Annotated in this window: 68 protein-coding genes and 4 pseudogenes (1 of these 72 cut by a window edge); 37 read left to right on the forward strand and 35 right to left on the reverse strand. The window is 72.9% G+C overall.

Annotated features, from left to right (window positions below):
• The 3 genes from ABZX67_RS16295 to ABZX67_RS16305 form a co-directional block, all read left to right on the forward strand.
• On the forward strand, positions 1–223 hold the 3' portion of the coding sequence (locus tag ABZX67_RS16295) for a metal-sulfur cluster assembly factor (RefSeq protein ID WP_355360396.1). Its footprint begins 92 nt before the window's first position; only the last 223 of its 315 coding nucleotides appear in the window; the start codon falls outside the window, past its left edge; the stop codon is at positions 221–223.
• Between the two features lie 122 nt (positions 224–345).
• Entirely contained in the window at positions 346–1,338 is a 993-nt protein-coding gene (dapD, locus tag ABZX67_RS16300) for a 2,3,4,5-tetrahydropyridine-2,6-dicarboxylate N-succinyltransferase (RefSeq protein ID WP_355360195.1), read from the forward strand.
• 122 nt (positions 1,339–1,460) lie between these two features.
• Positions 1,461–1,670: a hypothetical protein gene (locus ABZX67_RS16305; protein WP_355360198.1), complete on the forward strand. Its 210-nt coding sequence runs from the start codon at positions 1,461–1,463 to the stop codon at positions 1,668–1,670.
• On the opposite strand, the gene dapA is transcribed toward ABZX67_RS16305, so the two are convergent.
• Positions 1,595–2,560: a 4-hydroxy-tetrahydrodipicolinate synthase gene (gene dapA, locus ABZX67_RS16310; RefSeq protein WP_355360201.1), complete on the reverse strand. Its 966-nt coding sequence runs from the start codon at positions 2,558–2,560 to the stop codon at positions 1,595–1,597. The genes ABZX67_RS16305 and dapA overlap by 76 nt on opposite strands.
• 145 nt (positions 2,561–2,705) lie before the next feature.
• On the opposite strand from dapA, the gene ABZX67_RS16315 reads away from it, so the two are divergent.
• The 4 genes from ABZX67_RS16315 to ABZX67_RS16330 all read left to right on the forward strand — a co-directional run bounded on the left by ABZX67_RS16315 (position 2,706) and on the right by ABZX67_RS16330 (position 4,502).
• Positions 2,706–3,095, forward strand: a complete 390-nt coding sequence (locus tag ABZX67_RS16315) for a phage holin family protein (protein WP_355360204.1) — start codon at positions 2,706–2,708, stop codon at positions 3,093–3,095.
• Entirely contained in the window at positions 3,092–3,349 is a 258-nt protein-coding gene (locus ABZX67_RS16320; protein ID WP_355360207.1) for a DUF3618 domain-containing protein, read from the forward strand. Before ABZX67_RS16315 ends, ABZX67_RS16320 begins: the two co-directional genes overlap by 4 nt.
• An 8-nt stretch (positions 3,350–3,357) precedes the next feature.
• Positions 3,358–3,672, forward strand: coding sequence for a DUF4235 domain-containing protein (locus ABZX67_RS16325; protein ID WP_355360210.1), 315 nt, complete (start codon positions 3,358–3,360; stop codon positions 3,670–3,672).
• Positions 3,673–3,851: 179 nt separating this feature from the next.
• On the forward strand, positions 3,852–4,502 hold the full coding sequence (locus tag ABZX67_RS16330; protein WP_355360399.1) for an antibiotic biosynthesis monooxygenase: 651 nt from the start codon (positions 3,852–3,854) through the stop codon (positions 4,500–4,502).
• A gap of 9 nt (positions 4,503–4,511) precedes the next feature.
• Here ABZX67_RS16330 and ABZX67_RS16335 read toward each other — a convergent pair whose 3' ends face one another.
• The gene (locus tag ABZX67_RS16335; protein WP_355360213.1) at positions 4,512–6,362 is read right to left on the reverse strand and encodes an endonuclease/exonuclease/phosphatase family protein; all 1,851 of its coding nucleotides are present in this window, start codon (positions 6,360–6,362) and stop codon (positions 4,512–4,514) included.
• A gap of 204 nt (positions 6,363–6,566) precedes the next feature.
• Between ABZX67_RS16335 and ABZX67_RS16340 the strand changes: the two genes are divergently transcribed.
• The gene (locus ABZX67_RS16340) at positions 6,567–8,027 is read left to right on the forward strand and encodes a hypothetical protein (protein ID WP_355360216.1); all 1,461 of its coding nucleotides are present in this window, start codon (positions 6,567–6,569) and stop codon (positions 8,025–8,027) included.
• Between the two features lie 598 nt (positions 8,028–8,625).
• Here ABZX67_RS16340 and ABZX67_RS16345 read toward each other — a convergent pair.
• The 3 genes from ABZX67_RS16345 to ABZX67_RS16355 form a co-directional block, all read right to left on the reverse strand.
• Entirely contained in the window at positions 8,626–9,393 is a 768-nt protein-coding gene (locus ABZX67_RS16345; RefSeq protein WP_355360219.1) for an SDR family oxidoreductase, read from the reverse strand.
• A gap of 50 nt (positions 9,394–9,443) precedes the next feature.
• Positions 9,444–10,649, reverse strand: coding sequence for a TerD family protein (locus tag ABZX67_RS16350; protein WP_355360222.1), 1,206 nt, complete (start codon positions 10,647–10,649; stop codon positions 9,444–9,446).
• Between the two features lie 117 nt (positions 10,650–10,766).
• Positions 10,767–11,576: an NAD(P)-dependent oxidoreductase gene (locus ABZX67_RS16355; RefSeq protein WP_355360225.1), complete on the reverse strand. Its 810-nt coding sequence runs from the start codon at positions 11,574–11,576 to the stop codon at positions 10,767–10,769.
• 281 nt (positions 11,577–11,857) lie between these two features.
• Here ABZX67_RS16355 and ABZX67_RS16360 point away from each other — a divergent pair, with 281 nt between their 5' ends.
• From ABZX67_RS16360 to ABZX67_RS16425, 14 genes are all read left to right on the forward strand, one after another.
• A complete protein-coding gene (locus ABZX67_RS16360) occupies positions 11,858–12,817 on the forward strand; it encodes a 5-dehydro-4-deoxyglucarate dehydratase (RefSeq protein WP_355360228.1) in 960 nt (319 codons plus the stop codon).
• A complete protein-coding gene (locus ABZX67_RS16365; RefSeq protein WP_355360231.1) occupies positions 12,814–13,992 on the forward strand; it encodes a hypothetical protein in 1,179 nt (392 codons plus the stop codon). Before ABZX67_RS16360 ends, ABZX67_RS16365 begins: the two co-directional genes overlap by 4 nt.
• Before the next feature lie 173 nt (positions 13,993–14,165).
• Positions 14,166–14,804, forward strand: coding sequence for a GntR family transcriptional regulator (locus ABZX67_RS16370; RefSeq protein WP_355360234.1), 639 nt, complete (start codon positions 14,166–14,168; stop codon positions 14,802–14,804).
• A gap of 47 nt (positions 14,805–14,851) precedes the next feature.
• Positions 14,852–15,754: a dihydrodipicolinate synthase family protein gene (locus tag ABZX67_RS16375; protein ID WP_355360237.1), complete on the forward strand. Its 903-nt coding sequence runs from the start codon at positions 14,852–14,854 to the stop codon at positions 15,752–15,754.
• Complete coding sequence (gene araD / locus ABZX67_RS16380) at positions 15,751–17,502, forward strand: L-arabinonate dehydratase (protein ID WP_355360240.1); 1,752 nt, start codon at positions 15,751–15,753, stop codon at positions 17,500–17,502. The genes ABZX67_RS16375 and araD overlap by 4 nt, the downstream gene beginning before the upstream one ends.
• A 112-nt stretch (positions 17,503–17,614) precedes the next feature.
• Positions 17,615–18,505: a sugar ABC transporter permease gene (locus tag ABZX67_RS16385; RefSeq protein ID WP_355360243.1), complete on the forward strand. Its 891-nt coding sequence runs from the start codon at positions 17,615–17,617 to the stop codon at positions 18,503–18,505.
• Positions 18,502–19,413 carry a carbohydrate ABC transporter permease gene (locus ABZX67_RS16390; protein ID WP_355360246.1) on the forward strand — a complete coding sequence of 304 codons (912 nt, stop codon included), beginning with the start codon at positions 18,502–18,504 and terminating at the stop codon, positions 19,411–19,413. The genes ABZX67_RS16385 and ABZX67_RS16390 overlap by 4 nt, the downstream gene beginning before the upstream one ends.
• Positions 19,414–19,419: 6 nt before the next feature.
• Positions 19,420–20,574 carry a Gfo/Idh/MocA family oxidoreductase gene (locus tag ABZX67_RS16395; RefSeq protein ID WP_355360249.1) on the forward strand — a complete coding sequence of 385 codons (1,155 nt, stop codon included), beginning with the start codon at positions 19,420–19,422 and terminating at the stop codon, positions 20,572–20,574.
• A 20-nt stretch (positions 20,575–20,594) separates the two neighbouring features.
• Complete coding sequence (locus tag ABZX67_RS16400; protein WP_355360252.1) at positions 20,595–21,449, forward strand: PmoA family protein; 855 nt, start codon at positions 20,595–20,597, stop codon at positions 21,447–21,449.
• Positions 21,446–22,993, forward strand: a complete 1,548-nt coding sequence (locus ABZX67_RS16405; RefSeq protein ID WP_355360255.1) for a glycoside hydrolase 43 family protein — start codon at positions 21,446–21,448, stop codon at positions 22,991–22,993. Before ABZX67_RS16400 ends, ABZX67_RS16405 begins: the two co-directional genes overlap by 4 nt.
• A 28-nt stretch (positions 22,994–23,021) precedes the next feature.
• Positions 23,022–25,013, forward strand: a complete 1,992-nt coding sequence (locus ABZX67_RS16410; protein ID WP_355360258.1) for a pectinesterase family protein — start codon at positions 23,022–23,024, stop codon at positions 25,011–25,013.
• Between the two features lie 68 nt (positions 25,014–25,081).
• Positions 25,082–26,434 carry a sugar ABC transporter substrate-binding protein gene (locus ABZX67_RS16415; RefSeq protein ID WP_355360261.1) on the forward strand — a complete coding sequence of 451 codons (1,353 nt, stop codon included), beginning with the start codon at positions 25,082–25,084 and terminating at the stop codon, positions 26,432–26,434.
• A gap of 113 nt (positions 26,435–26,547) precedes the next feature.
• The gene (locus ABZX67_RS16420; RefSeq protein WP_355360264.1) at positions 26,548–27,402 is read left to right on the forward strand and encodes a rhamnogalacturonan acetylesterase; all 855 of its coding nucleotides are present in this window, start codon (positions 26,548–26,550) and stop codon (positions 27,400–27,402) included.
• 11 nt (positions 27,403–27,413) lie between these two features.
• Positions 27,414–28,724 carry a pectate lyase gene (locus ABZX67_RS16425; RefSeq protein WP_355360267.1) on the forward strand — a complete coding sequence of 437 codons (1,311 nt, stop codon included), beginning with the start codon at positions 27,414–27,416 and terminating at the stop codon, positions 28,722–28,724.
• On the opposite strand, the gene ABZX67_RS16430 is transcribed toward ABZX67_RS16425, so the two are convergent.
• Positions 28,690–32,538, reverse strand: coding sequence for a tetratricopeptide repeat protein (locus ABZX67_RS16430; RefSeq protein ID WP_355360270.1), 3,849 nt, complete (start codon positions 32,536–32,538; stop codon positions 28,690–28,692). The genes ABZX67_RS16425 and ABZX67_RS16430 overlap by 35 nt on opposite strands.
• A 255-nt stretch (positions 32,539–32,793) precedes the next feature.
• Between ABZX67_RS16430 and ABZX67_RS16435 the strand changes: the two genes are divergently transcribed.
• The 4 genes from ABZX67_RS16435 to ABZX67_RS16450 all read left to right on the forward strand — a co-directional run bounded on the left by ABZX67_RS16435 (position 32,794) and on the right by ABZX67_RS16450 (position 41,832).
• On the forward strand, positions 32,794–34,884 hold the full coding sequence (locus tag ABZX67_RS16435; RefSeq protein WP_355360273.1) for a cellulase family glycosylhydrolase: 2,091 nt from the start codon (positions 32,794–32,796) through the stop codon (positions 34,882–34,884).
• 36 nt (positions 34,885–34,920) lie between these two features.
• Positions 34,921–37,245 carry a glycoside hydrolase family 9 protein gene (locus ABZX67_RS16440; protein WP_355360276.1) on the forward strand — a complete coding sequence of 775 codons (2,325 nt, stop codon included), beginning with the start codon at positions 34,921–34,923 and terminating at the stop codon, positions 37,243–37,245.
• Position 37,246: 1 nt separating this feature from the next.
• On the forward strand, positions 37,247–39,499 hold the full coding sequence (locus ABZX67_RS16445) for a glycoside hydrolase family 3 N-terminal domain-containing protein (protein WP_355360279.1): 2,253 nt from the start codon (positions 37,247–37,249) through the stop codon (positions 39,497–39,499).
• A gap of 128 nt (positions 39,500–39,627) precedes the next feature.
• Positions 39,628–41,832, forward strand: coding sequence for a glycoside hydrolase family 6 protein (locus ABZX67_RS16450; protein ID WP_355360402.1), 2,205 nt, complete (start codon positions 39,628–39,630; stop codon positions 41,830–41,832).
• A gap of 216 nt (positions 41,833–42,048) precedes the next feature.
• Here ABZX67_RS16450 and ABZX67_RS16455 read toward each other — a convergent pair.
• Both ABZX67_RS16455 and ABZX67_RS16460 read right to left on the reverse strand, forming a co-directional pair.
• Positions 42,049–42,315, reverse strand: a pseudogene (locus ABZX67_RS16455) (ankyrin repeat domain-containing protein); the annotation flags it as partial.
• A 95-nt stretch (positions 42,316–42,410) separates the two neighbouring features.
• Positions 42,411–43,547, reverse strand: coding sequence for a cellulose binding domain-containing protein (locus ABZX67_RS16460; protein ID WP_355360405.1), 1,137 nt, complete (start codon positions 43,545–43,547; stop codon positions 42,411–42,413).
• A gap of 371 nt (positions 43,548–43,918) precedes the next feature.
• On the opposite strand from ABZX67_RS16460, the gene ABZX67_RS16465 reads away from it, so the two are divergent.
• Complete coding sequence (locus ABZX67_RS16465) at positions 43,919–44,605, forward strand: hypothetical protein (protein WP_355360282.1); 687 nt, start codon at positions 43,919–43,921, stop codon at positions 44,603–44,605.
• A 95-nt stretch (positions 44,606–44,700) separates the two neighbouring features.
• Complete coding sequence (locus ABZX67_RS16470; RefSeq protein WP_355360285.1) at positions 44,701–45,276, forward strand: hypothetical protein; 576 nt, start codon at positions 44,701–44,703, stop codon at positions 45,274–45,276.
• On the opposite strand, the gene ABZX67_RS16475 is transcribed toward ABZX67_RS16470, so the two are convergent.
• Positions 45,236–46,300, reverse strand: coding sequence for a LacI family DNA-binding transcriptional regulator (locus tag ABZX67_RS16475; RefSeq protein ID WP_355360288.1), 1,065 nt, complete (start codon positions 46,298–46,300; stop codon positions 45,236–45,238). The genes ABZX67_RS16470 and ABZX67_RS16475 overlap by 41 nt on opposite strands.
• Before the next feature lie 189 nt (positions 46,301–46,489).
• On the opposite strand from ABZX67_RS16475, the gene ABZX67_RS16480 reads away from it, so the two are divergent.
• On the forward strand, positions 46,490–47,899 hold the full coding sequence (locus ABZX67_RS16480) for an NCS2 family permease (RefSeq protein WP_355360291.1): 1,410 nt from the start codon (positions 46,490–46,492) through the stop codon (positions 47,897–47,899).
• Between the two features lie 34 nt (positions 47,900–47,933).
• Here ABZX67_RS16480 and ABZX67_RS16485 read toward each other — a convergent pair whose 3' ends face one another.
• The 6 genes and pseudogenes from ABZX67_RS16485 to ABZX67_RS16510 all read right to left on the reverse strand — a co-directional run bounded on the left by ABZX67_RS16485 (position 47,934) and on the right by ABZX67_RS16510 (position 53,706).
• Positions 47,934–48,587: a hypothetical protein gene (locus ABZX67_RS16485; RefSeq protein ID WP_355360294.1), complete on the reverse strand. Its 654-nt coding sequence runs from the start codon at positions 48,585–48,587 to the stop codon at positions 47,934–47,936.
• Positions 48,584–49,021, reverse strand: coding sequence for a hypothetical protein (locus ABZX67_RS16490; RefSeq protein ID WP_355360297.1), 438 nt, complete (start codon positions 49,019–49,021; stop codon positions 48,584–48,586). The genes ABZX67_RS16485 and ABZX67_RS16490 overlap by 4 nt, the downstream gene beginning before the upstream one ends.
• A gap of 102 nt (positions 49,022–49,123) precedes the next feature.
• The gene (locus ABZX67_RS16495; RefSeq protein WP_355360300.1) at positions 49,124–50,572 is read right to left on the reverse strand and encodes a penicillin-binding transpeptidase domain-containing protein; all 1,449 of its coding nucleotides are present in this window, start codon (positions 50,570–50,572) and stop codon (positions 49,124–49,126) included.
• A 93-nt stretch (positions 50,573–50,665) separates the two neighbouring features.
• A pseudogene (locus ABZX67_RS16500) lies at positions 50,666–51,363 on the reverse strand (response regulator transcription factor).
• 494 nt (positions 51,364–51,857) lie between these two features.
• A complete protein-coding gene (locus ABZX67_RS16505; RefSeq protein WP_355360303.1) occupies positions 51,858–52,796 on the reverse strand; it encodes a hypothetical protein in 939 nt (312 codons plus the stop codon).
• A gap of 139 nt (positions 52,797–52,935) precedes the next feature.
• Positions 52,936–53,706, reverse strand: coding sequence for an IclR family transcriptional regulator (locus ABZX67_RS16510; RefSeq protein ID WP_355360306.1), 771 nt, complete (start codon positions 53,704–53,706; stop codon positions 52,936–52,938).
• A gap of 110 nt (positions 53,707–53,816) precedes the next feature.
• Here ABZX67_RS16510 and ABZX67_RS16515 point away from each other — a divergent pair, with 110 nt between their 5' ends.
• Positions 53,817–55,346, forward strand: a complete 1,530-nt coding sequence (locus tag ABZX67_RS16515; protein ID WP_355360309.1) for an aldehyde dehydrogenase (NADP(+)) — start codon at positions 53,817–53,819, stop codon at positions 55,344–55,346.
• Here the strand turns inward: ABZX67_RS16515 and ABZX67_RS16520 are convergent.
• The gene (locus ABZX67_RS16520; RefSeq protein WP_355360312.1) at positions 55,250–55,837 is read right to left on the reverse strand and encodes a hypothetical protein; all 588 of its coding nucleotides are present in this window, start codon (positions 55,835–55,837) and stop codon (positions 55,250–55,252) included. The genes ABZX67_RS16515 and ABZX67_RS16520 overlap by 97 nt on opposite strands.
• Before the next feature lie 14 nt (positions 55,838–55,851).
• On the opposite strand from ABZX67_RS16520, the pseudogene ABZX67_RS16525 reads away from it, so the two are divergent.
• Positions 55,852–56,430, forward strand: a pseudogene (locus tag ABZX67_RS16525) (helix-turn-helix domain-containing protein); the annotation flags it as partial.
• Between the two features lies 1 nt (position 56,431).
• Here ABZX67_RS16525 and ABZX67_RS16530 read toward each other — a convergent pair.
• Together ABZX67_RS16530 and ABZX67_RS16535 are read right to left on the reverse strand one after the other, a co-directional pair.
• Positions 56,432–57,016: a hypothetical protein gene (locus ABZX67_RS16530; protein WP_355360315.1), complete on the reverse strand. Its 585-nt coding sequence runs from the start codon at positions 57,014–57,016 to the stop codon at positions 56,432–56,434.
• 17 nt (positions 57,017–57,033) lie between these two features.
• The gene (locus ABZX67_RS16535) at positions 57,034–57,459 is read right to left on the reverse strand and encodes a VOC family protein (protein ID WP_355360318.1); all 426 of its coding nucleotides are present in this window, start codon (positions 57,457–57,459) and stop codon (positions 57,034–57,036) included.
• 669 nt (positions 57,460–58,128) lie between these two features.
• On the opposite strand from ABZX67_RS16535, the gene ABZX67_RS16540 reads away from it, so the two are divergent.
• Positions 58,129–58,842 carry a DsbA family oxidoreductase gene (locus ABZX67_RS16540; RefSeq protein WP_355360321.1) on the forward strand — a complete coding sequence of 238 codons (714 nt, stop codon included), beginning with the start codon at positions 58,129–58,131 and terminating at the stop codon, positions 58,840–58,842.
• A gap of 88 nt (positions 58,843–58,930) precedes the next feature.
• Positions 58,931–59,992 carry an aminotransferase class V-fold PLP-dependent enzyme gene (locus ABZX67_RS16545; RefSeq protein WP_355360324.1) on the forward strand — a complete coding sequence of 354 codons (1,062 nt, stop codon included), beginning with the start codon at positions 58,931–58,933 and terminating at the stop codon, positions 59,990–59,992.
• Here the strand turns inward: ABZX67_RS16545 and ABZX67_RS16550 are convergent.
• A complete protein-coding gene (locus ABZX67_RS16550; RefSeq protein WP_355360327.1) occupies positions 59,938–60,480 on the reverse strand; it encodes a MarR family winged helix-turn-helix transcriptional regulator in 543 nt (180 codons plus the stop codon). The two genes, ABZX67_RS16545 and ABZX67_RS16550, sit on opposite strands and share 55 nt — an antisense overlap.
• A gap of 113 nt (positions 60,481–60,593) precedes the next feature.
• On the opposite strand from ABZX67_RS16550, the gene ABZX67_RS16555 reads away from it, so the two are divergent.
• Positions 60,594–61,676 (forward strand): alkene reductase, encoded by a 1,083-nt coding sequence (locus ABZX67_RS16555; protein ID WP_355360330.1) that lies wholly within the window; start codon positions 60,594–60,596, stop codon positions 61,674–61,676.
• Between the two features lie 65 nt (positions 61,677–61,741).
• Here the strand turns inward: ABZX67_RS16555 and thpD are convergent, their stop codons facing one another.
• The 5 genes from thpD to ABZX67_RS16580 all read right to left on the reverse strand — a co-directional run bounded on the left by thpD (position 61,742) and on the right by ABZX67_RS16580 (position 65,590).
• Entirely contained in the window at positions 61,742–62,614 is an 873-nt protein-coding gene (gene thpD, locus ABZX67_RS16560; protein ID WP_355360333.1) for an ectoine hydroxylase, read from the reverse strand.
• 4 nt (positions 62,615–62,618) lie between these two features.
• Positions 62,619–63,017, reverse strand: coding sequence for an ectoine synthase (locus tag ABZX67_RS16565; protein WP_355360336.1), 399 nt, complete (start codon positions 63,015–63,017; stop codon positions 62,619–62,621).
• Between the two features lie 42 nt (positions 63,018–63,059).
• Positions 63,060–64,328, reverse strand: a complete 1,269-nt coding sequence (ectB, locus tag ABZX67_RS16570; protein ID WP_355360339.1) for a diaminobutyrate--2-oxoglutarate transaminase — start codon at positions 64,326–64,328, stop codon at positions 63,060–63,062.
• A 59-nt stretch (positions 64,329–64,387) separates the two neighbouring features.
• Complete coding sequence (gene ectA / locus ABZX67_RS16575) at positions 64,388–64,915, reverse strand: diaminobutyrate acetyltransferase (RefSeq protein WP_355360342.1); 528 nt, start codon at positions 64,913–64,915, stop codon at positions 64,388–64,390.
• A gap of 231 nt (positions 64,916–65,146) precedes the next feature.
• Complete coding sequence (locus ABZX67_RS16580; protein WP_355360345.1) at positions 65,147–65,590, reverse strand: cupin domain-containing protein; 444 nt, start codon at positions 65,588–65,590, stop codon at positions 65,147–65,149.
• A gap of 113 nt (positions 65,591–65,703) precedes the next feature.
• Between ABZX67_RS16580 and ABZX67_RS16585 the strand changes: the two genes are divergently transcribed.
• On the forward strand, positions 65,704–66,669 hold the full coding sequence (locus ABZX67_RS16585) for a LysR family transcriptional regulator (RefSeq protein ID WP_355360348.1): 966 nt from the start codon (positions 65,704–65,706) through the stop codon (positions 66,667–66,669).
• Here ABZX67_RS16585 and ABZX67_RS16590 read toward each other — a convergent pair.
• On the reverse strand, positions 66,650–67,750 hold the full coding sequence (locus tag ABZX67_RS16590) for an aminotransferase class V-fold PLP-dependent enzyme (protein WP_355360351.1): 1,101 nt from the start codon (positions 67,748–67,750) through the stop codon (positions 66,650–66,652). The two genes, ABZX67_RS16585 and ABZX67_RS16590, sit on opposite strands and share 20 nt — an antisense overlap.
• Positions 67,751–67,871: 121 nt before the next feature.
• On the opposite strand from ABZX67_RS16590, the gene ABZX67_RS16595 reads away from it, so the two are divergent.
• Entirely contained in the window at positions 67,872–68,969 is a 1,098-nt protein-coding gene (locus ABZX67_RS16595; RefSeq protein ID WP_355360354.1) for an amidohydrolase family protein, read from the forward strand.
• A 49-nt stretch (positions 68,970–69,018) separates the two neighbouring features.
• Here the strand turns inward: ABZX67_RS16595 and ABZX67_RS16600 are convergent, their stop codons facing one another.
• Positions 69,019–69,591: a GNAT family N-acetyltransferase gene (locus tag ABZX67_RS16600; protein ID WP_355360357.1), complete on the reverse strand. Its 573-nt coding sequence runs from the start codon at positions 69,589–69,591 to the stop codon at positions 69,019–69,021.
• Positions 69,578–71,644: a penicillin acylase family protein gene (locus tag ABZX67_RS16605; RefSeq protein ID WP_355360360.1), complete on the reverse strand. Its 2,067-nt coding sequence runs from the start codon at positions 71,642–71,644 to the stop codon at positions 69,578–69,580. The genes ABZX67_RS16600 and ABZX67_RS16605 overlap by 14 nt, the downstream gene beginning before the upstream one ends.
• 247 nt (positions 71,645–71,891) lie before the next feature.
• Here ABZX67_RS16605 and ABZX67_RS16610 point away from each other — a divergent pair, with 247 nt between their 5' ends.
• Entirely contained in the window at positions 71,892–72,818 is a 927-nt protein-coding gene (locus ABZX67_RS16610) for an SCO1860 family LAETG-anchored protein (protein ID WP_355360362.1), read from the forward strand.
• A gap of 14 nt (positions 72,819–72,832) precedes the next feature.
• Here ABZX67_RS16610 and ABZX67_RS16615 read toward each other — a convergent pair whose 3' ends face one another.
• From ABZX67_RS16615 to cbiB, 8 genes and pseudogenes are all read right to left on the reverse strand, one after another.
• Positions 72,833–73,153 (reverse strand): hypothetical protein, encoded by a 321-nt coding sequence (locus ABZX67_RS16615; RefSeq protein ID WP_355360365.1) that lies wholly within the window; start codon positions 73,151–73,153, stop codon positions 72,833–72,835.
• Between the two features lie 189 nt (positions 73,154–73,342).
• Positions 73,343–74,410 carry an Rv2231c family pyridoxal phosphate-dependent protein CobC gene (gene cobC / locus ABZX67_RS16620; RefSeq protein ID WP_355360368.1) on the reverse strand — a complete coding sequence of 356 codons (1,068 nt, stop codon included), beginning with the start codon at positions 74,408–74,410 and terminating at the stop codon, positions 73,343–73,345.
• A gap of 234 nt (positions 74,411–74,644) precedes the next feature.
• Positions 74,645–75,034: pseudogene (locus ABZX67_RS16625) on the reverse strand (cobalamin biosynthesis protein); the annotation flags it as partial.
• A complete protein-coding gene (locus ABZX67_RS16630) occupies positions 75,019–76,359 on the reverse strand; it encodes a cobyrinate a,c-diamide synthase (protein WP_355360371.1) in 1,341 nt (446 codons plus the stop codon). The gene ABZX67_RS16630 and the pseudogene ABZX67_RS16625, both read right to left, overlap by 16 nt.
• Complete coding sequence (gene cobO / locus ABZX67_RS16635; protein WP_355360374.1) at positions 76,353–76,961, reverse strand: cob(I)yrinic acid a,c-diamide adenosyltransferase; 609 nt, start codon at positions 76,959–76,961, stop codon at positions 76,353–76,355. Before cobO ends, ABZX67_RS16630 begins: the two co-directional genes overlap by 7 nt.
• Complete coding sequence (locus tag ABZX67_RS16640) at positions 76,961–78,985, reverse strand: putative cobaltochelatase (RefSeq protein ID WP_355360377.1); 2,025 nt, start codon at positions 78,983–78,985, stop codon at positions 76,961–76,963. The genes cobO and ABZX67_RS16640 overlap by 1 nt, the downstream gene beginning before the upstream one ends.
• A complete protein-coding gene (locus ABZX67_RS16645) occupies positions 78,982–80,496 on the reverse strand; it encodes a cobyric acid synthase (RefSeq protein WP_355360380.1) in 1,515 nt (504 codons plus the stop codon). The genes ABZX67_RS16640 and ABZX67_RS16645 overlap by 4 nt, the downstream gene beginning before the upstream one ends.
• The coding region (cbiB, locus tag ABZX67_RS16650; RefSeq protein WP_355360383.1) for an adenosylcobinamide-phosphate synthase CbiB at positions 80,493–81,264 on the reverse strand (772 nt) is incomplete at its 5' end. The genes ABZX67_RS16645 and cbiB, both read right to left, overlap by 4 nt.

Here is an 81,264-nt window from a genome sequence, read left to right on the forward strand (position 1 = left end):
CTACGGCATCCACATCGACGACTCCAACATCGCGACCCTCGACATGACGCTGACGTCGGCGGCCTGCCCGCTGACGGACGTGATCGAGGACCAGGCGAAGTCCGCGACGGACGGCATCGTCCGTGAGCTGAAGATCAACTGGGTCTGGATGCCGCCGTGGGGCCCGGACAAGATCACGGACGACGGGCGGGAGCAGCTGCGCGCTCTCGGCTTCAACGTCTGAGCCGAGCCCCTTCGCGACCTGCTACGGCCGTGCCCTCCGGTTCATTTCCGGAGGGCACGGCCGTTTCTCCGTACAGTGAGACCGGTTCGCCTGAGCGGGGGACCGCCGGTTAGGTTTCCTGCATGACTTCTGCACCGTCTGCACCTCGCACCACCGGCGCCGTCGCCGCCGGCCTCGCCACCATCGCCGGCGACGGCACCGTTCTCGACACCTGGTTCCCCGCGCCCGAGCTCACCGAGGCCCCCGGGCCGGCCGGGACCGAGCGGCTCACCTCCGACCAGGCCGTCAACCTCCTCGGAGAAGGCGCCGCCAAGGCCATCGGCGTCGACGCCCGCCGGGGCGTCGAGGTCGTCGCCGTACGCACCGTCATCAGCTCCCTCGACGAGAAGCCGCTCGACGCGCACGACGTGTACCTGCGGCTGCACCTGCTCAGCCACCGGCTGGTCAAGCCGCACGGGCAGAACCTCGACGGCATCTTCGCGCACCTCGCCAACGTGGCCTGGACGAGCCTCGGCCCCGTCGCCGTCGACGACGTCGAGAAGGTCCGGCTGAACGCCCGCGCCGAGGGCCTGCACCTCCAGGTCACCAGCATCGACAAGTTCCCGCGCATGACGGACTACGTCGTCCCCAAGGGCGTCCGCATCGCCGACGCCGACCGCGTCCGCCTCGGCGCGCACCTCGGCTCCGGCACCACCGTCATGCACGAGGGCTTCGTCAACTTCAACGCCGGCACCCTCGGCACCTCCATGGTCGAGGGCCGCATCTCCGCGGGTGTCGTCGTCGGCGACGGCTCCGACATCGGCGGCGGCGCCTCCACCATGGGCACCCTCTCCGGCGGCGGCAACGTCATCATCTCCATCGGCGAGCGCTGCCTCGTCGGCGCGGAGGCGGGCGTCGGCATCGCGCTCGGCGACGAGTGCGTCGTGGAGGCCGGCCTGTACGTCACGGCGGGCACGCGCGTGACCATGCCCGACGGCCAGATCGTCAAGGCCCGTGAGCTCTCCGGCGCCTCCAACATCCTCTTCCGCCGCAACTCGGTCACCGGCGCCGTCGAGGCCCGCCCGAACAACGCGGTGTGGGGCGGCCTCAACGACATCCTGCACAGCCACAACTGAGCCGCCGAGCAGGGCCGCTGATTCGAGTGACTTCGCACGACCTCGCGTGACCTTTCCGTCCGTAGGACGGATAAACAGGTCGGCGCGTATCACACGAATGGGCAAGGCGAGGGACGGCTGATATGAAGACCGGCAGGCTGATCGTTCCCGGGGTGCTCGCGCTGGCGGCCGTGTTCTGGTCCGGCGCGGCCGCTCAGGCCGATGAGAGTCACAGCGGATCCGACAACGGGCACCGCATCACCCTGCTGTCGATCGGTCAGATCGACGACCCGATGGAGGACGTGCTGGAGCACGTCTCCATCCTCGGGAGCAATCGGGTGACCGGCTCCTGAGCCGGTTGCCGGAGCAGTTCCTCGTACGCCGCACGCAGCCCGTCGACCGCCCGCCGGTCGGCGGGCTGCAGTGGTTCCCGCACCGGGCCGGCGGAGAGGAGGGCCTTGGCCGTCACCGCGCCCGGCAGGCCCGACGCCATCATCCGTTCCGTCAGCGGCAGCATGCGCTGGTGGAGACGGGCCGCCAGGGCCGTGTCGCCCGCGTCGAAGGCGTCCAGCACCGCAACGGTCGGGCCCGGAGCCACGTTCGCGACCGTGCTGATGAAGCCCGCGCCGCCGATCGCGTACAGCGGGAGGTTCAGCTCCTCGCAGCCCGAGTAGTACGCCAGTGACGTGCGCGCCATGACCTTGGCCGAGCCCAGCAGGTCATAGGCGCAGTCCTTCACCGCCACGATCCGCGGATGGTCCGCGAGCCGCAGGACCGTCTCGGGCTCGATGCGGACGCCCGTGCGGCCCGGGATGTCGTACAGCGCCAGCGGCAGGCCCGTCGCGTCCGCCACCCGCCGGAAATGAACCTCGATCGCCGCCTGCGGCGGGCGGCTGTAGTACGGCGGGACCACGAGGAGGCCGTCGGCGCCCGCCGCCTCCGCCTGGCGGGCCAGCTCGACGGTGTGGCGGGTATCCGCCGTGCCGACCCCGGCGACCAGGGCCGTGCGCGTACCGACGGCGTCGCGGACCGCCCGTACCAGCGCGGCCTTCTCGGCGTCGCTCGTCGTCGGGGATTCACCGGTCGTCCCGTTCAGGACGAGTCCGTCGCAGCCCTCGGCGACCAGGTGCGCCGCCAGTTCCTGCGCCCGGTCCAGGTCCAGCTGCTCGCCCGAAGCGGTGAAGGGCGTGACCATCGCGCACAGCGCGCGGCCGAAGGGCGGGGGAGGGATGGTGTGGATCATGTACGCAGTGTGACCGGCAGCGAACGTGAAGGTCTACTTAGATTTGCTTACCCCCAGAGGAAAGCAGTGCTGAACGGTCGTAGGGGGTTCCGAGCGCCGACGATCGGGTACTCGAAGCTCCCCGTACGAGATGGGAGGCGTTGCCATGGCCGGAGAACCGTCGGTCGGCGAGCTGGTGAAGCAGGCGTCGGAGCAGCTCACGGACCTGGTCAGGACCGAGATGCGCACCGCGCAGGCCGAGATGATGCAGAAGGGCAAACGCGCCGGCAAGGGCGGCGGCATGCTCGGAGCCGCGGCCGCGGTCGGGTACGTCGGGCTGATCGGGGTGTGGGCCACCGTGGCCGCGCTGCTGAACCTGGCCCTCGACGTGTGGGCCTCGGTGCTCATCGCGACCGGGGTGTTCCTGGTGATTGCCGGAGTCCTGGCCCTCCTCGGCCGCAAGCAGCTGAAGGCCGCGGTGCCGCCCAAGCCCGAGCGGGCGATCGACGGGATGCGTTCGGACGTCCACGAGATCAAGGAGAGGGTCCACCGATGACACGGGAGACGCGGAAGGCGCCCGGACCTGACGAGCTGCGGCGCGAGGCGGCGCGCAAGCGGCAGGAGCTGGGCGAGACGATCGACCAGCTGATGGCCAAGACCGATGTGAAGGCGCGCGCCGCCCACCTGGTGCACGACAAGACCCCCGAGCCCGTGCGCAACCACCCGCGCCCGGTCCTCGCGGCCGTCGCCGCCATGGTCGTCGCGGGGGTCGTGCTCTGGCAGCTGCGGCGCAGCGGTAAGTGGGGGTGAGCCTGCGGATGGCCGACAAGGACGACAAGCAGAAGAAGCAGAAGAAGCAGCACAAGAAGAAGAGGAAGCAGAAGCTCCTCTACCGGCCCGTCGGCATCCTCCTCGGCATGGCGAGCGGTGCCATCGCGAGCACCCTCTTCTCCCGGGCCTGGGCGGCGGTCGGAAACGGTGACGCCCCGGACGCCATGGACGAGGAGCGCCAGTGGAAGGAGATCCTGCTGGCGGCCGCGATCGAGGGCGCCATCTTCGCCGTGGTCAAGGCGGCCGTGGACCGCTCCGGCGCCGTCGGGGTCCGGCGGCTGACCGGTACCTGGCCGGGGTGAGAATCCGTCAGCGCCAGCTGTTGACCTCAAGCATGCTTGACGTTTGATCATGGAGTTCCGGCCGCACCGAACGGGGGGCGGCAGCGAACCGAGAGGCAACAGCCATGGCGCGTACGACGATCGCGACGTTCGGCACCGACGCCCGCCCCGACCTCACCCGGCCCGGCGTCGGTGCCGTCATGGTCAGCACCTGGCGCGTCGGGACGCCCGTGCGGCAGCGCGCTGCCGTGGAGGCCATCGCCAAGACGTGGCAGAGCCGCGACTGGCCGTTCGACGGCCTCCTCTCGTACACCGTGTACACCGGGGAGGACGGCGACACCCTCCTCCACTACTCCCAGTGGCGCGACGAGGAGGCGTACCGCGAGTTCGTCGCCCGCCACCGCGACGACCGCAACGACGAGATCGACGCCGCCGTGCCCGGCATCGAGCGCGTGGAGCTCCGTTCGTACGAGCTCTACCGCACGTCCGGGTCGGCGCAGGGCGACAGCCGCGTGCCGGGGTGCGTCGTCATCGTCGACGTCGAGTTCGAGGGCGCGGACGCCGCGCGGCAGCGGGACTGGGTCGACGGGGTGTTCGAGGCGCTGGAGACCGACCCGCACCCGCACCCCGGGGGCATCTCCGGGGACTTCCACATCAGCCTCGACGGCACCCGCGTCCTCAACTACGCCGAGTGGGACAGCGCCCGGTCCCACATCGAGGCGCTCGCCGCCCCCGGCGACGGGATCGGGTCGGCCACCCCGCAGTGGCGCAAGGTGCTGACATACCCGGGTGTCGTCGGGGGCGGGGTCAAGCGGTACGCGCCCGCGCTGAGCCTCAGCCCGGGCGCGTGACCGAGGGCCTTACGGGCGGAAGCGCAGCACCTGCGGGTCGTGGTCGCTGTTCTGCTCCGCGAACTCGGCGTTGATGTGCACGCTGTCGTAAGCGAAGTGGCGGATCGACGGGCTGGTCAGGATCTGGTCCAGCACCTGGCTGTTGCCCTGGAAGACGTACGAGTAGCGCTCGCTGCGAGGCAGGGACATCACCGCCGGGTACAGCGCGCCGCCGTCCGTCAGGGCCTTCGTCGTCGCCGAGAACTCGAAGTCGTTGATGTCGCCGAGGACGACGACGTCGGCGGTGCGCTGCGCCTTCAGGATGTCCTTCACGAAGGCGTTGACCGACTGGGCCTGCTGGAGGCGCTTCGTCTCGGAGGAACGGTTCGGCGGCTGGTGGTGCGAGACCAGCGACTCGTCGCCGCCCTTCGAGCCGAAGTGGTTCGCGATCACGAAGACCGTACGGCCCCGGAAGGTGAACTCGCCCGCCAGCGGCTTGCGGCTGTTGTCCCAGGCGGCGTTCGCCGGGTCGATCCGGCCGGGGGAGTGCGTCAGGGCCGCGCGGCCCTGCTCCCGTACCACCCCGGTCGCCGTCGCCGCGTCGCCGCCCGCGCGGTCGGTGAAGGACACGCGCTCGGGGTTGAAGAGGAACACCTGACGGATGTTGCCGCCGGGCTCGCCGCCGTCCTTGTTGTTGGCCGGGTCGATGCTGCGCCACTCGTACGCCGGACCGCCGGCCGCGACGATCGCGTCCGTGAACTTCTTCAGCGTCTGGTCGGCGGCGACCGTACCGTCGTTCTTGGCGCCGTTGTTGTCCTGGATCTCCTCCAGGGCCACGATGTCGGGCGAGGCGAGGTTCTCCACGACCGCCTTCGCCAGCGCGTCGAACTTCTCCTGCGGGTCGCTCGGGTCGAGGTTCTCGACGTTGTACGTCGCCACCGCCAGCTCGCTGCGGTGCTGCTTCTCGGTGACCTCGCGCTCCAGGCCCCGGTCGGCGAGCGTGCCGAGGGTGCGGGCGGTGAGGGTGTAGCCGCCGAACTGGTTGAAGTCCAGCGGGCCCTCGGTCGTGCCGGTCAGCCAGTCGCCGACGTTCGCCTTGGGGAACGGCTGCTGGGCGAGCGGGGCCAGCGACTGGATCTTCAGACGGCCGGTGTTCTGGGAGGTGTACGAGCCGTAGACCGCGCCGCCGCGGGCGCTCGGGTTCTCGTGCGGCTTCACCGTCACCCACAACTCGGCGTGCTCGTTGCTGGCGGTGACGACCCGGGAGGAGCCGATGCGGACGTTCGTGCCCTCCAGCGACTCGAAGTAGTCCAGGGCGTACGAACCCGGGCGCAGCGGCAGGCCGTTGATGGAGCCGCCGGCCGCCGGGTCGCCCTCGGGCGCGTACACCGACGGCACGGAGTGCGCGGAGAGGGTGGTGGGCGCGGGGAGCGGGTTCCCGGAGGAGACCACCGTGACGGTGGGCTTGCTGATCTGGGTGAGGGACTGGTTGCCCGAGGACGTGCCGCCCGGGACGTACTCGGTGACCGTGCCCGAGACCGTCACCGCGTCGCCGACGGCGACGGTGGGGGTGGAGCCGGTGTAGACGAACAGGCCCTCGCTGGTGGCGGGGTCGGCGTCGGGCTGCGTGTCCTGGATCCAGAAGCCCTTGGAGCCGTACGTGCGGACGCCGGTGACGACGCCGGGGACGGCAGTGACCTGGCGGCCGGCGAGCGGGGATATGCGGGTGGAGCCCTGGATGTCGTGCACGCGTATCGCCTCGGCGACCGTTTCGCTGCCCGACGCGGACGCGGACGGGGATGCGGCGAGCAGGCCCGCGGCGAGCGCGGCGGCGACGACGGCCGAGACGGCGGCGGTTCTCGGCAGGGGAGAAGGACGCATGAAGAGGCTCCGATGGTGGTGGGAGGTGGGGGTGTGATCCGGGTAAGAGATCTACGCGCGTCAATGTCTTGTGCGCACGGGGCAGTTGTCAAGGGTTGGCGGGTGTACGGGGGTTGACCGGTACATGAACCACCGGACATGCACCCAAATGCGTCTACGCTGGGGGCCGCCTGGACCCTTCCGCGCCCCGAGGAGAGACCCCTGATGTCGTCAGACCGCCCCACCCTGCCGCCGGTGCGGCTGCCCTCGGACGCGGAGCTGGCGCGCGACGCGCTCGCCGCCCCGCTGCTGGCCCGGGCCGTCCGGCTCGCCCGCTGGGCGGGGCCCGGGACGCGTGTCGGCGCCGGTGGCGAACTCGTCGACGAGCTGCTGCCGGCCGCCGCCGAGGTGCTCGGGCTGCCCGCGGACGAGGACGGGGCGGCGTACGCAAGCGAGGCGTGGCGGGTTGCGGTCGACACCGGGCTGGTGGAGGTCGAGGACCCGGAGGAGGAGGGCGAGGGAACCGTCGCGGCGGGGGAGAACCTGCCGCTGATCACCGGCGGTTCGCCGCAGGACGTGCTGGCGCTGTGGCTGGACGGCCTGGAGACGGTGTTCGCGGACGCGACCGCGCCGCTGCTCGACGACCTCGCGGACGTCATCGGCGAGGACGGCCGGATCGACCTGGAGGCACTGGACTGGGACCCGGAGGGCGAGGCCGAGTTCCTCGACGGGGTCCTCGGCAACCTGTACCTGCTGACCGTCTCGGAGAGCGGGGCGGGCGAGCCGGGCCGGGCGCCGGGCCCGGTGCCGCTGCCCGCGCTCGCCGCGTCGATGATCCTTCCGGACGACATGGGGGAGCCGACCGACGACATCCTGGAGCAGGTGTCGGAGGCGATGATGCGGCTGGACGACCAGTTCCGGGTGCTGGAGCCGATCGGGCTCGTGGAGTACACGCCCGTCGACGAGGCGCTGATGGCGGAGGCGGGCGACGCCGAGCCGGTCGCGGCCGGCGACGACGAGGACGTGTCGCGGTACGGGATGGTGCGGCTCACGCCGCTGGGCCTGTACGGCATCCGGGCGCGCATGCTGGACGCCGGTGTGGCCGCGCCGGCGGTCGGCGACCTCGCGGACAAGGGTGCGGAGGTGCTGCTGGCGGGTGTCGCGCACTTCCCCGAGGGGGCCGCGCGGGCCGAGACGCGGGAGTGGCTGGCCCGGCGGGAGCCGGTGGCCGCGGCGCGCGAGCTGCTCGCCGCCGCGAAGGGCACGGACGCGGGCTCCCCGCTGCGGCGGCTCCACTGCCAGCAGGCGCTCACCCTGGCGGGCCCGGAGGCGGAGCCGGCGGTACGGGAGGTGCTGGACGACCCGGAGCTGGGCGGGCTCGCGCGGGTGTGGCTCGCGGAGCGGGGCGCGGCGGACGTGCCCGCGCCGCCGGAGTCGATGATCTTCTGGCTGGCCATCGACACGATCGCGGCGCAGCTGGACGCGCAGGGCGAACTGGAGGAGCTCCAGGACCTGGTGGAGGGCCTGACGGGCCAGCACAGCGGCTTCTTCGACACCGCCTGGCGCGTGGAGCACCCGGCAACGCCGGAGGTGCTGGAGGCGATGGGCCGCCTGCACCGCGACAAGCGGGTGGCGAAGGCGGCCCGGAAGGCCGCGTTCAAGGCACGGTCGCGCGGGGGCGCGTGAGGCGCATGAGCCGCTAGGGGTGTCTTGTCGATCAGGCCGGATCAGCGGGCGGCGTCTGGGGGTCCCCCCAGGCGAAGCTCTGGGGGAGCGCGTGCCAGGCGTCGCGAGCCCGGCAAGATCGGCAAGACACCCCCTAGGAGCGCGGGGGCTCGTGTTGTCGTGGGGGGCTCGCGCCCGTGCGGGCCCCGGGCCGGCGCGGCTCCGCGGCAGCCGAGTCGAGTCGTCGCACGGGTGGCGGTGACGGAGTACGTCGGGCAAGAACGCCAGGGGGAGCTGCGCCGCATGCCGGCGCTGCTGAGCACCCCGCGGCTTCACCGTCGACTTCGAGGGGCACGGCGACCGCACGCCCCTGCCCGAGAGTCTGGAGCTGACCGCGTACCGGGTGGTGCGGGAGGCCGTCACCAACGTGACCGAGCACGCCGGGCCCGGCACCCGCGCGATCGTGCGGTTCACCTGGAACGCGTCCCCCGCGCATCGACGTCCGAGCGCGTCGCGCTGTTCGGCGGCACGCTCGACGCGGGCCCCGCGGGCGGCGGCTTCCGGCTCTAGGTCGTCCTGCCGGTCGGCCACCAGCCCGCGGCGTACCGCCCGGCCTGACTCAGCCGCGCAGGTGCGAGGCGCCGTTGAGGTCCAGGATCGTGCCGGAGGACCACTCGGCCTCCGGCGAGGCCAGCCACCGCACCGCCGCCGCGATCTCCTCCGCCGTACCCACCCGGCCGAAGGGGCTCTGCGTCCGGATCGCCTCGCCCTCCGGGCCCGTCAGCCGGTCCGCGACGCGCTCGGTGGCGAAGAAGCCGGGTGCGACGGAGGCGACCGCGATGCCGTACGGCGCCAGGGAGACCGCCAGCGACTGGCCCAGGGCGTGGACGGCGGCCTTGGTCGCGCCGTAGGCGGGGTGGTCCGGTTCGCCGCGGAACGCGCCGCGGGAGCCGATGTTCACGATGCGGCCGCCCGTGCCCTGGTCGATCATGCGGCGCGCGGCGAGGTGGCTCAGGTTCGCCGTGGCGAGGAGGTTGACGGAGACGTGCTGCTGCCAGAGCGCCACCCACGTGTCGTACGGCGTCTCGGCGAGGGGGTGGCGGATGTTGACCGCCGCGTTGTTGACCAGGACGTCCAGGCCGCCGAGCGCGTCCGCCGCGGTGTCCGCGACGCGGGCCGCCTGCGCCGGGTCGGAGAGGTCGCCGGGGGCGAGGGCGTGGCCCGTGCCCGGGAGGGACTCCAGGGTGCGCCGCGCCTCCTCGCCTCGGGCGTTGTAGTGGACCGCGACCCGGTCGCCGTTGGCCGCGAAGGCCAGGGCGACGGCGCGGCCCAGGCCCCGCGAGGCGCCGCTGACCAGGACGCGGCGTCCGGTGGCGGGGAACGTCACGGGGGGAGCGGGGGCCGCGCCGTCTGCCGGGGGTGTCAGGGGCGTGGGTGTCACAGTGCCTGCGCCGCCGGCTTCACCATGCCGCGGACCGTGCGCGACTTCACGAACTCGCCCATCGCGGTCATGTCCCACTCGCCCGAGAACTGCTTGATGAGCTTCGCCATCATCACGCCGGTCTGCGGCTCGGCGGTGGTGAGGTCGAAGCGGACCAGCTCCTCGCCGGTGGCCGCGTCCATCAGCCGGCAGTAGGCCTTGGCGACCTCGGTGAACTTCTGCCCGGAGAAGGAGTTGACGGTGAAGACCAGGCCCGTCGCGTCGGCCGGCAGCCGGCCCAGGTCGACCGTGATCACCTCGTCGTCGCCGGCGCCCTCGCCGGTGAGGTTGTCGCCGGAGTGCTTGACGGCGCCGCCCAGGATGGACAGCTTGCCGAAGTAGCAGCTGTCCAGGTGGTTGCGCTGCGGGCCGTACGCGATGACGGAGGCGTCGAGGTCGATGTCCTTGCCGCGGTACGCGGGCTCCCAGCCGAGGCCCATCTTGACCTGGGAGAGCAGCGGGCGGCCGCCCTTGACGAGGGAGACGGTCTGGTTCTTCTGGAGGTTGACGCGGCCCTTGTCGAGGTTGATCTTCCCGGTGGAGGCGGGGGCGGCCGGCGGCGCGGCGGGTGCGGGAGGCGCGGCGGGGGCCGGCGCCGGGGTCACGGGCGCCGCAGCCACCGGCGCCGGGGCGGGCGTGGGGGCCGCTGCCGCGGCCGGCTCCTCCTCCACCGACACGCCGAAGTCGGTCGCGATTCCCGCCAGCCCGTTGGCGTACCCCTGGCCGACCGCGCGGGCCTTCCAGGCGCCGCCCCGGCGGTACACCTCCACCACGACCAGCGCCGTCTCGGCGCCCAGCCGCGGCGGTGTGAAGGTGGCGAGGACGGTGCCGCCGTCGGCGTCGCGGATGGTCGCGGTCGGCTCGATGCCCTGGAAGGTCTGCCCCGCCGCGTCCGGGCTGGCGGTGACGACGATCTTCTCGATGGCCGGCGGCACGGCGGCGGTGTCCACGATCACCGCGTCCGGGGCGGTGCCGCCGCCGGACCGGTAGGTGACACCGGGGCCGGAGGGCTGGTTGTAGAAGATGAAGTCGTCGTCGGAGCGCACCTTGCCTTCGGCGGTGAGCAGCAGGCCCGATACGTCGAGCCGCACGGGCGCGGAGACGTCCACCGCCACCCGGGTGACGGCGAGGGGGATGTTCGAGCCGGGGGTCATAGCTGTCATGCCAGACGTAACGACCGGGACCGCTTTGCCGTTCCCTTACCTGCGCTCTCTTCGGCCACTCCGGTTACGGGCCGGGGACCCCGGGGGCCCTGGCCGCCGTGGCCCGCGCGTCACGGCTCAGTGCGGCCACTGCGGCGGGTTGGTGGCGAAGTGGCCGCCCAGGACGCGGTGCTCCGGGTTGGCGTCGTCCAGCTCGCCGTGCTCGGCGACGAGCTTCGGGGCGTACTGCTCCGAGTCGTCCTCGGGCTCGTAGCCGAGCGCCCGCGCCGAGGACAGGTCCCACCACAGGCGGGTGTTGGCGGACGATCCGTACACCACGGTGTGGTGTACGTCCTCGGCGGTGAGGGCCGCGTGGAAGAGGCGGGCTCCGTCGCCCGGGCTCAGCCAGACGGACAGCATCCGTACGGAGGTGGGTTCCATGAAGCAGGAGCCGATCCGTACGGAGACGGTTTCGATGCCGTGCAGGTCCCAGTAGAGCTGGGCCAGGTCCTCGCCGAAGCACTTGGACAGGCCGTAGAGGGTGTCCGGGCGGTGCGGGGTGTCGACCGGGATCAGCGGGTCCGAGCCGTGCGGGCGCGGGGTGAAGCCGACGGCGTGGTTGCTGGAGGCGAAGACGATCCGCCGTACGCCCGCCTCGCGGGCCGCCTCGTAGAGGTTGTACGTGCCTTGGATGTTGGCGCGCAGGATCTTCTCGAAGGGGGCTTCCAGGGAGATGCCCGCGAGGTGGACGATCGCGTCCACGCCCCGGACCGCCTCGCGCAGGGCGTCCTGGTCGGCCAGGTCCGCGGTGATGGCGTCCGGCTCGCCGTCGATGGGCGTCACGTCGAGGAGCCGGAGGTCGTAGCCGTACGCGGGCAGCAGTCCCCGCATCAGGGTGCCGACGCCGCCGGCGGCGCCGGTGAGCAGGACGGTGCGGGGAGCGGGCATGGGCGGATCTCCTCGGTAGGGCCGACGGCTCGACTGCTCAATGTGTCTACTTGGCTCAACGACGTAGACGGCATTCACAAGCGTGGACACGCTAGAGAGCGGGCGCGAACAGCGTCAAGGGGGGACGAGTACCCGCTCAACTCCATGCCAGTGTCGCGGTTTTCCGCCACGCGGCGCCTTGACCGGCCCGAGACGGCTGCCCTAGCGTGGCGGCGTTCAGAAATATAAACATCGGTCAGAATCGTGCACGAGTGTGTGCGACGGCTGTTCAGGGAGCGCCCGTGACCTCTGCCCCGTCCCCCGGTCGAGCACCGCTCGCCGGCCGACTCGACGGTCTGCTGTTCTTCCCCGTCACCGCGTACGGGCCGGACGGCGCGCTCGACCTCGACGCGTTCCGCGCGCACGTGCGCGGCGGCATCGAGGCGGGCGCCGCCGCCGTCTTCGCCTGCTGCGGCACGGGGGAGTTCCACGCCCTCACGCCGGAGGAGTTCCGCGCCTGCGTCGCCGCCGCCGTCGAGGAGGCGGCCGGGCGGGTGCCCGTCGTCGCCGGCACCGGATACGGCACCGCGCTCGCCGTCCGGTACGCGCGCCTCGCCGAGGAGGCGGGCGCGGACGGGCTCCTCGCCATGCCGCCCTACCTCGTCGTGGCCGACCAGGCGGGCCTGCTGCGCCACTACACCGCGCTGGCCGGGGCGACCTCCCTCGACGTCATCGTCTACCAGCGCGACAACGCCGTCCTCACCCCGGCCACGGCCGTCGCGCTCGCCCGCGTCGACGGCGTCATCGGACTCAAGGACGGGTACGGCGACCTCGACCTGATGCAGCGCGTCGTCAGCGCCGTACGCGCCGAAGGGCTCGACCTGCTGTACTTCAACGGCCTGCCCACCGCCGAACTGACCGCCCCCGCCTACCGGGGCATCGGCGTCACGCTCTACTCCTCCGCCGTCTTCTGCTTCGCGCCCGACATCGCCCTCGCCTTCCACCGGGCGCTGCGGGACGGCGACGACGCGACCACCGACCGGCTCATCGACGGCTTCTACCGGCCGCTGGTCGAACTGCGCGCCCAGGGACGCGGTTACGCCGTCTCCCTCGTCAAGGCGGGGGTACGGCTCGGCGGCCTGGACGTCGGCGAGGTCCGCCCGCCGCTCAGCGAGCCCGCACCCGCCCATGTCGAGGAGCTCGCCCGGCTCGTCGAGCGCGGCCGCGCCCTGCTGGCCGCCGGCCCGGGAGACGAGCGGTGAGGGCCTCCGCCTTCCTCTACCCCTGGGACGTCATCGGCGACCCGGACGCCCCTGCCCGCATCGCCGACCTCGGCGTCCGGCAGGTCACGCTCGCCTCCGCGTACCACTCCACCCGCGCCCTGACCCCGCTCCACCCGCGCCACCGCGTCGTCACCGCCGCGTACGCCGCCGTCCTCTACCCGCCGGACCCCGGCCGCTGGGACCGCCACCCGCTGCGCCCGTACCCGGCCGGGGACTGGGCGCCCGGCGACGCGTACGGCGAGGCCGCCGAGGCCCTGGCGGACGCCGGGCTCGACGTGCACAGCTGGGTCGTCCTCGCGCACAGCTCCCGCCTCGGCGCCGAGCACCCGGACACCTCGGTGGTCAACGCGTACGGCGACCGCTACCCCTGGGCGCCGTGCATCGCCCGGCCCGACGTGCAGGCTTACCTCGTCGAGCTCGCCGCCGAAGCAGCGGTACGCCCCGGGGCGCGCGGCACCGAGCTGGAGTCGTGCGGCTGGTACGGCATGGCCCACCTGCACGCCCACGACAAGACCGGCGGCGTCGCCCTCGGGGACGCCGCGCAGTACCTGATGTCGCTGTGCTTCTGCGACACCTGCCGCGCCGGGTATGCCGGAGACGGCCTGGACCCGGACGAGCTCGGCGCCGCCGTGCGCCGCGCCCTGGAACCGGTGTGGGCCTCCGGCGGATCCGCCGGCGCCGGGTGGCCGGCCGTCGGGAAGCTGCTGGGCGCGGGGCTCGCCGACGCCACCCTCGCCTGGCGCACCCGCGCCGCCCGCACCCTCCAGGAGGCGTGCGTCGCGGCGGTCCGGGCGGCCGCGCCGCCGGGCTTCCGGGTCCTGCTGCACGCCGACCCCGCCCCGTACCGCACCGGCGCCAACGCGGGCGTGGACCCCGCGCACATCCTGTCCGTCGCGGACGGCGTCGTCCTGCCCTGCACGGGCGGCGGCGCGGAGTCGGTGCTCCCGCCGTTCGCCGGGTACGCGCGCGGGGACACCGTCCTGGCGGCGAACTTCACGGTGGTCTCCGGCATGGGCGGCTCCCCGGCCACGCTCGCCGCCGACGCCCGCCGCGCCCGCACCCTCGGCGCCACCGACCTGCGCCTCTACCACGCGGGGCTGGCCTCGGCCCCGGACCTCGCGGCGGTGAAGGAGGCGCTGCGGGCCCTGCGCTGACGCCCGGCGCTCAACGCCCGTGCGGACGCCCGCCGTTGCGGCCCGGCCGATCCGGCCGGGCCTTTTTCGTCCGAAGCGTTGACGTGACCCTGCCGCCGCCCTACCTTCAACCCGTCGTACTTCGTACGTCATATATGAGACGCGATACGCGAGATATGAGAGCAGCCGCCCGTATGGCCTTCGCCGCCCCCACCCCGATACCGTCCCGCACCCAGTACGTCCTGGAGGCGATCAAGCACGCGATCCTCACCGGGCGGTTCGCCCCCGGCAAAGCGCTGGTGGAGACCGAACTGGCCGCGCAGTACGGGGTGTCCAAGACGCCGGTGCGCGAGGCGCTGAAGACGCTCGCCGGGACCGGGCTGGTCGTCATGAGCCAGTACAAGGGCGCCACCGTCCGCACCGTCGACGCCGCGATGGCGCGCGAGGTCTACGACGTACGGCTCCTCCTGGAGCCCGAGGCGCTGCGGCGCACCATCGGGCGGGGGGCGTCCCTGGAGGTCGCCGGACAGGCGCTGGTCGACGCGGACAACGCCGCCGACCAGGCCGAACGGTCGCTCGCCAACCGGGAGTTCCACCGCGCCCTGTACACGCACTGCGGCAACCCGCTGCTGGCGCGGATGCTCGACGAGGTGCGCGACCAGGCCGCGCTCGTGTCGACCGTCGCCTGGAGCGCCGAGCCGTCCTGGCAGCGCGAGGCCGACGAGCACCGGCGGATCCTGAGCCTGGCGGTCGCCGGGGACGCCGAGGGCGCCGCGCGGGCGCTGCACCAGCACATCGCCTCGTTCGTCGAGCGGGCGTTCCCCAGCTCGTGAACTCTCCGCTCGTGAACTCTCCCGAGAAGACAGACAAGGACAGCCGCATGGACCACGCATCACCGAGGGCGGCGCTCGCGGACGTCGTCGCGATCCCCGTGACCCCCTTCGGCCCCGACGGCGGTGTCGACCGGGACGCGTACCGCGCCCTGCTGCGCAGGCTGCTCGACAGCGGCGTACGCACCCTCACCCCCAACGGCAACACCGGGGAGTTCTACGCCCTCACCCCCGACGAGCGGCGCCTGGTGACCGAGCTGACCGTGGCGGACGCGGGCGACCGCGCCGCCGTCCTCGTCGGCGTCGGGCACGACCTGCCCACCGCCGTCGCCGCCGCCCGGCACGCCCGCAGCGTCGGCGCCGGCATGGTGATGGTGCACCAGCCCGTCCACCCGTACGTCTCGCGCGACGGGTGGATCGACTACCACCGCGAGATCGCCGACGCCGTCCCCGAGCTCGGCGTCGTGCCGTACGTCCGCAACCCCCTGCTCGACGGCGCCGCCATCGCCCGCCTCGGCGAGCTGTGCCCGAACGTCATCGGCGTCAAGTACGCCGTCGCCGACGCCGCCCGCTTCGGCGCCGTCGCCCGCGACGCCGGGCTGGAGCGGTTCGTGTGGATCGCCGGCCTCGCCGAGCTGTACGCGCCCCCCTACTGGGCCATGGGCGCCACCGGCTTCACCTCCGGGCTCGTCAACGTCGCCCCGGCCGTCTCCCTCGCCATGCGCGACGCCCTGCGCGGCGGCGACTACGCGGCCGCCGCCGAGGTGTGGGAGCGGATCCGGCCCTTCGAGGAGCTGCGCGCCGCCGACCAGTCCGCCAACAACGTCACCGTCGTCAAGGAGGCCCTGGAGGTGCTCGGGCTGTGCCGCCGCGACGTGCGTCCGCCGAGCCGCCCGCTGCCCGAGGCGCGCCGCGCCGAGATCGCCGACATCGTCAAGGGCTGGGAGATATGAACCAGCTGGGAGACATGAACCGGCCGGCAGCCCCCAACCCCGGACAGCTCCGCAGCCACCAGTGGTACGGCACGGACGGGCTGCGCTCCTTCAGCCACCGCGCCCGCACCCGGCAGCTCGGCTACCTCCCCGAGGAGCACCTCGGCAAGCCGGTCATCGCGATCCTCAACACCTGGTCCGACATCAACCCCTGCCACGTCCACCTCCGCGACCGCGCCCAGGCCGTGAAGCGGGGCGTGTGGCAGGCCGGGGGCTTCCCGCTCGAATTCCCGGTCTCCACGCTCTCCGAGACCTTCCAGAAGCCCACCCCCATGCTCTACCGCAACCTCCTCGCCATGGAGACGGAGGAGCTGCTGCGCTCCTACCCGGTGGACGGGGCCGTGCTGATGGGCGGCTGCGACAAGTCGACGCCCGCGCTGCTCATGGGCGCCGCCTCCGCCGACCTGCCCGCCGTCTTCGTACCGGCCGGGCCGATGCTGCCGGGCCACTGGCGCGGCGAGGTCCTCGGCTCCGGCACGGACATGTGGAAGTACTGGGACGACAAGCGCGCCGGGCTCATCGGCGACTGCGAGATGGCCGAGCTGGAAAACGGCCTGGCCCGCTCGCCCGGCCATTGCATGACCATGGGCACCGCCTCCACCCTGACGGCCGCCGCCGAGGCCCTGGGCGTCACCATGCCGGGGGCCTCCTCGATCCCGGCCGTCGACTCCGGCCACGACCGGATGGCCGCAGCCGCCGGCATGCGGATCGTCGACCTCGTACGCCAGGACCTGAAGCTGTCGGCGATCCTGACCCGAGAGGCGTACGAGGACGCCGTGACGACCGTCCTCGGGCTCGGCGGCTCCACCAACGCCGTCATCCACCTGATCGCCATGGCGGGCCGCTCCGGGGTCCGGCTCACCCTCGACGACTTCGACCGGATCGCCCGCACGGTGCCCGTGCTGGCCAACCTCCGCCCCGGCGGGCGCCACCTCATGGAGGACTTCCACTTCGCCGGAGGCCTGCCCGGCTTCCTCTCCCGCATCACCGACCTGCTCCACCTGGACCGGCCCACCGTCGCCCACGACACCCTGCGCGCACAGCTCGACGGCGCGCTCGTCCACGACGACGACGTCATCCGCCCCCGCGGCAACCCGCTCGCGAGCGAGGGCGGCGTGGCCGTCCTGCGCGGCAACCTCTGCCCCGACGGAGCCGTCATCAAGCACATCGCCGCCGAGCCGCACCTGCTCAAGCACACCGGGCCCGCCGTCGTCTTCGAGGACTACCGCACCCTCCAGCGCACCATCAACGACCCGGCCCTCGGCATCACCGCCGACCACGTGCTGGTGCTGCGCAACGCCGGACCCAAGGGCGGCCCCGGCATGCCCGAGTACGGCATGCTTCCGATCCCGGACTACCTGCTCAAGCAGGGGGTGCGGGACATGGTGCGGATCTCCGACGCCCGGATGAGCGGCACCAGTTACGGCGCGTGCGTGCTGCACATCGCGCCCGAGTCGTACGTCGGCGGGCCGCTCGCCCTCGTGCGCACCGGCGACCTCATCACCCTCGACGTCGAGGCGCGCACCCTCCACCTGGACGTGGACGACGAGGAGCTGGCGCGCCGCAGGGCCGCCTGGACGCCGCCGCCGGTCCGGTACGAACGCGGCTACGGCGCGCTGTACAGCGAGCACATCACCCAGGCCGACACCGGCTGTGACTTCGCGTTCCTCGCCAGGAGCGGTGAGGTGCCGGACCCCTACGCGGGCTGAACCGCCTCCCCGGAGCCGTCCTTTCGGTGCCCGACCGCCCCTCCTCGCATGTCCGGGATACCGAACGGCATCCGGAAAGCGCTTCCCCATGTTCGATGAACGGAGACATGCCATGGCCCACGCCACGGCCGTACCACGCCGGTTGCCGTATCTGCTGATCGCGCCCGCCGCTCTGCTGATGCTCGGCTTCATCGCCTACCCGGTGCTCAGCGTCTTCTACTACAGCCTCCAGCACTACAACGTCACCAAGCCCTGGAAGAACGGCTTCGCCGGCCTCGACAACTTCACCCGGATCTTCACCGAGGACCCGCTCTTCTGGTCCACCCTCGGCTTCAGCGCCAAGTGGGTCGTCGTCCAGGTGGGCCTGCAGCTCGCCCTCGGGCTCGTCCTGGCGCTGCTGGTCAACCAGACCTTCGTCGGCCGCGCCTTCGCCCGCGCGCTGGTCTTCTCCCCGTGGGCCGTCTCCGGCGTCCTCACCACCACCATCTGGATGCTGCTCTACAACCCCTCCACCGGGCTGAGCCGCTACCTCGCGGACGCCGGCATCGGCGCGTACGGCACCTCCGTGCTCTCCGACACCGGCACCGTCTTCTGGGCGGCCGTCCTCGCCGAACTCTGGCGCGGCGTCCCCTTCTTCGCCATCCTCATCCTCGCCGACCTCCAGTCCATCCCGAGGGACCTGTACGAGGCGGCGTCGGTCGACGGCGCCGGACGGCTGCGGCAGTTCTTCCACATCACGCTGCCGCACCTGAAGGACGCGATCATCCTCTCCACGCTGCTGCGCGGCGTCTGGGAGTTCAACAACGTCGACCTGCTCTACACGCTCACCGGCGGCGGCCCGGCCGGAGTCACCACGACCCTGCCGCTGATGATCGCCAACACCGGTATCGAGGGCCACGACTTCGGTTACGCCTCCGCGCTGACCACCGTCGCGTTCGTGATCCTCCTCTTCTGCTCGATCCTCTATCTGCGCCTGAGCAAGTTCGGAGGCGACCGCTCATGACCGCCCAACTCGCCGAGAAGGGCACCCGCGCCCCCATGACCTCGCCCGACGGCCCGCCACCCCCGTCCCGGTCGCGCACCCCCAAGCGCGAGCGCGCCTTCGACGACGTACCGCGCTGGCAGATCTACCTCCCGCTCGGGCTGTACCTGCTGTTCACGCTCGTCCCGTTCTACTGGATGCTGCTGTTCGCGGTCCGGCCGGCGGGCTCCACCTCCCTCCTGCCGTGGCCCATGACCTTCGAGCACTTCGAGAAGGTGTGGACCGAGCGCAGCTTCGGGATCTTCTTCGAGAACAGCATGATCGTCGGCCTGGTGACGCTCGTGACGACCACGCTCGTGGCCCTCTCCGGCGGTTACGCGCTCGCCCGCTTCGACTTCCGCATCAAGAACGGCTTCATGCTGGCGCTGCTGTGCTCGCAGTTCATCCCGGGCGCGCTGATGCTGGTGCCGCTCTTCGAGATCTTCCGCAACCTCCAGATGATCAACTCGCTGGGCAGCGTCATCATCGCCGAGACCGTCTTCCAGCTGCCCCTGTCGATCATCCTCATCAGCGGCTTCATCAAGAACGTGCCGGTCTCCCTGGAGGAGGCCGCCTGGGTGGACGGCTGCTCACGCCTGCGGGCCTTCCTCGCCGTGGTCCTGCCACTGCTGCGGCCCGGGCTCATCGCGGTCGGCTCCTTCGCCTTCGTCCACAGCTGGAACCACTTCCTCTTCGCCCTGATGTTCCTCAGCGAACAGGACAAGCAGACGATCCCGGTCGGCCTCAACACCCTCATCGGCGCCGACAGCGTGGACCTGGGCGCGCTCGCGGCGGGCGGTGTCGTCGCGGCCGTACCCGTCGTCATCGTCTTCGCCTTCATCCAGAAGTGGCTGATCACCGGCTTCAGCGCCGGCGCGGTGAAGGGCTGACCACGGATGAGGAACCCCATCCCGGTGGTGCTGGCGGGCGCCCGCGGCCACGGCCGCTGGCACCTGCTCAACATCCACCGCCTCCAGCGGGCCGGGCTCGTACGCCTCGCGGGCGTCTGCGAGCTGCGCCCCCTCGACGCCGCCGAGCTCGACGGCCTCGGCTCCCCGCTCCAGCCCCCGCTCCAGTCCGACGACTTCGGCGCCCTGCTGGACGCGACGGGCGCAGGCGACGGCGGCATCGCCGTCATCTGCACCCCCATCGACACCCACACCGACCTCGCCCTCACCGCCGCCGCGCGCGGGACGCACATCCTGCTGGAGAAGCCGCCCGCCCCCTCCTTCGCGGAGTTCCGGCGGATGGCCGACGGGGTACGGGCCGCGGGCACCGTCTGCCAGATCGGCTTCCAGTCGCTCGGCTCGCACGCCCTGCCCGCCATCGCCTCGCTGGTCGCCGAGGGCGCCGTCGGCGACGTCACCGGCATCGGCGCCGCCGGGGCCTGGGCGCGCGACGAGGCGTACTTCCGCCGCTCCCCGTGGGCCGGCAAGCGGCGCCTCGACGACGGCACGGACGTCGTCGACGGTGTGCTCACCAACCCCCTCGCCCACGCCGTCGCCACCGCCCTCGCCCTCGACGGCAGCCCGCACGCCGAGGACGTCGCCGCCATCGAGCTGGAGCTCGCCCGCGCCAACGCCATCGAGGCCGACGACACCTCCTGCGTACGCCTCACCACGGCACGCGGTACCCGCGTCACCGTGGCCGTCACGCTCTGCGCCGAGGAGCCCGGCGAGCCGTACGTCGTCGTCCACGGCACCCGCGGACGCGTCACCCTCTGGTACAAGCAGGACCGCGTGCTCGTGCAGCGCGCCGGACACGGACCGGCCGAGACCCTCCACGGCCGCACCGACCTGCTGGAGAACCTCGTCGGCCATCTGACCGCCGGCGAGGAGCTGCTGGTCCCGCCCCACCGCACGGGCGCCTTCATGCGGCTCGTCGAAGCCGTCCGCACCGCCCCCGAACCCCGGCAGCTCCCCGCCGGGGCCTGGTACGCCGCACCCGGCGAAAGCGCCCCGCGCCGGGTGGTGAAGGGCATCGACGCGCTCGTCCGGGCCAGCGCCGACACCCTCTCCCTCTTCTCCGAGCTGGAGGCGAATCCCCGATGACTTCCCCGAGCCATTCCCCCATGTCGTCCCCGACGACGGCCAAGGACCTCGTCCTGCGCTGCGCGGGACGGCCCGTCGGCCGCTACCTCTACCAGCCGGCCGCCCTGGCCCCCGACCTCGCGCCCCGCCCGTACCTCCATCCCGTCACCACCCTCAAGGGCACCCCCGTCACCGAGGAGCTCCCCGACGACCACCTCCACCACCTGGGCGTCTCCGTCGCCGTCCCCGACGTCGCCGGCCGCAACTTCTGGGGCGGGCGCACCTTCGTACGCGGCCGGGGACCGACGGACCTCGACAACCACGGCGAACAGCGCCACGAGGACTGGAAGCTGTGCGACCCGGACGGCTTCATGGAGGACCTGGTCTGGCGCGCCGACGGCCGCGAGTTGCTGCGCGAGCGCCGTACCGTCGCCGCCACCGCACTCACCCCCACCGCCTGGGCGCTGGACTTCACCTACTCCCTCACCAACCCCGGCCCCGACGACCTCTCCATCGGATCGCCCGCCACCAACGGCCGCCCCGGCGCCGGTTACGGCGGCTTCTTCTGGCGCGCCCCCAAGGGCCCGGCGGCGCCGGGCGTCTTCACCGCCGACGCGGAGGGCGAGTCAGCCGTGCACGGGCGCACCGCCGACTGGCTGGCCCTGGCGGGCCCCGACTGGACGCTCGTCTTCGCCGGAGCCACCGACGCCACCCGCCGCGACCCCTGGTTCGTCCGCACCGAGGAGTACCCCGGCGTCGGCTCCGCGCTCGCCTGGGACACCCGGCTGCCCCTGCCGGCCGGCGCCACGGTCGTCCGCCGCGTGGTGACCGTCGTCGCCGACGGCCCGCTGGAGCGCGACGGGGCCGCCGCCCTCGTACGGAAGGCCCTGTCGTGACCCCACCCGTATGGACGGCGGACCTCGGCGACGGAACCTACCGCAACCCGGTCCTCAACGCCGACTGGTCCGACCCCGACGTCATCGCCGTCGGCGAGGACTTCTACCTCACCGCCTCCAGCTTCGGCCGCGCCCCCGGGCTGCCCCTCCTCCACTCCCGCGACCTCGTCAACTGGTCGCTCCTCGGGCACGCCCTGGACCGGCTGGAGCCGGCCGCCGACTTCGCCGCGCCGCGCCACGACCGCGGGGTGTGGGCGCCGTCCCTGCGCCACGCCGACGGGCGCTTCTGGATCTTCTGGGGCGACCCGGACCACGGGATCTACCAGATCAACGCCGAGCACATCCGGGGCCCGTGGAGCGAGCCGTACCTCCTCAAGGCGGGCAAGGGCCTTATCGACGCCTGCCCCTTGTGGGACGAGGAGACCGGCGAGGCGTACCTCGTCCACGCCTGGGCCAAGTCCCGCTCCGGCGTGAAGAACCGGCTCACCGGCCACCGCATGAGCCGCGACGGCCGCGCCCTCCTCGACGACGGCAAGGTCATCGTCGACGGCGACCGCATCCCCGGCTGGTTCACGCTGGAGGGCCCCAAGCTGTACCGGCACGACGGCTGGTTCTGGATCCTCGCCCCGGCCGGGGGAGTGGAGACCGGCTGGCAGGGCGCCTTCCGCTCGCGCGACTTCTTCGGCCCGTACGAGGAGAAGGTCGTGCTCGCCCAGGGCGCCACCGACGTCAACGGGCCCCACCAGGGCGGCTGGGTGCGCAGCGCGGCGGGCGAGGACTGGTTCCTGCACTTCCAGGCGCGCGGAGCGTACGGCAGGGTCGTCCACCTCCAGCCGATGGCGTGGGACGCGGACGACGGCTGGCCGGTGATCGGCGACGCGGGCGAGCCCGTACGCGTCCACCGCAAGCCCGCAGGACCGCCCCAGCCCGTCGAGGCCCCGGCGACCGACGACGCCTTCCCCGGCGGGCGGTACGGGCGCCAGTGGCAGTGGACCGCGAACCCCGAGCCCGGCTGGACCGCCGCCCACGGCGGTGACGGGCTGCGCCTCGCCTGCGTCCGGACCGAGCACGCCCACGACCTGCGCCTCCTGCCGAACGTCCTCACGCAGCGGCTGCCCGCCGAGACGTTCACCGCCGAGGTGGCCCTGACCCTGGAGTCCGCCGAACCGGGGGCCCGCGCGGGTCTCGCCGTCCTGGGCGACGCCTTCTCGTGGATCGGGCTGGAGCGGGGCGGCCAGGGCGAGCTGCGGCTGGTCCACCGGTTCGCCGAGCCGGTCGCCGAGCGGGAACGGGACGCGGCGCACGCGCGCGTGGTGCCGGTTGCCGGAGGCGGGCGGGTAAGGCTGCGCGTCGAGGTGTCGCCGGGCGCGCGCTGCCGGTTCTCGTACGACACCGGCATCGGGGAGGGCCGGCGGCCCTCCGGCCAGGTCTTCGCCGCCACGCCCTGGCGCTGGGTGGGAGCCCTGCTCGGCCTGTTCGCGGTGGCGCCCCCGGGACAGGGCAGCGCCGGGACGGCCACGTTCACCGAGTTCCACGTCAGCTGACCTTTCCTGCACGTCGATGGGAGCCGCCATGCCGTACCGATGCAGCAAGCGCTTGCCGGGCAGGGCCCTGGCCGCGGTCACCGCCCTCGCGGCCGCACTCGGCCTGGGCGCGATCGTCCCGGCCGAGGCCGCGCCCGCCCCCGCCCCCGTACAGCAGCACGCCAACCGGCACTGGGCCGACGAACCCCACGGATTCGCCTCCCTCGCCGGCGGCACCACCGGCGGCAAGGGCGGCAAGGTCGTCACCGTACGCACCCAGGCCGACCTGGCGAAGTACGCGGGCGCCGCCGAGCCGTACGTCATCCGCGTCGCGGGCGCGATCGACGTCGAGCCGTTCGGATCGTCCATCACCGTCGCCTCCGACAAGACCATCGTCGGCGTCGGCACGAGCGGCGAGATCGTCCACGGCGAGCTCCAGCTCAAGCCGGGCACGCACAACGTCATCATCCGCAACCTCACCATCCGCGACTCGTACGTGGAGGGCGACTGGGACGGCAAGACCAGCGACTTCGACGCCATCCAGATGGACTCCGTCCACCACGTCTGGATCGACCACAACCGCTTCACGCACATGGGCGACGGGCTGCTGGACGTCCGCAAGGACAGCCAGTACGTCACCGTCTCGTACAACCGCTTCGACACCCACAACAAGGCGTTCGGCATCGGCTGGACGGAGAACGTCACCACCCAGATCACCATCGACCACAACTGGTTCAGCGGCACCAAGCAGCGCAACCCGTCCGCCGACAACTGCGCCTACGCCCACCTCTACAACAACTACCTCTCCACGCAGGTCGACGACGGCGACCCCGTCTGGTCGTACGGCACCTACGCCCGCGGCCGGACCCGGATGGTCATCGAGAACAGCTTCTACGAGGACGTCCAGCACCCCTACCAGGCCGACGCCACCGCGGAGTTGGTCGAGCGCGGCTCGATCCTGCGCGACACGACCGGCCGCCGGGACGAGTGGGGGACCGCCTTCGACCCGCGCGCCTTCTACGCCTACCGGCTCGACCCGGCCGCCGCCGTGCCCGCCCTGGTGAAGCGTTTCTCCGGCCCGCAGAAGACCATCGGCGTCGACACCGTGCTCGACGTGCCGGCCGCGTACCCCACCGTCCAGGCGGCCGTGGACGCCGTGCCGGCCGGCAACGACGGGCTCGTGACGGTGCGGATCGCGCCGGGGACGTACCGCGAGAAGGTCCGCGTCCCCGCCGACAAGCCGAGGATCGCCCTGGCCGGGACGGGCCGGGACCGGGCGGACACGGTGATCGTGTACGACACGCCGAACGCGTACGGGGGATCCAGCGCCAGCGCCACCGTGCTGATCGCCGCCTCCGACGTCTCGGCCCGCAACCTCACCTTCGTCAACGACTTCGACGAGGCGGCGGTCGAGCTGGGCGCCGAGCAGGCGCTGGCGATGAAGACCACCGGCGACCGGATCGTCTTCGAGAACACCGCCTTCAAGGGCAACCAGGACACCCTGATGACCGACAGCCCCCGGCTGGACGCCATCAGCCGGGTCTACATCCGGGACTCGTACATCGAGGGCGACGTCGACTTCGTCTACGGACGGGCGACGACGGTCATCGAGGGGTCGCTGATCCGGGCGCTGAGCCGCGGCTCCACCACGAACAACGGGTACGTCACCGCCGCCAGCACCTGGAAGGACAACCCGTACGGCTTCCTCATCACCCGCTCCCGCGTCGTCAGCGACGCCCCGGCCGGCTCCTTCCACCTCGGCCGGCCCTGGCACCCGGGCGGCAACCCGGACGCGATCGGTCAGGTCCTCTTCCGGGAGACGGAGCTGCCCGCCGCGATCAAGGCGTCGCCGTGGACCGACATGGGCGGCTTCTCGTGGAAGGACGCCCGCTTCAGCGAGTACCGCACGTACGGCCCGGGCGCCGCCGTCACCGCCGACCGCCCGCAGATGTCCGACGCCGACGCGGCCCGCCACGAGGTCGCCGACTACCTCGCGGGCCGGGACGGCTGGGCCCCGCAGGACTCCCCGCGACTCCCGTGACACCCGCGACTCCCGTGACACCCGTGATTCCCGTGACTCCCGCACGCACCGAGAGAGAAGAGCCGACCATGACCAAGCCACACCACAGCACCGGACACAGCACCAGACGTACGGCGGTCGCCGCCGTGTCCCTGACCGCGGTGCTCGCCCTCACCGCCACCGCGTGCGGTGACGACGGCACCGGCGGCAGCGGCGGCGAGGGCTCCGGCACGGGCACGATCACCTTCTGGGACAACAACGGCGGCGTCCGCACCGCCGTCTGGCAGGAGATCATCAAGGACTTCGAGGCGAAGAACCCGGACATCAAGGTCAAGTACGTGCCCGTCCCGAGCGAAGACGTGCAGTCCAAGTACGACACCGCCATCGCGGGCGGCGGCCTTCCGGACGTCGGCGGCGTCGGCGCGGCCTACCTCGCCAACATGGTCGCCCAGAACGCCCTGGACCCGGTCGGCGACCGCATCGAGGACTCCTCCCTCAAGGGCAAGCTGGTCGAGACGATGGTCGACTCGGTCAAGTCGGCCGGCGGGCGCGGCGACGAGCTGTACTCCGTGCCCACCTCCGCCAGCAACGGCACCCTCTACTACCGCACCGACCTGTTCAAGGCGGCGGGTCTGGAGCCGCCGACGACCTGGGACCGGTTCTACGCGGCGGCCGAGAAGCTCACCGACGCCAAGAGCAACAAGTTCGGCTACACGATCCGGGGCGGTTCCGGGTCCATCGCACAGGCGCTGGACGCCATGTACGGGCAGTCGGGGATCACCTCCTTCTGGGAGGGCGACAAGACCACCGTCAACGACCCGAAGAACGTGGCGGCCCTGGAGAAGTACGTCGGCCTGTACAAGAAGACGACGCCCGCGGCGGATGTCAACAACGACTTCAAGAAGATGGTCGCGCAGTTCGACACCGGCACCATCGGCATGCTCAGCCACAACCTCGGCTCCTACACCGACCACGTGAAGGCGCTCGGGAAGGACAAGTTCGCCGGCATCCCGAACCCGGTCGGCCCGGACGGCAAGCGCGTCCAGGTCTCCAACCCGGTGGACGGCCTCGGCCTCTTCAGGACCAGCAAGAACAAGGCCGCGGCGTGGAAGTTCATCGAGTTCGCCGTCTCGCACGAGTCCAACAGCAAGTGGAACGCCTCCGCGGGCGCCATCCCGGCCAACAAGGACGCCCAGGCCGACGCGTGGCTGCGGGACGCCGAGGCGACGAAGCTCGGCGCGCAGGCGCTCACCGACGGATCCACGAAGATCGTGGAGCTGCCGTACTACCTCCCCGACTGGAACAAGATCAGCAAGGCCGACAACGAGCCGAACTTCCAGAAGGTGCTGCTCGGCCAGATGACCGCGAAGCAGTTCCTGGACACGCTCGCGAAGCAGCTCGACACGGCGCGCGCCGAGTGGAACGAGCAGAACAAGAGCTGAGCCGGTTCCCCGTCCGGCCCCCGAACCGGCCGGTGGCGGTGACCACGTCGCGCCCCCCGCCACCGGCCGCTCCACCCCTCTCCGCACCGCCGTACGAGAGTGAGCACGCACCCATGTCCCTGAGCCGCAGACAGACCGTGCAGACCGTGGCGGCGCTCGCCGCCTCCCTGCCGCTGGTGCCCGCCGCCGCGGGGGAGGCCCGGGCCCACACCCCGGCCCGCCTCCGGCCGCGCACCCTCCACATCGCCGGAGACTCCACCGCCGCGCAGAAGTACGCGGACGCCGCGCCCGAGACGGGGTGGGGCATGGCGCTCCCCTTCTTCCTCACGCCGGGCCTCGCCGTCGCCAACCACGCGGTCAACGGCCGCAGTTCGAAGAGCTTCATCGACGAGGGGCGCCTCGCCGCGGTCCTTGAGGTGCTGCGCCCCGGCGATGACCTGCTGATCCAGTTCGGCCACAACGACCAGAAGTCGGCCGACCCCACCCGCTACACCGAGCCGTGGACCACCTACCAGGACCATCTGCGCCAGTACGTGACCGGGGCCAGGGCGCGCGGGGCGAGGCCGGTGCTGCTGACCTCCGTCGAGCGGCGGAAGTTCGACGCGTCCGGCAGCCCCGTGCCGACGCACGGCGCCTACCCGGCGGCCATGCGGGCGCTGGCGGCCGAGGAGGGCGTCGCCCTCGTCGACGTACAGGAGTCGAGTCTCGCCGAGTGGCGCAGGCTCGGCCCCGAGCCCTCCAAGGAGTACTTCCTGTGGCTCGCGCCGGGCGAGTCCCCGAACTTCCCGGACGGCGAGCAGGACAACACCCACTTCCGGCCGCGCGGCGCCATCGAGGTGGCGCGGCTGGTGGCGGCGGGCCTGCTGGCGGCCGGAGTGCTGGAGCCGCGCCACGTACGGCGGCTGGAGGACCCCGTACCCGCCGAGTGGATCGGCTGGCCCGAGCCCGCAACCTCCCCACAGACATGACAGGAGCCGCAATGCGTCCCTACAGATCCGCGCCGGCGCTCGCCGGATGCGCCGCCCTGGTGCTCGCCCTGACGGGTACGGGCACGGCACCCGCCGCGGCCGCCGCCGCGCCCGCGCCGCGCGACCTCGCCCGGCAGACCCTCCCGGCCCGTGACGGCTGGGCCGCCGAGGGCCCGGGCACCACGGGCGGGGCCGCCGCCGCGCCCGAGCATGTGTACACCGTCACCACCTGGGCCCGGTTCAAGGCCGCGCTCGCCGCCGACACCGGCGGCGCGCCCAGGATCATCCGGGTGGTGGGCACCCTCAACGCCACCGAGGGCGGCTGCGCGTCCTTCGAGGCCGACGGGTACGACTTCGACCGGTACCTCGCCGACTACGACCCGGCGGTGTGGGGCCGCGACACCCCCGTCAGCGGCCCCCAGGAGGAGCTGCGCGCCGCCTCCGCCAAGAAGCAGGCCGCCTCCATCAAGGCCGCCGTCCCCGCCCGCACCACCATCGTGGGCGTCGGCGACGACGCCGGCATCACCGGTGGAAGCCTCCAGATCCAGCACGTCGACAACGTCATCGTCCGCAACCTGACGCTGGAGAGCCCCCTCGACTGCTTCCCCCAGTGGGACCCGACGGACGGTGCCACGGGCGCCTGGAACTCCGAGTACGACGCGATGGTGGTGTACGGCTCCACCCATGTGTGGATCGACCACAACACCTTCACCGACGGCCGGTACCCCGACAGCTCGCTGCCCCATTACTACGGCGAGGTGTACCAGCAGCACGACGGCGAACTGGACATCGTGCGGGGCGCCAACCACATCACCGCCTCCTGGAATGTGTTCGCCGACCACGACAAGACCCTGATGATCGGCAACAGCGACAGTGCGGCCGCCACCGACGCGGGCAAGCTCAAGGTGACGCTCCACCACAATCTCTTCTCCGGCGTCATCGAGCGGGCCCCGCGCGTCCGCTTCGGCCAGGTCGACGCGTACAACAACCACCACGTGGTGAAGAAGGGTCAGCCCTACGCGTACACCTTCGGCATCGGCCAGGAGTCGCGCCTGTACGCCGAGAAGAACTCCTTCAGCCTCCCGGCCGGGGTGAGCGCCGCGCGCATCCTGAAGAAGTGGAAGGACGCCCCGGTGACGGCCCTCGGCAACTACGTCAACGGCCGTCCGGTCGACCTCATCGCCGTGCACAACGCGGAGATACCGGCCGAGACGCTCCGCTCCGGCGCGGGCTGGACCCCGGCTCTGCGGACGAGGGTCGACGACCCCCGTGCCCTGCCGGGACTCGTCACGGCGCGGGCGGGCGCGGGCAGGCTCCGCTGACCCGGTCCGTCCCCGGGCGCTCCCACGCCTCGATGAGCCGGCGGCACCGCCGCGCGCGGTCCGCCGGCTCACCGTCGAGAGCCGAGAGCTCGGCGAGGTAGAGGAGTAGGTCGGCCACGGTGTCGTGGTCCGGGGTGCCGGAGAGGAACACCTCGGTGGCCTCGGCGATGTCGCTGTCGGGTTCGAGGAGCAGCGCGCGGAACAGCGCGAAATGCGTTGCGGCGTTCTCTTCCAGCGTCCGCCTCGGAGAGGTGAGCAATTCGGTCCACTGCTCGGCGCATGCCGTGATCCCGGACTCCACCGTGTCCAGCATGATCTTCTCGAACCGAGCGCCGGGATCATCGGGCAGGGCCGCGCAGGCGCGCTCGAGGTCGTCACGGGCCCCGGCGTGGTCACCGGCTTGCCGACGGGCGACGCCTCGTAGACCAAAGGCCCAGGCGTCGGTGAGGCCGAGGTCGAGTGCGGCGGTGAGGTCGGCGATGGCCTGCTCGTGGTGGCCGGCCTGGCGGTGGGCTTCCGCGCGGTGGGCGAGGAGCAAGGCGTTGGTGGGCTCGCGTTCGAGTGCGGCGGTGAGGTCGGCGATGGCCCGGTCGTAGTGGCCGGTCATGCGGTGCATTTCGCCACGCCGGGCGACGGCCCCGGGCAGGGCCGGGTCCAGGTCGAGCGCGGCGGTGAGGTCGGCGATGGCCTGGTCGTGGCGGCCGGTCTCGCCGTAGGCATGTCCACGAGCGGCGAGGGCCCAGGCGTAGGACGGCTCGAGGTCGATCACGGCGGTGAAGTCGGTGATGGCCTGCTCGTGGCGGCCGGCTTCGCCGTGGGCGCTGCCACGTTCGGCGAGGGCCCAGGTGTCGGTGGGGTCGAGGTCGAGTGCGGCGGTGAGGTCGGTGACGGCTTGGTCGTGATGGCCGGCCATGCGGTGGGCCTGGGCACGGGCGGCAAGGGCCCAGCCGAGGGTGGGGTCCAGGTCGAGTGCGGCGGTGAGGTCGGCGATGGCCCGATCGTGGTGGTCGGTGTGGATGAGAGCCTGCCCACGGGAGCCGAGGACCCAGGCGTTGTCGGGCTTGACGTCGAGTACGGCGGTGAGGTCGGCGATGGCCTTGTCGTGGCGGCCTGCCTGGCGGTGCGCTTCTCCGCGTTGGGCGAGGGCCCACGTGTCGGTGGGGTCGAGTTCGAGTGCGGCGGTGAAGTCGGTGACGGCCTCGTCGTAGCGGCCGTTCTGCCGGTGGGTCTCTCCGCGCTGGGCGAGGCCCCACGCGTACGCCGGGTCGCGTTCGAGTGCGGCGGTGAAGTCGGCGATGGCCTGGTCAGGGCGGCCGGCCTGGCGGTGAGTCTGCCCGCGCGAGCCGAGGGCCCAGACGTCGGTGGGGTCCAGGTCGAGTGCGGCGGTGAGGTCGGCGATGGCCCGGTCGTAGTGACCGTTCTGCCGGTGTGCCTCTCCACGGCGGGAGAGGACCCAGCCGCTGTCCGGCACCAGGTCGAGTACGGCCGTGAAGTCGGCGATGGCCCGGTCGTAGCGGCCGGCTTGGCGGTGGGCCTCTCCCCGGGCACTGAGGCACCAGGCGTCGGTGGGCTCGATGTCGAGCGCGGCGGTGAGGTCGGTGACCGCTTGGTCGTAGCGGCCGGTCAGGCGGTGGGACTCTCCGCGTTGGGCGAGGGCCCACCCATCGGTGGGGTCGATGTCGAGCGCGGCGGTGAAGTCGGCGATGGCCTTGTCGTGACGGCCTGCCTGGCGGTGGGCCTCTCCACGGGTCGTCAGACACCAGGCGTAGGTGGGGTCGAGGTCGATCGCGGCGGTGAAGTCGGTGACGGCGTCGTCATAGCGGCCGGCCAAGCGGTGGGTTTCACCCCGGGCGACGAGAGCCCAGGCGAGGGCGGGGTCGAGGGTGAGCGCTGCGGTGAGATCGGTGATGGCCTCGTCATAGCGCCCATCCGCGCAGTAGGTCTCCCCGCGTTGGGCGAGGACCAGGGCGTCGTCGGGGGTGAGGGCGAGAGCGGCCGTCTGGTCGGCGATGGCCTGGGCGAGGTGGTTGAGCCAGCGATGGGCTTCCCCCCGGTAGGCCCATGCGCGGACATTGCGCGGGTCGGCGGCGACAGCACGGTCGAGTTCGGCGATGGCCTCCTCATTGCGGTTGACGCGGTAGAGGTGCCTGCCCCGGTACGTGTGGCACCAGGCCCGCGTGGCGGTGCTCAGCCGGCCGTGGCCCAGCAGCGCGGTGAGGCAGGCCTCGGCGGGGTCGGCGCCGGCGACGGCGCTCTGCAGACGGTCGGCCCAGGACAGCAGCGCGGGATCGGCCGTGTCGCGGGCCGCCTGTTCGAGGATGTCGGTCCACTGCCGCAGGGCCGCCGTGTCCTGCCCCGCGGCGTGGGCGGCCTGCTCCAGCGCCGGTTCCAACTCGGCGGCGGGCTGGGCGCACAGCCGGTGGTACGTCTCGTCCAGGCGGTGCCGGAGCCAGCGGGGATCGTCCCAGCGCCGCCCCTCGGGAAGGCCGTGTTCGGCGGCGGCGCGCCAGGCGGCGTGCGTGTCGGCGAGATGGAGATGTGCCGAGGTCCAGCGCTGGGGGGAGTGGGTGCGCTGCTGGCGCACCATGCTCGCGCGCACCACCGCGTGGTACTGCTTGAAGCCGCCGTAGCCGCTGACGAACGGCTGCCCGCACAGCCACCCCCACAGCCCTCGCGCCTCCTCTGGCGCCGCCGCGGCGAACACGTCCTCGTTGAGGTGCGGCACCAGCGCGCACGCCAGCACCGTCTCGCGCTGCCGCGGGTCCGTGATCCACTGCACGAAACGCTCGACGGCCGCGTCCACCACGTCCCCGCCCGCGTCCACCTCCTCGGCGGCGCCGGGCCGGGCATGCGCCAGGAGGTCCACGAGCAGCGGCAGCCCCATCGACAGCTGCAGCACCGCCTCCACGACCTCCGGCGTCGTCACGTCCCGCGCGGCCAGCAGCGCCCGCGTCTCCGCCTCGGTGAACACCTCCAGCGGCACGTCCGCCACCACCGCCCGCAGCGAAGCCCAGTCCCGTTCCGCGAGCTCGTCGCGCCCGGCCAGCACCAGCATCACATTGGCCGGCACCGGCCCGAACGCGCCGTCCAGCAGGTCCCGCAGCCAGCCGTCCAGATAGCGGCCGGTCTGCTCCCAGGTGTCGAAGAACAGCACCACCCACGGGTACCGGTCGCACAGCTTGCCGAGCTCGGTGACGAACGCCCGGCTCACCCCGCTCGCGTCACCCCCGCGCCCCCGGCGCCCGCGCGCCCGCGCACCGGTACGCAACCGGTCCAGCCCCTGCGCCGCGGCGTCCGGGTTCGCCATCGCCGTCACCATGCCGACGCCCGGTATCAGCGACGCCGCCCCCAGCGCGGCCTGCGACACCACCCGGCTCGACATCGACGGCTCGACGCCCGCCGGGCCCATGCCCTCCATCGGCACCGGCTCGGCGGCCGCCTCCTGCTCCTTGCGGTACTGCTCGGCCGCCCGGTCGAACTCCTTGAGCGGACCGGCCTGCTCGGCCAACTGGCGCGCCAGCTCCGCCAGCGCCTGCTGTACGCCGTGGACATCGCTCTCGTCCACCACCGCCGTCACGGCGCCCGCGCCCCGCGCCGTCTCCTGCCACTGCCGCAGCAGCGTGGACTTGCCGACCCCGCCGACCCCGCGCACATGAAACAGGAACTCCGCCGGATCCGCCTCGCCCTCCGGGTCCTTGCCCAGGTTCTCCGCGAACATGGACAGCTGCTCCCGCCGCCCCACGAACCGCGCCCGCGCCCGCTGCCGGATCAGCTCCCCCCGCGACCTGCCGCCCCGATTCCTCGCCCCGGACATCGCCCACCCCCTCGTACCGGATCCGGCACAACTCCCTCCGTAGTATCGCCAGTCGTATCCGATTCCGTCCGGGATGTTGACACTTCCCGTACCTCCTGGCTTCATGAACATCGCGTAATTGGGAGCGCTCCCACAACTGAACGTGCTTCTCGTCTCGACAAAACGACAGAAGGGCACACAGTGGGACAGTCACCAACAAGAAACCGCCGCCCCCGCGGGCCGCTCCGACGTGTCCGGGCGCTCGTCGCCGCGGTGATGACCGTCGGGCTGCTGGGTGCGGCCGGGCCCGACGTGTGGGCCGCGGACACGGCCGCCGACAGGCCCGCGGTGCAGTCAGCCGAGCCGGGGGCCGCCGCCGACGCCGCCCCGGGCGACGACTGGCTGCACACTCAGGGCAACAAGATCGTCGACGCGAACGGCGACGAGGTCTGGCTCACCGGCGCCAACTGGTTCGGCTTCAACGCCGGCGAGCGCGTCTTCCACGGGCTCTGGTCCGGCAACATCACCGAGATCACCAAGTCCATGGCCGACCGGGGCATCAACATCGTCCGCGTGCCCATCTCCACCCAGCTCCTCCTGGAGTGGAAGAACGGCCGGGCGGCGGTCCCCAGCGGCGTCAACGCCTACGCCAACCCCGAGATCGCCGGCAAGACCTCCCTGGAGGTCTTCGACACCTGGCTGGCCCTCTGCAAGCGGTACGGCATCAAGGTCATGCTCGACGTGCACAGCGCCGAGGCCGACAACTCCGGGCACGTCCACCCGGTGTGGTGGAAGGGCACCATCACCTCCGAGGACTTCTACACCGCCTGGGAGTGGGTGACCGCGCGCTACAAGAACGACGACACGCTCGTCGCCATGGACGTCAAGAACGAGCCCCACGGCACCGCGAGCACGAGCCCGCGCGCCAAGTGGGACGGCTCGACGGACCAGGACAACTTCAAGTACGTCTGCGAGACCGCCGGCAAGCGCATGCTCGCCATCAACCCGAACCTGCTCGTGCTCTGCGAGGGCATCGAGATCTACCCCAAGGCGGGCGTGAGCTGGACCTCCACCACCCCGACCGACTACCACTCCACCTGGTGGGGCGGGAACCTGCGCGGTGTCCGTGACCACCCCGTCGACCTGGGCGCCCACAACGACCAGCTCGTCTACTCCCCACACGACTACGGACCGCTGGTCCACCTCCAGCCCTGGTTCACCGGCGACTGGAACCGCACCACCCTCGAACGCGACGTCTGGGACCCCAACTGGCTCTACCTCCACAAGGAGAACAAGGCCCCGCTGCTCATCGGCGAATGGGGCGGCTTCCTCGACGGCGGCCCAAACCAGAAGTGGATGACCGCGCTCCGCGACCTCATCGTCGAGCACCGCATCCACCAGACCTTCTGGTGCCTCAACCCCAACTCCGGTGACACCGGCGGCCTGCTCCTCGGCGACTGGAAGACCTGGGACGAGGAGAAGTACGCCCTCCTCAAGCCCGCCCTGTGGCAGCACGGCGGCAAGTTCGTCAGCCTCGACCACGAGGTCCCGCTCGGCGGCTCCGGCACCACCACCGGCGTCAGCCTGCGCGACGTGTACGGGGACGGCCCCGGCGATCCCACCGACACCACCGCTCCCACCGCGCCGACCGGTCTGACCAGCACCGCCAGGACCTCGTCCTCCGTGACCCTGTCGTGGACGGCGTCGACCGACAACGTCCGCGTGAGCGGGTACGACGTGTACCGGGGCGGTACGAAGGTGAACGCGGCGCCCGTGACCGGGACGACCTACACGGACAAGGGGCTCGCGGCCTCGACCGCGTACAGCTATACCGTGCGGGCGCGTGACGCGGCGGGCAATGTGTCGACGCCGTCAGCAGCGCTGAGCGTCACCACGGAATCGGCCGGCACCTCGTCCGGCGCGGTCAAGGTCCGCTACAAGAACAACGACTCGTCGGCGACGGACAACGCCATCCGGCCCTCGCTGCAGGTGGCCAACACCGGCACCTCGGCCGTGGATCTGAGCACGGTGTCGCTGCGTTACTACTTCACCCGTGACGGCTCCGCGTCCGTCAACGCCTACTGCGACTACGCGGCGGTCGGCTGCTCGCAGGTGAAGCTGCGGGTCGTGCCGCTGACGACTCCGGTCGCCGGTGCGGACGCGTATCTGGAGGTGAGCTTCGCGGCGGGTTCGCTGGCCGCCGGGCGGGACACCGGTGACATCCAGCTGCGGATGGCCAAGTCGGACTGGTCGGCCTTCAACGAGGCCAACGACTACAGCCGCTCCACGGTGACCGCGTACGCCGACGCCCCCGCGATCCCCGCGTACACCGGCACCACCCTGGCCTGGGGCACACCCCCGGCCTGAACCCCGCCCTCCCCCACGTACGGAAGGAACGTTCCGTTGCGTCCGCTCACCACCTGGTTAACCGCCGCCGCCGTCGGTGCCGGTCTCCTCGTCCCTCTCTCCCCGTCGGCCGGCTCCGCCTCCGCCGCCCCCGCCTTCAACTACGGCGAGGCGCTCCAGAAGTCGCTCCTCTTCTACGAGGCCCAGCAGTCCGGCAGGCTCCCCGACACCAACCGCGTCGGCTGGCGCGGCGACTCCGGTCTCGACGACGGCAAGGACGTCGGCCTCGACCTCACCGGCGGCTGGTACGACGCCGGTGATCACGTCAAGTTCGGCCTGCCCATGGCCTTCTCCGCGACGATGCTCGCCTGGGGCGGCGTGGCGGAGAAGGAGGCGTACACCTCCTCCGGCCAGCTGCCGTACCTGAAGAACAACCTCCGCTTCGTCAACGACTACTTCCTGAAGGCCCACCCCGCCCCGAACGTCCTCTACGGCCAGATCGGCAACGGCGCCGACGACCACAAGTGGTGGGGTCCCGCCGAGGTCATGCCGATGGCACGGCCCGCCTACAAGATCGACGCCTCCTGTCCCGGCTCCGACCTCGCCGGTCAGACCGCCGCCGCGATGGCCGCCTCCTCCCTCGTGTTCAAGGAGAGCGACCCGGCCTACGCCGACAAGCTGATCACCCATGCCAAGCAGCTGTACGCCTTCGCCGACACCTACCGCGGCAAGTACAGCGACTGCATCACGGACGCGAAGGCGTACTACAACTCCTGGAGCGGCTACCACGACGAGCTCGTGTGGGGCGCGATCTGGCTCCACCAGGCCACCGGCGACGCCGCCTACCTCGCCAAGGCCGAGTCGTACTACGACAACCTCTCCACCGAGCCGCAGACCACCACCCGCTCCTACCGGTGGACCCTCTCCTGGGACGACAACTCCTACGGCGCGTACGTGCTGCTCGCCCAGCTCACCGGCAAGCGGAAGTACGTCGACGACGCCAACCGCTGGCTCGACTGGTGGACGGTCGGCGTGAACGGCCAGCGCGTCCGCTACTCGCCCGGCGGCCAGGCCGTCCTCGACAGCTGGGGCTCCCTGCGGTACGCGGCGAACACCGCCTTCGCGGCGCTCCAGTACTCCGACTGGCTGAAGCAGACCGGTGACGGCGAGCGCGGGACGCGGTACCACGACTTCGCGGTACGGCAGATCGACTACGCGCTCGGCGACAACCCGCGCAAGTCGAGTTACGTCGTCGGCTTCGGCGCCAACCCGCCGACCAAGCCGCACCACCGCACGGCCCACGGCTCGTGGACCGACCAGATCAACAACCCGGTCGAGAGCAGGCACACGCTGTACGGCGCGCTGGTCGGGGGGCCGAGCGCGCCCGACGACACGTACACGGACGACCGGTCGAACTACGTGAACAACGAGGTCGCCACCGACTACAACGCGGCCTTCACCGGGGCACTGGCCCGGCTGTACGCCGAGTACGGCGGCACCCCGCTCGCCGACTTCCCGAAGGCCGAGCAGCCGGACGGGCCGGAGGTCCTCGTACAGGCGTCGGTGAACGCGACCGGGCCGAACTTCACCGAGATCAAGGCGTACCTCGTCAACAAGTCGGCCTGGCCGGCGCGGGCGCTGACCGACGCCTCGCTGCGCTACTACTTCACCCTGGAGCCGGGCGTCACCCCGGACCAGATCAGCTACACCACCAACTACAACCAGTGCGGCAGGGTCAGCGGGCCCACGCGGTACCAGGACAACGTGTACTACGTGACCGTGGACTGCTCGGACGCGACGATCGCCCCCGCGGGGCAGTCGGCCTACCGCAAGGAGGTGCAGTTCCGGATCAGCTCGGCGGGCGCGTGGAACGCCGCCAACGACTGGTCGTACCCGTCCTCGGCGACGACGCCGGGGTCCACTCCCCTGGACGCGCCGAAGATCGTGCTGATGGAGGGCGCGCAGAAGCAGTGGGGCGCCACACCGGACGGCACGGTCCCGACCCCGACCCCGACTCCCACGCCCACTCCGACTCCCACGCCCACTCCGACCCCCACGCCGACCCCTGTCGGCTCGTGCGCCGTGACGTACACCGTCACCCAGTCGTGGGGCGGCGGCTTCACCACGGAGGTCGCGGTGAAGAACACCAGCGCCACCGCGGTGAACGGCTGGCGGCTCGGCTTCGCCTTCAAGGGCGCCGAGAAGGTCACCAACGCCTGGAACGCCACAGTCACCCAGACCGGTGCGCAGGTGACGGCGGCCAACGTCGCCCACACCGCCGCCATCCCGGCGGGCGGCACCGTCTCCTTCGGCTTCCAGGGCTCCGGCGCACCCGCCGGTACGCCCGCCGCCTTCACCCTCAACGGAAAGGAGTGCGGCTGACATGAGAGCCCTCATCCCCGCGCTGGCGGCGGTCCTCTCGCTCACCGGGCTGACCGCCGCCCAGCCCCGAGCCGCTGCCTCCGCCTCCGCGACTGCCGCCGCCGCCCTGCCGTACCAGGATCCGTCCCTGCCCGTGAAGACCCGGGTCGACGACCTCCTGGCGCGGATGACGCTCGACGACAAGATCGGGCAGATGACCCAGGTCGAGCGCGAGGCGCTCGTCCCGCAGTCCGACCTGGCGACCTACCGCATCGGCTCCGTGCTGTCCGGCGGCAACTCCACGGTCAGCCCCAACAACGCCCAGACGTGGGCGGACACGTACGACGCGTACCAGCGCACCGCGCTGACCACGCCGCTCGCCATCCCGATGATCTACGGCATCGACGCGGTGCACGGCCACAACGCGGTGCGCGGCGCGACGATCTTCCCACACAACATCGGGCTCGGCGCCACGCGCGACCCGGCCCTCGTGCAGAGGATCGGCCGCGCGGTCGCCGAGGAGGTCTCCGGCACCGGCATCGACTGGAACTTCGCGCCGTGCCTGTGCGTGGCGCGCAACGACCGCTGGGGGCGTACGTACGAGTCCTTCGGCGAGACTCCCGAGCTGCCGACGTCGATGGCGACGTACGTCACCGGCCTCCAGGGGGAGAAGCTCGGCGGCGCCCCCGCCTCGGTCCTCGCCACCGCCAAGCACTTCATCGGCGACGGCGGTACGACGAACGGCACCGACCAGGGCAACACCCAGCTCTCCGAAGCCGAGCTGCGGGCGATCCACCTGCCGCCGTTCAAGGAGGCGCTGCGGCGGGGCGCCGGCTCGGTCATGCTCTCGTACAGCAGCTGGAACGGCGTCAAGCTGCACGGCCACAAGTACCTCGTCACCGATCTGCTCAAGGGCGAGCTGGGCTTCACCGGCTTCGTGGTCTCCGACTGGGCGGCCATCGACCAGCTCGACGGGCAGAGCGGCTTCACCGCGGCGGAGGTGACCACCTCCGTCAACGCGGGCGTCGACATGGTGATGGTGCCGCACGACTACAAGAAGTTCCTCTCGCTGTTGCGCGGCGAGGTGCAGGCCGGGCGTATCCCGATGGCCAGGATCGACGACGCCAACCGCCGCATTCTGACGAAGAAGTTCGAGCTTGGCCTCTTCGAGAAGCCGCTGGCGGACCGGGCGTACACCGGGACCGTCGGCTCGGCCGACCACCGGGCGCTCGCCCGGCAGGCTGTGCGCGCGTCGCAGGTGCTGCTGAAGAACGAGGGCGGGGTGCTGCCGCTCGCCAAGTCGGCGAAGCTCTTCGTGGCCGGCAAGTCGGCCGACGACATCGGCAACCTCAGCGGTGGCTGGACCATGAGCTGGCAGGGCAGCAGCGGCAACATCACCCCCGGTACGACCGTCCTCCAGGGCATCCGCGCCGCCGTCACGGACCCGTCCCGGGTCACGTACGACCGGTACGGCAACGGGGTCGACGGCAGCTACACCGCCGCCGTCGCCGTGATCGGCGAGACGCCGTACGCCGAGATGCACGGCGACCGGCCCGGCGCCATGGGGCTCGACCAGGAGGACCTGCAGACCCTCGCCAAGCTCAAGGCGAGCGGCGTTCCGGTGGTCGTGGTCCTCGTCTCCGGGCGCCCGCTGGACATCGCGGCCCAACTGCCGGACTGGAAGGCACTGATCGCGGCCTGGCTGCCGGGCACCGAGGGGGGCGGCGTCTCGGACGTCCTCTTCGGGGACCACAAACCGACCGGCAAGCTGCCCATGACGTGGATGGCCTCCGCGTCGCAGCAGCCGATCAACGACGGCGACGGGAAAACACCCCTGTTCCCGTACGGCTTCGGCCTGAGCTACGCCACGGACCCGACGCCGACGCCGACGCCGACACCGACACCGACGCCGACGCCGACGCCCACCCCCACACCCACCCCGCCCCCCACGCCAACGCCAACGCCAACACCCGCCCCCGGCTGTACGGCCGGCCTCAAGGTCACCAACTCCTGGTCCGGAGGCTTCCAGGCCGAGGTCACCGTGAAGAACGCCTCCACCACGCCCCTGAGCGGCTGGTCGGTGGCCTGGGACCTCGCCGGGACGACGGTGACGAACATCTGGAACGGCGCCCTGAGCGCGGCGGCGGGCCGCGCCACCGTCCGCAACGTCGCCTACAACGGCGCTGTGGCGCCGGGCGCGTCCGTGTCCTTCGGCTTCACCGCCACCGGGAGCCCGTACGCAGCCGGTTCGTTCGGGACTTGTCATGTCCATTGACATATGAGCCGCCCGCTGGTTCATTGCTTGTAAATGGGAGCGCTCCCATTGGCCCTTCGGCGCTCCCGTCCCTGCCCCCGCACCCTTCCGAAAAGGGAGATCCGTACGTGACGCACGTGACGCACGAGATGCACGAGACACGCAAGGGAAAGAGGCGCAAGCGGCGCACCGCCGTGGCCGCCGCCACCGCCACCACCCTCCTGTTCGGCCTGGCCGGCCTCCTCGGCTCCGCGCCGACGGCGGCCGCGGCCGAGGCCCACGTCGACAACCCGTTCGTCGGCGCCTCCTTCTACGTCAACCCGGACTACGCCCGCCTCGTCGACGGCTCCATCGCCCAGACCAGCGACGCGGCGCTCAAGGCCAAGATGGAGAAGGTCAAGACCTACCCGACCGCCGTCTGGCTGGACCGCATCGCCGCCATCCACGGCGGCGAGGTCAACGCCGGCCGCAAGAGCCTCGCCGACCACCTCGACCTGGCCCTCGCCCAGAAGAAGCCCGGCCAGCCGCTCGTCGCCACCTTCGTCGTGTACGACCTCCCGGGCCGCGACTGCGCCGCCCTCGCCTCCAACGGTGAACTTCCCCTCACCGCCGAGGGCCTGGCCCGCTACAAGACCGAGTACATCGACGCCATCGCCTCGGTCTTCGCCAACCCCAAGTACCAGGACATCCGCATCACCACGGTCATCGAGCCGGACGGCCTGCCCAACCTGGTCACCAACCTCTCCGACCCCGAGTGCGCCCAGGCGAAGAGCAGCGGCATCCAGGTCGACGCCATCCGGTACGCCCTGAACAAGCTGCACGCCATCCCGAACGTCTACACGTACATGGACTTCGCCCACTCCGGCTGGCTCGGCTGGGACACCAACCTCTCCCAGACCACCCAGCTGTACACGGACGTCGTCAAGGGCACGACGGCCGGTCTGGCGAGTGTGGACGGCCTGATCACCAACGTCTCCAACTACACGCCGCTCGCGGAGCCGTTCCTCACCGACCCGAACAAGACGGTCGGCGGCAACATGGTCAAGTCGGGCAAGTACTACGAGTGGAACCCGAACTTCGACGAGTCCGACTTCACCAAGGCGATCCACAAGGCGCTGGTGTCCCAGGGCTGGCCGGCGTCCACCGGCATGGTCGTCGACACCTCCCGCAACGGCTGGGGCGGCGCCGCGCGGCCGACCGCCGAGTCCACGAGCACCGTCCTCGACACGTACGTCACCCAGTCCAAGGTGGACCGCCGCGCGCACCGCGGCCTGTGGTGCAACGTGAACGGCGCCGGCATGGGCCAGCCGCCGCAGGCCTCGCCCGCCGGGTACCCGGACTCGCACCTCGACGCGTTCCTCTGGATCAAGCCGCCGGGGGAGTCGGACGGCGCGAGCAAGGACATCCCGAACGAGGAGGGCAAGCGTCCGGACCCGATGTGCAACCCGGCCTACACGGCGCCCAACGCGGGCAACAACCCCACCGGCGCCATGCCCGACGCGCCGCTGGCCGGCCACTGGTTCCACAACCAGTTCGCGATGCTGGTCCAGAACGCCCACCCGGCCATCGGCGGCGGTGACACGCCTCCTCCCGTCGACACCACCGCTCCCACCGCGCCGACCGGCCTGACCAGCCCGGCGAAGACGTCCTCCTCCGTCACACTGTCGTGGACGGCGTCGACCGACAACGTCGGTGTGACCGGGTACGACGTGTACCGGGGCGCGACGAAGGTGAACGCGGCCCCTGTGACCGGGACGACGTACACCGACACGGGCCTCGCGGCCTCGACCGCGTACAGCTACACCGTGCGGGCGCGTGACGCGGCGGGCAACGTCTCGGCTCCGTCCGCCGCCCTGTCCGTCACCACCTCGGCGGGCGGCGGCGGTGGCGACCCCACGCCCACCGGCGGGGTGAAGGTCCGCTACAAGAACAACGACTCGTCGGCGACGGACAACGCCATCCGGCCCTCGCTGCAGGTGGCCAACACCGGCACCTCGGCCGTGGATCTGAGCACGGTGTCGCTGCGTTACTACTTCACCCGTGACGGCTCCGCGTCCGTCAACGCCTACTGCGACTACGCGGCGGTCGGCTGCTCGCAGGTGAAGCTGCGCGTGGTGCCGCTGAGCACGCCGGTGGCGGGTGCGGACGCGTATCTGGAGGTGAGCTTCGCGGCGGGTTCGCTGGCCGCCGGGCGGGACACCGGTGACATCCAGCTGCGGATGGCCAAGTCGGACTGGTCGAACTTCAACGAGGCCAACGACTACAGCCGCTCCACGGTGACCGCGTACGCCGACGCCCCCGCGATCCCCGCGTACACCGGCACCACCCTGGCCTGGGGCGCGCCCCCGGCCTGATCCCGCCAGACCCCTGTCCGCCCCGCCCTGTTGGACGTGCCGGGCCGGGCGGACAGGCCTCACTCACTCATCCCTCACTCGCTGAACAGGCGGAGCAAGCGGTCGGCCGTACCCACGGGGGGACGGCCGACCGTCGTCGTGCGCGTCGCCCGCGGCGTCGCGGAGCAGGGCGGCCGTCCCCGTGTGACCGCCCCTCAGGGCCCAGTCGAGCGGCTACAGGCCCGTGCCGCCGTCCTCGCGGAGGTGCGGGTCGGCGCCATGGGCGAGGAGCGCCCGCACGGTGTCGGTGTGTCCCCAGCAGGCGGCCGCGCACAGGGGCGTGCCCTCGGTGCCGTACCCGCTCTCGGCGTCGGGCGGCGCGCCGGCCTCCAGCAGGACGCGGACGGCGTCGACGGCGTCGGTCAGGGCCGCCGCGTACAGGGGAGTGGTGCCGTGGGTGTCGGGCGCCGCCGGGTCGGCCCCTGCCCGCAGGAGCTCCTTCACGAGGGCGGCGGCTCAGCGTACGGGCACGCCGAAGGAGGAGGCCGTGGCGCTCGCGGCCTCCTCCTCGCGTACCGGTCCGGTCGTACGGCGGTGGGTTACGCCACCGAGCACGCCGTTCCGTTGAGGCTGAACTGCGCGGGCGCGGTGAACGTGCCCGTGTACGTGCCCTGGAAGCCGAAGGACTGGCTGCCGGACGGGGGGATCTGGGCGTTGGAGGAGAGGTTCGTCGCGGTCACCGCGCCCGAGGAGGGGGAGATGGTCGCGTTCCAGGCGTTCGTGACGCGCTGGCCGGACGGCAGCGTGAAGGCCACCTTCCAGCCGTTGACGGGCGCCGAGCCCGTGTTGGCGACCGTCACGTTGGCGGTGAAGCCGCCGGGCCAGACGCTCGTGGCGTACGTGACCCGGCAGGCGCCGGCCGGGGTCCCCGGGTCGCCGGGGTCACCGCCTCCGCCGGCGTTGACGGCGGAGGAGAAGGAGTTCACGCGCAGCCCGGCACCGTTCTGCCACGGCTCGAAGCCGGCCTGCACGCTGGTGACGTACCACGACGGCTGGGCGAGGCCGCGGGCGACGGCCTGGTCGACGAAGTCCATCACGTCGAAGTTCCAGCTGCCGATCGCGGAGGGGGCGACGAAGGAGATGACGTCGTTCGCGCCGTTGTTGCCGGTCCACACCTCCCAGCCGCGCCCGGCGACCGTGGCCGTACCGACCCGGGAGCCCACCGGGTTGATGGGCCCGACCCGGTTGAACCAGATCATGATCTCGGTGCGGTTCACCCCGTCGGTGCGGGGCGTCGGGTCGAGCCAGATGTCGTACGAGGCGTTGTAGACGGCGTCCGCGACGTAGCCGTACGAGATGCTCGTCGGCGCGGAGCCGATGGCGCTCACCCGCAAGGGCAGGTTGGTGCCGGGCGAACAGTTCGTGTAGTGGCAGCCGTTGAAGACGGACGGGTACGACTTGGGCGCGCCGTTGGTCGGGACGGAGCCGTCGGCGCGGGTGAGCTCGAATCCGGTGGTCGTCGCGTTGACGCACTGCGCCTCGCTGGTGCCCCAGCGGTTGTTCTGGACGACGTAACGGCCCTGGATGACCGTGGAGCCGAACTGCTCGCAGATGAGGGTGTCGGCCTGCGCGGGCGTCGCGGTCGCCGTGACGAGGGCGGTCAGCGAGGCCAGCGTGACGAGTACGGCGGTGGCTGCCGCGCGTAAGGAGCGGGCGCGGCGGCGCAGGGAGTTCATGCGGGCCATGCGGGTCCCTTCGGAGGGGTGGGAACGGATACCGATGGATACCGACGGGGATGCCGACGGATGCCGAGGTTAATGGGAGCGCTCCCAATTTTGTGCTGCCGCTGGACTGTAGAAGTCCCCTGTGGCTCTGGCAAGTCAGTGCGACGCATGCATTGACGTGAGCCGCTCAAGTCCCCACAGTGGAGCCCGAGGGCGGGAGCGCTCCCAAAAACCTGCCGCCCTCACCCCTGGGCGGCGCGACGGCCGGGAACCGCCGAACCCGTCCGCCGCGCCGCCCTCCCACCCGCCCAGGAGGCACCCCCATGCGCCCAGCCGTCGTCCGCGGACCCGTACTCCGCGGATCCGCCGTCCACTTAGTCCTGGTGGCGTCCGCCGCGCTCGCCCTCGTCGTCGCGGCGATCGCCGTGCAGCTCGGCGTCTCCCGCCCGGCCACCGCCGCGGCCGGACAGACCACCGCCGTCAGCGGCGGCCCCGACACCTTCACGCAGGCGCTCCCGACCGGGGGAGCCTCGCAGTACACCACCCCGCTGGAGCGCTGCCACACCAGCCCCAGCTACCCGCTCTCCGGTCGCAACCCGATCCTGGACGAGCCGCTCACCAGGTCCTTCACGTCCAACGTGCCGCTGTCCGTGAGCGTCCGCGCCGACAGCACCACCGGCTACGGGGTGCGCGAGCTGGTCTTCACCAACCGCTCCAGCAAGCCGGTCCACCTGGACTGCGGCGTCCTGGTCTTCCTCGCCCCGTCCGGCTCCGACCAGCACCACTACGCGGCCTCCCAGGCCTTCGGCCACCCGCAGCAGGACTTCGTCGAGGTCAAGCGCGGCGACGGGACCTCCTTCTACATCGCCCGCCTCGGCTTCCACGACGTCTCGCTGGCCCAGCGCGGCATCGACCCCGGCCACACCTGGACGTACAAGCTCGGCGGCTCCAACCAGGGCGCCGTCAGCCTGGAGACCACCCGCGACTCGATCCGCTTCACCGCGGACCTCACCGTCTCCTCCAACACCGAGCTGGTGAAGAAGTACGGCACCAGCCGGTACGCCAACTGACACCTGCCGTAAGGACCATCACCCACAGGCCGCGTGACCGGGACGCCGACTCCCGGTCACGCGGCCGCCGGCTCAGCGGAAGGCGCTCCCGCCCCATGCACCGACCCGACCGCCCGCGCCGCTCGTGGCGACGGCGCCTGGCCCCGGTGGCCGTCGCCGCCGCCCTCCTCGCCGCCGTGTGGGTCAGTCGCGCGCAGGACGCCGCGACGACGGGGCCGGCGGGCGGGCCTGCGACCGGGAGCGCGGCCGGCCGGGGAGCCGACGAGCAGGCCGCCCGGGCCGCGGCGCAGAGCCACCTCGGCCTGCTCTCCGGCGGCGACTGGCCCGGCGCCTGGGCCGACTTCGCCCGGGACACCCGGCAGCGCGTACCGCGCGACACCTACGTCCGCGTGCACCGGGCCTGCCACCCGCTGCTCGCCGTCCCCCTCCAGGTGGTGCGTGCCGTCGCCGCCGACGCCCGCACCGTCGACGCCCACTGGCAGGGCGGCGGCACGTCGGGCACCCTGCGCATGCGGTACGAGGACGGCCGCTGGCGCGTCGCGATGACGCCCGACCAGCTCGCCCCGTACGCCCGGGGCGCCGACGCCGCGATCGCCGGCCTGCGCCGGAACGGCCAGTGCGGGGACGGGGTCACGCCGACGCCCGCCGCACCAGCTCCGTCCGCAGGATGACGTGCCGCCAGGCCGTCCCGGCCCCGCCCCCGCCCCCGGCACCCGCCGCGGCGCCGCGCGCGTCGATGCTCTCCATCAGGACCCGGGCCATGGCCCGGCCCATCTCCTCCACCGGCTGGCGCACCGTCGTCAGCCGCGGATCGGTGTGCTGCGCGATCGGCGAGTCGTCGAACCCGACCACGGCCACGTCCTCCGGAACCCGCCGCCCCGCCGCCCGCAGCACCTGGAGGGCACCGGCCGCCATCACGTCCGACGCCGCGAAGATGGCGTCGAGCCCGGGGTGGCGCTCCAGCAGCTCATGCGTCGCCCGGCGCCCGCTCTCCTCGGTGAAGTCACCCCGCGCCGTCCACGCCGGGTCCGGCTCGCGGCCGAACGCCTCCCGCATCTCCTCCTGGTAGCCGCGCAGCCGGCACTGCGCCCCGTACATGTCCAGCGGCCCCGAGATCGTGGCGATGGCACGCCGCCCCGAGCCCGCCAGGTACCGCACGGCCGCCCGCGCGCCGCCGACGTTGTCGGAGTCGACGTACGACACCGACTCGTCGCTGCGCCGCCGCCCGCTGAGCACCGTCGGAACCTCCAGCTCCGCCAGCATGTCCGGCAGCGGCTCGTCGTCGTGCACCGACACCAGGAGCACCCCGTCGACCCGGCCCGCGCGGGCGTACTGGACGAAACGCTGCCGCTCCTTGTCGCCGCGCACCAGCGTCAGCAGCAACTGCATCTCGGTGTCCGCCAGCCCGGCCGTGACACCGTGGACGATGTCCGAGAAGAACGGCTCGGTGAAGAACCGCCGCGCGCTCTCCGCGATGACCAGCGCCACCGCGTCGCTGCGGCTCCCCGCCAGGGCGCGGGCGGCCCGGTTCGGTACGTAACCGAGCCGGTCGATCGCCTGCTTCACCAGCACCCGGGTGGCCTCCTTGACCCCCGGCGCGTTGTTGATGACCCGCGACACCGTGCCCCGCCCCACACCGGCGAGCGCGGCCACCTCCTCCAGCGTGGGCGGGGCTGAGCGTCCGTTCGCCGCCATCGCATGACCTCCAGGGCTCGGGCGGAGTCGATCAGGGGTTCATCGAAGCACCGGACACGCCCGCGCCGCACCGGTTGATCTCATGTGTTACACGCCGTAAACCTGGACCGGGCCCCGCGCGGCGACAATCGGGCCACCCCCGCACGTCCGCCTCCGCCCCGTCCGCACCGACCTCCCGCGAGGAGTCCCATGCCGGCAGCACAGGCCGTCGACCGCTACTTCCGTATCAGCGAGCGCGGATCGAGCGTGGCGCGCGAGATCCGCGGCGGGTTCGCCACGTTCTTCACGATGGCGTACATCCTCGTCCTCAACCCGCTGATCCTGGGCAGTACCGAGGACAAGTTCGGCACCCAGCTGTCCACCGCGCAGCTCGTGACCGCGACCGCGCTGGTGGCGGCCGTGATGACGGCGGCCATGGGGCTCGGCGGCAACCTGCCGCTCGCGCTCGCCGCCGGGCTAGGGCTCAACGCCGTCGTCGCCTATCAGCTCGCGCCGCTGATGAGCTGGGACGACGCGATGGGGCTGGTGGTCCTGGAAGGCATCCTCATCTGCCTGCTCGTCGTCACCGGGCTGCGCGAGGCGGTGATGCACGCCATCCCCCAGCCGCTCAAGCAGGCCATCAGCGTCGGTATCGGCATGTTCATCACGTTCATCGGCTTCATCGACGCGGGCTTCGCCACCCGCATCCCCGGCGAGACGGGGTCCGTTCCCGTCCAACTCGGCGCCACGGGGCAGCTCTCGGGGTGGCCGGTCCTGGTGTTCTGCCTGGGTGTGCTGCTCACCATCGCGCTGATGGCGCGGGGGGTGCGCGGCGCGATCCTCATCTCGATCGTCACCATGACGGTGGTCGCGATCGTCATCAACGAGCTCGCCGAGATCAGGCCGCTCGCCTGGGGCCTGACCGTCCCGTCGTTCCCGGACGACATCGCCGCCCTCCCCGACTTCGGGCTCGTCGGCTCCTTCAGCCTCTTCGGCGCGTTCGAGCAGGTCGGGGCGGTGACGCTGGTGCTGCTCGTCTTCACGCTGCTGCTGAGCGACTTCTTCGACACCATGGGCACGGTCGTCGGCGTCTCCAGCGAGGCCGGGCTCCTCGACGAGCGGGGCAGGGTGCCGAACCTCGGCCGTGTCCTGCTCATCGACGGCGCGGCGGCGGTCGCGGGCGGCGCGGCCTCCGCCTCCTCCGGCACCTCCTACATCGAGTCGGCCGCCGGTGTCGGCGAGGGCGCCCGTACGGGTTTCGCCTCGCTCGTCACCGGCGCGCTGTTCGGGCTCGCGCTCTTCCTCACGCCCCTCGCCACGGTCGTCCCGGCCCAGGCCGCCGCCCCCGCCCTGGTGGCCGTCGGCTTCCTGCTGATGGCGCAGGTACGGCACATCGACTGGCAGTCGTACGAGATCGCGATCCCGGCGTTCCTGACGATCGCCGTCATGCCGTTCACCTACTCCATCACCAACGGCATCGGCGCGGGCTTCCTCGCCTACGTCACCCTCAAGGCGGCCCTGGGCAAGGCCCGTGAGGTGCACCCGCTGCTGTGGGGCGCGGCGGCGCTGTTCGCGGTGTACTTCGCGATCGACCCGATCGAGCAGCTGCTCGGCGCGTAGGGGCGGGAGTCCGGAGTCGTACCCCCGCCCCGCCTCAGCCGCCCGTGGCCCGCGCGGCGACCCGCTCGGAGACCGAGAACTCCGTGTCGCACTCCGGGCAGGTCGCCCGCCCGAAGAGGTACGTCACGCCTCGCGCGACCCCGGTCTGCCCGGCCTCGCTCGCCATCCGGTACAGCCGCTGCGCGATGCCCGTCAGCTCGGACGGGTCGGCGGGGTGCGTCTCGGCCCCCTCGTCCTCGGCGTGGTCGCCGAAGACGACGAAGGGCATCGCCCCGCACCCGGGGTCGGGGCACTCGACCTCGAACTCCTCGGTGAACAGTCCCTCCAGCGAGTCCGACCAGACCGGTTCGCCCTCGAACGCCAGCAGGCACTGCGTGAAGTAGACGAAGGTGCTCGCGTCGTCCGCCGGGCAGGCGGCCAGGCACGCGCGGGCCACCGGCAGCAGCTCGGCGATCTCGGCGGCGTACCGGGCCCGGCGCTCCTCGTCGGCGGCGGAGGCGATCAGTCCCGCCATCAGCACCGCCTGCTCGCGGTCGCCGGGGGCGCGGCCCGTCGCGATGGCCGCGAGGAACGGCAGGGCCGCGAAGCTGTCGTCGTAGACGCAGCCCTGGTGGCAGAGGTCGTTCCAGAGCTCGTCCCAGACCTTGGCGTCGTCGTCCCCGCCGAGCAGGGCGAACCGGTGTGTCATGCCGCCGCATTCTGCCGTGCCCGGCCCTCGTACCGGAGGGCGGCCCCCGTCACCGCCGCGCCCAGGCCCTCCCACAGGCCCACGGCGAGGAAACCGGCCGGGGCGCGGCCCGTGAGGACCGCCACGGTGAAGACCGCGCACGTCAGGAGCCGGAACGGCACGGTCCACCGGAAGAAGGGCTTCCAGTCGGCGAGCGCCGCCAGGACGTAGTAGACGCCCATATTGACCGCCGCCATCGAGGAGGCGGTCAGGAACGTCAGGGTGTGGTCGCCCTCCGCGCGCCGGGCGTCCGGTATGGCCTCGAAGCCCATGACCGTGAGCAGCGCGTCCGGAGCGGCCAGCCCGAGGGCGCCGAGTGCCGTGGCGCAGAGGCCGAAGACCGCGATGGTCCAGCCGGAGAGGGAGCGGGGGACGGATCGGTGCAGCGCGCGCACGAGAGCCTCCAGAGGCACGGGTGGTGCAGGGGTGGTGCCCCCTGCATACCGTGCGCCGGGCAGCCGTCCGCGCCCGGGGCCGTCAACTCCCGCCCCCGTCCGCTACGTCAGCGCCGCCTCCATCATCGCCCGCGCCACCGGCGCCGCCAGGCCGTTGCCGCTGACCTCCGCGCGCTCTGCGTGCGAGTCCTCGATCAGGACCGCGACCGCGACCTCCTTGCCCGTCGCCGGGTCCTTGGCGTACGACGTGAACCAGGCGTACGGCTTCTCGCTGTTGTCCACACCGCGCTGGGCCGTGCCCGTCTTGCCGCCGACCTCCGCGCCGTCGATCCGGGCGTTGCCGCCCGTGCCGTCCTCGACGACCGTGGCCATCGCGCTGCGCAACTGCTCGGCGGTGGCGGACGACACGATCCGGCGCGCGTCCGTGTCGTCGTACGACGCGAGCGTGTCGCCGTCCGCGTCCACGACGCGGGAGACCATGTGCGGCGACTCCAGTACGCCGTCATGGGCAAGGGCCGCCGACACCATCGCCATCTGCAGCGGCGTGGCCGTCACGTCGAACTGGCCGATGCCCGTCAGCGCCGTCTGCGACGGGTTCAGCCCGGTCGGGTAGACGCTCGGGTACGCCCGCACCGGTATGTCCAGCTCCTTGTCGTTGAAGCCGAACTTCTCCGCCATGGCCCGCACCTTGTCCTGCCCCAGGTCGACGGCCAGCTTCCCGAAGACGTTGTTGCAGGAGTACTGGAGCGCGGTGCGCAGGGAGGCGTTCTCGCAGGGAGCCGACCGGTTCTCGTTCTCCAGCGGCATGACCGTGCCCGGCATCGTGTACGGGTCGGGGCTCCGCGTCGGCTCGTCGACCGATCCGTACAGCCCGTCCTCCAGCGCCGCCGCCGCGACGACCAGCTTGAACGTCGAACCCGGCGCCACCGGCTGCCGCATCGCCCGGTTCACCAGCGGCTTGTCCGCGTCGGTGGTCAGCTTCCGCCAGGCGTCGCCGTCCGACGACCCGGCGATCGTCGACGGGTCGTACGACGGGGTGCTGACCATGCCCAGGACGCGCCCGGTCTTCGGGTCGAGGGCGACGGCCGCGCCCTTGATGTCGCCGAGGGCCTCGTACCCGGCCTTCTGCACCGCCGGGTCGATCGTCGTCAGCACGTCGCCCGGCTCGGTGGACGTGCCGGTGAGCGCGTCGAGCGGGTTCTTCAACCGCGGGTCGGTGCCGTCGAGGACGTCACGGTAGACGCCCTCCAGCTGGGTGGCGCCGTACACCTGCGAGCTGTACCCCGTGACCGCCGCGTACAGCTCCCCCTCGGTGTACACGCGCTTGTAGCGCAGGTCGCCGCCGTCCGTCCGCTTCGACCCGGTGACCGGCGAACCGGCCACGACGATGTCCCCGAGCGGCCGGGCGTACTGCTCCATGACGTTCCGCCGGTTGTGCGCGTTGTCCGCGAGCGCCTTCGCCTCGTACGCCTGTACCCACGTCGCCCTCAGCAGCAGCGAGAGCACCAGCAGCAGGGAGAAGACCGCGGCTCTTCTGATCGTCTTGTTCATTCCGTCGAAGAGGACGAACGGGACGCCGGGAGGCGTTCCGGGACGGCGCGTTTCTCAGGGAATCCTCATCTCTCAGGGAATCCTCATCCGGAATCACAACTGCCCGGCGGGGACGATGAAGCCCGACTCGTACGCCGCGATCACCGCCTGCGTACGGTCCCGGGCCCCCGTCTTCGCCAGCACCGCCGCCACGTGCGTCTTCACCGTCGCCGGGCCGATGTCCAGCCGGCCCGCGATCTCCGCGTTCGTCAGGCCCCTCGCCATCAGCCGCAGCACGTCCGCCTCCCGGTCGGTCAGCCGCGCCGCCCACGGCGGGCGGCCGCGCGCCCCCTCGGGCCGTACGCCGCCGCGAGGCCGCGCAGCGCCGACGGGAACAGCAGCGAGTCGCCGCGCGCCACCAGCCGCACCGCGCCGACCAGCTCCTCGACCGCCACCCGCTTCAGCAGGAACCCGGCGGCCCCGGCGCGCAGCGCGTCGTACACGTACGCGTCGTTCTCGAAGGTCGTCACGACCACGATCCGCGGCGCGTCCCCACCCATCGAGGCGACCAGCCGCTCGGTGGCGCGGATGCCGTCGATCCCGGGCATGCGCACATCCATCAGCACCACGTCGGGGCGCAGCTCGCGCACCACGGTCACCGCCTCGGCGCCGTCCGACGCCTCGCCGACCACCTCGAGGTCCGGTTCGGCGTCCAGGACGACGCGCAGGGCGGTGCGCACCATCCGCTCGTCGTCCGCGAGGACGACACGGATCACGGGCGGAGTCACGGGCGGGGTAACCGGCCGGCTCATCGGGCACCTCCCGTCAGCGGCAGCCGGGCCGTCAGCCGCCACACGCCGTCCACCGGCCCGGCGGCCGACGTGCCGCCCAGCAGCCGGGCCCGTTCGGCTGCCCGGCAGCGCCAGCGACGCCCCGCTGACCAGCCCGCCCACGCCCACGTGCAGCGTGAACCAGCCGGCCGTGCGCCTGCGCGCCGCCCACGACCTCGCCGGGCCGTCCGCGTACAGCTCCGGCGCCACCCCGCACAGGCTCCGCGCCGCCGCCACCGACAGCGGACGGGCGAGCGGGAAGAGCGCCGTGACGGCGGCGAGCGGCAGGGCGACCGCGTACGCCGCGAACTGCGCGGCCGCGGAGGCGCCGAACAGGCCACCGGACGGGTTCGCGAACGGGGCGACGACCAGCGTGCCCACGAGCCAGTACGGCATCAACAGGGCGCCACCCAGGACGAGATGAAGCCAGCGCAGTCGCGCCCGGCGGTCGGGCCACAGCGCGCCCCGGAGCACGGTCACGCGGCACGCCGCCGGAGGCAGGCGGCCAGGCAGCAGGCGAGCAGCGTCCCCGTGATCATCTCGCCGGCGTAGGCCAGCGTCATGAGCGCCGTGGGCGCGTCCGCCGGATCGTCCTGCGGCATCAGCAGGGTGAGCAGCAGGAACCCGCCCCAGCACGCCACCGCGCCCGACCCGATCCACGCCGCGACCAGCGGCACCTTGGGTGCGCGTGCCCGGCCCCGGCCCGCGCCGTACACCAGCGCCGGCACGCCCACCACGGCGACGACGGCGAACAGCGCCCGCATGCCCTCCAGGGCGTGGTAGTCGGAGGAGCGCTGGGCGATCAGGCCCGCGGGCAGGCCGGTGGTCGAGCCGAGCGCCCACATCAGGTGCACCGCGCACACCGCCGCCAGCGGCACCGAGGCGCCCACGGCGACGAGCCGCACCCACGGCGCGGCCGGCCCGGTCGCCGGGGCCCGCCACACACGCCCCCAGCGGTCCCGCGCGTAGAGAAGGAACAGCGCCCCCAGCGTGAGGCCCTGCACGATGAAGCCGCCGTACACCACCCCGAAGACCCACGCGTCGAGGAACGGCTCCTTCGGCGCCGGCGCGGAGTCCCCCCGGCTCAGCAGCTGGACCGGGAAGCCGACCATGATCGGCGCCAGCAGGCCGGTCGCCGCCCACATCGGGAAGGCGAGCAGCCAGGCCCGTACGCGCAGGCCCCAGCGCTGGGTCAGCAGCAGCGCCAGCACGAGGACGCACGAGTCCATCAGGACGGTGACGCCGTTGACGGCGGCCATCAGAACCCGGTCCTCCAGCAGCACGCTGCCGTCCGGGATGCCGACGCGACTCCCGGCGATCCAGGCGGCCTTGAGGGCGAGGTAGGGCACGCAGGAGACGACGGCGAGGGCGCGCAGCACTCGACGAGCGGGACTGAGGGGCGGTGGCGTTGTCATGCCCCCACCCTCCCGGCCGTACCGCCCCCCACGCCTCCTGCCTGCCGGTGAACCGCCTCCGCCGGACGGGGGAGAGGCCCCGACCCCCAGGAGGAGTCCGAGGAGGAGTCCCCAGGAGGAGTTCCCGGGAGGAGGCCGGTCACAGCCTCCGGGTCGCCAGCGTCAGCCGGTCGCGCGCGTCGAACAGCGCGTCCTTGATCAGCTGCTCGTGCGCCGGGGTCAGCCGGGCCACCGGCACCGAGCAGCTGATCGCGTCGCGCGCCGGGGTGCGGTACGGGATGGCGACGCCGAAGCAGCGCAGGCCGAGCGTGTTCTCCTCGCGGTCCACGGCGTACCCCTGCTCGCGGATGACGCGGAGCTCCTCGATGAGCTTCTCGCGGTCCGTGAGGGTGTGCTCGGTGAGCGCGGGCAGCGTCTCGGGGAGCATCTTGCGCACCTGCTCGTCGCTGTGGGTGGCGAGCAGCGCCTTGCCGAGCGAGGTGGAGTGGGCCGGCAGCCGGCGCCCGACGCGGGTGAACGGCCGCAGGTAGTGCTGCGACTGGCGGGTGGCGAGGTAGACGACGTTGGTGCCGTCGAGCCGGGCCAGGTGGATGGTCTCCGTGGTGTCGTCGGAGAGCCGGTCGAGGGTCGGGCGGGCGGCGGCCACCACCTCGTCGCCGTCGATGTACGACGTACCGACCAGCAGCGCGCGGACGCCGATGCCGTACCGCGTGCCCGTCGCGTCGGTCTCGACCCAGCCGAGCTCCACCAGCGTGCGCAGCAGCATGTACAGGCTGGACTTGGGGTAGCCGACGGCCTCCTGCACGGCGGCGAGGGAGTGCATGCCGGGGCTGCCCGCGAAGTACTCGAGCAGTTCCACCGTGCGTACGGCGGACTTGACCTGCGCTCCGCCGGATTCGGTAGCTGACATTGGACCTCGCCCCTCTTGTGGCACGCCGCGCCCGTTAATAGAGTCCCATTCATCATCAGGAACGCCGTTCAGAATACCGAACAACCACGTAGGGCTGAAAGGACGTCGCGGTGTCAGCAGCACAAGTCTGGAGCGTCGACCCCCGGACCGGGAAGCGACGGGAGCAGGTTGCGGTGGAGGCCACAGCCGCCGACGTCGACAGCGCCGTACGCGCCGCCCACGCCGCCCGGGGCGCGCTCGCCGACCGCACGGTGCGCGCCGCCTTCCTGCGGACCGCCGCCGAACGCCTCGACGCCGCCAAGGACCGGCTCGTCGCGGCCGCCGACGCCGAGACCGCGCTCGGCGCCACCCGCCTCACCGGGGAACTCGCCCGCACGTGCTACCAGTTGCGCGCGTTCGCCGACCTCGTCGACGAGGGCGCCTTCCTCGACGTGATCATCGACCACCCGGACGACACGGCCACCCCGCCCGTCCCGGACCTGCGCCGCTACAAGGTGCCGCTGGGCGTCGTCGCCGTCTACTCCGCCTCCAACTTCCCCTTCGCCTTCTCCGTGCCCGGCGGCGACACCGCCAGCGCGCTCGCCGCCGGCTGCCCCGTCGTCGTCAAGGCCCACCCCGACCACCCGGCCACCTCCGAGCTGGCCGCCGAGGTCCTGCGCGGCGCCGCCGCCGAGCACTCCCTCCCCGAGGCGGTCGTCGGCCTGGTCCACGGCTTCGAGGCGGGCGTCGAGCTGGTCCGCCACCCGCTGATCGCGGCGGCCGGCTTCACCGGTTCGGTACGCGGCGGCCGGGCGCTCTTCGACGCGGCCGCCGCCCGCCCCGTGCCCATCCCCTTCCACGGCGAACTCGGCTCCCTCAACCCCGTCGTGGTCACCGAGGCCGCAGCCGCCGAGCGCGCCGAGCAGATCGGCACCGGGCTCGCCGGGTCCATGACGCTCGGCGTCGGGCAGTTCTGCGTCAAGCCCGGCCTGGTACTGGCCCCGACCGGCCCGGCCGGCGACCACTTCGTCAAGTCGCTCGCCGACGCCATCTCCGGGGTCGGCGAGGGCGTCCTCCTCGACCACCGGATGCGCGACAACTTCGTCGCGGGCGTCACCGAGCGCGCCGCCCTCCCGGACGTGGACGCGCCCGTCACACCGGGCGCCGGCGACGAACACACCGTCCGCCCCGGGTTCCTGACCGTCCCGGCCGCCCGGCTCGCCGCCGAGGGCCCGCACGACCTGCTCCTGGAGGAGTGCTTCGGCCCCGTCACGGTCGTCGCCCGGTACGAGGACGGCGACGAGGTCACCTCGGTCCTGTCGCGGCTCCCCGGCAACCTCACCGCCACCGTGCACCTCTCCTCCGACGAGGCCCGGGGCGCGGGCGACGGCGCCGCGATCCTCGCCGAACTCACCCCGCTCGCCGGCCGGGTGCTCGTCAACGGCTGGCCCACCGGCGTCGCCGTCGCCCCCGCCCAGCACCACGGCGGCCCCTACCCGGCCACCACCTCCACCTCCACCTCCGTCGGTGGCACCGCGATCGAGCGCTGGCTGCGCCCGGTCACCTACCAGTCGACGCCGGAGGCGCTGCTGCCGCCCGAGCTGCGGGACGACAACCCGCTGGGCCTGCCGCGCCGCGTCGACGGCCGCCGGGAGGGCTGAGGCCGCTCGGCCGGCCGGACACCACCCGCGCGTGGCGCCGGCCGGCCGAGCCGCGTGGCCGCCAGCGCGGTCACCGCGAGCAGCGCCGCGCTCAGCACCAGGCTGACGTGCATGCCGTCCACGAAGACGCCCTCGGAGCCGGAACCGGAGCCGCCCGCGGACCCGGAACCGCCCGCGGACCCGAAGCCGCCCGCGACCAGCGAGCCGAACACCGCGATGCTCAGCCCGCCCGCCGTCTGCCGGGCCGCGTTCAGCAGCCCGGCCGCCGTGCCCGCCCGCTCCGCCGGAACCGCCTCCATCATGGCGGCGATCAGCGGCGGCAGCGCGAAACCGCAGCCCAGGGCGAAGGGCACCAGCGACACGGCCAGCAGGGCGAGGGGCGTGGCCCTGTCCACGTACAGCAGGAGCAAGAGCCCGGCGACCGCGACGACTTGGCCGACGACGATCGGCAGGCGCGGGCCCCGGCGGGCGGCGACCCGGCGGCGACGCACACCGCCACCGTGGTTACTGGCAGTACACGCATGAGCTCGCCGAGCGATTTCCCGCCGTCGACCTCCGCCGGGACGTCCTCTTCGTCGACGAGGACGGCATCGCGACGTCGTCCGGGTACGCCGCCGGCATCGACCTGTGCCTGCACCTGATCCGCACCGACTACGGCGCCGCCGTCGCCAACGAGGTCGCCCGGCTCGCGCTCGTCGCGCCCGTACGCCCGGGCGGCCAGACCCAGTTCACCCAGACCCCGCTGCCGCCCGAACGCGGCGCCGCCTGCGCCGACACCCGCGGCTGGGCCATGCGCCACCTGGACCGGCCGCTCACCCTCGCCGACCTGGCCCGGCACGCGGGCGTCAGCGTCCGCACCCTCACCCGGCGCTTCCACGCCGAGAGCGGGGTCAGCCCGCTGCAGTGGCTGCTGCACCAGCGCATCGAGCGCGCCAAGGAGCTGCTGGAGACCACCGGACTCCCCATGGACCAGGTCGCCCACGCCTGCGGCCTCGGCACCGCCGACTCCCTGCGCAAGCACCTGGTCCGCCGCACCGGCCTCACCCCGAGCGCCTACCGCGCCACCTTCAGCCACCTCGACTGACTCAGTGCCCGCCCCGGGGCTCCACGCAGCCGCCCTCCATGTACGGCCCGTGCACCTCGACGGAGAGCGGCGGTCCCACCCGGCCGCTGACGCAGGGCCCCGCGCCCGGCACGAACACCGCGAAACCGAGCCCGTCGCCGGAGCCGTACGTCTGCACGTCGTCCGCCGCGTACCCCAGCTTCTCCAGCGCCGCCCGCAGCTCCTCCTCGGTGCGTACGCCGCCGACGCCCCCGCCGATGCGATCGGCATGCGCCCGGCCCCGGCACTCGGCCCGGGGGCCGAGCCGCAGCTGCTGCTTGAAGGCGTGGTTCTCCGCGTACTTCCGCGCCTCGGGGCTGAGCGCCTCCCCGCTCGTGGAAGCACGGGGGGAGGGGCTCGCCGCGAGCCCGGCGCACCGCGTGGCGAGGCCGGGGAACAGCCGGTCGTGCCGGGCCTCGGGATCCTCGGAGGCGGCGGAGGGGGCCGACGGACTCGCCACGGAGGTACCAGCCTCGGTGACGCGCTCGGTACCGCACCCGGCGACCACCAGCGACAGACAGACGACACCGGCGGCGGCCGGCAGGCGCATCCGTCGTATCGGTTTCACGCGCACCACACGTCCCCTCAGTCGAGACAGAACTCGTTGCCCTCGACGTCCTGCATCACGATGCACACGTCATGGCCGTCGTACAGGAGTTCCACGCGCAGCGCACCGAGCGGGATCAGCCGCGCGCACTCGGCCTCAAGCGCGGCGAGGCGCTCTTCGCCCACGAGACCGGTCCCCACCCGCACGTCGAGATGCACCCGGTTCTTGACGACCTTCCCTTCGGGCACGCGCTGGAAGAACAGGCGCGGCCCCACCCCCGAGGGATCAACGCAGGCGAACCACGCACCGCGATCCTCGGGAGCCTGGGAGCCGTGGAACTCGTCCCACGTGGCGAACCCCTTCGGCGGCGGCGCTTCGTACCCCAACACCTCGCACCAGAAGCGCGCGACGCGCTCCGGTTCCGCGCAGTCGAAGGTGACTTGAAACTGCTTGATCGACGACATCGGCGCACCATAACAGGGCAGTGCTGTGCCGGGAATGGCCTTTCAGACCTGAGGAACCTCGCGGAACTCGCGGTAGCCGCGGTGTGCAGGATGAACAAGTGCAGCGCGCCTTGCCGCGGTGGTGTCGAGCCAGTGATGCTGGGCCGGTGCCAGGACAGCGGAAGAGGAAACGTCAGCAGCGGGGTGCAGGCCACGAAAGTCTCGATGCAGGCCGCTGGGAGGTGCTCTTCGAGACGCAGGACGAATCGGAGTGGCATTCCCGCCTGCGTCGTCTGCGTGCCGGGCCGCAGCGGATCGACTGGGCCCTGACTCGCGTGGACACCTTCTGTGGACGCCTGGAGCAGGCGACCACGTACCGACTGAGTCTGTTCGTGCCCGACTCGACATACGGTCCCGGTCGTGAACGGCCCGACCATTGATCTTCCGGTCGGTCGCGGTGAGCTGGCTCGTGTCGCCGTGCCCCGGGCCGGTGCCGGTTCTGCCGATGCCCCGGCGATGAGCCGCGGGACCTCGCGCACGCGGCCCCTCCCCGCCGGCGAGCGTGCTCCCGCTCACACCCCCCGCCCCCGCGGAATGAGCCACCCCCCGGGTGCGTTCAGGGTGCTGAGCGGAGGTGGCCTCCGCGCCGGACCGCCTGATTCGCGTGATGACCATGGAGGAAGAGAACAGATGCGCGTGGAAATCTGGAGCGACATCGCCTGCCCCTGGTGCTACGTCGGCAAGGCGCGCTTCGAGAAGGGGCTCGCGGCCTTCGCGCACCGGGAGGAGGTCGAGGTTGTGCACCGGTCCTTCGAGCTCGACCCGCACCGGGGCAAGGGGGACGTCGAGCCGGTCGTCGGCGCGCTGATGAGGAAGTACGGCCGCAGCCGCGAGGAGGCCGTGGCGATGGAGGAGCAGGTGGCCGCCACGGCACGCGGTGAGGGGCTGCCGTACGACACGGCCGGGCGGATGACCGGCAACACCTTCGACGTCCACCGCCTCCTGCACCTCGCCAAGGCCCGCGGCCGCCAGAGCGAGCTCCTCGACCTCGCCTACCGGGCCAACTTCGCGGGTGAGGGGTCCGTCTACGACCTCGAGTCCCTCGCGCGGCTCGGCGTCGCGGCGGGGCTCGCGGAGGAGGAGGTCCGCGAGGTGCTGGGGGACGCGACGGTGTACGCCGACGACGTGCGCGCCGACGAGGAGGAAGCCGCCCGGCTGGGTGCGACGGGCGTCCCCTTCTTCGTGCTCGACCGCCGCTACGGCGTCTCCGGCGGTCAGCCCGCCGAGGTCTTCACCCGCGCCCTGGAGCAGGCCTGGCAGGGCCGCGCCCTGCAGCCGCTCGGCCCCGCCGGGGACGACGAGGGCGCGGCGGCGTGCGGTGTCGGCGGTGCGTGCGAGTCGTAGGGGCCGGGCCCTTCCATAAGCGCTCCTAAGAGGAAGCGCGCAAATATACGCAATTGACGAGAGGTCAGGGGAAGCTCAGGGTGGGGGGATGGAAACCCCTCTCGGAGGCGCCGAGTTCGCGCCCGCGCAGACGTACCTGAACACCTCCACCTCCGGACTGCTGCCCCGCCGGACCGTCGACGCCGTCACGGCACTCGCCGAGCAGAACGCCGCCGGGCGGGCGGACGGACCCGGCAGCTTCGACGTGGTGGACGTCGCGCGGCAGCGTTACGCCCGGCTCGTCGGCGTGGCGGCGGACCGGGTGGCCCTCGGGGGATCGGTCGCCGTGCACGTCGCGCTGATCGCGACGGCACTGCCGCCGGGCGCCGAAGTGCTCCTCGTGGAGGGCGACTTCAGCTCGCTGATCATGCCGTTCACGGTGCGCGGCGACCTCAAGACGCGGTTCGTGCCGCTGGAGGAGCTGGCCGGCGCGGTGCGGCCGGGGACCGCGCTCGTCGCGTTCTCGGCGGTGCAGTCCGCGGACGGGCGGGTCGCCGACGCCGCGGCCGTACGGGAGGCGGCGGCCGCGCACGGCGCCCGTACGCTCCTGGACGCGTCGCAGTCGGCGGGCTGGCTGCCGCTGGAGGCCGGCGTGTACGACTACACCGTGGCCGGAGGCTACAAGTTCCTGCTCTGCCCGCGCGGCGCGTCCTTCCTGACGGTAAGCGAGGAGGCCCAGGAGTCCCTGGTGCCGGCCCACGCGAGCTGGGTCGCCGGCGAGGACCCGTGGACCAGCACGTACGGCCCCGTCGACCGGCTCGCCCCGACGGCGCGGCGCTACGACGAGCCGCCGTCCTTCCTCGCGTACTACGGCGCCGAGCGGTCCCTGAGCGTGCTGGAGGAGACCGGTATCGAGGCGATCCACGCCCACGCCACGGCGCTCGCAGCGCGCTTCCGGGCCGGGCTCGCGGACCTCGGCCACGAGCCGGTCCCGGCGGGCTCCGGCGGCTCGGCCGTCGTGGCGGTGCCGGGCCTCGGCGGGCGGCAGCCGGAGCTCGTGCGCGCGGGCGTCCTCGTCTCCGCCCGCGCCGGCAACCTCCGGGTCTCCTTCCACCTCTACAACTCGGCCGCCGACGTCGACCGGGCGCTGGACGTGTTGTCCTCCTCCTGAGCCCCCGCGACCGGGCAGTCCCCCATCTCCCGGCACAGGTTCGCCTCGACCTTCCCCAGCAGCCGCCCGAGCTCGGCCCGCTCGCGCGGGTCCAGCCCGGCGAGGGTGTGCTCCTCCAGGTCGCTCCAAGCGCCGGACACCTCGGCGAGCAGCGCGCAGCTGGAGTCGGTGGCCTCGACAAGCACCGCGCGCCGGTCGGCCGGGTCGGGGGAGCGGCGGACGAGCCCGGTGTGCTCCAGGCGCTGGAGCATCTTGGTGACGGTCGACGGGTCCAGGTCCGCCGCCTTGATCAGCTCCGACTGGCGCACCGGGCCCTTCTCCCAGAGGCACATCATCACGAACTCCTGGCCGGGGTAGATCCCGGCGGCCTTGAGCAGCCGGCCCGCGGCGATCCGGTGCAGCCGGGCCACCCGGGCGAGGGTGTGGCTGACCGGGCCGCCGCGCGCGGCGGTCGGCAGCGCGTCGCTGCGGGCGGGTTCGGCGGTCATCGCGACTCTCCTCCTGAGGTTCCTTCCACTTTACCTTGGTCGGCCAAAGAAATGCGCTACAGTGACACCCGGGCAATTACTTGGCCGACCACTTAATTCTTCGGGAGCCTCCCATGACCACCGCCTTCGACCCCATCGACCTCGCCGGTACGCAGCTCGCCAACCGCATAGCCATGGCGCCGATGACCCGCAGCCGCGCCACCGCCGACACCCGCGTGCCGACCGCCCTGACCGTCGAGTACTACGCCCAGCGCGCCTCCGCCGGCCTGATCATCACCGAGGGCATCCAGCCCTCCCCGGTCGGCCAGGGCTACCCGAACACACCCGGCCTGCACAGCGCCGAGCAGGTCGCCGCCTGGCGCGAGGTCACCGACGCCGTCCACGCCGAGGGCGGCCGGATCTTCGCCCAGATCATGCACGCGGGCCGCATCGGGCACCCGGTCGTGGTGGCCGACCACCCCGGCGACCTGCACCCGATGGCCCCCTCCGCCATCGCCGCCAAGGGGCAGGTCTTCACCTCCGAGGGCCCCAAGGACTTCGTCACCCCGCACGAGATGACCGACGCCGAGGTACGCGCCACCATCGCCGACTTCGTCACCGCCGCCCGCAACGCCGTGGACGCCGGCTTCGACGGCGTCGAGCTGCACGGCGCCAACGGCTACCTCATCCACCAGTTCCTCGCCCCCGGCAGCAACCGCCGCACCGACGCGTGGGGCGGCTCCGTCGAGAACCGCGTCCGCTTCGCGGCCGAGGTCGTCAAGGCCGTCGCCGCCGAGATCGGCCCCGAGCGCACGGGCCTGCGCGTCTCGCCGGGCGGCACCTTCAACGACATCGACGAGCCCGAGCCGGAGCCCACGTACGCGGCGCTGCTGGAGGCCATCGAGCCGGTGGGCATCGCCTACCTGCACGTGCTGGAGAGCGGCCCGGCGAGCCGCGAGATCACGCTGGCGCTGCGCAAGCGGTTCTCCGGCACCTTCGCCCTGAACCCGTACACCGACGGTCCCACCAGCGCCGCCGACCTCGCGCTCGTCGAGGACGGCACGGCCGACATCCTCGCCTTCGGCGCGCTGTTCATCGCCAACCCGGACCTGCCGGCCCGGCTGAAGGCAGGCGGCCCGTACAACACCCCCGACACGTCCACCTTCTACGCCGGCGACCACCGCGGCTACACCGACTACCCCGCGCTGACCGCCTGAGACCACGGAGGGGCGGGACCGCCCAGCGGTCCCGCCCCTTCCCGTACGCCGCACCTGCGGTCAGGTCACCGCACCGGCGTGAAGTCCCGCGCCCCGATGAACTCCGGTCGGCGCACCGGCGCCGCGAACGGCTCCACCGCGGCGTTCTCCACGCTGTTGAAGACGATGAAGACGTTGCTCCGCGGGTACGGCGTGATGTTGTCGCCCGAGCCGTGCATGCAGTTGCAGTCGAACCACGTGGCCGACCCCGCCCGACCCGTGAACAGCCGGATCCCGTGCGCGTCCGCGAACTTGGTCAGCGCCTCGTCCGACGGCGTGCCCGCGTCCTGCATCTGGAGCGACTTCTTGTAGTTGTCCTTCGGCGTGGCACCCGCGCAGCCCAGGAACGTCTTGTGCGACCCCGGCATGATCATCAGGCCGCCGTTGGTGTCGTAGTTCTCGGTCAGCGCGATCGACACGGACACCGTCCGCATCCGCGGCAGACCGTCCTCCGCGTGCCACGTCTCGAAGTCCGAGTGCCAGTAGAAGCCCGAGGCGCCGAAGCCCGGCTTCACGTTGATCCGCGACTGGTGGACGTACACGTCCGAGCCGAGGATCTCCCGCGCCTGCCCCACCACGCGCTCGTCGCGCACCAGACCGGCGAACACCTCGCTGATCTTGTGGACCTCGAACACCGACCGCACGTCCTGGGACTTCGGCTCGACGATGGAGCGCTCGTCGGCGCGCACCGCGGGGTCGGCGATCAGCCGCTCCAGCTCCGCGCGGTAGACGGCGACCTCGTCGTCCGTGATCAGCTGGTCGACCGCGAGGAAGCCGTCCCGCTCGTACGACCGGAGCTCCGGGGTGACGGTGCCCCACACCACCGGGTCCTGGCGGGGCGTCATCACCTCGGAGGCGCCCCGGGTCGGGTACAGGTCCTGCACAGCGGTCATCGTCATGGTGTCAGCCCTCCTCGGTGAGCAGCGGATAGACGCCGTTCTCGTCGTGGTCCTCCCGTCCGGTGACGGGGGGGTTGAAGACGCACACGCACCGGAAGTCGGTCTTGGGGCGCAGGGTGTGCCGCTCATGGCCGTCGAGCAGGTACATGGTGCCCGGCTCGATCCAGTGCGTCTCGCCCGTCTCGTGGTCGGTCAGCTCGGCCTCGCCCTCGACGCACAGGACGGCCTCGATGTGGTTCGCGTACCACATCGACGTCTCGGTCCCGGCGTACAGCACGGTCTCGTGCAGGGAGAAACCGACCTTCTCCTTGGCGAGCACGATGCGCTTGCTCTCCCAGGTGCCCGACGCGGCCTTCACATGGCGGTCGGTGTTCTCGATGTCCTTCAGTGAGCGGACGATCAACGTGCGGTGCCTTTCTGTGCGTGTGTGTGGGGGGCCGGGTGGTCAGGCGGTCTCGCGGACGGCGCGGGCCAGCGTGCGCAGCCCCTCGTCGAGCTCGTCGGGCGTGATGGTCAGCGGCGGCAGCAGCTTGACCACCTCGCTCCGCGGCCCCGAGGTCTCCAGCAGCAGCCCCAGCTCGAAGGCGCGCCGGCAGACCGCGCCCGCCCGCGCCTTGTCGGCGAACTCCATGCCCCAGACCAGCCCGCGGCCCCGGTAGTGGGCGCCGTGGGCGGAGTTCTCGTCGCAGATCGTCAGCAGCGCCTGCTCGACCTGCTCGCCGCGCGCGATGGTCTGCTTCTCCATCTGGCCGTCGGCCCAGTACGTGTCCAGCGCGGCGGTGGCGGTGACGAAGGCCGGGTTGTTGCCGCGGAAGGTGCCGTTGTGCTCGCCCGGGCCCCACACGTCGAGCTCCGGCAGGAAGAGGCAGAGCGACATGGGCAGCCCGTAGCCGCTGATCGACTTCGACAGGGTGACGATGTCCGGCGTGATGCCCGCCTCCTCGAAGGAGAAGAAGGCACCCGTGCGGCCGCAGCCCATCTGGATGTCGTCGACGATGAGCAGCATGTCCTGGCGGTCGCACAGCTCCCGCAGCGCCCGCAGCCACTCGGGCCGGGCCACGTTGATGCCGCCCTCGCCCTGCACGGTCTCGACGATCACCGCGGCCGGCTTGTTCAGGCCCGACCCCTGGTCCTCCAGCAGGCGCTCGAACCAGAGGAAGTCCGGCACCCGCCCGTCGAGGTAGTTGTCGAACGGCATCGGCGTACCGTGCACCAGCGGGATGCCCGCACCGGCCCGCTTGAAGGCGTTGCCGGTCACGGCCAGCGAGCCGAGCGACATGCCGTGGAAGGCGTTGGTGAACGACACGATCGACTCGCGCCCCTTCACCTTGCGGGCCAGCTTGAGCGCCGCCTCCACGGCGTTGGTCCCGGTCGGGCCCGGGAACATCACCTTGTACGGCAGGTCGCGCGGCCGCAGCACCACGTTCTGGAACGACTCCAGGAAGGCGCGCTTGGCCGTGGTCGCCATGTCCAGACCGTGGGTGATGCCGTCGCGTTCCAGATAGTCCAGGAGCGCGCGTTTGAGCACCGGGTTGTTGTGGCCGTAGTTGAGTGAGCCGGCTCCGGCGAAGAAGTCCAGGTACGTGTGCCCGTCCTCGTCCGTGAGGCGGGCGCCCTGGGCGCGGTCGAACACCGCGGGCCAGCCGCGGCAGTAGCTGCGTACCTCGGATTCCAGGGTCTCGAAGACGCTCAGGGCGGGCGGGGTGATGGTCACGGCGGTCTCCTCGGAAGGGTGGGGTCTCAGGCGCGGGGGGATCTCGGGCGCGGGGGCTCTCAGGCGGCGATCGGGCTGATGCGGTAGAGCACCTCGGGCTCGTGCGTCCCCTCCGGGAACAGCCCCCCGTCGAAGAGGACCTCGCGCTCCACGGAGGCGCCCCGGCGCTCGGCGTACGAGGTGAAGAGCCGATCCGACGCGGTGTTGTCCGGTGTGATCGTCGTCTCGACGGTGTGGACCCCGCGCCCGGCGAGGCGCACGGTCAGCGCGTCCAGCAGGACACCGGCGAGGCCGCGCCCGCGGTGGGCGTGGTCGACGGCGACCTGCCAGACGACGAGGGTCCCCGGCCGCTCGGGCCGGATGTAGCCGGTGACGAAGGCGATCGGCTCACCGTCCGCCCCGCGCGCCACCAGCGAGGTGCCGGCGAAGTCCCGGCACCACAGCAGGTAGCTGTACGAGGAGTTCAGGTCGAGGACCTTGGAGTCGCGGGCGATGCGCCATATCGCGGCTCCGTCCTCGACACGGGGAGCGTCGACTTCGAGGAATTCGTTTCGGGCTCGTGCAACGTCTGCTTGCGCGGCGGTCATGCGGATTGAACTTACCCAGCAAATTCTGAAATTGCATCGCCGGTCGGGGTTGGGCCGGCGCGTCTCATGTGTTATTCGCGCGAGCGCGGACCAGCCCGTTTTGCCCTGATAATACCTGCACAAATCAGACAGCTTGTGGACTCCGTCACACCTTGATCAGGTCCCTGAAATCCACCTGTTTAACCTTCCGGAAACCGGGCAGAAGAATGCGGGAAGCTCCCCCCGAGTAATTCACCAATTCCCTGCCGTGAAATGGACGTCGAATTCCCTTTGTCTGGGCAGCAGGTTCTCCCAGCGGTCCTCCCCGCGCGCGATCCGCCCCAGCGCCCGGAAGTACCCGAACCACTCCACTCCGGGCGTGAGGACCGCCGGCAGGTCCGCCTCCCGCCCGGGCGCCGCGCGGAACGCGTGCGGCATACCCGGCGGCACCACCGCGAGGTCGCCCGCCGTGACGGTCACCACCTCGGTGCCGAGGAGCACCTCCAGCGCGCCGTCCAGCACGTAGAAGAGCTCCGTCGACCGCAGGTGCCGGTGCGGCTTCGCACCGTCGCCCCCGGGAGGCGGCGTCAGCCGGTTCACGCCCGCCGCGCCGCCGTCCACCAGCAGCCGGAACACCGCCCCCGAGGGGAGCTCCACCGTCTCCGCCGCACGCTCCCGCACCACCCGTTGAGTCATGACCGCTCCCTTGTCCGTACGTCCGGGTTCCAGTACATGGCGGGAAGAAGCCGTGACCAAGAAGCGGTTGACCCGCACAGTGATCATCAAAGGTGATGGGTGGGGGGACCAGGGTGGAGCTGCGTCACCTGGAGTATTTCGTCGCGGTCGCCGAGGAGCTCGGCTTCGGCCGGGCCGCCGAGCGGCTGCACACCGTCCAGGCGTCGGTCAGCCGGCAGATCGCCCGCCTGGAGCGCGAGCTCGGCCTGCGGCTCTTCGACCGCTCCACCCGGCACGTGCGCCTCACCGCCGCCGGTGAGCGCCTGCTGCCCGAGGCGCGCGCAGCGCTCGCCGCGGCCGACCTGATCCGCCGCACCGCGGCCGGGATCGCCGCCGGCACCGAGGGCCTGATCCGGCTCGGCACCACCCGCGCGTTCGCCGACCGCGTCTACCGGGCGCTCGACACCCTGGCCGCGCGCCGCCCGGGGCTCCGCGTCCGGCTGGAGCGGGCGCCGCAGGAGGCCCGGCTCGCGGCCGTGCGCTCCGGCACCTTCGACGCCGCGCTCGTACGCACCGTGCGCCAGGCCGAGGGGGTGGCGCTGCACCCGCTGTGGTGCGATCCGCTGATCGCCGCGCTCCCCGCCGGGCATCCGCTCGCGGCGGCCGACGTGCTGAGCCTCGACTCGCTCGCGCACCTGCCCCTGCGGCTGGCGCCCCGTGCCGCGAACCCGGCGTTCCACGACCTGATCACGTCCGCGCTTCCCCGGATGACGCCGGGGCCGCCCTTCACCACGCTCCAGGACACCCTCACGGACCTGGCGTCCGGGCCGGACCCGTCCTGGACGGTGTTCTACCCGGTGGGGAACCTCCCCCCGACCACCCGCGTGGTCTTCCGCCCCCTCCCGGCCCTCACCGTCCCCGTCTCCCTGGCCACCCCGCCGGGACCACCGCCCCCGGCGCTCCAGGCCCTGCTGGATGCGCTGACGGCGGTGCCGCCGACGACGGTGCCGCCGACGACGGTGGCACTGACGGACGGTGTCGTGCCGACCCCCGCACCCGCCAGGGGGACCTGGCCGAGCCCTACCCCCACACCTCCGTGACGGCGCCCCGCGCCGCCTTCACGTCCACCACCGCGCCCGCCTCCCGCAGCGCCGCCCCCAGCGCCGCCAGCGCCGACGCGACCGTCTCGGGCGAGGCGTCGGGGCCGTAGTGGTTCACCCGGATCATCTCCTTCGCGAGCGCGCCCCCGCCCGCGACCAGCGGCACCGCCGGGTCGTGGGCCAGCGCCGCGGCCACGACCGCCGAGGCGTCCACGCCGTCCGGCACCCGCAGCGTCGTCGCCACCGGCGCCGCGTCGCGCGCCTCGCGCACGTACGGCTCCAGCCCGCCGCCCAGCGCGAGCGCCCCCGCGCGCGTGGCCGCGGCCGCCGAGGCGTGACGGGCCGTCACCACGTCGAGCCCGTCCGCCTCGATGCGCTCCAGGCACGCCTCCAGCGCCAGCATCTCCAGCTGCGCGGGCGCGTGCAGCAGCGCCCGCCGCCCCCCGTCGATCCAGCGCTCCTTCCAGTCGAGGAGCGAGAGGTACGAGCGGCGCGGGGCACGCGGGTTGGCCGCGAACCGCTCCCAGGCGCGGGCGCTCACCGACACCGCCGAGACCCCGGCCGGCCCGCCCATCGCCTTCTGCGCGCCGATGACGCACAGGTCCACGCCCCACGCGTCCGGCAGCAGCGGCTCGGCGCCCACCGAGGCGACGGCGTCGAGCATGAACAGCGCGCCGTGCGCCCGTACGACCTCGCCGATCTCGGCGACCGGGTTGGTGTTCCCGGTCGCGGCCTCCGCGTGCACGAGCGAGACGAAGTCGATCTCGGGGTGCCGCTCCAGCGCGTCGGCGATCTGCTCGGCGGTGACCGCCGTGTGGAACGGCACCTCCAGGTCGACGACGTGCGCACCGCAGTCGCGCAGCCAGTTGCCGAAGGTCTGCCCGTAGGGCCCGGTGATGACGTTGAGCGCGGTGGAACCGGGCCGGGCGCCCGAGCGGATGCAGCCCTCCAGGGGCAGCAGCGCCTCGCCCTGCGTGATGACCACGTCCTGCTCGGTGGCGAGGAGCGCGGCCACGCGCCGCTCGATGGCCGCGAAGCGGTCGGCGGTCAGCGGAGGCAGGTCGAGGAGGGGATGGTTCACGACGGACAGCTCTCTTCTTCGTAGCTTCGTGGCTTCGTAGTTCTTCTTGTGCGCATAGCTCTTCTTGCGCACGTACGGCCGGCCCGCCCGAGCCTACCCACGCCCTCGTAGAGTGCTGCACATGACCAACGACGTGGTGCTGCACGTGAAGGGACGGGTGCTCGCCGGCCCCGAGGACGTACGGGACGAGCTGTGGGTGGTGGGCGGGCGCGTCACCTACGACCGCCCCGCGGGCGCCGCCGCGGCGGACGTCCGGACGGTCACCGGCTGGGCGCTCCCCGGCCTCGTCGACGCGCACTGCCACGTCGGCCTGGACGCCCACGGCGCCGTCGACGAGGCGACCAGCGAGAAGCAGGCCCTCACCGACCGGGACGCGGGCACGCTGCTGATCCGCGACGCCGGCTCCCCGGCCGACACCCGCTGGATCGACGACCGCGAGGACCTGCCGAAGATCATCCGCGCGGGCCGGCACATCGCGCGCACCCGCCGCTACATCCGCAACTACGCGCACGAGATCGAGCCCGCCGACCTCGTCGCGTACGTGGCCCGCGAGGCCAGGCGCGGTGACGGCTGGGTGAAGCTGGTCGGCGACTGGCTCGACCGGGAGAAGGGGGACCTGGGCGCCTGCTGGCCGCGCGCCGAGGTGGAGGCGGCGATCGCCGAGGCGCACCGGCTCGGCGCGCGCGTGACGGCCCACTGCTTCGCCGAGGAGTCGCTGCGCGACCTCGTCGAGGCGGGCATCGACTGCGTGGAGCACGCCACGGGCCTCACCGAGGAGACCATCCCGCTCTTCGCGGAGCGCGGCGTCGCGATCGTCCCGACGCTCGTGAACATCGCGACGTTCCCGAGGCTCGCCGCCGGCGGCGAGGCCAAGTTCCCGCGCTGGGCGGACCACATGCGCAGGCTGCACGAGCGCCGGTACGACACGGTGCGCGCCGCGTACGACGCGGGCGTCCCGGTCTTCGTCGGCACCGACGCGGGCGGCTCGCTGGCGCACGGCCTGGTCGCGGCGGAGGTCGCGGAGCTCGTCAAGGCGGGCATCCCGCCGCTCGACGCGCTGTCGGCGACGGCCTGGGGAGCGAGGGCGTGGCTGGGGCGCCCGGCCCTGGAGGAGGGCGCCCCGGCCGACCTGGTGGTCTACGACGAGGACCCGCGCGCGGACGTCCGCGTCCTGGCGGCGCCGCGCCGGGTGGTGCTGCGCGGCCGCGTCGTCGGCTGACGCCCCCGGCGGCCCGGGAACAGGCGACGCCTCAGCGGGCTGAGGCCCTTCAGGCCGACAGGAACAGCAGCCGCGCGCGCTTCTCCGCGATGTGCACCTCCGGCAGCACGACCTCCGGCAGGACCACCTCCGGGCCCAGCTCGAACCCGTTGCGTACGAGCAGCGCGATCGCCTTGTCGTTCGCCGCGTCCGGTTCGGCGACGATCCGCCGGTGCCCGCTCAGCGCGTACGCGATGAGGACGGAGAGCAGCCGGGAGGAGAAGCCGCGCTCCGGCGCGGAGGCGGGGGCGAGCAGCAGGTGCACGCCGATGTCGCCGGGCTCCGCGTCGTAGCACTCGCTGACGCGGTCGGCCTCGGGCTCGTACGTCTGGAAGAGCGCGACCGGCACGCCGTCCCGGTACGCCAGGAACCCGTGGTGCGTGGTGAGCGAGTCGAGGTGCGCGTAGATCTCGCGGACGTCGTCGACGGTGGCGTCCCGCATGCCCCAGAACCGCGCCCGCTCCTCGCTGACCCAGCTGTGGAGCAGCTCCGCGTCCCGGTCGGGGTCGATGCGGACGAGCCGGACGGTCCCGAAGCCGTCGAGGGTCTGCTCGTACACGCAGTCGGTCTCAGTGGTGGTCATGCCGCTCCTCGGTGAGCTGGTTCCAGTCGGTGATGACGGGGGCGAGGTCGCCCCGCAGCCACAGGGGCAGCTGGTCGCGCTGGTGCGGGTCGCCGGGGACGCCCGAGGCGCCGAAGGGCACCACCCAGAGGCTGTCCTCGCGCCGGGCGAGGTCCCAGACGTAGCGGGCGGCGGGGCCGCGGGCCGCGCGGTCGGTGAGGCCGGGCACGGACGACGTGGAGCACACGCAGTCGTGGTCGCCGTCGAGCCCGGGCCAGTCGGCCGTGGAGTCCGGCAGCGCGGCCCACGGCGCGAGCCGGTGCGTCGCCCCCCAGGGCTCGTCGGGTGCGCCGGCGTCGGCGACCGCCACGAGCGCCTCGCGGACGACCGCCAGCCGGTCGGCCTCCGGGACCGGCCCGCCGGACAGCAGGGTCTCCAGGGCGTAGGCGACGCGCGGCAGCAGCGCCAGCCAGGGCTGGAAGAGCGCGGGGTACGCGGGCGGAGTGGCGAGTTCCGCGAGCGCGGGGTGCCGGGCGAGGCGGCGTACGACCTCGGCGCGGACGGCCGCGAACGCCGCCGCGTCCGTGCTGTCGGCGTCCATGCGGCGGTTCCAGCACAGCAGCCGGTCGCGCAGGGCGACCGCCTCGGGGCCGAGGTCGGCGGCTCCGGCGACGAGGGTGAGCAGCGGGCGCGCCGAGGCGAGGTGCGTGTCCGTGTGCACGGCGGCCATGGCGGGCGCGGTCCAGTCGGCGGAGGCGTCCAGCAGCCGCGCGATGCGCCGCGCCCGGTGTGGCGGCGCGAACTCGACGCCCAGGGGCGCGGCGAGGCCGCGCGCGTTCGCCATCACGGCGACGCCTTCGACGGCCTCGCGCGGCAGCGGCGCGTGGTGCCCGGTCCACTCGTGGCCGGGCTCCCAGGCGGGTACGACGCGCAGCCGGTTGTCGCGGTGGCGCAGCGGGACGTAGCCGGCGACGCGGTGGAGGGCGCCGCCCTCGGTGTCGGCGGCCTGGACGACGTTGACCGGTTCGATCCAGCGGTCGAAGGCGCGGTCGACGTCGGCGACGGTGCGGGCGGCGAGCAGCGCGGGCAGGGCGGTGAAGCCGAGTTCGCCGGTGACGCGCGGCGGGTAGCGCAGGGCGATGGGGCCCTCGGCGTCCTCGGGGATGATCACGGGGCCGCGCTCGGTCTCGACGATCTCCACCTCGACCGGCTCGGCGTCCTTGACCTCGATGGTCTCGGTGTGGACGCGGGCGGGCTCCCAGCCGTCCGGCCCGAGGGCCTCGACGCCGCCGTCCCCGGTGCGCCGCAGCCGCTCGCGGTACAGGTCCTGGTAGTCGGCCATGGCGTTGGTGATGGCCCAGGCGACCGCACCGGTGTGGCCGAAATGCGCCATGCCGGGTACGCCGGGGACGGCGAGGCCCACGACGTCGAACGCGGGGCAGGCGAGCCGGATCTGCTGGTACACGCCGGGCGCCTCGATGAACCGGTGCGGGTCGCCCGCGATGAGCGCGGCGCCGGTGGCGGTGCGCTCGCCGGTGACGAGCCAGCCGTTGCTGCCGGAGGTGGCGGGGCCGTCGGTGGCGAAGAGCTCGATGTGCTCCTCGCCGAGGCTGCGGGCGACGGTGTCGCGCCACAGCTTGGTCGGGAAGCCGGCGAAGAGGATGTGCGTCGAGAGCCACACGGCCAGCGGCGTCCACGGCTCCCAGCGCCCGGGGACCAGCCCGGTGGCGGCGAACTCGGGGGAGCGGCGGGCGCCTTGCGCTTCGCCGTGCGCGAGGCCGTCGTTGACGCCGTCGACGTACGCGTCCACCCAGGTACGGGTCGGCTCGTCGAGCGCGTCGTAGCAGCGCCGCGCGGTGTCGGCGAGCCGGGCGCGGCGGGCGAAGAGGTCCCAGTCGAGGGCCTCGGCACCGAGGAAGGAGGCCGTGGTGCCCTGGGCCCGGTGCCGCTCGACCTCCAGCTGCCAGGCGCGGTCGAGGGCGGTGGTACGGCCCTGGGCGTAGCTGAGTTCCTGCGCGTCGGCGGCGCGGAGGTGCGGGATTCCCCAGGCGTCCCGGTAGACCTCGATGCTCACTCTTGTCCCGATCTCTTTAGGTTAGCCTGCCCTAACTTAAGACATGGTCGTTCGAGAAGCAATCCGGCCACATTCGAACATGGGCGCGCATGCCACCCCTTGGTGTGAACTCCCGTTACGCGCCTGACGTTTCACCCCCGTCCCGCCAGGATTCCGGTGTCCCGCGTTGCCGCCGCGCCCCACGTGTCCCCGTGGGTTCGAGGCGGCGGCGACGCCATGCCTCCCACCGTCTCCATGGGGAACCACCGTGAACACGACCAGAACCGCCTCCCGCCGGCTCCACCTGCCCGCCGCCACCGTCCTCGTGGCGCTCGGCACGCTGACCGCCGGCCCGGCGCACGCCACACCCGGCACAGGCTCCGCGGAGGGCCGGGCGAACGCGGCCGTCCTGCGTACCGCCCTCGACGTCTCACTCCTCGACAAATCCGTGAACGTCCCGCTCACGGCCACGCTCAACGCGGTGCAGGCCCCGGCGAGCGCCGCCCCGGCGAGCGCGGAGAAGACCGCGCTCACCGTCACGCTGGACGGCGTCGACCGGGGCAGGCCCTTCACCCTGCTGCGCGCGGACACCGCCACCGCGAAGGCCACGGCGGACTCCCGCCGCGCCGAGGCCTCCACCCGCCTCGCCCGCGCCCGGCTCCACGTCCCCGGCCTGCCGCTGCTCTCCCTGGTCGAGGCCGACCAGGTCACCGCCCGCGCGGTGTGCGAGGCGGGCAAGCGCCCGGTCGCCGAGGCGAACCTCCTCGGCAAGGTGACGGTCCTCGGCAAGAGGGTGACGCTCACCCCCGGCGGCCCCACGCGCGTCCAGGCCCCCGGCATCGGCGATGTCACGCTGCACCTCTCGAAGTCCGACACCACCACCCGCACGGCCGCGGCCACCGCCCTGTCCCTCAAGGTCACGGTGAACCCCCTCAACCTCAACGTCGCCGACGTCACCGGCACCCTGACCCTCGCCGAAGCCTCCTGCACGGCCCCCAAGCCCCCCGCGAAGCCCGCCGCCGGCGTCCAGCCCCAGACGGCCGCCACGAAACCCGCCGCCACGGCCCCCGCCCAGCCCGACCTCGCGGCCACGGGCGCCGGCCCGACGACCCCGTACGTCGCCGCCGGCGCCCTGACCCTCCTCACCGCGGGCACGGCGGCCCTCCTCACCCTCCGCCGCCGCCGACGCGCCTGACCGCACCGCCGCGCCTACCGCCCAGGCCGCCCGCCCCGTCGCCGGAGCCGGGCGCCTACGCGGGCCAGCACCAGGGCCGCGCCGACGACGCAGACGGCCAGCCCGTAGGCGATCTCGCCGCCACCCTGCGGCGCCGCGCCGCCCAGTCCGCCACGAACCCCACGCGTCGGCTGCGCCGTGGGCGTGGCGGGCCCGGCGGTCGCTGCTGTGGCCTGTGCCTCTTCCTGGTACGTGAAGTGGCGGCAGCCGAGATCCTGGGCGTACGCGACGCCGGGAAGCGATACGGAAGCAGCGCCGGCCAGAAACGCAGCGGCCGCTGCGGTGCGGAAGTTCATGACGAAACCTCCTCCTGGTCTGACGACCATGGCCTATCGACCATAGGGAGGGAGGCGCCGCACCGCCAGTCGAACAAGTGGCGCGATGCCCACCGCGATCAGCTCCCGGCGTCTCCTCGGGCGCCGCGCCCCACTCTCCCAGCGGACACGACCCGTGGGAGTTCGCCCGCCGCCGTCCTCTAGGGGGTGTCAGTCCTTCGCCGCGCTCCCCGCCATCACCAGCGCCTGGTCCAGCGCCTGGAGGAACCGGTTCGTCGTCACCCGGTCGCGGACCGCCAGGCGGAGCCAGTCGGGGCCGAGGCCCGGGAAGGTGTCGCCGCGGCGGGCCGCGAAGCCGAGGGAGCGGAGGCGATCGCGGACGGCGTCGGCGCCGGTGATGCGGATCAGGACGAAGGGGCCCTGCGCGGCCGTCACGGCCCGTACCTCCTCGAACTCCGCGAGGCCCGCCAGCAGATGGGCGCGGTCCGCCGCGATCCGGTGGGCCGCGTCCGCCGCCTCGGCCAGCGCCGCCGGGGACATGCAGGCCTCCGCCGCCGCCAGCGCGGGCGTGGAGACCGGCCACAGGGGCTGCGCCCGCTCCAGGGCGGCCACGGTGTCCCGGTCGGCGAGTACGTACCCGATCCGCAGGCCCGCGAGGCCCCACGTCTTGGTGAGGCTGCGCAGCACCACGAGCCCCGGTACGTCGGTGCGGCCCGCGAGCGCCTCGCGTTCGCCCGGCACCGCGTCGATGAACGCCTCGTCCACCACCAGGGTCCGCCCCGGCCGGGCCAGCCGGGCGAGGACCGAGGCGGGGTGCAGCACGGACGTGGGGTTCGTCGGGTTGCCGACCACCACCAGGTCGGCGTCCTCGGGCACCGCCGCCGGGTCCAGCCGGAAGCCGTCCTCCTCGCGCAGCAGCACCCGCCGCACCTCGTGCCCCGCGTCCCGCAGCGCCGCCTCCGGCTCCGTGAACTGCGGGTGCACCACCACCGGTCTGCGCACCGGCAGCGCCCGCGCCAGCAGCACGAACGCCTCCGCCGCCCCGGCCGTCAACAGCACCCGGTCGACCGGCAGTCCGTGCCGTGCCGCCACCGCGGCCCGCGCCGCCCGGCCGTCCGGATAGGCGGCGAGCCCGGTCAGCGACCGGGCGATGCGCTCCCGCAGCCAGTCCGGCGGGGTGTCGGCGCGGACGTTGACGGCGAGGTCGGTCAGTTTCTCGTCGCGGACCTCCGCGTCACCGTGGTGCCGCAGGTCGTGGGTGTCAGTGTCGGTATGCATGGCCGCCATGGGGGGTGGGTGGGGGAGTGGGGGAGGGATCACCGGGGTGACTCAAGGGGTGGCTCAAGGGGTGACCCAGGGGATGACTCGGAGGACGGCCCGGAGGGTGACCCGGAGGCCGCCTCAGGGGGTGGACGGAGTTCCTGTGCGTTCCCTGTCTAAAGACTCCGGCGCCGGCCGTGCTGTCAACGCCGTTTCCCCACCCGTGTACCCGGGCACCACATTCAACAACCGCCTGCGCGCCACCGCGCACGTCACCCGTGCCGGCCGCCCGGCCGCCTTCCGCTTCGGTACGAGCAGTTCGCCGCCGCCCGCCAGCGCCGCCGCCTCCGCCACCGACGGCGTCCCGACGGCACCGCGCACGGCGTCCGACGGATGCGGTACGGCGACGCGCGCCAACTCCCGCGCCGCGTACGTCCTCAGCGGCACCCCGAGCCGCGCCGCCGCCGCCACGATGCCCGGTTCGTCCGCCTTCGTGTCGAGCGTGGCCACCTCGGCCACCTCACCCACCGGCAGCCCCGCCTCCCGCAGCGCCTCCTCGATCAGCCCGAGCACCGCGTCGGCGGACACGCCCCGCCCCGCGCCCACCCCGACGACCACCAGCCACGTCACCGCGCGCAGTACTCCACGAACCGCCGCGCCGCCTCCGGCATGGCCGCCCAGTGCGTGTGCACGTAACTCGCGTGCACGCCCCGCTGCACGAAGCCCTCCACCCGGCGCTCCGGCTGACGCAGGCCCCACGCCGGCGATGGCCCCGCCGCCGGCTCCAGCACCGTGCGGTGGAACTCGTGCCCCCGCATCCGCGTCCCGGCCGCCGCCAGCGGGCTGTCGCTCACGGCGACCGCGTCCCGGTACCCCAGCGTCAGCCGCTCCGACATGCGCGCGTCCGCGTCCAGCACCCCGCACATCGGCTGCCCGTCCAACGACCGTGCCAGATACAGCAGTCCGGCGCACTCGGCCGCGACCGGCGCCCCCGACGCGGCCAGGCCCGCGACCGTCTCGCGCAGCCGCGCGTTGGCCGACAGCTCGGAGCCGTACACCTCGGGGAAGCCGCCGCCGATGACGAGGCCGCGGGTCCCCGCCGGCAACTCCTCGTCCCGCAGCGGGTCGAACGGCACGACCTCCGCGCCGGCCGCGCCCAGCAGCTCGGCGTGCTCCGCGTACGAGAAGGTGAAGGCGGCACCGCCGGCGACGGCCACCACGGGCCGGGCACCCGCGACCGGTTCCACGTCCGGGCGCCAGGCCTCCGCCGCGAGCGGCGGCGCCGACCGGGCCAGCGCCAGCAGCGCGTCCAGGTCACAGCCCCGCCGCACCTGTTCGGCCTGCGCCGCGACCGCCTCCACGGCGGCCGCCTGCCGCTCGGCCACGGGCACCAGGCCCAGGTGCCGCGACGGTGTCGACACCGCGGGGGCGCGCCGCAGCACGCCCAGCACCGGCACGCCGGACTCCCCGAGCGCCTCGCGCAGCAGGTGCTCGTGCCGGTCGGTGGCCACCTTGTTCAGGATCACCCCGCCGATCCGCACCTCCGGGTCCCAGGACGCGAAGCCGTGCACCAGCGCCGCCACCGACCGCGACTGCGACGACGCGTCCACCACCAGCACCACCGGCGCCCGCAGCAACTTCGCCACCTGCGCCGTGGACGCCAGCTCGCCCTGGTCGGCGGCGCCGTCGTACAGGCCCATCACGCCCTCCACGACGGCCAGGTCGCAGCCGTGCGCGCCGTGCGCGAAGAGCGGTGCGATCAGCTCCGTACCGCACATGTACGCGTCGAGGTTGCGACCCGGGCGGCCCGTCGCCAGCGCGTGGTAGCCCGGGTCGATGTAGTCGGGGCCGACCTTGTGCGGCGACACCGCGAGACCACGGCCCGCGAACGCGGCCATCAGGCCCGTCGCGACCGTGGTCTTGCCCGCGCCCGACGACGGCGCGGCGATGACGAGACGCGCTACCACTCGATGCCCCGCTGGCCCTTCTGACCCGCGTCCATCGGGTGCTTGACCTTCGACATGTCGGTGACGAGGTCGGCGAAGTCCACCAGCTCCTGCGGCGCGTTGCGGCCGGTGATCACCACGTGCTGCTGACCGGGCCGGTTCTTCAGCACCTCCACCACCTCGGCGGTGTCGATCCACCCCCAGTGCAGCAGATAGGCGAACTCGTCGAGGACGTAGAACTTGTACCTCTCCTCGGCGAGGTCCCGCTTGACCTGCTCCCAGCCCTCGCGCGCCTTGTCCTCGTGCGACTGCTCGCCCTCGGCCGGCTCGCGCTGGATCCAGGACCAGCCCTCGCCCATCTTGTTCCAGGTGACGGTCCCGCCCTTGCCGGTCTCGCCGAGCGCCTTGAGGGCGTTCTCCTCGCCGACCTTCCACTTCGCCGACTTGACGAACTGGAACACCCCGATCGGCCAGCCCTGGTTCCAGGCGCGCAGCGCCATCCCGAAGGCGGCCGTCGACTTCCCCTTGCCCACGCCCGTGTGCACCATCACCAGCGCGCGGTTGCGGCGCTGGCGGGTGGTGAGCCCGTCGTCCGGTACGACGGTCGGCTGTCCCTGCGGCATTAAGCGGCCCTCCTCGAAGTTCCCTGTACGTCCCTGACCAGACCCGCGATCGAGTCCGCGCGCAGCTCGTCGAGCGTGACGGCGGTGCCGCCCAGCCGGGCGGCCAGCTCGGCCGCAAGACCCAGCCGTACGGGCCCGGCCTCGCAGTCCACGACCACCGACGCGGTCCCCTCGGCGGCGTGCAGCCCGGCCGCCCGCGCGGCCAGCGCCAGCGGCTCCGGGCCGCCGGTCGCCCGGCCGTCGGTGACGACGACCAGCAGCGGGCGGCGCGACGGGTCGCGCAGCCGCTCCACGCGCAGCACGTCGTGCGCCTTCAGCAGCCCGGCCGCGAGCGGCGTGCGCCCGCCCGTCGGCAGCTGCTCCAGCCGCGCCGCCGCCGCGTCCACGGACGACGTGGGCGGCAGCACGACCTCGGCGGACGAGCCGCGGAAGGTGACCAGGCCGACCTTGTCGCGCCGCTGGTACGCGTCCAGGAGCAGCGACAGCACGGCACCCTTCACCGCGCTCATCCGCCGCCGGGCCGCCATCGACCCGGACGCGTCCACCGCGAACAGCACCAGGTTCCCCTCGCGCCCCTCGCGCGTCGCCTGGCGCAGGTCGTCGCGCCGTACGACGAGCCCGGGCCCGGACCGGCCGCGCGCCCGCTGGTGCGGGGCGGCCGCCTGCACGGTCGCCGCCAGGTGCAGCTTGGTCAACGCCCCGCGCGGACGCACCGCCCCGGTCGTCCTGCCGTGCGCGGTACGCGCCCGGGAACGCCGCCCGGCCGCCCCCTCGCCGAGGCCGGGGACGCTGAGCACCTTCGTACGGAACGGCTCCGCGGCCGCGACGGGCGCCTGCTCGGCACCGCCGGGGCCAGGCGCGGGCGCGGGCGCGGGGGCGTCGGCCGGAGCCGGGGCTTCGTCGGGGGCGACCTCCGGCTCACCACCCTGCGGAGGCACACCGCCCCCACCGGGACCGCCGCCGGGCCCGTCGGGCCCCGGGTCGGGGTCCGGATCCGGGTCGTCGTCGCCCTTGAACTCCTCCAGCGTCTCGTCCAGCTTGTCCTGGTCCAGCCCCGGCGCGTCGAAGGGGTTGCGCCTGCGCCGGTGCGGCAGCGCCAGCAGCGCCGCCTGCCGTACGTCGTCGGACGTGACGTCCGTACGCCCCGCCCACGCGGCCAGCGCCGTCGCCGTCCGCGCCATCACGATGTCGGCGCGCATGCCGTCCACCTCGAACGCCGCGCACGTCGCCGCGATCTGCCGCAGCGCCGCGTCCCCCAGCGTCACCGACGGCAGCAGCGCCCGCGCGGCCACGATCCGCTCCCGCAGCGCGGCCTCCTCGCCGGCCCACCGCGCCGCGAAACCGGCCGGGTCGTCGTCGAACGCCAGCCTGCGCCGTACGACCTCGACGCGCTGCTCGGGCTCCCGCGAGGCGGCCACCTCCACGGTCAGCCCGAACCGGTCCAGCAACTGCGGCCGCAGCTCGCCCTCCTCGGGGTTCATCGTCCCGACGAGCAGGAAGCGGGCGGCGTGCCGTACGGAGACGCCCTCGCGCTCGACGTACGAGGCGCCCATGGCGGCGGCGTCCAGGAGCAGGTCCACGAGGTGGTCGTGGAGGAGGTTGACCTCGTCGACGTACAGCACGCCCCGGTGCGCGTCCGCCAGCAGGCCCGGCTCGAACGCCTTCACCCCGTCCGCGAGCGCCCGCTCGATGTCGAGGGCGCCGACCAGCCGGTCCTCCGAGGCGCCCACGGGCAGCTCGACCATGCGGGCCGGGCGGCTCACCGCCTCGGCGGCGGTGTGCGGCCCGTCCGGGCAGCCGGGGTCGGGGGAGCCGGGCGCGCAGGAGAAGCGGCAGCCGGGGACGACGTCCACGTTCGGCATCAGGGCCGCGAGGGCACGGACGGCCGTCGACTTCGCGGTGCCCTTCTCTCCGCGGACGAGGACACCGCCGACGGCCGGGGACACCGCGTTCAGCAGCAGCCCGAGCCGCAGGTCGTCCTGTCCGACGATGGCGGTGAAGGGGTAGTGGGGTGCAGCGCTCATGAAGGTGCTCCGGGTGCGATGAAGGGAAGTCCTGTGGGCGGGCCCTGCTCGATCAGCTTCCAGAGCGCGTCGGTGTCCGCGTGCTCCTCGATCAGGTCGCCGAGCGTGTCCAGCTGCTCCTCGCGCAGCGATCCGAACGACGTGTCCGGCGCCGGGACGAAGCGTCTGCCGGCCGCGCTCGCGACCTCGCGGAGGAAGGCGCGGCGGAAGCCGTCGCTCTCCAGGGAGCCGTGCCAGTGCGTGCCCCACACGGCCCCGACCCGGCACCCGTCCAGGAACGGTTCCCCGCCCCGTACGTCCGCGACGCCGTGGTGGATCTCGTACCCCTCGACCGGCTCGCCGAGCGCCTCGCCGACCGGCCGCGCGAGGGTCTTGCCGGGCGCGAACCGCACCCGTACCGGCAGCAGCCCGAGGCCCGGCACCTCACCGGCGCGGGACTCGACCTCGTCGTCGATGTGCTCGCCGAGGGCCTGGAAGCCGCCGCAGATGCCCAGCACCGGACGCCCCTCGGCGGCGCGCCGGACCAGTGCGTCCGCCAGGCCCCGCTCGCGCAGCCACGCCAGCGCCTTCACCGTGCCGCGCGTCCCCGGCACGACGACCAGGTCCGCGTCGGCCAGCTCCTCGGGCCGGTCCACGAACCGCACGACCACGCCCGGCTCGGCCGCCAGCGCGTCGACGTCCGTGAAGTTCGACATGAGCGGTACGGCGCAGACGGCGACCCGCAGCACGTCCTCGCCGACCGGCGGCGCGACGACCGACTCGCGCACCGCGCCGCGCAGCGACACGCGCAGCCCGTCCTCCTCGTCGATGCCGAGGCCGTGCGCGTACGGCAGGACGCCGAGGGTACGGCGGCCGGTCAGGCCCAGCAGCATGTCCAGGCCCGGCTCCAGCAGCGTCACATCGCCCCGGAACTTGTTCACGAGATAGCCCGCGACCAGGGCCTGGTCCTCGGGCGCCAGCAGCGCCGTCGTACCGAAGAACTGGGCGAAGACCCCGCCCCGGTCGATGTCGCCGACCACGACGACGGGGAAGCGGGCGGCGCGCGCGATGCCCATGTTGACGATGTCGGTGCGCCGCAGGTTGATCTCGGCGGGGCTGCCCGCGCCCTCGCAGATGACGGCGTCGTACGTGTCGCGCAGCTGCTGGAGGCAGTCCAGGACGGGTTCGAGCAGCTCGCGCTGCTTGCCGCCGTGGTAGCCGCGGGCGCTGAGCTCGCCGACCGGCTTGCCCATCAGCACGACCTGGCTGGACCGGTCGCTGCCCGGCTTGAGCAGCACCGGGTTCATCAGCGCGGTCGGCTCCACGCGGGCGGCCTGCGCCTGCATGGCCTGTGCCCGGCCGATCTCCGCGCCCTCGCGCGTGACGAAGGAGTTGAGGGACATGTTCTGCCCCTTGAACGGCGCGACCTTCACGCCCTGCCGCACCAGCCAGCGGCAGATGCCGGCCGTGACGACGCTCTTGCCCGCGTCGGACGTGGTGCCCGCGACGAGCAGCCCCCCACCCTTGCTCATGTACGCCTCCGCTTGATCGCCCCGTACGCCAGTCGCCCGCCCGCGCACACCGCGAGCGTGAGGGCACTCACGCGGCGCGACAGCCGCACCGCGCGTTCGATGTCCGCCACCTCGACGTCCCGCCCGTCGCCGTTGAGTACGGGCCGGTGCTCGACGCGTCCGCCGTACGAGAGCGTGCCGCCGAGCCGTACGCCCAGCGCGCCGGCGAACGCCGCCTCGACCGGGCCCGCGTTGGGGCTCGGGTGCTTGGCGGCGTCGGCCCGCCAGGCGCGTACCGCGCCGCGCGGGTCCCCGCCGCCGACCGCCGCCAGGGCGGCGGTGAGCCGGGCGCCGGGCCAGCCGGCCACGTCGTCGAGGCGCGCCGAGGCCCAGCCGAAGCGGCGGTACTTCGGCGACTTGTGCCCGACCATCGCGTCCAGCGTGTTCACCGCCCGGAAGGCGACGAGCCCGGGTACGCCGCCGACCGCGCCCCAGACGAGGGCGCCGACGACGGCGTCGGAGGTGTTCTCGGCGACGGACTCCACGACGGCGCGGGCGATGCCGGGGCCGTCCAGGGCCTGCGGGTCGCGCCCGCACAGGTGCGGCAGCCGCTCCCGGGCGACCTCCAGGTCCCCGGCGGCCAGCGCGCCGCCGATGGCGCGGGCCTCGCGGCCCAGCGTCGTACCGCCGACGACGGACCACACGGTGGCGGCGGCCGAGGAGGACACCCTCGAACTCGGTGCGGAAGTGCGGGCGATGCAGGAGGCGGAGCGCTCGCTCGCCATGCGG

The sequence above is a fragment of the Streptomyces sp. NPDC003036 genome (genome assembly GCF_040611175.1).
GTDB lineage: Bacteria > Actinomycetota > Actinomycetes > Streptomycetales > Streptomycetaceae > Streptomyces.

Excerpts from the sequence above, each read along its gene's own strand:
- ABZX67_RS16615 (WP_355360365.1), bottom strand. The coding sequence starts at position 73,153 with ATGAACTTCCGCACCGCAGCGGCCGCTGCGTTTCTGGCCGGCGCTGCT.
- ABZX67_RS16645 (WP_355360380.1), bottom strand. The coding sequence starts at position 80,496 with ATGAGCAAGGGTGGGGGGCTGCTCGTCGCGGGCACCACGTCCGACGCG.
- ABZX67_RS16495 (WP_355360300.1), bottom strand. The coding sequence starts at position 50,572 with ATGAACAAGACGATCAGAAGAGCCGCGGTCTTCTCCCTGCTGCTGGTG.
- ABZX67_RS16340 (WP_355360216.1), top strand. The coding sequence starts at position 6,567 with ATGTCGTCAGACCGCCCCACCCTGCCGCCGGTGCGGCTGCCCTCGGAC.
- ectA (WP_355360342.1), bottom strand. The coding sequence starts at position 64,915 with ATGACCGCCGCGCAAGCAGACGTTGCACGAGCCCGAAACGAATTCCTC.
- ABZX67_RS16335 (WP_355360213.1), bottom strand. The coding sequence starts at position 6,362 with ATGCGTCCTTCTCCCCTGCCGAGAACCGCCGCCGTCTCGGCCGTCGTC.
- ABZX67_RS16470 (WP_355360285.1), top strand. The coding sequence starts at position 44,701 with ATGCACCGACCCGACCGCCCGCGCCGCTCGTGGCGACGGCGCCTGGCC.
- ABZX67_RS16445 (WP_355360279.1), top strand. The coding sequence starts at position 37,247 with ATGAGAGCCCTCATCCCCGCGCTGGCGGCGGTCCTCTCGCTCACCGGG.
- ABZX67_RS16430 (WP_355360270.1), bottom strand. The coding sequence starts at position 32,538 with ATGTCCGGGGCGAGGAATCGGGGCGGCAGGTCGCGGGGGGAGCTGATC.
- ABZX67_RS16595 (WP_355360354.1), top strand. The coding sequence starts at position 67,872 with ATGACCAACGACGTGGTGCTGCACGTGAAGGGACGGGTGCTCGCCGGC.
- ABZX67_RS16580 (WP_355360345.1), bottom strand. The coding sequence starts at position 65,590 with ATGACTCAACGGGTGGTGCGGGAGCGTGCGGCGGAGACGGTGGAGCTC.
- ABZX67_RS16450 (WP_355360402.1), top strand. The coding sequence starts at position 39,628 with ATGCACGAGACACGCAAGGGAAAGAGGCGCAAGCGGCGCACCGCCGTG.
- cobO (WP_355360374.1), bottom strand. The coding sequence starts at position 76,961 with ATGCCGCAGGGACAGCCGACCGTCGTACCGGACGACGGGCTCACCACC.
- ABZX67_RS16355 (WP_355360225.1), bottom strand. The coding sequence starts at position 11,576 with ATGCCCGCTCCCCGCACCGTCCTGCTCACCGGCGCCGCCGGCGGCGTC.
- ABZX67_RS16350 (WP_355360222.1), bottom strand. The coding sequence starts at position 10,649 with ATGACAGCTATGACCCCCGGCTCGAACATCCCCCTCGCCGTCACCCGG.
- ABZX67_RS16320 (WP_355360207.1), top strand. The coding sequence starts at position 3,092 with ATGACACGGGAGACGCGGAAGGCGCCCGGACCTGACGAGCTGCGGCGC.
- ABZX67_RS16315 (WP_355360204.1), top strand. The coding sequence starts at position 2,706 with ATGGCCGGAGAACCGTCGGTCGGCGAGCTGGTGAAGCAGGCGTCGGAG.
- ABZX67_RS16510 (WP_355360306.1), bottom strand. The coding sequence starts at position 53,706 with ATGTCAGCTACCGAATCCGGCGGAGCGCAGGTCAAGTCCGCCGTACGC.
- ABZX67_RS16435 (WP_355360273.1), top strand. The coding sequence starts at position 32,794 with ATGACCGTCGGGCTGCTGGGTGCGGCCGGGCCCGACGTGTGGGCCGCG.
- ABZX67_RS16385 (WP_355360243.1), top strand. The coding sequence starts at position 17,615 with ATGGCCCACGCCACGGCCGTACCACGCCGGTTGCCGTATCTGCTGATC.
- ABZX67_RS16485 (WP_355360294.1), bottom strand. The coding sequence starts at position 48,587 with ATGACACACCGGTTCGCCCTGCTCGGCGGGGACGACGACGCCAAGGTC.
- ABZX67_RS16370 (WP_355360234.1), top strand. The coding sequence starts at position 14,166 with ATGGCCTTCGCCGCCCCCACCCCGATACCGTCCCGCACCCAGTACGTC.
- ABZX67_RS16305 (WP_355360198.1), top strand. The coding sequence starts at position 1,461 with ATGAAGACCGGCAGGCTGATCGTTCCCGGGGTGCTCGCGCTGGCGGCC.
- ABZX67_RS16555 (WP_355360330.1), top strand. The coding sequence starts at position 60,594 with ATGACCACCGCCTTCGACCCCATCGACCTCGCCGGTACGCAGCTCGCC.
- ABZX67_RS16545 (WP_355360324.1), top strand. The coding sequence starts at position 58,931 with ATGGAAACCCCTCTCGGAGGCGCCGAGTTCGCGCCCGCGCAGACGTAC.
- araD (WP_355360240.1), top strand. The coding sequence starts at position 15,751 with ATGAACCAGCTGGGAGACATGAACCGGCCGGCAGCCCCCAACCCCGGA.
- ABZX67_RS16600 (WP_355360357.1), bottom strand. The coding sequence starts at position 69,591 with ATGACCACCACTGAGACCGACTGCGTGTACGAGCAGACCCTCGACGGC.
- ABZX67_RS16390 (WP_355360246.1), top strand. The coding sequence starts at position 18,502 with ATGACCGCCCAACTCGCCGAGAAGGGCACCCGCGCCCCCATGACCTCG.
- ABZX67_RS16475 (WP_355360288.1), bottom strand. The coding sequence starts at position 46,300 with ATGGCGGCGAACGGACGCTCAGCCCCGCCCACGCTGGAGGAGGTGGCC.
- ABZX67_RS16395 (WP_355360249.1), top strand. The coding sequence starts at position 19,420 with ATGAGGAACCCCATCCCGGTGGTGCTGGCGGGCGCCCGCGGCCACGGC.
- thpD (WP_355360333.1), bottom strand. The coding sequence starts at position 62,614 with ATGACGATGACCGCTGTGCAGGACCTGTACCCGACCCGGGGCGCCTCC.
- cobC (WP_355360368.1), bottom strand. The coding sequence starts at position 74,410 with ATGCATACCGACACTGACACCCACGACCTGCGGCACCACGGTGACGCG.
- ABZX67_RS16410 (WP_355360258.1), top strand. The coding sequence starts at position 23,022 with ATGCCGTACCGATGCAGCAAGCGCTTGCCGGGCAGGGCCCTGGCCGCG.
- ABZX67_RS16425 (WP_355360267.1), top strand. The coding sequence starts at position 27,414 with ATGCGTCCCTACAGATCCGCGCCGGCGCTCGCCGGATGCGCCGCCCTG.
- ABZX67_RS16535 (WP_355360318.1), bottom strand. The coding sequence starts at position 57,459 with ATGTCGTCGATCAAGCAGTTTCAAGTCACCTTCGACTGCGCGGAACCG.
- ABZX67_RS16420 (WP_355360264.1), top strand. The coding sequence starts at position 26,548 with ATGTCCCTGAGCCGCAGACAGACCGTGCAGACCGTGGCGGCGCTCGCC.
- ABZX67_RS16460 (WP_355360405.1), bottom strand. The coding sequence starts at position 43,547 with ATGAACTCCCTGCGCCGCCGCGCCCGCTCCTTACGCGCGGCAGCCACC.
- ABZX67_RS16325 (WP_355360210.1), top strand. The coding sequence starts at position 3,358 with ATGGCCGACAAGGACGACAAGCAGAAGAAGCAGAAGAAGCAGCACAAG.
- ABZX67_RS16400 (WP_355360252.1), top strand. The coding sequence starts at position 20,595 with ATGTCGTCCCCGACGACGGCCAAGGACCTCGTCCTGCGCTGCGCGGGA.
- dapD (WP_355360195.1), top strand. The coding sequence starts at position 346 with ATGACTTCTGCACCGTCTGCACCTCGCACCACCGGCGCCGTCGCCGCC.
- dapA (WP_355360201.1), bottom strand. The coding sequence starts at position 2,560 with ATGATCCACACCATCCCTCCCCCGCCCTTCGGCCGCGCGCTGTGCGCG.
- ABZX67_RS16330 (WP_355360399.1), top strand. The coding sequence starts at position 3,852 with ATGGTCAGCACCTGGCGCGTCGGGACGCCCGTGCGGCAGCGCGCTGCC.
- ABZX67_RS16375 (WP_355360237.1), top strand. The coding sequence starts at position 14,852 with ATGGACCACGCATCACCGAGGGCGGCGCTCGCGGACGTCGTCGCGATC.
- ABZX67_RS16540 (WP_355360321.1), top strand. The coding sequence starts at position 58,129 with ATGCGCGTGGAAATCTGGAGCGACATCGCCTGCCCCTGGTGCTACGTC.
- ABZX67_RS16480 (WP_355360291.1), top strand. The coding sequence starts at position 46,490 with ATGCCGGCAGCACAGGCCGTCGACCGCTACTTCCGTATCAGCGAGCGC.
- ABZX67_RS16505 (WP_355360303.1), bottom strand. The coding sequence starts at position 52,796 with ATGACAACGCCACCGCCCCTCAGTCCCGCTCGTCGAGTGCTGCGCGCC.
- ABZX67_RS16415 (WP_355360261.1), top strand. The coding sequence starts at position 25,082 with ATGACCAAGCCACACCACAGCACCGGACACAGCACCAGACGTACGGCG.
- ABZX67_RS16640 (WP_355360377.1), bottom strand. The coding sequence starts at position 78,985 with ATGAGCGCTGCACCCCACTACCCCTTCACCGCCATCGTCGGACAGGAC.
- ABZX67_RS16550 (WP_355360327.1), bottom strand. The coding sequence starts at position 60,480 with ATGACCGCCGAACCCGCCCGCAGCGACGCGCTGCCGACCGCCGCGCGC.